Annotated in this window: 109 protein-coding genes (2 of these 109 running past the window's edge); 60 read left to right on the top strand and 49 right to left on the bottom strand. The window is 67.3% G+C overall.

The window, feature by feature from the left end:
• Nucleotides 1–1686, bottom strand: the 5' portion of a protein-coding gene (locus tag EGH21_RS04080; protein ID WP_220617180.1) for a hydrogenase iron-sulfur subunit. 453 nt of this gene lie to the left of the window's left edge; the window shows 1686 of its 2139 coding nt (coding positions 1–1686); the start codon lies at nucleotides 1684–1686; its stop codon lies beyond the left edge, outside the window.
• Between the two features lie 243 nt (nucleotides 1687–1929).
• Here EGH21_RS04080 and EGH21_RS04075 point away from each other — a divergent pair, with 243 nt between their 5' ends.
• The 4 genes from EGH21_RS04075 to EGH21_RS04060 are packed head-to-tail and all read left to right on the top strand — an operon-like array spanning nucleotide 1930 to nucleotide 7422.
• Nucleotides 1930–5358, top strand: a complete 3429-nt coding sequence (locus EGH21_RS04075; protein WP_220617179.1) for a formate dehydrogenase subunit alpha — start codon at nucleotides 1930–1932, stop codon at nucleotides 5356–5358.
• Nucleotides 5359–5369: 11 nt separating this feature from the next.
• Complete coding sequence (locus EGH21_RS04070; RefSeq protein WP_220617178.1) at nucleotides 5370–6032, top strand: 4Fe-4S dicluster domain-containing protein; 663 nt, start codon at nucleotides 5370–5372, stop codon at nucleotides 6030–6032.
• Nucleotides 6029–6409, top strand: a complete 381-nt coding sequence (locus EGH21_RS04065; protein ID WP_220617177.1) for a hypothetical protein — start codon at nucleotides 6029–6031, stop codon at nucleotides 6407–6409. The genes EGH21_RS04070 and EGH21_RS04065 overlap by 4 nt, the downstream gene beginning before the upstream one ends.
• The gene (locus EGH21_RS04060; protein WP_220617176.1) at nucleotides 6406–7422 is read left to right on the top strand and encodes a cytochrome b/b6 domain-containing protein; all 1017 of its coding nucleotides are present in this window, start codon (nucleotides 6406–6408) and stop codon (nucleotides 7420–7422) included. The genes EGH21_RS04065 and EGH21_RS04060 overlap by 4 nt, the downstream gene beginning before the upstream one ends.
• A gap of 13 nt (nucleotides 7423–7435) precedes the next feature.
• Here the strand turns inward: EGH21_RS04060 and EGH21_RS04055 are convergent, their stop codons facing one another.
• Nucleotides 7436–7834: a hypothetical protein gene (locus tag EGH21_RS04055; protein ID WP_220617175.1), complete on the bottom strand. Its 399-nt coding sequence runs from the start codon at nucleotides 7832–7834 to the stop codon at nucleotides 7436–7438.
• A 162-nt stretch (nucleotides 7835–7996) separates the two neighbouring features.
• On the opposite strand from EGH21_RS04055, the gene EGH21_RS04050 reads away from it, so the two are divergent.
• Nucleotides 7997–8179 carry a hypothetical protein gene (locus EGH21_RS04050; protein WP_220617174.1) on the top strand — a complete coding sequence of 61 codons (183 nt, stop codon included), beginning with the start codon at nucleotides 7997–7999 and terminating at the stop codon, nucleotides 8177–8179.
• A 6-nt stretch (nucleotides 8180–8185) separates the two neighbouring features.
• On the opposite strand, the gene EGH21_RS04045 is transcribed toward EGH21_RS04050, so the two are convergent.
• Together EGH21_RS04045 and EGH21_RS04040 are read right to left on the bottom strand one after the other, a co-directional pair.
• Complete coding sequence (locus EGH21_RS04045) at nucleotides 8186–9277, bottom strand: putative sulfate/molybdate transporter (RefSeq protein WP_220617173.1); 1092 nt, start codon at nucleotides 9275–9277, stop codon at nucleotides 8186–8188.
• Nucleotides 9277–9984 (bottom strand): TOBE domain-containing protein, encoded by a 708-nt coding sequence (locus EGH21_RS04040; protein ID WP_220617172.1) that lies wholly within the window; start codon nucleotides 9982–9984, stop codon nucleotides 9277–9279. The genes EGH21_RS04045 and EGH21_RS04040 overlap by 1 nt, the downstream gene beginning before the upstream one ends.
• Nucleotides 9985–10049: 65 nt before the next feature.
• Here EGH21_RS04040 and EGH21_RS04035 point away from each other — a divergent pair, with 65 nt between their 5' ends.
• The 5 genes from EGH21_RS04035 to EGH21_RS04015 all read left to right on the top strand — a co-directional run bounded on the left by EGH21_RS04035 (nucleotide 10050) and on the right by EGH21_RS04015 (nucleotide 15648).
• On the top strand, nucleotides 10050–11141 hold the full coding sequence (locus tag EGH21_RS04035; RefSeq protein ID WP_220617171.1) for an extracellular solute-binding protein: 1092 nt from the start codon (nucleotides 10050–10052) through the stop codon (nucleotides 11139–11141).
• Between the two features lie 48 nt (nucleotides 11142–11189).
• Complete coding sequence (locus tag EGH21_RS04030) at nucleotides 11190–12176, top strand: ABC transporter permease (protein WP_220617170.1); 987 nt, start codon at nucleotides 11190–11192, stop codon at nucleotides 12174–12176.
• A complete protein-coding gene (locus EGH21_RS04025) occupies nucleotides 12176–13156 on the top strand; it encodes an ABC transporter ATP-binding protein (RefSeq protein WP_220617169.1) in 981 nt (326 codons plus the stop codon). The genes EGH21_RS04030 and EGH21_RS04025 overlap by 1 nt, the downstream gene beginning before the upstream one ends.
• 111 nt (nucleotides 13157–13267) lie before the next feature.
• Nucleotides 13268–15211 (top strand): aldehyde ferredoxin oxidoreductase family protein, encoded by a 1944-nt coding sequence (locus EGH21_RS04020; protein WP_220617168.1) that lies wholly within the window; start codon nucleotides 13268–13270, stop codon nucleotides 15209–15211.
• A 74-nt stretch (nucleotides 15212–15285) separates the two neighbouring features.
• Nucleotides 15286–15648 (top strand): DUF8159 domain-containing protein, encoded by a 363-nt coding sequence (locus tag EGH21_RS04015; protein ID WP_220617167.1) that lies wholly within the window; start codon nucleotides 15286–15288, stop codon nucleotides 15646–15648.
• Here EGH21_RS04015 and EGH21_RS04010 read toward each other — a convergent pair.
• The 3 genes from EGH21_RS04010 to EGH21_RS04000 are packed head-to-tail and all read right to left on the bottom strand — an operon-like array spanning nucleotide 15638 to nucleotide 16679.
• Nucleotides 15638–16000 carry a DUF8048 family protein gene (locus EGH21_RS04010; protein WP_220617166.1) on the bottom strand — a complete coding sequence of 121 codons (363 nt, stop codon included), beginning with the start codon at nucleotides 15998–16000 and terminating at the stop codon, nucleotides 15638–15640. The two genes, EGH21_RS04015 and EGH21_RS04010, sit on opposite strands and share 11 nt — an antisense overlap.
• 2 nt (nucleotides 16001–16002) lie before the next feature.
• Entirely contained in the window at nucleotides 16003–16257 is a 255-nt protein-coding gene (locus tag EGH21_RS04005) for a MoaD-like domain-containing protein (RefSeq protein ID WP_220617165.1), read from the bottom strand.
• A 53-nt stretch (nucleotides 16258–16310) separates the two neighbouring features.
• Nucleotides 16311–16679, bottom strand: coding sequence for a DUF7971 family protein (locus EGH21_RS04000; RefSeq protein WP_220617164.1), 369 nt, complete (start codon nucleotides 16677–16679; stop codon nucleotides 16311–16313).
• Between the two features lie 91 nt (nucleotides 16680–16770).
• Here EGH21_RS04000 and EGH21_RS03995 point away from each other — a divergent pair, with 91 nt between their 5' ends.
• Nucleotides 16771–17166, top strand: coding sequence for a pterin cluster protein (locus tag EGH21_RS03995; RefSeq protein WP_220617163.1), 396 nt, complete (start codon nucleotides 16771–16773; stop codon nucleotides 17164–17166).
• On the opposite strand, the gene EGH21_RS03990 is transcribed toward EGH21_RS03995, so the two are convergent.
• From EGH21_RS03990 to EGH21_RS03930, 13 genes are all read right to left on the bottom strand, one after another.
• Complete coding sequence (locus EGH21_RS03990; protein ID WP_220617162.1) at nucleotides 17163–17438, bottom strand: ubiquitin-like small modifier protein 1; 276 nt, start codon at nucleotides 17436–17438, stop codon at nucleotides 17163–17165. The genes EGH21_RS03995 and EGH21_RS03990 overlap by 4 nt on opposite strands.
• 58 nt (nucleotides 17439–17496) lie before the next feature.
• A complete protein-coding gene (locus tag EGH21_RS03985; RefSeq protein ID WP_220617161.1) occupies nucleotides 17497–19374 on the bottom strand; it encodes a PINc/VapC family ATPase in 1878 nt (625 codons plus the stop codon).
• Between the two features lie 455 nt (nucleotides 19375–19829).
• Nucleotides 19830–20939, bottom strand: a complete 1110-nt coding sequence (locus EGH21_RS03980) for an agmatinase family protein (RefSeq protein WP_220617160.1) — start codon at nucleotides 20937–20939, stop codon at nucleotides 19830–19832.
• Nucleotides 20940–21172: 233 nt separating this feature from the next.
• Nucleotides 21173–22195: a phosphate signaling complex PhoU family protein gene (locus EGH21_RS03975; RefSeq protein ID WP_220617313.1), complete on the bottom strand. Its 1023-nt coding sequence runs from the start codon at nucleotides 22193–22195 to the stop codon at nucleotides 21173–21175.
• A gap of 252 nt (nucleotides 22196–22447) precedes the next feature.
• Nucleotides 22448–24004: a high affinity choline transporter 1 gene (locus EGH21_RS03970; protein ID WP_220617159.1), complete on the bottom strand. Its 1557-nt coding sequence runs from the start codon at nucleotides 24002–24004 to the stop codon at nucleotides 22448–22450.
• 285 nt (nucleotides 24005–24289) lie between these two features.
• The gene (locus tag EGH21_RS03965; protein WP_328765224.1) at nucleotides 24290–24745 is read right to left on the bottom strand and encodes a Mov34/MPN/PAD-1 family protein; all 456 of its coding nucleotides are present in this window, start codon (nucleotides 24743–24745) and stop codon (nucleotides 24290–24292) included.
• Nucleotides 24746–24808: 63 nt separating this feature from the next.
• On the bottom strand, nucleotides 24809–25507 hold the full coding sequence (locus EGH21_RS03960; protein WP_220617158.1) for an ABC transporter ATP-binding protein: 699 nt from the start codon (nucleotides 25505–25507) through the stop codon (nucleotides 24809–24811).
• The gene (locus EGH21_RS03955; RefSeq protein ID WP_220617157.1) at nucleotides 25507–26301 is read right to left on the bottom strand and encodes an ABC transporter ATP-binding protein; all 795 of its coding nucleotides are present in this window, start codon (nucleotides 26299–26301) and stop codon (nucleotides 25507–25509) included. The genes EGH21_RS03960 and EGH21_RS03955 overlap by 1 nt, the downstream gene beginning before the upstream one ends.
• On the bottom strand, nucleotides 26301–27422 hold the full coding sequence (locus EGH21_RS03950) for an ABC transporter permease subunit (protein WP_220617156.1): 1122 nt from the start codon (nucleotides 27420–27422) through the stop codon (nucleotides 26301–26303). The genes EGH21_RS03955 and EGH21_RS03950 overlap by 1 nt, the downstream gene beginning before the upstream one ends.
• Nucleotides 27423–28361: an urea ABC transporter, permease protein UrtB gene (gene urtB, locus EGH21_RS03945; RefSeq protein WP_220617155.1), complete on the bottom strand. Its 939-nt coding sequence runs from the start codon at nucleotides 28359–28361 to the stop codon at nucleotides 27423–27425.
• 1 nt (nucleotide 28362) lies between these two features.
• Entirely contained in the window at nucleotides 28363–29640 is a 1278-nt protein-coding gene (locus tag EGH21_RS03940) for an urea ABC transporter substrate-binding protein (protein WP_220617154.1), read from the bottom strand.
• Nucleotides 29641–29940: 300 nt separating this feature from the next.
• On the bottom strand, nucleotides 29941–30351 hold the full coding sequence (nikR, locus tag EGH21_RS03935; RefSeq protein WP_220617153.1) for a nickel-responsive transcriptional regulator NikR: 411 nt from the start codon (nucleotides 30349–30351) through the stop codon (nucleotides 29941–29943).
• Nucleotides 30352–30399: 48 nt separating this feature from the next.
• Nucleotides 30400–31119 (bottom strand): HoxN/HupN/NixA family nickel/cobalt transporter, encoded by a 720-nt coding sequence (locus EGH21_RS03930; RefSeq protein ID WP_220617152.1) that lies wholly within the window; start codon nucleotides 31117–31119, stop codon nucleotides 30400–30402.
• Between the two features lie 440 nt (nucleotides 31120–31559).
• Here EGH21_RS03930 and EGH21_RS03925 point away from each other — a divergent pair, with 440 nt between their 5' ends.
• The 10 genes from EGH21_RS03925 (at nucleotide 31560) to ubaA (ending at nucleotide 40623) form a co-directional block, all read left to right on the top strand.
• The gene (locus EGH21_RS03925) at nucleotides 31560–31958 is read left to right on the top strand and encodes an urease subunit beta (protein WP_220617151.1); all 399 of its coding nucleotides are present in this window, start codon (nucleotides 31560–31562) and stop codon (nucleotides 31956–31958) included.
• Nucleotides 31955–33661, top strand: coding sequence for an urease subunit alpha (gene ureC, locus EGH21_RS03920; RefSeq protein ID WP_220617150.1), 1707 nt, complete (start codon nucleotides 31955–31957; stop codon nucleotides 33659–33661). Before EGH21_RS03925 ends, ureC begins: the two co-directional genes overlap by 4 nt.
• Nucleotides 33658–33999 carry an urease subunit gamma gene (locus EGH21_RS03915; RefSeq protein WP_220617149.1) on the top strand — a complete coding sequence of 114 codons (342 nt, stop codon included), beginning with the start codon at nucleotides 33658–33660 and terminating at the stop codon, nucleotides 33997–33999. The genes ureC and EGH21_RS03915 overlap by 4 nt, the downstream gene beginning before the upstream one ends.
• On the top strand, nucleotides 33996–34619 hold the full coding sequence (gene ureG, locus EGH21_RS03910; protein WP_220617148.1) for an urease accessory protein UreG: 624 nt from the start codon (nucleotides 33996–33998) through the stop codon (nucleotides 34617–34619). The genes EGH21_RS03915 and ureG overlap by 4 nt, the downstream gene beginning before the upstream one ends.
• Nucleotides 34619–35590, top strand: a complete 972-nt coding sequence (gene ureD, locus EGH21_RS03905) for an urease accessory protein UreD (protein ID WP_220617147.1) — start codon at nucleotides 34619–34621, stop codon at nucleotides 35588–35590. Before ureG ends, ureD begins: the two co-directional genes overlap by 1 nt.
• Complete coding sequence (locus EGH21_RS03900; protein WP_220617146.1) at nucleotides 35590–36180, top strand: urease accessory protein UreE; 591 nt, start codon at nucleotides 35590–35592, stop codon at nucleotides 36178–36180. The genes ureD and EGH21_RS03900 overlap by 1 nt, the downstream gene beginning before the upstream one ends.
• Nucleotides 36177–36866 carry an urease accessory protein UreF gene (locus tag EGH21_RS03895; RefSeq protein ID WP_220617145.1) on the top strand — a complete coding sequence of 230 codons (690 nt, stop codon included), beginning with the start codon at nucleotides 36177–36179 and terminating at the stop codon, nucleotides 36864–36866. The genes EGH21_RS03900 and EGH21_RS03895 overlap by 4 nt, the downstream gene beginning before the upstream one ends.
• A gap of 144 nt (nucleotides 36867–37010) precedes the next feature.
• Entirely contained in the window at nucleotides 37011–38096 is a 1086-nt protein-coding gene (locus tag EGH21_RS03890; protein WP_220617144.1) for a M20 family metallopeptidase, read from the top strand.
• A gap of 132 nt (nucleotides 38097–38228) precedes the next feature.
• On the top strand, nucleotides 38229–39728 hold the full coding sequence (locus tag EGH21_RS03885) for a carboxypeptidase M32 (RefSeq protein ID WP_220617143.1): 1500 nt from the start codon (nucleotides 38229–38231) through the stop codon (nucleotides 39726–39728).
• A 73-nt stretch (nucleotides 39729–39801) separates the two neighbouring features.
• Nucleotides 39802–40623, top strand: a complete 822-nt coding sequence (gene ubaA, locus EGH21_RS03880) for an SAMP-activating enzyme E1 (RefSeq protein WP_220617142.1) — start codon at nucleotides 39802–39804, stop codon at nucleotides 40621–40623.
• A gap of 13 nt (nucleotides 40624–40636) precedes the next feature.
• On the opposite strand, the gene EGH21_RS03875 is transcribed toward ubaA, so the two are convergent.
• Complete coding sequence (locus EGH21_RS03875; RefSeq protein ID WP_220617141.1) at nucleotides 40637–41548, bottom strand: cobalamin-binding protein; 912 nt, start codon at nucleotides 41546–41548, stop codon at nucleotides 40637–40639.
• 96 nt (nucleotides 41549–41644) lie between these two features.
• Here EGH21_RS03875 and EGH21_RS03870 point away from each other — a divergent pair, with 96 nt between their 5' ends.
• From EGH21_RS03870 to EGH21_RS03855, 4 genes are all read left to right on the top strand, one after another.
• Nucleotides 41645–42124: an RNA-binding protein gene (locus EGH21_RS03870; RefSeq protein ID WP_220617140.1), complete on the top strand. Its 480-nt coding sequence runs from the start codon at nucleotides 41645–41647 to the stop codon at nucleotides 42122–42124.
• A 99-nt stretch (nucleotides 42125–42223) separates the two neighbouring features.
• On the top strand, nucleotides 42224–42583 hold the full coding sequence (locus EGH21_RS03865; RefSeq protein WP_220617139.1) for a cell division protein SepF: 360 nt from the start codon (nucleotides 42224–42226) through the stop codon (nucleotides 42581–42583).
• Nucleotides 42584–42651: 68 nt separating this feature from the next.
• Nucleotides 42652–43596 carry an ABC transporter ATP-binding protein gene (locus EGH21_RS03860; protein ID WP_220617138.1) on the top strand — a complete coding sequence of 315 codons (945 nt, stop codon included), beginning with the start codon at nucleotides 42652–42654 and terminating at the stop codon, nucleotides 43594–43596.
• Nucleotides 43597–43670: 74 nt separating this feature from the next.
• Entirely contained in the window at nucleotides 43671–44456 is a 786-nt protein-coding gene (locus EGH21_RS03855; protein ID WP_425433294.1) for an ABC transporter permease, read from the top strand.
• Nucleotides 44457–44669: 213 nt separating this feature from the next.
• Here EGH21_RS03855 and EGH21_RS03850 read toward each other — a convergent pair whose 3' ends face one another.
• Both EGH21_RS03850 and EGH21_RS03845 read right to left on the bottom strand, forming a co-directional pair.
• Complete coding sequence (locus EGH21_RS03850; protein WP_220617136.1) at nucleotides 44670–45062, bottom strand: DUF5611 family protein; 393 nt, start codon at nucleotides 45060–45062, stop codon at nucleotides 44670–44672.
• A 38-nt stretch (nucleotides 45063–45100) separates the two neighbouring features.
• Complete coding sequence (locus tag EGH21_RS03845; RefSeq protein WP_220617135.1) at nucleotides 45101–45961, bottom strand: DUF7093 family protein; 861 nt, start codon at nucleotides 45959–45961, stop codon at nucleotides 45101–45103.
• A 145-nt stretch (nucleotides 45962–46106) separates the two neighbouring features.
• On the opposite strand from EGH21_RS03845, the gene EGH21_RS03840 reads away from it, so the two are divergent.
• From EGH21_RS03840 to EGH21_RS03830, 3 genes are all read left to right on the top strand, one after another.
• Complete coding sequence (locus EGH21_RS03840; protein WP_220617134.1) at nucleotides 46107–47528, top strand: PKD domain-containing protein; 1422 nt, start codon at nucleotides 46107–46109, stop codon at nucleotides 47526–47528.
• 107 nt (nucleotides 47529–47635) lie between these two features.
• Nucleotides 47636–48739, top strand: coding sequence for a PPC domain-containing protein (locus EGH21_RS03835; protein WP_220617133.1), 1104 nt, complete (start codon nucleotides 47636–47638; stop codon nucleotides 48737–48739).
• Nucleotides 48740–48987: 248 nt separating this feature from the next.
• The gene (locus tag EGH21_RS03830) at nucleotides 48988–49281 is read left to right on the top strand and encodes a DUF6432 family protein (RefSeq protein WP_220617132.1); all 294 of its coding nucleotides are present in this window, start codon (nucleotides 48988–48990) and stop codon (nucleotides 49279–49281) included.
• Here EGH21_RS03830 and EGH21_RS03825 read toward each other — a convergent pair.
• Nucleotides 49278–50459, bottom strand: a complete 1182-nt coding sequence (locus tag EGH21_RS03825) for an MBL fold metallo-hydrolase (protein WP_220617131.1) — start codon at nucleotides 50457–50459, stop codon at nucleotides 49278–49280. The genes EGH21_RS03830 and EGH21_RS03825 overlap by 4 nt on opposite strands.
• A gap of 71 nt (nucleotides 50460–50530) precedes the next feature.
• On the opposite strand from EGH21_RS03825, the gene EGH21_RS03820 reads away from it, so the two are divergent.
• Complete coding sequence (locus EGH21_RS03820) at nucleotides 50531–51133, top strand: transcription antitermination protein (RefSeq protein ID WP_220617130.1); 603 nt, start codon at nucleotides 50531–50533, stop codon at nucleotides 51131–51133.
• A 174-nt stretch (nucleotides 51134–51307) separates the two neighbouring features.
• On the top strand, nucleotides 51308–51664 hold the full coding sequence (locus EGH21_RS03815; protein WP_220617129.1) for a winged helix-turn-helix transcriptional regulator: 357 nt from the start codon (nucleotides 51308–51310) through the stop codon (nucleotides 51662–51664).
• A 1-nt stretch (nucleotide 51665) separates the two neighbouring features.
• On the opposite strand, the gene EGH21_RS03810 is transcribed toward EGH21_RS03815, so the two are convergent.
• Nucleotides 51666–52985, bottom strand: coding sequence for an RNB domain-containing ribonuclease (locus EGH21_RS03810; RefSeq protein ID WP_220617128.1), 1320 nt, complete (start codon nucleotides 52983–52985; stop codon nucleotides 51666–51668).
• A gap of 69 nt (nucleotides 52986–53054) precedes the next feature.
• Nucleotides 53055–53339 carry a DUF7562 family protein gene (locus EGH21_RS03805; RefSeq protein WP_220617127.1) on the bottom strand — a complete coding sequence of 95 codons (285 nt, stop codon included), beginning with the start codon at nucleotides 53337–53339 and terminating at the stop codon, nucleotides 53055–53057.
• Between the two features lie 159 nt (nucleotides 53340–53498).
• Here EGH21_RS03805 and EGH21_RS03800 point away from each other — a divergent pair, with 159 nt between their 5' ends.
• The 4 genes from EGH21_RS03800 to EGH21_RS03785 all read left to right on the top strand — a co-directional run bounded on the left by EGH21_RS03800 (nucleotide 53499) and on the right by EGH21_RS03785 (nucleotide 58103).
• The gene (locus EGH21_RS03800; RefSeq protein ID WP_220617126.1) at nucleotides 53499–55079 is read left to right on the top strand and encodes a bacterio-opsin activator domain-containing protein; all 1581 of its coding nucleotides are present in this window, start codon (nucleotides 53499–53501) and stop codon (nucleotides 55077–55079) included.
• Nucleotides 55080–55340: 261 nt separating this feature from the next.
• Nucleotides 55341–56312, top strand: coding sequence for a phytoene/squalene synthase family protein (locus EGH21_RS03795; RefSeq protein ID WP_220617125.1), 972 nt, complete (start codon nucleotides 55341–55343; stop codon nucleotides 56310–56312).
• Nucleotides 56313–56352: 40 nt separating this feature from the next.
• Nucleotides 56353–57078 (top strand): lycopene cyclase domain-containing protein, encoded by a 726-nt coding sequence (locus EGH21_RS03790; RefSeq protein ID WP_220617124.1) that lies wholly within the window; start codon nucleotides 56353–56355, stop codon nucleotides 57076–57078.
• Nucleotides 57069–58103 carry a Brp/Blh family beta-carotene 15,15'-dioxygenase gene (locus tag EGH21_RS03785; protein WP_220617123.1) on the top strand — a complete coding sequence of 345 codons (1035 nt, stop codon included), beginning with the start codon at nucleotides 57069–57071 and terminating at the stop codon, nucleotides 58101–58103. The genes EGH21_RS03790 and EGH21_RS03785 overlap by 10 nt, the downstream gene beginning before the upstream one ends.
• Before the next feature lie 93 nt (nucleotides 58104–58196).
• Here the strand turns inward: EGH21_RS03785 and EGH21_RS03780 are convergent, their stop codons facing one another.
• The 4 genes from EGH21_RS03780 to EGH21_RS03765 all read right to left on the bottom strand — a co-directional run bounded on the left by EGH21_RS03780 (nucleotide 58197) and on the right by EGH21_RS03765 (nucleotide 62690).
• Complete coding sequence (locus EGH21_RS03780) at nucleotides 58197–58787, bottom strand: 50S ribosomal protein L15e (protein WP_220617122.1); 591 nt, start codon at nucleotides 58785–58787, stop codon at nucleotides 58197–58199.
• A gap of 750 nt (nucleotides 58788–59537) precedes the next feature.
• Entirely contained in the window at nucleotides 59538–60305 is a 768-nt protein-coding gene (locus tag EGH21_RS03775) for an IclR family transcriptional regulator (RefSeq protein WP_220617121.1), read from the bottom strand.
• Nucleotides 60306–60600: 295 nt separating this feature from the next.
• Nucleotides 60601–61635: a galactitol-1-phosphate 5-dehydrogenase gene (locus tag EGH21_RS03770; RefSeq protein WP_220617120.1), complete on the bottom strand. Its 1035-nt coding sequence runs from the start codon at nucleotides 61633–61635 to the stop codon at nucleotides 60601–60603.
• 278 nt (nucleotides 61636–61913) lie between these two features.
• Nucleotides 61914–62690, bottom strand: coding sequence for an SDR family NAD(P)-dependent oxidoreductase (locus tag EGH21_RS03765; protein WP_220617119.1), 777 nt, complete (start codon nucleotides 62688–62690; stop codon nucleotides 61914–61916).
• Between the two features lie 124 nt (nucleotides 62691–62814).
• Here EGH21_RS03765 and EGH21_RS03760 point away from each other — a divergent pair, with 124 nt between their 5' ends.
• From EGH21_RS03760 to EGH21_RS03735, 6 genes are all read left to right on the top strand, one after another.
• Complete coding sequence (locus EGH21_RS03760) at nucleotides 62815–64260, top strand: extracellular solute-binding protein (protein WP_220617118.1); 1446 nt, start codon at nucleotides 62815–62817, stop codon at nucleotides 64258–64260.
• A gap of 44 nt (nucleotides 64261–64304) precedes the next feature.
• On the top strand, nucleotides 64305–65237 hold the full coding sequence (locus EGH21_RS03755; RefSeq protein ID WP_220617117.1) for a carbohydrate ABC transporter permease: 933 nt from the start codon (nucleotides 64305–64307) through the stop codon (nucleotides 65235–65237).
• The gene (locus tag EGH21_RS03750) at nucleotides 65237–66112 is read left to right on the top strand and encodes a carbohydrate ABC transporter permease (RefSeq protein ID WP_220617116.1); all 876 of its coding nucleotides are present in this window, start codon (nucleotides 65237–65239) and stop codon (nucleotides 66110–66112) included. The genes EGH21_RS03755 and EGH21_RS03750 overlap by 1 nt, the downstream gene beginning before the upstream one ends.
• A gap of 91 nt (nucleotides 66113–66203) precedes the next feature.
• A complete protein-coding gene (locus tag EGH21_RS03745; protein WP_220617115.1) occupies nucleotides 66204–67376 on the top strand; it encodes an ABC transporter ATP-binding protein in 1173 nt (390 codons plus the stop codon).
• A 72-nt stretch (nucleotides 67377–67448) separates the two neighbouring features.
• Nucleotides 67449–68102 carry a class II aldolase/adducin family protein gene (locus tag EGH21_RS03740; RefSeq protein ID WP_220617114.1) on the top strand — a complete coding sequence of 218 codons (654 nt, stop codon included), beginning with the start codon at nucleotides 67449–67451 and terminating at the stop codon, nucleotides 68100–68102.
• Between the two features lie 10 nt (nucleotides 68103–68112).
• The gene (locus EGH21_RS03735) at nucleotides 68113–69588 is read left to right on the top strand and encodes a rhamnulokinase (RefSeq protein ID WP_220617113.1); all 1476 of its coding nucleotides are present in this window, start codon (nucleotides 68113–68115) and stop codon (nucleotides 69586–69588) included.
• Between the two features lie 58 nt (nucleotides 69589–69646).
• Here the strand turns inward: EGH21_RS03735 and EGH21_RS03730 are convergent, their stop codons facing one another.
• Nucleotides 69647–70420 (bottom strand): SDR family NAD(P)-dependent oxidoreductase, encoded by a 774-nt coding sequence (locus EGH21_RS03730; protein ID WP_220617112.1) that lies wholly within the window; start codon nucleotides 70418–70420, stop codon nucleotides 69647–69649.
• 220 nt (nucleotides 70421–70640) lie between these two features.
• On the opposite strand from EGH21_RS03730, the gene EGH21_RS03725 reads away from it, so the two are divergent.
• From EGH21_RS03725 to EGH21_RS03710, 4 genes are all read left to right on the top strand, one after another.
• Nucleotides 70641–71519: a D-psicose 3-epimerase gene (locus EGH21_RS03725; RefSeq protein WP_220617111.1), complete on the top strand. Its 879-nt coding sequence runs from the start codon at nucleotides 70641–70643 to the stop codon at nucleotides 71517–71519.
• An 83-nt stretch (nucleotides 71520–71602) separates the two neighbouring features.
• Nucleotides 71603–72754 (top strand): galactonate dehydratase, encoded by a 1152-nt coding sequence (gene dgoD / locus EGH21_RS03720; protein ID WP_220617110.1) that lies wholly within the window; start codon nucleotides 71603–71605, stop codon nucleotides 72752–72754.
• Nucleotides 72755–72800: 46 nt separating this feature from the next.
• On the top strand, nucleotides 72801–73832 hold the full coding sequence (locus EGH21_RS03715) for an NAD(P)-dependent alcohol dehydrogenase (protein WP_220617109.1): 1032 nt from the start codon (nucleotides 72801–72803) through the stop codon (nucleotides 73830–73832).
• A gap of 423 nt (nucleotides 73833–74255) precedes the next feature.
• Nucleotides 74256–75218, top strand: a complete 963-nt coding sequence (locus EGH21_RS03710; protein ID WP_220617108.1) for a C-terminal binding protein — start codon at nucleotides 74256–74258, stop codon at nucleotides 75216–75218.
• A 7-nt stretch (nucleotides 75219–75225) separates the two neighbouring features.
• Here the strand turns inward: EGH21_RS03710 and EGH21_RS03705 are convergent, their stop codons facing one another.
• A complete protein-coding gene (locus EGH21_RS03705) occupies nucleotides 75226–75600 on the bottom strand; it encodes a hypothetical protein (protein WP_220617107.1) in 375 nt (124 codons plus the stop codon).
• A gap of 94 nt (nucleotides 75601–75694) precedes the next feature.
• On the opposite strand from EGH21_RS03705, the gene EGH21_RS03700 reads away from it, so the two are divergent.
• From EGH21_RS03700 to EGH21_RS03680, 5 genes are all read left to right on the top strand, one after another.
• Nucleotides 75695–76480 carry a helix-turn-helix domain-containing protein gene (locus tag EGH21_RS03700; RefSeq protein ID WP_220617106.1) on the top strand — a complete coding sequence of 262 codons (786 nt, stop codon included), beginning with the start codon at nucleotides 75695–75697 and terminating at the stop codon, nucleotides 76478–76480.
• A 110-nt stretch (nucleotides 76481–76590) separates the two neighbouring features.
• Nucleotides 76591–77604 (top strand): transcription initiation factor IIB, encoded by a 1014-nt coding sequence (locus tag EGH21_RS03695; protein ID WP_220617105.1) that lies wholly within the window; start codon nucleotides 76591–76593, stop codon nucleotides 77602–77604.
• Nucleotides 77605–77950: 346 nt separating this feature from the next.
• On the top strand, nucleotides 77951–78892 hold the full coding sequence (locus EGH21_RS03690; RefSeq protein WP_220617104.1) for a DUF1616 domain-containing protein: 942 nt from the start codon (nucleotides 77951–77953) through the stop codon (nucleotides 78890–78892).
• A 79-nt stretch (nucleotides 78893–78971) separates the two neighbouring features.
• Complete coding sequence (locus EGH21_RS24535; protein WP_220617103.1) at nucleotides 78972–80753, top strand: glycosyltransferase family 2 protein; 1782 nt, start codon at nucleotides 78972–78974, stop codon at nucleotides 80751–80753.
• Nucleotides 80754–80831: 78 nt separating this feature from the next.
• The gene (locus tag EGH21_RS03680) at nucleotides 80832–81482 is read left to right on the top strand and encodes a DUF7982 domain-containing protein (RefSeq protein ID WP_220617102.1); all 651 of its coding nucleotides are present in this window, start codon (nucleotides 80832–80834) and stop codon (nucleotides 81480–81482) included.
• On the opposite strand, the gene EGH21_RS03675 is transcribed toward EGH21_RS03680, so the two are convergent.
• The gene (locus tag EGH21_RS03675; RefSeq protein WP_220617101.1) at nucleotides 81479–81751 is read right to left on the bottom strand and encodes a DUF8044 family membrane protein; all 273 of its coding nucleotides are present in this window, start codon (nucleotides 81749–81751) and stop codon (nucleotides 81479–81481) included. The two genes, EGH21_RS03680 and EGH21_RS03675, sit on opposite strands and share 4 nt — an antisense overlap.
• Nucleotides 81752–81852: 101 nt before the next feature.
• On the opposite strand from EGH21_RS03675, the gene EGH21_RS03670 reads away from it, so the two are divergent.
• Together EGH21_RS03670 and EGH21_RS03665 are read left to right on the top strand one after the other, a co-directional pair.
• Nucleotides 81853–82383 (top strand): metal-dependent hydrolase, encoded by a 531-nt coding sequence (locus EGH21_RS03670; RefSeq protein ID WP_220617100.1) that lies wholly within the window; start codon nucleotides 81853–81855, stop codon nucleotides 82381–82383.
• 45 nt (nucleotides 82384–82428) lie between these two features.
• Nucleotides 82429–83343 carry an NAD-dependent epimerase/dehydratase family protein gene (locus tag EGH21_RS03665; RefSeq protein ID WP_220617099.1) on the top strand — a complete coding sequence of 305 codons (915 nt, stop codon included), beginning with the start codon at nucleotides 82429–82431 and terminating at the stop codon, nucleotides 83341–83343.
• A gap of 25 nt (nucleotides 83344–83368) precedes the next feature.
• On the opposite strand, the gene EGH21_RS03660 is transcribed toward EGH21_RS03665, so the two are convergent.
• The gene (locus EGH21_RS03660) at nucleotides 83369–83785 is read right to left on the bottom strand and encodes a cupredoxin domain-containing protein (protein WP_220617098.1); all 417 of its coding nucleotides are present in this window, start codon (nucleotides 83783–83785) and stop codon (nucleotides 83369–83371) included.
• 89 nt (nucleotides 83786–83874) lie between these two features.
• Between EGH21_RS03660 and EGH21_RS03655 the strand changes: the two genes are divergently transcribed.
• Complete coding sequence (locus tag EGH21_RS03655) at nucleotides 83875–85842, top strand: hypothetical protein (RefSeq protein WP_220617097.1); 1968 nt, start codon at nucleotides 83875–83877, stop codon at nucleotides 85840–85842.
• A 3-nt stretch (nucleotides 85843–85845) separates the two neighbouring features.
• Here EGH21_RS03655 and EGH21_RS03650 read toward each other — a convergent pair whose 3' ends face one another.
• The 5 genes from EGH21_RS03650 to EGH21_RS03630 are packed head-to-tail and all read right to left on the bottom strand — an operon-like array spanning nucleotide 85846 to nucleotide 91512.
• Nucleotides 85846–87318, bottom strand: coding sequence for an oligosaccharide flippase family protein (locus EGH21_RS03650; RefSeq protein ID WP_236035369.1), 1473 nt, complete (start codon nucleotides 87316–87318; stop codon nucleotides 85846–85848).
• A 49-nt stretch (nucleotides 87319–87367) separates the two neighbouring features.
• Nucleotides 87368–88144, bottom strand: coding sequence for a glycosyltransferase (locus tag EGH21_RS03645; RefSeq protein ID WP_328765209.1), 777 nt, complete (start codon nucleotides 88142–88144; stop codon nucleotides 87368–87370).
• Entirely contained in the window at nucleotides 88141–89358 is a 1218-nt protein-coding gene (locus tag EGH21_RS03640) for a glycosyltransferase family 4 protein (RefSeq protein WP_220617096.1), read from the bottom strand. Before EGH21_RS03640 ends, EGH21_RS03645 begins: the two co-directional genes overlap by 4 nt.
• Entirely contained in the window at nucleotides 89355–90278 is a 924-nt protein-coding gene (locus EGH21_RS03635; protein WP_328765208.1) for a glycosyltransferase family 2 protein, read from the bottom strand. The genes EGH21_RS03640 and EGH21_RS03635 overlap by 4 nt, the downstream gene beginning before the upstream one ends.
• Entirely contained in the window at nucleotides 90271–91512 is a 1242-nt protein-coding gene (locus EGH21_RS03630) for a glycosyltransferase family 4 protein (protein WP_220617095.1), read from the bottom strand. Before EGH21_RS03630 ends, EGH21_RS03635 begins: the two co-directional genes overlap by 8 nt.
• Before the next feature lie 325 nt (nucleotides 91513–91837).
• Between EGH21_RS03630 and EGH21_RS03625 the strand changes: the two genes are divergently transcribed.
• A complete protein-coding gene (locus tag EGH21_RS03625) occupies nucleotides 91838–92860 on the top strand; it encodes a glycosyltransferase (RefSeq protein WP_328765206.1) in 1023 nt (340 codons plus the stop codon).
• Between the two features lies 1 nt (nucleotide 92861).
• Here EGH21_RS03625 and EGH21_RS03620 read toward each other — a convergent pair whose 3' ends face one another.
• The 5 genes from EGH21_RS03620 to EGH21_RS03600 all read right to left on the bottom strand — a co-directional run bounded on the left by EGH21_RS03620 (nucleotide 92862) and on the right by EGH21_RS03600 (nucleotide 100341).
• Entirely contained in the window at nucleotides 92862–93977 is a 1116-nt protein-coding gene (locus EGH21_RS03620; protein ID WP_220617094.1) for a glucosamine inositolphosphorylceramide transferase family protein, read from the bottom strand.
• Between the two features lie 56 nt (nucleotides 93978–94033).
• Nucleotides 94034–95365 carry a hypothetical protein gene (locus tag EGH21_RS03615; protein WP_220617093.1) on the bottom strand — a complete coding sequence of 444 codons (1332 nt, stop codon included), beginning with the start codon at nucleotides 95363–95365 and terminating at the stop codon, nucleotides 94034–94036.
• 2 nt (nucleotides 95366–95367) lie between these two features.
• On the bottom strand, nucleotides 95368–97260 hold the full coding sequence (locus tag EGH21_RS03610; protein ID WP_220617092.1) for a LamG domain-containing protein: 1893 nt from the start codon (nucleotides 97258–97260) through the stop codon (nucleotides 95368–95370).
• Nucleotides 97261–97387: 127 nt separating this feature from the next.
• Complete coding sequence (gene glmS / locus EGH21_RS03605; RefSeq protein ID WP_220617091.1) at nucleotides 97388–99187, bottom strand: glutamine--fructose-6-phosphate transaminase (isomerizing); 1800 nt, start codon at nucleotides 99185–99187, stop codon at nucleotides 97388–97390.
• Between the two features lie 2 nt (nucleotides 99188–99189).
• A complete protein-coding gene (locus EGH21_RS03600) occupies nucleotides 99190–100341 on the bottom strand; it encodes a sugar phosphate nucleotidyltransferase (RefSeq protein WP_220617090.1) in 1152 nt (383 codons plus the stop codon).
• Between the two features lie 115 nt (nucleotides 100342–100456).
• On the opposite strand from EGH21_RS03600, the gene EGH21_RS03595 reads away from it, so the two are divergent.
• Nucleotides 100457–101860, top strand: a complete 1404-nt coding sequence (locus EGH21_RS03595) for a PQQ-dependent sugar dehydrogenase (RefSeq protein ID WP_220617089.1) — start codon at nucleotides 100457–100459, stop codon at nucleotides 101858–101860.
• On the opposite strand, the gene EGH21_RS03590 is transcribed toward EGH21_RS03595, so the two are convergent.
• Both EGH21_RS03590 and EGH21_RS03585 read right to left on the bottom strand, forming a co-directional pair.
• Nucleotides 101857–102774 (bottom strand): NAD-dependent epimerase/dehydratase family protein, encoded by a 918-nt coding sequence (locus EGH21_RS03590; protein WP_220617088.1) that lies wholly within the window; start codon nucleotides 102772–102774, stop codon nucleotides 101857–101859. The two genes, EGH21_RS03595 and EGH21_RS03590, sit on opposite strands and share 4 nt — an antisense overlap.
• Nucleotides 102771–103781: a Gfo/Idh/MocA family protein gene (locus EGH21_RS03585; protein WP_220617087.1), complete on the bottom strand. Its 1011-nt coding sequence runs from the start codon at nucleotides 103779–103781 to the stop codon at nucleotides 102771–102773. Before EGH21_RS03585 ends, EGH21_RS03590 begins: the two co-directional genes overlap by 4 nt.
• 117 nt (nucleotides 103782–103898) lie before the next feature.
• On the opposite strand from EGH21_RS03585, the gene EGH21_RS03580 reads away from it, so the two are divergent.
• Nucleotides 103899–104963, top strand: coding sequence for a GNAT family N-acetyltransferase (locus tag EGH21_RS03580; protein ID WP_220617086.1), 1065 nt, complete (start codon nucleotides 103899–103901; stop codon nucleotides 104961–104963).
• On the opposite strand, the gene EGH21_RS03575 is transcribed toward EGH21_RS03580, so the two are convergent.
• The gene (locus tag EGH21_RS03575; RefSeq protein WP_220617085.1) at nucleotides 104960–105385 is read right to left on the bottom strand and encodes an NUDIX hydrolase; all 426 of its coding nucleotides are present in this window, start codon (nucleotides 105383–105385) and stop codon (nucleotides 104960–104962) included. The genes EGH21_RS03580 and EGH21_RS03575 overlap by 4 nt on opposite strands.
• 83 nt (nucleotides 105386–105468) lie before the next feature.
• Between EGH21_RS03575 and EGH21_RS03570 the strand changes: the two genes are divergently transcribed.
• Both EGH21_RS03570 and EGH21_RS03565 read left to right on the top strand, forming a co-directional pair.
• On the top strand, nucleotides 105469–105909 hold the full coding sequence (locus EGH21_RS03570) for a hypothetical protein (protein WP_220617084.1): 441 nt from the start codon (nucleotides 105469–105471) through the stop codon (nucleotides 105907–105909).
• Between the two features lie 193 nt (nucleotides 105910–106102).
• Complete coding sequence (locus EGH21_RS03565; RefSeq protein WP_220617083.1) at nucleotides 106103–106822, top strand: DUF4396 domain-containing protein; 720 nt, start codon at nucleotides 106103–106105, stop codon at nucleotides 106820–106822.
• A 451-nt stretch (nucleotides 106823–107273) separates the two neighbouring features.
• Here the strand turns inward: EGH21_RS03565 and EGH21_RS03560 are convergent, their stop codons facing one another.
• Together EGH21_RS03560 and EGH21_RS03555 are read right to left on the bottom strand one after the other, a co-directional pair.
• Entirely contained in the window at nucleotides 107274–107594 is a 321-nt protein-coding gene (locus EGH21_RS03560; protein ID WP_220617082.1) for a cupin domain-containing protein, read from the bottom strand.
• A gap of 219 nt (nucleotides 107595–107813) precedes the next feature.
• On the bottom strand, nucleotides 107814–108722 hold the full coding sequence (locus EGH21_RS03555) for a serine/threonine-protein kinase RIO2 (RefSeq protein WP_220617081.1): 909 nt from the start codon (nucleotides 108720–108722) through the stop codon (nucleotides 107814–107816).
• A gap of 151 nt (nucleotides 108723–108873) precedes the next feature.
• Here EGH21_RS03555 and EGH21_RS03550 point away from each other — a divergent pair, with 151 nt between their 5' ends.
• The 3 genes from EGH21_RS03550 to EGH21_RS03540 form a co-directional block, all read left to right on the top strand.
• Nucleotides 108874–109335, top strand: coding sequence for an Lrp/AsnC family transcriptional regulator (locus EGH21_RS03550; RefSeq protein ID WP_220617080.1), 462 nt, complete (start codon nucleotides 108874–108876; stop codon nucleotides 109333–109335).
• Between the two features lie 461 nt (nucleotides 109336–109796).
• On the top strand, nucleotides 109797–111284 hold the full coding sequence (locus EGH21_RS03545; protein ID WP_220617079.1) for a proton-conducting transporter transmembrane domain-containing protein: 1488 nt from the start codon (nucleotides 109797–109799) through the stop codon (nucleotides 111282–111284).
• Nucleotides 111274–111601, top strand: partial view of a DUF2309 domain-containing protein gene (locus EGH21_RS03540; protein WP_220617078.1) — the start only. It continues 2102 nt past the right edge of the window; 328 of the gene's 2430 nt are visible here — the first part of the coding sequence; its start codon is at nucleotides 111274–111276; its stop codon lies off the right edge, out of view. Before EGH21_RS03545 ends, EGH21_RS03540 begins: the two co-directional genes overlap by 11 nt.

Genomic DNA, 111601 nt, shown 5'->3' with positions numbered 1-111601 from the left:
GGGGTCGACGTGCTCTACGATGGTCCGGACGCTCTCTAGGGTCCAGCCGTGACTGTCGAAGGATGGGTTGGCCCGTTCGGCCTCCCAGTCGGCGTCGATGCGGCCGGTCGCCTCGTAGTCGCCCGCGGGAACCGGCGTCTCCTCGAGCCCGAACTCGACGAACCCGGAGATGGCCTCGACGAACGATTCGGGGGTGCCGGCCTCGGGCGCGAAGAAGCCGACTCGCTCGCCGAGGCCGAGGTCCTGCGTCGCCCGGTTGAGTCGGTCGACGAGGTCCTGTTTCGGGTCCGGCCCAGAGTGGAGACACGAGCCACCACACCCGACGATTGCGACGCCGTCGGCCCCCGCCGCCAGCGCGTGCATGACGTGGGCCTCGCCGACGGTGTCGGTACAGTTGACCCGGACCGGGAGGATGGGCGGGTAGTCGAGGTCGTCGTCCTCGACGGCGCGGCGTCCGTGCGCGCGGAGACGTTCGGCCGCGTACTCCGAACAGACGAACGCGACGACCTGCGTGTCGATGGCCGGTGTCGTGCCCCGGGAGAGCAGGCCGCCGTCGTCCTCGTCGCCCTCGAGTAGCGCCTCCACCTCGCGCGCGATGCGCTCGTTGGAGGGTTCCCGGAGCATCGTCGCGCCGGTGGGACACGAACTCGTACACGCCCCGCAGTCCTGACACGCGGTCATGTCGAACTCCACCGAGTCGATGGTGGGTCGATCCACCGCTCCGTGCGGGCAGGCGTCGACGCAGGCCGTACAGCCCTCCTGACTCGACTCGCCGGCCGCACAGACGTCCATGTCGAGGTCGAGGAACTGCGGTTTCTCGATGCCGCCGAGTTGGGACTCGACGGCGGCGATAGTGCCGGCGTCGACCGGGCCGGTGTAGTAGCCGAGTCGCCCGCCGCGCGCGTCGTCGCGGCCGCCGGGGTAGATAATCTGGTCGAACTCGACAGTGCGCGTCACCCCGTCGAGGTCGATGGCGTCGGTGGGACAGCAGTCCGTCCACTCGCCCTCGGGGGCGTCCGGATGGATATCTACTGGATACTCGGTGACCATCCCGTCGGGGCCCTCGTGGACACAGGCCATGCAGTCGATGCAGTCCTCGGTCACCCGGGCTTCGAGCGTGAGTTCGAACTCGCCGAACGAGCCGTCGACGCCGACGACGCGGCCGCGTTCGACGGTCACGTCGCCGAGTCCCTCCACGTCGGCGAACTCCCGGCCGTCGGCGACGAGCGTCACGTCGGCCGCCTCGGAGAGCGAGGCGGCGGCGTCGGGGTCGCCGACGACGGCCACGCGGTTGCCCGCGTCCTTCGAGACGGTTCGACTGATGGCCTCGTACTGGAGGCCCGCCTGCTTGGCGTTGATGAGTCGGGCGGTCTTCTCCGTCGCTTCGTCCTCGCCGTGGACCCACGCGTTGGTCTCTCGGTGGTCCACGAACTGTGTCGCGTCCGGGTGGAGGCCGTGGTCGTCGGCCAGCGACCGAATCCGGTCCTGACACGACGGTTCGGGCGTCGTCACGATGAGTTGGTCGAGGTCGTAGCCGTCGATGACTTTCGACATCGCGCCGCGGCCGTCCTGACAGAGCAACTCGGAACTCGCGACCACGTCGACGTCCGAGACGCCCTCCCGGACTGCCTCGAGGTCGATGTCGCACGAGCCCCCACACGAACACACGAAGGCACCTGTGTTCATTAACCGTGAGGAACCGTGGCACACTCATATGGCTTGCGGGTGATTTCACCACTTAACCGGCCGTAAAGACCGGGCTACTCCCGAATTTTTTAGGCTCCCCAAAAAATGCCGGGAAAACGATATGAAATGTTCACGATGTTTTATTATACAGTGCAGGCAACTATCGCCAAGGTAGGGCATGACAATGTGTATAGCTTCGATGGCGTCGTACAGCGGCGATAGACACGCGGGGGAGATTCCAACATGAGTACACAGCAAGAACCAGTTTCGTTAGACCTCGACAGGCGGTCGTTCATGAAGGCGAGTGCACTCGCCGGAACGGTCGCACTCGGGGTGAGTGGCGCCGGACAGGCGCTTCAGAGTACAGACGACGAGCCGGAGGGTGCCGACACCGGGACGGAGTTCTCGAAGACCATCTGCAACTACTGTTCGGTCGGGTGCGGGTTCCACGGGGAGCGTGAAGGCGACTCGTTCGTCGGCATGGAACCGTGGGAAGAACACCCGATAAACGCCGGGTCGCTCTGCTCGAAGGGCGCCGGCATCTACGAGACCGAACACTCCGAGAAGCGCCTGAAACACCCGATGATTCAGGAGGACGGCGAGTGGCGCAAGATAGGGTGGAACGAGGCGTACGACCGCCTCGCCACCGACATCCGGGCGCTCTGGCCGGACTCCGACGTCTCGCCGAGCGACGCCGTAGACGTCGACGCGGAACACAGCAGAGAGAGCGTGATGTTGCTCGGCAGTGCCCACCACTCCAACGAGGAGTCCTACGCCATCAGGAAACTGGCGGCGTTCATGGGCACGAACAACGTCGACCACCAGGCGCGTATCTGCCACTCGACGACGGTCGCCGGCCTCGCGAACACGTGGGGTTACGGGGCGATGACCAACACGGTCAACGACTACCGGAACTTCGACCTCGACATCATCGTCGGGCAGAACCCGGCCGAGGCCCACCCCATCGCGATGCAGCACATCCTCGAAGGCCAGAAGCGAGGCGGGGACATCCTCGTCCTCGACCCGCGGTTCACCAAGACCGCGGCCCACGCCGACGAGTTCGTCCGGTTCCGGCCGGGGACCGACGTGGCGCTGATGATGGGGGTCATCAAGGACCTCCGTGACCGCCACGGCCTCGCGATGGACCCGGACGCCGACGACAGCGGGCAGAACATGCTGACCGACCGGGTGCAGGGCTGGGAGGACGTCGACGCCGAACTCGACCAGTACGACCTCGAGACGGTCTCCGAGATAACGTGGGTCGACACGGACGACATCCAGCGCATCAGCGACATGATAAACGAGGCCCGCCCGAACGTCCAGATAGAGTGGGCGATGGGCGGGACCCAGCACAACAACGGGACCCAGAACATCCGCTCGTACGCGGCGGCGAGTCTGGCCTCCGGGTCGGCGGCCCGGAGCGGTGGCGGCCTGCAGGTCATGCGTGGCCACGCCAACGTGCAGGGGGCGACAGACCTCGCCGTCGCCAGCCACATCCTGCCGGGCTACTACGGCTTGAGCCCCGGTGGCTGGTCGTGGTGGGCCGACGTCTGGGACAAGAACCCCTACACCAGCGGGTCCACCTCGTTCCGCAAGATGTACGACAAGTTCGAGATGATGCCGGAGGACCTCTACGTCCGGCAGAGCGCCGTCGCGGAGGGCAACGAGGACATCGACACCTCGTTCCCGGCGGACAACTCGATGATGTTCCAGAACGGGCTGACGGTCGCCCGGTGGTTCGAGGCCGCACTGCCCCAGGACATGCGGTATCAGGACACGCCTATCTACCAGCCAGACCAGGTGAAGATAGCGTTCTTCTGGGGGCACTCCGCGAACTCCATCAGCGAGATGGAGCAGATGAAAGAGGGGATGGAGAACCTCGACTTGCTGGTCGTCTGCGACGTGTTCCCGTCGGTGGCGAGCGTCCTCCCGAATTTCGAGGAGGGCCCACCCATCCTCCTGTTGCCGGCCTCCAGTCAGTACGAGCACTACCGCTCGCTGACCAACACGCACCGGGCGACCCAGTGGTCCGAACCGGTCCGGCCGCCCGCCCACAACTCCAAGCCGGACCTGCAGATAATGCAGGAACTGGCCGGGGCGCTGGGCTTCGGCGAGCACTTCGACTGGGGCGAGGGCGAGGAACTGTACAACGGGAAGGCGACCTACGAGGCCGTCATCCGGGAGTTCAACCTCGGCACGATGACCATCGGCTACCGGCAGGACCCCGAACGCCTCCAGCAACATCTGGAGTACGACTACGCCTTCTCCAGCGAGGACCTGCAGGGGGCGAAGGGGACGCCGGTCGAGGGCGAGTACTGGATGCTCCCGTGGCCCTGCTGGGGCGAGGGGCATCCGGGCACGCCCATCATCTGGAACGACGACCTGAACCCCAACAACGGGGGACAGGACTTCCGGACCAGATGGGGCGTCCAGGCGCCGACACCCGACGAGTGGGACGCGATGCCGACCGACGACGAGTACCCGTTCGAGGCGACACTCGACGCCGTCGGCGACCGCTACGACAGTCAGGCCGACGCGCTCGACCTGACCCGTGCACCGTACAACCCCCAGTGGGCCAGCAACAGGGACACGGCGTCCGACGGGCGTCTCCACGGCGTGCCGGAGTACCCCGGGTGGAAGACGACGTTCCCGGAGAGCCTGCTCGACCCGGACCAGCAGACGCAGGCCGACGAACTGACCATCCCGCAACAGCACGCGCTGGCGAAGAACGGGTCGGTGTACACCGCCGCGTTACACCTGAACGACCCGCTGGGCTACGGTAGTGGCCCCGACGAACCGGCTCTGGACATCGACAACCCCGCGTTCGACTGGTCGGGCGTCCAGAGCGAGGAGTTCGCCCAGTACGTCCAGGAGACCCAGGACATCGACGCGTCGTTCTACGAGCAGTACGACTTCCGGCAGGTCGACGCGCCGACCGGTCGTGGCCGTGCGCGCGGCGTCGTCTGGAACTTCCTCGACAAGGTACCGGTCCACCGGGAACCCATCGAGAGTCCGTTCCCCGAACTGGTCGAGGAGTGGCCAGCGAACGGTCAGCAGCGGAACTTCTACCGCCTCGACCAGAACAACGCGCAGGAACAGCAACAGGCGATGGACATCATCCACAACCAGAGCGACGGGCCGGACCTGGACACCATCATGACCACCGGCCGACAGGTCGAACATCAGGGTGGTGGCTCCGAGACGCGGTCGAACATCCACACGGCCGACCTGCAACCGCACATGTACGCGGAGCTCTCCCCGAACATGGCGGAGGACCTCGGCGTCGACGGGGGCGACCTCGTCGTCATCTCCTCGACGGACAAGGGGTCCATCCTGGTGAAGGCCCGGGTCACGAACCGGCCAAACGACCGGGAGGTGTTCCTCCCGTTCCACTGGGCCGGTGTCTTCAAGGGCAACAGTCTGGAGGACAAGTACCCAGACGGGACCGTCCCCTACGCTATCGGGGACTCCGTCAACGCCATCACGTCTCGGGGGTACGACGTCGAGACCCAGATGCAGGAGACGAAGGTGTCGATGGTCGCGGTCAGACCGGCGACCGAGAGCCTGCTGAACGAACTCAACATGGACGTGGACATCGAGTTCCCGCAGGACCGCGACGACATCGGCCTCCAGAAAGACTTCGACGTCCGTGACAACTCGACGGTGCAATGAGGTGAAATGATATGTCAACAGGAAACGAAGTGATGCGCGACGGCGTCATGAGCACGGGCGAAGACGCCCGTATCTTCCCGGACGTCGAAGCGTGTATCGACTGTGGTGGCTGTGTCGTCTCGTGTAAACGGACGTGGGACGTCCCGCGTGACGAACAACGTATCAGCATCGCGACGATGCTCGAAGGACAGGAGGGTGCGCCCGGATTCAACGCCAGTAGCGGCCGGGCGATGGAGCAGGGCGAGAACCCCGGTGAGACGGCCATCCCGATGCAGTGTTACCACTGCGAGAACGCGCCGTGTGTCTCGGTCTGTCCGACCGACTCCCTCATCAAGAAGGACAACGGCTTCGTCCGCGTCCGGGACGACCTCTGTATCGGCTGTCAGTACTGCCTCTCGGCGTGTCCGTTCGGCGCCCCGCAGTTCCCCGACCAGGGGACCGGCGCCGCGAACCTCGTCGGCGGCGGCAACACGATGGACAAGTGTACGATGTGTGAGGAGCGGCAGGACGTCGGCAAGGGACCGGCCTGTGCCGAGGAGTGTTCGACCGACGCCATCCTCGTCGGGACGCCGAGCGAGATAGCCGACGAACTGGAACACCGCGACAGCGGGGTGTTCTTCAACGACCAGGCGATGAACATCATCTTCGGCGAGGAGTCGGGTGAGTTCCAATGAGCGGGCGACAGGAGACACCGGAGGTGTCTGGCTACGCCCGGTCCCACGTCGCCATCAGCGCCGTCGTCGGCATCCTCGTCGCGGGGCTGTCGGTCTGGTGGGCGCAGGGGTTCGACATCTTCTACGAGTCGCTGTACCGCGTCAGCCCGACCGTCGAGGGCGGCGGCATCGGGGCGGACTGGGTGTTCGGCAACACCATCCCGTCGCTCGACTTCCTCATCGCGCTCGTCCACGCGGCCGACGTGCTGATGGGGGCGTTCATCCTCGTGATGGTGTTCCTCCACTGGGCGGCGTTCCGGCGCCTCGCCGACCGGATGCGCCAGCCGGGCGAGGAGCGCGGCGAGGCCGTCGCCGCGGACGGGGGTGAGCAACGATGAGCAACTTAGACCACGGGAAGTTCACGCGGGTGACGACGCTGTTCCACTCGCTGCTGGGCTTAGACGTGTTCCTGCTGTTCTTCACCGGCTACGCCATCATGTTCAACGACGAACTGTGGTGGCTGCTCGCGGTGATGGGCGGTGCCAGCGGCGTCACGGCTATCCACCGCATCACCGGCATCGGCCTCATCGCGCTCATCGTGTTCTGGATAGTCCTCCAGATAATCTCGCCGACCGGCCGGGGCAACTTCAGCGAGATACTGCCGGGGAAAGACGACTTCGACGCGTTCGTCCAGGACGTCCAGTTCATGCTGGGACGGGCCGACGAACGGCACCCGAACGCCCGGCAGTTCGCCGGCTACAAGGCCGACGAGGTGCCGCTCCTCTCGTACATCGGCAAGGGTGTCGTGTTCATCTTCTCCATCGAACTGACGCTGCTGGCCATCTCCGGCCTGCTCATCTGGAGCAAGACGGGGCTGGCGGCGATGTTCCAGACGAAGGCCGCCGCGATGGCGTTCGTCACGTTCCACGGCCTGCTCGGCGTCATCATGCTGATGGGGGTCATGTTCCACGTCTTCGAACACGGGTTCCACCCCGCGTTCTACCCCGTCGAGACGAAGGCGTTCATCCCCCGGAGCATGGTGCCCGAGTACCACAGTGACGAGGACGAGGAACCGGACACCACCGGCATCGAGCGGTTGTCGCTCTCGCCCTCGTGGCGGACGATGTCCTCGATATTCGGCGCGCTGACGGTCATCGGTATCGTCTCGGTGCTCATCGGGAGCATCTTCGACGAGGGGTACCCGGTGCCCCGTGAACTCGCCATCGGCGGCGGGCCGACGAGCATCCTGCTGACCATCGGTATCAACGTCGGTATCCTCGTGCTGGGCGTGGGACTCGTGCTGTCGATGTACGGCAACGTCCTGCGCATCCGCTGGGAGCGCCAGATGGAGGAAGAACGCGAAGGGCCCGCCGCCACCGACGGCGGACGCGAGGAGCCATCGGACGACTGAGCCGCGTTCCTTTTTAAGAGACGATAGCCTTCCCTTCCGGCGAGAGTTCGACGCCGACGTCCTGGCGCGTCTGTTCCTGTATCTGATTCAGATTCCGCGTCAGCACCTGCAGGATGTCCTTCGGTTCGGGGTAGACCAGCATGTTCCCGTCGCCGTCCTCCATCACGAGTTGCGTGTCCGACAGCGCTACCTGGTCGCCCTCGATGCTGGCGACGATGACGTTCAGCGCCTCGGCGCCGCCGGGGTCGCCCTCCTCGACCATCGTGACGTAGACGCCGTCGAGGCCGACGAGGTCCTTGTACTCCCGAACCTGCCGGGCACAGGCGACCATGTCCTGTGTGACCGCCGTCTTCTGCTCGTTGCCGTGTTCCCCCTCGAAACAGTGCTTGCAAACCCGAAGTTCCAGCCGCATGTCCGGACCGTACGACGTACTGCGGTATGACTGTTGTGCAGGCTGATAGCACACGACCCCACCGCGCTGGCCCCTCGCTCGACGTGCGGATGCCATCGCGTGACCGGCCGCGGGCCTCGGACGGGGAAAGTTTGTTACCACTAGTGTGTGTACCGTCAACGTATGGCGGGAATACTCGACGCGATATACCTCGTCCTCGCCGTCGGCGTGGCCGTCGTCGGTTTGGGGGCGCTCGCGAAAGTGGTATCGGACACGGAAGAGAGCGGCTCGCGGTGGCTCGAAGTGTCGGCGATGCTCGTCGCACTGGTGTTCTTGCTCGCACTGGGGGTCGAGTTCCTCGCGTAGCGGCCCTCAGCGGTCGCCGAACACGTGGTAGCCGACGACGCCGACGACGAAGGCGACGCCGAGGTTGGTCAGGACGCCGAGGGCGCCGATAGCGACCACCGGGAGTGTCGACTCGGCCTCGCCGAGCCCCGTCCGGCCGAGTTGCACCGCGACGAGCGCCAGAATCACGCCGAGGACGCTGGTCGGGTAGGCGGCGACCAGTCCCACTGCGAGCACCGCGACGAGCGCGTAGCCGACGCCGAGGACGACGTTCGCCCCCGGCGTCCGTGCGCCGAAGGCGTACTTCCCGGCGACGCCGCCGCTGCCGTGACACATCGGGAACGCGCCCAGCGGCACCGCCAGCAGGTTCATCGCGCCCATGCTCGCAGATAGCTGGTCGGCCGAGACGTCGCCGTCGAAGTAGTCCCCGAGCAACACCGACGTCGCCAGCGCCGCGTTGCCGACGGTCATCGCCAGTTGCGCCACCGCCGCCTCGACGCTCCGGACCGTCAGGTCCGCCGTCGGGAGGACGAGCATCGCGTCCGGCGACGGGAGCGCGGGCGTCGGAATCCCGGTGGCCGCCAGCGCGAGGACGCCGCCGACGAGGAAGACGGCGAGCGCGCTCACCGACCGGTAGCCGACGACGGTGGCCGCGACGGCGACGCCGACCCCGAGGGCGGCCAGTTGGAGGTCCCCCGCCGCCAGCCCGACGCCCGTCTCGAACAGGACGAGGGCGACACCGAACTGAACCCCACGGACGACCACGGTCCCCACGTACCGCTCGACGGTTTCGAGCGTTCGCGTCCACCCGAGACCCAGCAGGACGACGCCGAGCATCAGGCCCGCGACGACGAGTTCGCCCGTCGAGACGGCGCCGGCGACGACAAGCGCCGCCAGCGCTTTCATCGGTTCGACGGAGACGGGGACGCCGTAGTACAACCCCCAGACCACCTGCATGGCGCCGAACCAGAGCAGCATCACGGGCAGGGAGAGGTCGGTCAGCACCGCGACGGCGACGACGACGGGCAGGACCGTCGCCGAATCGCCCACGGCGCCTGTGACCTCGTGCCACGCCACGTCGAACCGGGCGTCCTCGCCGTAGTCGAAGGAGATGGCCATCAGTCGGTCGCTATCGCCCGGGTGGCGGTCGCCTTGAACGAGACCACGACGCGACTCCCCGGGCGGAGGTCGAGTCGGTCGAGGCTCTCGTGTGTGAGCAGTGCCGACAGCGAGTCGGGCGTCCCGACGTCGATGGTCGCACAGACGACGGTCTCGCCCGCGTCGACGTCGACGACGGTCCCCTCGAACCGGTTTCGCGCGCTGGTACTCTCGGCGGCGGGGGCGTCGGTGGGCGCGTGTAACGTCACCGCGTCCGACCGGACGCTGACCTGTACCGGCGCGTCTACCTCCGGCACGTCGCCGCCGTTCCGCGCCACCAGTCGGGCCCGCAGGTCGCCGGCGTCGGTGGCGACGACGCCGAGTTCGCCGTCCCGTTCGGTCACCCGACCCGGAATCACGCACTCGTCGACGCTGGCCGTCCCGGCGAGCGCCGCTTGCAGGCGGGCCAACCGCGAGAGCAGCGACGCGGCCGTCTCGGTCAGGTCGCTCCCGCCGCCGGTCGCGCCGCCGCGCCGTCGCTCGACGAGTGGGCCGTAGGCCTCCTCGAGCGTCTCGATGCGGCCGAGCGCCCGCGCTCTAGAGCGACCGAGTGCCTCGCTCGCCCCGGCGACCGACCCCGTGTCCCGGACGGCCCGGAGCAACTCGGCGTCGGCCGACGTGAAGGCGACGCCGTCGGCCTGCAACTGCGCGTCGACGCTGGCGTCCATACAGAGCATTGTCACGCCATCAGGGAAAACCATTATGAACGATTGGTAACAATGGCGATGTATCCATGTCGAAACAGCGACGCAGTAGACGCGCGTTCCTCGGGAGCGTCGGCGCGACAGTTGCCCTCGGCCTCGCAGGGTGTAGCGGGGACGGCGGCGACGGCGGCGGGAGCGACGGGAGCGGTGGCACCGACGGCGAGAGCGGTGGCGGGGACGGCGGCACGACGACCACCACGTCCGGCGGCGGGATGGCCGACTCGATGACCATCTTCCACGCCGGGTCGCTCGCCCCGCCGTTCGGCGAGGCGGAACCCCAGTTCGAGGAGGAGTTCGGCGTCGACGTGAACCGCGAGGCGAAGGGGTCGGTCGCCTCGACGCAGAAGATAACCCAGCAGGGCCGGCGGGCCGACGTGCTGGGCGTCTCGGACTTCCGGCTCATCCGCAACCGCATCCTGCCGGACTACGGGAACTGGTACGCCATCTTCACCACCAACTCCATGTCGATACAGTACCGCGAGGACTCGCCGGGCGCCGGCGACATCTCCAAGGACAACTGGTGGGAGGTGCTGACACGCGACGACGTCACCATCGGCCACTCGGACCCAGCGGTCGACCCCGGCGGGTACCGTGCGGTGATGACCCAGCAACTCGGGAAAGAGTCCTTCGACGGCGAGCGACTGTACGACGAGTCGACCTATCAGGCGCTCCGGGACAACTCGGTGGTGCCGACGGGGACCGAGACGAATCTGGAGGGCCAACTGGAGAGCGGCGAACTGGACTACGTGATGTACTACCAGTCCATCTCCAGCACGTCGGGCAAGCCGTTCATCGACCTCCAACCGGAGGTCGACCTCTCGCAGGCATCCAGCGACTACGCCCAGCACTACGCGAAGGCCGAGGTCGAGACGGGGAGCGGGACGTTCACTGGCGCGCCCATCGCCTACGGTATCACCGTCCCGGGCGTCGCGGAGGCGCCCGGGCGCGGTGCCCAGTGGGTCGAGTACTTCGCGACCGACCCCGGCCGGACCGTCCTCGAAGACATGGGTCTCGTGCCGGTCGACCCTATCGTCGTCCCAGAGAGCGGAGAGGACGCAGTCCCCGACCGCGTGATGGAGGTCGCCAGCGCCCAGAGCGCACTCGGCCCACTGGAGCTATAGTGTCCGTCACGCCGACGGGACCGGCCAGCAGTCACCCATCCACGACATATGGCGACAGGAACTGACACCGACACGCTGTTCGGACGCGAGGCGGTCAGCCGCCGGTCTCTCGTCGCGACGTTCATCGCCGTGCAGGTGGCCGCGTTCGCCGCCGCGTACTCCTACGGCCGGCCGACGTGGTACGCGTACTTCATGGTCGGGAGCGTCGCCGTCACGGCCTACGTCCTCGACGGGTCCCCGTTCACCGTGGCGACGGCCACCGTCGGCAGTCTCCTCGTGGTCGCGCTGGGCCTCCCGCTGTTCATGTTCGTCGCCCGGCAGTCCCCCTCGCTGGTCGCCGAGAAGGCGCTCGACCCGGGCGTCCACCGAGTGCTGTATCTGGGCGTCTACGGACCGCTGCTGGCGGCACTGGTGAGCCTCCTGCTGGGCGTGCCGCTGGCGCACCTGCTCGCCGAGGGGTTCCCCGGCCAGCAGTTCGTCGAGAGTCTGGTCGACCTCCCGCTGGTCGTCCCCCACTCCGTCGCGGGCATCATCATCCTCTTCGGCTTCGGGCAGGGCGGGGCCTTCCCACAGATTTCGGTCCTCGGGTCGATGGTCGGGATGGTGCTGGCGATGACGTTCGTCGCCGCGCCCTACGCCGTCAACACCACCAGAGAGTCGTTCGAGACCATCGACGACAGACTGTCGTACGCCTCGCGCGTCCACGGCGCGAACCAGTGGGAGACGTTCCGCCGGGTCACCGCACCGCTCGCGGTCCGGGGCATGATTACCGGCGGCGTCCTCGCGTGGGCGCGGGCCGTCTCGGAGTTCGGCGCCGTCGCCGTCGTCGCCTACTCCGTGCAGTTCTTCTACGCCCCCGCCGGCGAGCGAGTGACCGCCCAGCACGCGCCGGTGTTCGTCTACAACACTTACCTGCAGGGCGGCCTCGGCGAGAGCGGCGCCGTCGCCTTCCTCCTGCTGGGCGTCTCGGCGCTCATCTTCCTCGTCGTGCGCTATCTGACCGACGACGACAGCGTCACCGGGGGGATGCCCTGATGGACCTGCGAGCGGACGTGAGCGCCACGTTCACCGCCGACGGGGCCGACGCCTTCACCGTCCACGCCGGCGTCGACGTCGACGCGGGCGAGACCCTCGTGATTCTCGGTCCCAGCGGCAGCGGGAAGACCCTCCTGCTGGAGACCATCGCGGGCTTTCACGACCACGACGGGTTCGTCGAGTCCGACGGCCGGCGACTCGACACCGTCCCACCGGAAGACCGTGACTTCGGGTTCGTCTTCCAGGACTACGCGCTGTTCCCGCACCTCTCGGTCACCGAGAACGTCGAGTACGGCACGAAGTACCACGACGAGACGCGGGACGCCGAGACGCTGCTCGCGGAACTCGGCGTCGACCACCTCGCCGACCGCTACCCGCCGACGCTCTCGGGCGGCGAGAAACAGCGCGTGGCGCTGGCCCGAGCGCTCGCCGTTCGACCGTCGGTCATGCTACTCGACGAACCGCTCGCGGCGCTCGACGTGCCGACTCGCCAGTCTCTCCGTGACGATTTGGCCGACGTGCTCGCGGACGTGACCGCCGTCTACGTCACGCACAACCGGACGACCGCCCGCGCCATCGCCGACCGTATCGCCGTGATGCGGGACGGGCAGGTGGTTCAGACCGGGACGCCCGAGACGGTGTTCGAGCGGCCGTCCTCGCCGGTCGTCGCCGAGTTCACCGGCGCGAACGCGGTCCCGCTGTCGGCCGTCCCCTCGCTCCGCGACGCCGTCGACGGGGCCACCGACGAGTACGTCGCGTTCCGGCCGGAGGCCGTCCGACTCGACGGGGCGAGCGGCGACTTCGAGGCGACCGTCGAACGCGTCGTCCGCGAGGACGCCACCAACCGCGTCGTCCTGTCGCTGGACGGGCGGACCGTCGACGCCTTCGCCGACGACCCGCCGGCCGTCGGGGCCGACGTCTGGGTGTCCGTCGACCCCGGCCGCGTCCACCCCTGTTCGCCGGGGACTACCGAGGAGTAACGCGTAGACACGACCGTTCAAACCGGTTGAAACGGGACGTTAGTTGCAACTAAACGTGAAACTAGCACGAATCGTTAAGTGAACTCGCTCCCCTGTTGTACACAGACATTCATGACTGACCTCGGCGGCTTTCAGGACCACGTAGCAAGAATCGACCTCGGCGAGGGAGATATCGCCTACGAAGGTATCGACGAGGAGGACGCGAAGAAGTACATCGGCGCGCGCGGCCTCGGCGTGAAGTACGTCTTCGACCAGGGGCCGGACGTCGACCCACTCGGCCCGGACAACCTGCTGGCGTTCATGAACGGCCCGCTAACGGGGACCCAGACCACGATGAGCGGTCGTATCGCCATCTGTACGAAGTCACCCATCCAGGGGCAGGTGACCGACTCCCACCACGGTGGCTGGTCCGGCGCGCGCCTGAAGTGGGCCGGGTTCGACGGCCTCCTGTTCGAGGGACAGGCCGACCACCCCGTCTACGCCGTCGTCGAGGACGGGGAAGTCGAACTGCGTGACGCCTCGCACATGTGGGGCTGGGGCATCCACGACACGTTGGAGGAGATAGAGGACGAGGTGGAGGGCGCCTACGGCAAGAACCTCTCGGCGATGGCCATCGGGCCCGCCGGCGAGAACGAGGTGAAGTACGCCTGCATCGTCAACGAGGACGACCGGGCGTCGGGCCGGGGCGGCACCGGCGCGGTGATGGGCAACAAGAACCTGAAAGCCGTCGTCGTCAAGTCACCGACGCGGATGCCGAAACCGAAGGACAAGGAGACGTTCCAGGAGGGCCACAAACAGGCGATGCAGGTCATCCAGGAGTCCGACATCACGGGGCCGAACGAGGGCGGCCTCTCGCTGTACGGCACCAACGTCCTGATGAACCTCACCGAGGAGATAGACGGCCTGCCGACGAAGAACGCGAAGTACTCCTCGACCCGGTCGATGTCCGAGTCGGAGGGCGACGGCGAGCGCATCATCGACTCCGAGGAGATATCCGGCGAGAACGTCCGCGAGAACATCCTCGTCGACGAACCCACCTGTCACTCCTGTCCGGTCGCCTGCAAGAAGGAAGTCGAGGTGCAGGCGATGCACAAGGGCGAGGAGATGAACGTCCGCACGGAGTCCTACGAGTACGAGTCCGCGTGGGCGCTGGGCCCGAACTCCGGCCACGTCGAACGCGACAAGGTGGCCCTGATGCTCGAGCGGTGTAACGACGTCGGCGTCGACACCATCGACGTGGGTAACACCATGGCGATGACCATGGAGATGACCGAACAGGGCAAACTCGACGACCTCGGCGACGGCCTCGACTGGGGCGACGCCGACACGATGATCGACATGATCGACGCCATCGCCCACCGCGACGGCGAACTCGCGGACCACCTCGCCGAGGGCCCGAGCCACCTCGCCGAGGAGTTCGACGCTGCCGAGAACTCGCTGGCCGTGAAGGGCCAGACGATGGCGGCATACGACCCCCGCTGTATGAAGGGGATGGCCATCGGCTACGCCACCTCGAACCGCGGGGCCTGCCACCTGCGCGGCTACACCCCGGCCGCCGAGATTCTCGGCGTCCCGGAGAAGGTCGACCCGCGCGAGTGGGAGGGGAAGGGCGAACTGTGTGCCACCTTCCAGGACCTCCACGCCATCAGCGACTCCTTCGACATCTGCAAGTTCAACGCCTTCGCGGAGGGCATCGAGGAGTACGTCCTCCAGTACAACGGCATGACCGGACTGGACGTCAGCGAGGAGGACCTGATGGAGGCCGGCGAGCGCATCTACAACCTCGAGCGCTACTACAACAACCTCGTGGGCTTCGACGGGAGCGACGACGACCTGCCGGGACGTTTCGTCGAGGGCGACGAGAACGCCATCCCCGCACAGGGTGGTTCGGAGGGTGAACTCGCCGAACTGGACAAACTCAAAGACGAGTACTACGAGGTCCGGGACTGGGAGGACGGCGTCGTCCCAGACGAGAAACTGGACGAACTGGGTATCGACATCGGACCGGGTACCGGCGTCAGTTCCGGCGGCGCGGCGGCACCGAGCGACGACTAGCGAGGGAGCGACCGGCGGGGACTTCCTCGAACCGACGCGGTGAACGGAGTGGACCGCAGAGGTGGTGAGTACTGATGCACAAAGACGAGTTCGACGACTTCGAGTTTCAGGTGGAGTCCCGATTGACGAGCCACGGCGTCTACGTACAGGCGTTCGAAGAGCGCGAGGACGAGAACACCTACGCGGTCACCTACGAGTCCATCGCGGCCGAGCAGGGGTCGGTCCCCCACTCGGAGATCGGCCGGGTCATCAACGTCCTGCGTGACCTCCACGCCGACGACTGGTCGGGGGCGGACGTGGAGGCCACCGTCCACGACCTGGAGGGTGAGGTCCGCGGCTACTGGTACGTCGACGCGGAGTGGTTCGACCGCCTCCACAACGGCGACCTCTCGCAGACCGACTTCTCCGAGAAGGTGCTGGACACGCTCAGCGTGTAGCGTCGACGGCCACGACTTCGCGGAGTTCGAGCGTGGACTCGAACTCCCCCTCCCGGTCGAGTCGCCGGCCGTCCCGCTCGAACTGCGCTTCGTGGGCGCGCCGCACCGCTTCCCACTCCCGTCGGCCGTACCCGAGTTCTTCGCCGACCGACGCCCAGTACCCCGTCTCGACGCAGAAGTAGTCGGCGTCTCTGGCCCCCTCGATACGCTCGTAGCGCCGCTCGTACTCCGTGCGATGGTCCGCGACGTATCGCTGGGCTCCCTCCAGTAAGCCGGGGAGACGGTCCAGCGGGACGCTCGCGTGGGTCCCCGCGAGGAGGACGAGTTGCGCCTCGATGGGGTGGTCGCTCATCGCTACCCGCCGGCCCGCATCGCCTTCTGGGCGAACTGCTCTATCAGCGGGTCCAGCGTCTCCTCGTCGCCCTCGAAGACGACGGTAATCTCGGTCAGTTCGATGGTCGGCCCGATACCGACCTTCTCGGCCGACAGCTCGGCCCTCCAGTCGTCGGCGACGACGGTGGTCTCGTCGCGTTCCTCGCCGCCGAGTCCCTCCAGATAGTGGCGGGCCAGTCGCATCGAGATACCCCGGAAGCTCCGTTCTCGTCGCATTGGGCGTCGTTAGGCACCTCCACGGCAAAACTTCGTGGGGCGTGTGTGCGCGGTCATCCGGATCGGATGCCGTCGTCGACGATGCGGGCGTTCCGCTCGCGGCTGATGCGGTCTGCGAGGTCGGCGTGGTCGTATATCTGCTGGATGACCGAGGCCGTGAGGTCGCGCCACACCATCGCGTAGATGGGCGACTGGCCCCACGCCCGCAACTCGATGACGTACTCGTCGTAGGCCTCCCACCGGTCCTCGAAGTACTCGATGAGGTCGACGACGGCGCTCGCGGGGTCCTCGCTGTCGAGCGCCGCGTTGATGTCGCCTTCCCACCCGGCGACGGCCCGCTGGATGTCCTGTTTGGCGTCCTCGCCGTCGGCTGGCAAGGAGTCGACGATACCCGCCGGAATCCCCAGTTCGATGTCTTCCATACCGGTGTCTCGTGCCGGTCGGCATTAAATTCGGTCCCACCCGAACGTGTTCGCCCGCACCGTTTTGGTGTCGCTCACGCTAGACGAACCCATGAGCGGGACGACCCACGAGACGGCCCAGCGAGCACAGACGACCGTCGAGGTCCGGTGTACGGGTCACGTCAGAGACGCCGTCGGCGAACCACACATGAGGTTTACCTTCGAGGGCACCACGCTTCGGGCATTCCTCGAAGCGTTCTGTGACCGCTACGACGTGGCCGACCTCCTCATCGCCGAGACGGAGTCCGACGCCGCGACCGAGGGGTGGGCACCGGAACTGGAGTCACTGCCCGGGACGTGGAAGAAGAACCCCGAGGGCGACCAGACGCGGTGTTACGCCCGCGTGACCGTCGACGGTCAGTTCAACGAACATCTCGACGGACTGGACACCGAACTCGACGGCGAGGACCGAATCGGCCTCCTCTACCCGTTCATCTTCTGCTGTTAGCCGCCGGCGACGGGCGGGAAGACGCTGAGTTCGTCGCCGTCCTCGACGGTCGTCTCGAGGCCGTCCAGATGCTCGATGTCCTGCCCGTTCCGCAGGATGGTCAGGTACTGCCGGAGCGTCCCCTCCGACTCGAAGAGGTCCATCTCGGGGTACTCATCGCTCAGTTCCCGGAGGACGTCGCCCGCCCGAGCGCCGTCGTCGAACTCCCGGTGGAGTATCTTCTGCCCGACGGTCGCGCGGAAGTTCGCGAAGAAGCGCAACTCGATTTCCATGTTCGGGTGCTAGGGATACGGGCGTATAAATGTAGAGCGGCGACGCGGTCGGTCGACGTTACGACGGGACGACCGTGATGGTCTTCCCGCGGTCGATGGCTCGCTCCAGTTCTTCGGCGATGCCCGACCCGCGCGAGACCTGAATCTCGCCGCCGCGGGAGACGGTGGCGGTGAAGAGGTACTCGCCGTCGGCCTGCACCTCGACGGTGTCGCCGGCGTGGCCGTCGAGGGGCACCATCACGTGTCGGGAGGTGACCTCCGGTTGGACGATTTCGCCCTGCTGGCCGCCGCTGTCGGTCTGGGGGCCGCCGGAGGGGCCCGTGGGCTTCTCCTCTAAGGTCCGCACGTCGATGTCGATGCCCAGTCGGTTCTCCACGTCGGTGATGCGGCCGCCGCCCTTGCCGATGACCTGCGGGATGTCGTCGTCTTCGACCCAGACGACGGCGTTGTTCGGCCCGCGCAGTTCGACGTCCACGTGGCCCCGCGCGATGGAGCGAATCTCACGTTCGACCTCCTGTTTCGCGAGGCGGTCGACGCCCGAGTCCTGTCCGTCGTCGTCCTCGTTCAGCGGGACGGTGACGACCTGCCGGTTGAACGTGTATATCTCGTACTCGGGCTGGCCGGTCTCGAAGTCCCGGACGACGATGACCGGGCGCGCGAGGTCCTCTTCCATCAGGCCCTGCGGGACCTTCACCTCGGTCGTCACGTCGTAGACGGTGTGGACCTCGCCCGCCTCGATGTAGACGACGGTGTCGACTATCTGCGGGATGAGGCCGAGTTCGACGCGACCGATGAGCCGCTGGAGGGCGTCGACGGCCCGCGTCGCGTGGACGACGCCGACCATCCCGACGCCGGCCAGTCGCATGTCGGCGAACACCTCGAAGTCGTCGGTCTTCCGGACCTCGTCGTAGATGGTGTAGTCCGGGCGGACCATGAGCAGGGAGTCGGCCGTCTTCTCCATAGACCCGCCCAGTGCGGTGTACTGGGTGATGTTCGGGCCGACCTGCAGGTCCCGCGGTTTCTCCATCGTCTTGACGGAGTAGTCGGCGTCGACGAGGAACTCGCCGACCGCCTGTGCGAAGGTGGACTTCCCGGCGCCGGGCGACCCCGAGATGAGGACGCCGCGCTGGTGTTCGGTGAAGCGGTCGCGGAGTTCGTCGGCGTGTTCGTAGTCGTCGAGGTCCGTCTTGACGATGGGCCGGACCGCGGTAATCTCCATCGCGTCCGAGAACGGCGGGCGCGCGATGGCGATGCGCAGGTCGCGGAACTGGACGATGCTCATGCCGGGTTCGTCGAGTTCGAGGAACCCCTCGGGGGAGGCCCGGGCGGCGTCCTCGATGTCGTCGGCGTACTCGCGCAACTCCGCCTCGGTGGCGAGGTCGTCGCGGATGGGCTGGTAGTGCATGTCGCCGATAGAGCCCTTCTTCGCGAACGGCTGGACGCCGACCTTGAGGTGGACGCTCATCGTCCCCTCGTCGAAGAAGTTCTCTATCTGGAGGCGGTCGACGCTACGGCCGCGTGGTTCGATGAACTCGACGTCCAGCCCTTTGGCGCTGGCCACCTCGGCCTGCACGTCGTCGCTCGTCACCAGCGTCGCCTCGCGGTTCTGTGCCACGTCGCGGATGAGCGCGTCTATCTCGCCCTCGCCCGCGTCGCGCTTCTCGACGGCGTCGGGCCGCCGGCCGACGTACTCCACGTCGATGGTCCCCTCTTCGGCGAGGTCGACCAGTCGCTGGAGCTCCTCTAGCCCCTCCCAGCCGGTGTCCCGGCCGTCGTTGGCCTGTGCTTCGAGTTCGCCGACGACGGCCTCGGGGACGACGACCGTCGCGCCGGCAAAGCCCATGCCGTCCACGTCACCGTCGGGCGCGGCGTCGGCTGCTATCTGGTCGGACACGCGGCCGTCGATGACCACGCTCGTGTCCGGTACGATTTCCATATGCGGGATAGGAGGCTGTCGAGTGATAAGGGTCCTGATGCCCGCGCTAGCGAGTGGCGTGCTAGCCGTGAGTGGCGTCGCCTATCTCCTGAATCGTTCGGGCCACGCTGTGAACAGGCAGAAAGCCCCCGACCGCTCGGCTACTGTGACTCGCTGCGCGCTCACTCCGTTCGCGTGCTTGCGTCGTGGTTCGAGAGAGCAAAGCTCTCTCGTCATCACGAAAGGCGCTTTGCGCCTTTCGAACGATCTCGAACGCCGAGCGGTCAGCCCCTTTCAGTCCCACCCGTGTCGGTCGGTTACTCGGCTACAGTACGGCGTCTTCCGGGTCTGTAACCGACCGACTCCATCGACGCCGACGGCTACCGTCGCTGGCGGGTCGGAACGGGAATAGGTGGGCCGCCGCGGCGTGGGCAAGAGAGCGGGCCGCGGCGGACCCGTAGGAAAACCGCACTCGCTCAGTCGTCAGCGGGCGTCTCGGTCGTCTCGGTCGGCCCGAGCGGTTCCTCGGGCTTGATTGGGTCGCCGGACTCCAGTCCCTTCTCTGCGAGGGCCATGCTTCCCATCACCTCGATGATGAGGCGGTTGGCGAACCCGCTGGTGATACCGCCGTTGTACGAGGAGGTGTCGCTCACGTCGTACTGCGGCGCGACTTCGACCACGTCGAACCCGAAGTCGTCGGGGTCCAGCGCCTTGACGACTTCCCGGACCATGTAGATGGCCTCGCGGGGGATGAGGCCGCCGGGTTCGGGTTCGCCGGTGCCCGGACAGTAGGCCGGCTCCATCACGTCGACGTCGAAGGAGACCCAGACGGCGTCGGTCCCGTCGGTCGCTCGCTCGACGGCGTCTTCGACGATTTTGTCGAGGTCCATCCCGCCGACTTCCATCGCGGTGTACCACTTCATGCCGGCGTCGCGCATGTCCTCGTACGTGTCGGGGCCGGGCCAGAACCCGCGGGGGCCGATGAGCGTGTAGTTCTCGCCGGCCATGATGCCCTCGTCGTAGACGCGCTTGACCCACGCGCCGTGGTCGTACTTGAACCCGGTGAGGCCGTCCTCGCCGGTGTCGGCGTGGCAGTCGAAGTGGATGAGGCCGATGTCCTCGTAGCCGTTGGCCTCGGCCCAGCCCTTGATGTCCGGGTAGGAGATGGAGTGGTCGCCCCCGATGACGATGGGCGTCGCCTGCTCGCTTATCTCGTAGACGGCGTCCTCGATGTTCAACTGGCTCTGGCGGGTGTCCCCCGGCGACACGGCGGCGTCGCCGGTGTCGGCCACGCTGAACGTGTCGAACGGGTCCACGCCCGTCTCGATGTTGAAGTGCTCGTACGGTGGGGAGGGCACCGTCGAGGCGGCCCGCACGGCGCGGGGCCCGTAGCGGGTCCCCGGGCGGATGGTCGTCGCCGTGTCCAGCGGTGCGCCGAGGATGCCGACGTCGACGTCCTCCTCGTCGAGTTCGTCCCGGTCGGCCTCGGGGAGTTTGAGGAACGTCGGGATGCCGCTGAAGATGGGTTCGTTCGCCTCTTTGTGCTTGTCGCCGTAGATGTCTTCGCCGTTGCGTTCTTCGGACATGGTGATCGTAGTGTTTCGGCCGCGTTTTCGGCACACTTCGGCCGATGATTGCGACACTACTGGATGGACGTATCGTACTGAAAAGCGTTCCTTCGGATGTGTAATACCCCCTCCGGTGACCATGTGTAGGCATGTACGGTTCGAGCCTCCTCTAGGTGTTCTAGGACTGCGCGGGGCGAGTGGTCGGGCGGCGGCACCGCTGACCGGTCGAGCGGCGGAGAGACGAGGGCGTGTCACTCGCTCGTGACGAGGTCCGGGTCCTCGCGGAACGCGAGGTGGGTCGCGACCGAGAGACTGTCGCGGGCGTGTCTCGCACTCCGTTCGAGGAGCGTGACCGCTCGCTGGAGGACGAGCAGTGGTTCCGGACGCTCGACGGCGAGGTGGTCGTTCGCCGCGTCGACGCACTCGTCGACCCGGTCGAACGCCTCGCGGGCCGTCTCGGTCTCGCCGTAGTCCGGCGTCGTGACGGCCGCTCTGGTCGCGCTTGCGGCGTCGTCCAGCGCTTCAGCGAGGTCTGTCACCACCTCGGCCGTCGTCGCGTCCGGCACCGTGCCGTCGCCCTCGGCAGCGAGCGTCGCTATCTCGACGGCCACGTCGGCCATCAGGACGACGTCCTGTGCGACCGAGCGGTAGCCGATGAGGGGGAACCCGGTCTCCAGCCCGACCGCCTGATTGAGTCGCGGATTCCGGTAAGTGGCGAAGACCAGTCGCAGGAACAGGTAGAACAGCTTCTCGACCTGCCCCTTTCGGGCGCTGACTTGCTCGGCGGCCTCGGGGTCCCCGTCCAGTAGCGCGGTCACGGCGTCGCTCCGTATCGCCGCCTCGGTTCGGCTGAGTCGGCCGAGTAACGTCGGCAGGTCGAAGTCACCGGGCGCGACCGAACAGCGGACGGTGACGGCCGTCTCGGCCTGTTCGACGATGCCCAGCCCCATCAGCCGCCGTTCGGCCGCGAGCACGGCGTTGCGGTGTTCGAGGCCGAGCGGCGTCGTCGCCTCGACACGGATGAGCTGGCGGCCGAGGACGTACTGGGTGACGATAGCCCGTTCGAGCGCGTCGCCGGTCAGCGCGTCCGCGTCGATGGTCGCTTCCACGTCCTCGATGGAGGGCTCTTCGGGGACCAACAGCAACGAGCCACCGTTCTCGTCGCGCTGGACGATTATCTCGTCGCCTTTCTCGATGTCGTGGTGCCGGGCCCACTCTGCGGGGACGGTCACAGCCAACGTCGAGGAGCCGAGTTGCTGGACCTTCCGCTTCATCCGGACGGCGTCGGGAGTCACAGCCCGGTACACCCGCCGAGAACGTGAGCTTCGAGCTCGTTCACTTCCATCTGTATACACTGTCGAAACTGCAACTTATTCCGATTTATGGTAGGCACAATACGTGACAATCTTCGAAATCTGCGGACGAACGTTCGCTACCCCATCGTGACGACGACGGCGAGGGTCACGCCGAGGAGGACGACCACGAGGCCGAGGCCGAACAGGAAGAACCGGTCGGCTGGTGAGTGGTCAGTCATCCTCTTCGCCGCCGGCGACGATGGCCCGCTGTTGCTGTCCCGTGACGGTGTGGGTCGGGTAGTCGTCCTTCGTCAGGAACGCGACGGTGAGGAAGACGGTCAGGCCGACCAGCGGCGCGATGAACGTCACCAGTCCGTCCCACCCGGCCGGCACGAGGCTGTTCTCGAAGTACAGCAGGTTGTTCGGGATGGCGTACGTCGTCGGGATGGTGGCGAAGAAGAACAGCCGCGTGAGCGACCCGGAGAGCATCCCCGCCAGTGCGGCGGGTGCCGTCGCCACGTCGGGCTTGTAGATGCCGAACACGAGCGGGACCAGCAGCCCGGCGAAGGCCACGTCGAACGCCAACACCAGCAACATCCCGGTCGCGCTCACCTGGATAGCGAAGAACGCACCGAGAATCGTGATGGGGACGGCCATCACCCGCGTCGCCGCAAGCAGTTTGTCCGACCCTTCGCTGAGGAAACCGGAGCCGTCGGCCTCGACTCCCTCGCCCGGCGAGTCCTTGTCGCGGATGCCCAGCACGTTCCGCGCCAGTGCGGCCGACGTACCGAGGATAGCGCCGTCGCCCGTCGACAGCGATGCGGCGACGATACCGGCCAGTACGAGGACGGCCAGCCACGACGGCACCGCCTCCTGCAGGAGGACGTAGAGGACGGCCTGATTGCCGGCCTCGACGCCGATGGACGAGAGGATGCTGTTGGCCGACAGCGCCACGATGGAGAACGGGATGCCGATGACGAGCGTCCCCGCGGAGCCAGCGAAGCAGGCCTTCTGTGCCGTCTCCGGGCTCTCGGCGGCGAACACACGCTCCATGAAGTCGATGGCGACGATGTCACCCAGCGCCAGCGCGAAGATGGTCGCGAGGTTTATCCACGACCCGGCGGAGTTGTCGAAGGGGTTTATCTGGACGACTGCCGTCGGCCCCATCCCCTCCGGGATGGTGATGCCGTACGTCGTCGCGACGTAGACGATGAGTGCGATAGAGCCCGCGAGCGCGACGAACGCCTGGATGACGTCGGTGTAGGCCACGGCGAACAGGCCACCCGCGATAGTGTAGAGGAACACCACCGCGGAGATGATGAGTACACCCTGTACGAACGTCGTCCCCATGAACGTCTGGAAGAGGAACCCGCCGGCGACGAGGTTCCCGCCCAGCAACAGGGAGAACGACAGCACCATGATGAGCGACGCGATGACTTCGGTCACCCGACCGTACTTCCGCCGGTAGAAGTCGGGGAGCGTCATCAGGTCCATCCGGTTCATCGGTTTCGCGAAGAACAGCCCGGTGAGGAACAGACACCCGGCGAGGCCGATGGGGAGTGCCGCACCGGCCCAGAACCCGAAACTGGCGGTGAGGTCCGTGTTCCCCAGCGTCGCGTTCGCGTCCAGCGACTGGGCCATCAGCGTCGCCGCCGCCAGTGGTAGTACCAACCCCCGACCGGCGACGATGTAGTTGACGCTGTCGCCCTCTATCTTCTTCGCGACGTAGAGGCCGACGCCCATCGTCACCAGAATCATCGCGACCAGTCCGTAGAGGATGACGCTCATCGGCGCTCACCCCCGTTACAGAACGTCCAGTTGTATCGGCGGTCGGTGACCGATTCGGCTATTCCGAGGCAGAACTCGTCGGCGTTCGTACGCATAGTTGGGACAGAAGTTGAGAACCAATCATCACAAAAAGGGCTTACCCTGACATTGTTTACCGTCTGGGGTTGACGACCAACGTACACCCACAGTTCGAACTAGTTAGTGGACGTACGAACGACAAGTAGACGCACTTCCCTCCTTACCGTATCTAGAGAGTATAAGGACGTGACCGTCAGCGTGCGCCACTCAGACGAGTCGCGGGAGGCGCTCGCGACCGACGGCCGCCGTCTCCGCGGCCGTCTCGACGGGGACCTCCTGCCAGTTGAACAGCGCTCGGCGGAACAGCCGATAGCTGTACGGGTCGCCGTGGGGCGCGAACACCACGAGCGCCAGCGAGTCCGGGATGTTGCGTCGGTCGACGCCGGTCAGTCCGGAGGGCGTCGACGCCGAGGTGTGGGAGTGATAGAACACGCGCGGCGACGGGGGGACGGCGTCAGTCTCTGTCGAGACGAACCGTCGCTGTGGCGCTTCGGCCTCGTTGTCGAGTGCGACGTGCGTCGTCGCGTACAGGCGGTCGCCTCGACGCTCACAGCCCAGAAAACCGCCGGCCTCCCGTGGATGGGCCGCCCGCACGTCGTCGGCTACCGCCGCTCGCACCGCTTCCGGAACGACGAGCGCGCTGGGCCGACGGACCGCGTACACAGTGGACGACGGTACGGGAGGAAGATATAGGTACGTTTCGAACGCCAGTGAGGCGGTGCGGCCTCAGACGGCGAGGAAGTCTGCGATGGCCTCTTCGTCGGTCAGTTTCTGTGGCCCGACTTCGTCGACGATTTCGCCGCGCTCCATCGCGTAACAGCGGTCGGCCATCTCGCGGATGACGCCGAGGTTCTGCTCGACGAACAGGATGGTGGTGCCGAGGTCCTCGTTGATGGCCTGCATGTCGTCGCTGATCTGGTCGACGATGGAGGGCTGGATGCCCTCGCTGGGTTCGTCCAGCAGGAGCAGGTCCGGGTTCGACACCAGCGCCCGCGCGATGGCGAGCATCTGCTGCTGGCCGCCCGAGAGCGTGCCGGCCTGCTGGTCGGCGCGTTCTTCGAGGACCGGGAAGTAGCCGTAAATGTCGTCGTACAGCGTCTCCTCGCTGTCGGCGTTGACCGTCTCGCCCATGCGGACGTTCTGTTCGACGGTGAGTTTCGGGAACACGTCGCGACCCTGCGGGATGTAGCCCATCCCGGCGCGGGCGCGTTCGTCGGCGGGGGCGTCGGTCACGTCCGCGCCGGCGTAGCTGATGGTCCCGTCCGACGGTTCGAGCAGGCCGATGATGGTCTTCATCAGCGTCGTCTTGCCGACGCCGTTCTTCCCCATCACGCCGACGATTTCCCCCTCCTCCACCGAGAGGTCCACGTCCCGGAGGATGGGCGTCGAGTCGTAGGCCGCGGTGACGCCGTCGAGTTCCAGCATCACTGCTCACCTCCGAGGTAGATGCGCTGGACCTCGGGGTCGGACTCGATGTCCTCGATGGGGCCCTCGCGGAAGATGTCGCCGTTGTGGAGCACGGTCACCTCGTCGGCGATGGAAGCCACGAAGTCCGTGTCGTGTTCGATGACGACGAAGGCGATGCCGCGTTCCTCGTTGAGTCGGGTGACGCGCTCGGCGATGGCCTCGCGTTCGGCCACGTCCAGTCCCGCGACCGGTTCGTCCAGCAGGAGGAGGTCCGGTTCGAGCGCGGCGGCCATCCCGATTTCGAGTTGCTGTTGCTGGCCGTGCGAGAGTTGGCTCGCGTCGACGTGCTCGTAGCCCGCGAGGCCGGCGGCCTCGATGGCCTCGTCGACCCGCCGACGCCGCTCCTCGCCGTCGGCGAACCGCTGGATGGGGAGGCGGGCGTTCTCGCGCACCGTCAGGTCGCCGTACACCGACGGCACCTGGAACTTCATGCTGATGCCCTTGCGGACCCGCTCGTGAGGGTCGAGGTCGGTGACGTCGTGGCCGTCGTAGTAGATGCTGCCGCCCGAGGCGTCGTAGGTACCGGTGACGAGGTTCAGCAGGGTCGACTTCCCGGCGCCGTTGGGGCCGATGAGACACCGCAACTCGCCCTCGGCGACCGAGAAGTCCACGTCGTCGGTGGCGGTGAACCCGCCGAACTCCTTGCGTAGGTCCTCGGTCTGCAACAGCGTGTCCGTTCGGTCGCCCGTCGCCAGTTCCGCGGCCGTCTGGCGGACGTTCGGACTGCCCGCCGCGCTATTGTTCGTACTCATCAGTCGCTCACCTCGGTCGTCGCCTCCGGTGGCTCCGGCTGGGTGCCGTCGCCGCGCATCTCGACGTAGGTCTCGTGGACCCACGGAACGATACCGCCGGGGAGGCCGAGGATGAACACCAGCAAGAGGGCACCGACGATGACGAACGCCAGTTCGCCGCCCAGCGAGTTCCGCAGGAACTCGATGCCGACGGTGGCCGTCACCGCGCCCAGCAGGGTCTTCCGTCCGCCGACGCTCACCCAGATGACCGGCAGGGAGGCGAACGTCAACTCGAACACGCCGGGGCTCATGTAGTTGCCCCACGCGGCGTACAGCACGCCCGAGAGGCCCGCCAGCGCGCCGCCCAGCGTGAACACGGCGAGTTTCACGCGCTCGACGTCGTAGCCGAACATCCGGGTGCGGTCCTCGTCCTCTCGGACCGCGACCATCACGCGGCCGTAGTCCGAGTTGACGAGCGCCCGCAGGCCGAGGTACGTCGCGACGAGCAGTCCCAACACGAGGTAGTAGAAGGTCGTGCTACTGAACGTAATCGACGCGCCGCCGACGCCGAAGGCGAGGTTCGGGATGGTCGGCATCCCGTTGAACCCGCCCAGCGCCGCCTCGCCGATGGTCCACTCGTCGCCGGCCGTCTGGGCCATGAACGTGTGCAAGACGAGCGTCGAGACCAGCGTGATGATGGTGACGTAGACGTCACGCACGCCCCCGTAGAACATGAAGTAGCCCAGCACGAACGCCATCACGGCGCCGCCGACGACACCGACGAGGAACGCGCCGGTGATGCCCGCTGGCGTGGCGAAGTTCACCGAGACGACGCCGAAGGTGTAGCCGGCGACGCCGAAAAACACCACCTGTCCGAACGAGAGGACGCCCGCGTACCCCCACACGACCGACAGCGAGAGGCCGAGGAAGGCGTACACGAGGAACAGCGAGAACCGCGAGGCCTGATAGGACCCGACGACGAGCGGGTACGCTGCCAGCGCGACGACGGCGACGAGGAACCCTATCCAGAACCCGCGGGAGTTCCCGACAGTGTTGGGGCCCTCGAAGCGACGCCGGAGGCTGGCCAGCGTCGACTGCCCGCCAGCGTCGGCCGGGCCCGCACCGCTCGCTTCGGTGGCCATCTACGCACCCTCCTGTCTGCGTTCCCGGACCGTCTCGACGAAGCCAGTGATGCCGTCCGGCAGGAACCGAATCATCACGATGGCGGTCACGAGCAGTGCGATGCGGCCGAAGAACGTCCCGAAGAGGTTCGTGACGGCCGCGTTGATGGCGCCCAGCAGGCCGCCCGCCAGCGTCGTCCCCAGCACCACGCTGGGGCCGCCGACGACGACGGCGACGAAGGCCTCGACGAGGAACGAACTGCCCAGACCGGGGACCATCGTGATGGTCGGGGCGTACAGCGCGCCCGTCAGGCCGGCGAGGCCGGAACCGATGGCGAACGTCGTCATGTACGTGCGTTCGGTGTCGACGCCGAGTGCGCGGGCGGTGTCTTCGTCCTGAATCGTCGCCCGGGCGCGCATCCCGTACTCGGTCCGCGTGAAGACGTAGTAGGTCAGCGCCAGCACGCCCAGCGCGACGACCGAGAGCAACACGCGGTACGTCGAGTACGAGAACCCGCTGTACGCGATGTTCCCGAGCGGCGTGCCTATCTGGTCCAGCGAGTTGCCGAGCACGATGCGGACCCCCTGCACCATGATGAGCGAGAGGCCCCACGTCGCGACCATCGAGTCGGCGAGTCGGTCGTACAGCGGTTCGATGACCTTGCGGCCGAGGAACCGCTGACTGAGGGCGTTCGGGACGGTGCCCGAGATGACGACCCGTTCGACCACGAGGCCGAAGACGGCCGTCACCGCGACGCCGACCAGCATCGCGACGGGCAGTGGGAGACCCCCACGGATGTTCGCCAGCGTCGTCGCGTAGGCGCCGACCATGATGAACTCGCCGTGAGCGAGGTTGATGACGCCCATGATGCCGAAGATGATGGCCAGGCCCGCAGCCGCCAGTACGATAAAGGCGAAGCTATCGAGGAACTGGAACAGCAGGTTCAGGCCGTTGACCATCTCACCCCGCCTCCTCGTAGAAGTCCTGTGGGGTGTACTGCGTCTCTTCGTCCTCCTGCGTGAGGTCACAGCCGACCGTCTCCGAGAGGAACGTCTCGGGGATGACCCGGTCGTCGACGGCCTCGACGTTGTGCTGGTCGTCGGCGCGCATGACCCACATGTGGTGGTCGACGTGGTGGGTCGCGCCGTCGAGCGCTATCTCCTCCTCGCCGGGCGCTTCGGGTGCGCCGAAGGTGATGCCCGATTCGAGGGCCTCCCTGACCTCCGGTTGTTCGGTCGTGCCGGCCTGCTCGACGGCCATCTTGTACATGTAGATGGAGAAGTAGTTGTTCTCGGCCTCCTCGTTGAGGTAGGGGGCGTCCGGGAACTTCTGGAAGTAGCGGTCGACGAAGCCGCCCTCGCTGGTGTTGTGCTCCGTCGGAATCTCCTCCATGTAGTTGACCCCGGCGTAGATGTTGGCCATCGCGGGCGGGTCCAGCCGGCGGTGTTCGTACCCCTGTGCCATCGCCGTCGAGGTACCGATGGGGACGTCGAGGCCGGCGGAGGCCTTCTGCTCGTAGAAGGAGGTGTGGTTCGCGCCGACGAGCATCGACATCACGAAGTCGGGTTCGGCCTGCTGGATGCGGTTGATAGTCGACCCGAACTGGGAGTTCGACAGCGGGATGAACTCCTCGCCGATGACCTCGGCGTCGTTCTCGTCGGCCAGCACCTTCACCCAGTCGGCCGACAGCTGGCCGAAGTTGTAGTCGGCGGCGATGGTGTAGATTTTCGGGCCGTACTCCTCGACCAGATACGGGAGGACGCTCCCCAACTGCTGGCGGGCGGTCGGCCCGACGGCGAAGACGTTCTTGTCACAGACGCCGCCCTCGTACTGGGTCGTGTAGAAGTACAACTGGTCCTCGCGGTCGATGATGGGACGGATGGCCTCCCGGGTCGCCGAGGAGTAGCCGGCCCACAGCGCGTCGACGTTCTCCTGGTTGATGGCCCGCCGGGTGAGTTCCTGATAGCGCTGGTTGTCCGACTGGGGGTCCGGGTCGAACGTCTCTATCTGCTTGCCGTCGATGCCGCCGTCGTTGTTTATCTCCTCGATGGCAAGCATCGACGCCTTGTGTTTGGGGTCGCCGACCAGCGCGAAGTTGCCCGAGCGGTCCTCCAGTACGCCGAGCTGAATCGTGTCGTCGCTGGACGCCGAACCACCGGAACACCCGGCGAGTGCAGTCCCGGCCAGCGCCGCCGACGAGGCGAGGAAGCCACGGCGACTCGTGATACCGTCGGTCATTCGTCTCCCTCCGAGAGTCCGACAGAACTGTTCACCTTAATCACGACTTCACTGCACGTATCGACACGTTCTACACTGATACTCGGACGTTCGTCCATGATTTCGTTCACGTTCTTGCCCTTCAGCAGTACGCAAATAAGGTTTACTCATCTAATCTTATACTCTCCTTCATATGGTGCGAAGAGTATAAGGATGTGTTAGGAACGGTCAGAAAACGAGATGTACGAACGGTTCGGGGCGATAATCTTGCAAGTATACAGTATTTCGGGTCGGCGAACGACGAGCCGGCAAGGAGCGCCGCTACTCGCCCACGACGACGACTTTCACCTGCTGGACGCCACTGAGCGCGCGGAGGCGGTTGGCGAGTTCGGTGATATCGCTCGCCGCGCCCTCGACGACGAGCGTCTCCATGCAGGTGTCGTGTGAGAGGTGGATGTGCTGGACGGAGGTGATGGCCTCGGCCATCTCGTGCTGGATGGTCTGGAGTTCGTCGGCGATGCCGTCGACGTGGTGGTCGTGGACGACGACGATGGTGCCGTGGTGTCGCTCGTCGCCGCCGGTCTCCCACTCGTAGTTCGCGAAGAAGTCCCGAAGGGCGTCTCGCATCGCCTCCGACCTGCTGTCGTACTCCCAGTCGTCGACGATGCCGTCGAGTCGGTCGACCATCGACGACGGGAGCGTGAGGCTGATGCGGTCGATGTCGTCGGTCATGCCCCGACGTTGGGTGGTGGGGCTAATATGGCTGGCCACCCCGCATACTCACAGCAACGCCGGGGCCGCATCGACCAACAGTGTGGCCGCGAGTCCCGTGACGGCGACGCCGGCGACGGTCTGTGCGAACCCGTGGACAGTCCTGTTCCGGCCCTTCGCCAACCCGAACAGCGCACCGGCGCCGGCCCCGAGCAGACTCATCGTCGCGGTGATGGTGACGCCGTACGTCAGCACGGCGAGGGCGACGACGTCGGCCCCGTAGCCGGGGAGTAGCGTCGAGGCGAACACTATCATCGACACCGGCGGCGAGAGGGTGAACAGCGCGCCGACGAGTCCGGTCTTGAGATAGGAGACGGTGTCGTGACCGTGGTCGGCCCCGTCGAACCCCGGGAGGGGCAAGCGGACGTGCGGGTGGCTGTGGGTGACGCCGTCGTGTGCGTGCTCGTCCGACCTGACGACCCGACGGAGACCACCGACGGCCATCGCCGCGCCGAACACGCCCAGCAGGACACCGACGCCGAGCGTGCCGACCTGTCCGTACACGGCGGGGAACGACGTCCGGCCCAGCAACACGTAGGCGACGGCGAGCCACGCGACGACGAGGACGACGTGGCCGACGCTGAAACAGGCTCCCGCGAGCGCCGAGAGCCGGGAGTCGCCGTAGTCGCTGGTCAACGAGGAGATGCCGGCGACGTGGTCGGGTTCCATCGCGTGGGTGACGCCCAGCACGCCCGCGGTCAGTAGCGCCGGCAACAGCGGTCCAGTCATCGACTCACACCGTCGCGACTCCGGTCAATGACCGTTTCGGTCCCGGAGCTCGGTGGTCGATTGGGCACCTTCATACCGTATCGATGGACGAATCACGGTAAAACACCTCTCGACCGGGCAAATATTGTGTCGCCGCCGCGAGTTTATCAGGGCCCACACGATGGTCGGTCGACCCTCACGGAACGGCCGGCTGTCGCCTTCCCGTCGACTGTTTCGACGGCCGCGAGGACGCGCCGTCGACGGTTGCCGAAGCTCGGTCCCGGCTCGCGACGGGCGAGTGAACGAATGCCCAGTGGTAGGCCGTCTGAGACGACAAAGCGGCGGAAGTAAAGAAATCCATGGCGCTATTTGCGCCGAGAGGAAGTTGCTTATCACGGCTGTCCAAACGAGGACGCATATGTTGGACAAACAGTCGAAAATAGCGAGGGGCGGGGGTCGCCGTGACTGAGGACCTCGTCCCCGGCGAAGTCGTCGCCGGCGACGGTACCGTGACGCTGAACGAGGGTCGCGAGACGGCCGAGGTGACCGTCGGTAACACCGGTGACCGACCGATACAGGTCGGGTCCCACTTCCACTTCTTCGAGGCCAACGCGGCCCTCGCCTTCGACCGCGAGACGGCCTTCGGGATGCGACTGAACATCCCCGCCGGCACCGCGGTCAGGTTCGAACCGGGCGACGAACAGACCGTCGAACTCGTCGATATCGGCGGTAAACGCGTCGCCCACGGGATGAACGGGATGGTCAACGGAAGCGTCGACGCCGACCCGACGGAGGCGCTGGAGCGGTTGCGGGCGGCCGGGTTCCGTGACACAGGTGTCGACGCGGAGGCCGAGGAATGACCCGCGACGTCGACAGGGAAGCCTACGCCGAACTGTACGGCCCGACAGAGGGCGACAAGGTCCGTCTGGGCGACACTGAACTGTTCGCAGAGGTCGAGGAGGACCTGCGGACACACGGCGACGAGGCCGTCTTCGGCGGCGGGAAGACCCTGCGGGATGGACTCGGACAGGCCCCCGGTGTCACACAGGAAGAGGGCGCCATGGACTGGGTGCTGACGAACGCGACCATCATCGACCCGGTTCTCGGCATCGTCGCGGCCGACATCGGCATCCGAAACGGCGAGATAGCGGGTATCGGCAAGGCGGGCAACCCGGACACGATGGACGGCGTCGACCTCGTGGTCGGCGCGTCGACGGACGTCTACCCCTGCGAGGGGAAGATTGCGACCGCCGGGGCGCTGGACATCCACGTCCACTGGAACTCGGCACAACTCCACGAACACGCTCTCTCGGGCGGCATCACGACGATGCTCGGCGGCGGCTACGGCGGCGGCGCCACGACGTGTACGACCGGCCCGGAGAACGTCAAACGGCACCTCCAGGCCGCCGAGGCCTGGCCGGTCAACACCGGCTTCTACGCGAAGGGCAACGCCTCCGACCCCGCGCCGCTCCGGGAGGCGCTCCACGCCGGCGCCTGCACGCTCAAACTCCACGAGGACTGGGGGTCGATGCCCGACGCCATCGACACCGCCCTCGACGTGGCCGAAGACGAGGACGTGCAGGTCTGCATGCACACGGACACGCTCAACGAGGCCGGATTCGTCGAGAACACCTTCGAAGCCGTCGACGGCCGGACGATGCACCTGTTCCACATCGAGGGCGCCGGCGGTGGCCACGCGCCGGACATCATGGAGATGGTCGGCCAACCGAACATGCTCCCGTCGTCGACGAACCCCTCGATGCCCTACACCGACAACACGTTCGACGAGCACCTGGACATGGTGATGGTGTGTCACCACCTGAACCCCGACGTGCCCGAGGACGTGGCCTTCGCCGAGTCCCGCGTGCGTGCGGAGACCATCGCCGCCGAGGACGTGCTCCACGACATGGGTGCCATCTCGATGATGACCACCGACTCACAGGCGATGGGCCGGATGGCCGAACTCGTCCCGCGGACGTGGCAGACGGCCTCGAAGATGAAGTCCCAACGTGGCCCCCTCCCCGAAGACGAGGGCTCGGGTGCGGACAACTTCCGCATCAAGCGCTATATCGCGAAGTACACCGTCAACCCCGCTATCTCGGCGGGTATCGAACCCTACGTCGGGACGCTCGAACCGGGCAAGATGGCCGACGTGGTACTGTGGGACCCCGCCTTCTTCGGCGTCAAGCCCGCGATGACGTTCAAGGGCGGGTTCCCGGTCCACTCGGAGATGGGCGAGGCCAACGGGTCGCTGATGACCTGCGAACCCATCCTCCAGCGGGAACGCGCCGGGGCCGTCGGCAAGGCCAAACACGCGCTCTCCCTCTCGTTCGTCTCGCCGGCCGCCGCCGAACGCGGCGTCGGCGAGGAGTACGGACTGGACACGCCCGTCGTCCCCGTCGAGGGCACTCGCACCCCCGGCAAGGACGACATGGTGTACAACGACTACTGTCCCGACGACATCGCGGTCGACCCCGAGACGTTCGAAGTGCAGGTCGACGGCGAGCACGTCACCTGTGAACCGTCTTCGGAACTGCCACTCGCACAGCGGTACATGCTATGAAACTCACAGCCAAAGAGCAGGAACGACTCACCGTCTTCACCGCCGCAGAGGTCGCGCGACGCCGCAAGGACCGTGGCGTCCCGCTGAACCACCCCGAGGCCGTCGCCTACATCAGCGACTGGTGCATCGAGCGGGGCCGCGACGGCGACTCGGTCGCCGAGATTCGCTCCGGTGCCTCCCAACTGCTGGGCCGCGAGGACGTGATGGAGGGCGTCCCGGAGATGATAGACATGATTCAGGTCGAACCGGTGTTCCCCGACGGGACGAAACTGGTCACGGTCCACGACCCCATCCGCTCGGACAGCGTCGGCACCGCCGATGGTGAGGAGGAGTCGTGAGCCTCACCCACCGCGACGTCGCGACGGTCGGTATCGGCGGTCCGGTCGGGTCCGGCAAGACCTCGCTACTCACGGAACTCGTCCCGCGCCTCCGCGAAGAAGGGCTGGACGTAGGCGTCATCGCCAACGACATCCTCACCCAGGAGGACGCCGACCGACTCCGCGAACGGTTCGCCGGCGTCGTCCCCGAGGACCTCGTGGCGGGCGTCGAGACGGGTGCCTGCCCGCACACCGGCATCCGCGAGGACCCGTCGATGAACCTCCAGCAGATAGACGCGTTCCTCGCGGACCACCCGGACCTCGACCTCGTCCTCGTCGAGAGCGGCGGCGACAACCTCGCGGCGACGTTCAACCCCGAACTCGCGGACTACTCGCTGTACGTCATCTCGGTCGCCGAGGGCGACGACATCCCGCGGAAACGCGGTCCCGGCGTCGTCGACTGCGACTTGCTGGTGGTGAACAAGACGGACCTCGCGCCCCACGTCGGGGCCGATTTGGACCTGATGGAACGGGACGCCCGCGAGGTCCGTGACGGTCCGTTCGTCTTCACCAACTGCAAGGCCGAGGAGGGTGTCGACGAGGTGCTCGAACACGTCCGCGAAGGGGTGTTGTTCGCCTGATGGCGACGGACGCGCCGGAGTCGCGAGCAGAGCGAGACGGCGAGGGCACAGCGGATGCGGACACCGACGCGACCAGCACCGACGCACCACACCCGTCTTTCGAGGCCTACGCCGCCGAGTCGCCCCCGCAGGCCGCCGTCGGCGCGCCCGGCAAGGACGGCGTGCTGGAACTCCGTTTCGCGCCGACCAGCGACGGGACGAAACTGGTCCACGACTACGCGACGGTGCCGTTCCACGTCTCGGGGACGCTGGGTCACGACCCACATCCCGACGCCGAGACGGTGTTTCTCCAGTCGCCGACGGGCGGCATCGCACAGGGGGACCGCCACGACGTGACCATCGAGGTAGCGGCCGACGCTGTCGCCCACGTCTCCACCCAGAGTTCGACGAAGGTCCAGTCGATGAACGCCAACTACGCCGCCGCCGACGCGACGCTCTCGGTCGGTCCCGGCGGCCACCTTGACTACGTGCCGGAACCGACCATCCTGCACGCCGACTCGCGCTACTGTCAGGACCTGACGCTCGAACTCGACACAGGGGCGTCGGCCGTCCTCGCCGATATCGTCGTGCCCGGACGCCTCGCCCGCGGTGAGCGCTTCGAGTTCGAGCGATACCTCTCGCGGGTCCGCGCCGAGGGACCGGACGGCTTGCTGTTCGAGGACGCGACTCACCTCACGCCGGCCGAGGGCGACCCGACGGCACCCGGGGTCCTCGGTGAGTTCACCGTCTACGGGACCCTGTTCGTCGTCGCGCCCGACGGCGACGCCGCGGCGCTCTCGGACGCCCTGCACGAGACGGTCGCCGACGCGGACGCACGGGCTGGCGCGACCGCACTCCCGAACGGGGCCGGCGTCGCCGTGCGCGCACTGGCCGACCGTGCCGAGACGGTCCAGTCGACGCTCCACGCCGCGTGGGACCACGCTCGGCGGGACCTGCTGGACGCGCCTGCACCCTCCGGGAGGAAGTACTGATGCTGGTCGCCGAGACGTATCTGGGCCACCGCGAGGACGCCGACCTCTCGGCCCGACTGGCCGACGCCGACCCCGTCCGCGTGGTCCTCTCCGACACCGAACGACGGCGCTCCCGCGTCCGCACCGAGTCGACGGAGGGCGAGGACGTGGGTATCGTCGTCGCGCGTGACCTCGCCGACGGCGACGTCCTCGAGACCGACGACGGCACCCTCCTCGTGGTCGAACTCGCCACCATCGAGGCGCTGGTGCTGGACTTTTCGGACGCGAACGTCTCGCCGACGGCGGCGCTGGAACTGGGCCACGCGCTGGGCAACCGCCACTGGGACCTCGCCATGTGGGACGGCGAGGCGCTGTTTCCCGTGCCCGACACCCGCGAGCGGATGCTGGACGCCGTCGAAGACGACCTCCCGCCCGGCGTGACGACCCGCTTCGAGGACGTGCCGCCGACGACGTTCGACGACGGCGCGGAACACAGTCACGGGGGCGAGGGCCACTCGCACGGCGACCACGGCCACGACGACGGCCACACCCACTCCCACGGCCACGACCACAGCCACGGCGTCCGGACTATCGACGGGGACGACCGATGAGCGACGACGCGACCCTCGAAGCGTTCCGACTGGCCGACTCCTTCCTCCCGGTCGGGACGTACAGCGTCTCCTACGGCCTCGAACAGTTCGTCGCCGACGACCGAGTGACCGACGCCACCGACCTCGAAGCGCTCCTCGAGACGTACCTCCGGCGGCAGGTCGGCCCCGCCGAACTGGTCGCCCTCCGGCGTGCCCACGCCGCCGCTCGCGAGGGAGACATAGACGCTATCTGCGCCGCCGACCGACGGCTGGCGGCGGTGACGCTGGCCGCCGAGTTCCGGGAGAGCGCCCAGCAGTCCGGGGACCGCCTCCTGTCGCTCCAGCGGGACCTGCGCGAGGACGACCTGTTGGAGCGGTACGCCGACGCTGTCGCCGCCGGCGACGCGTCGGGGAACTACGCCGTCGTGCTCGGCGTCGCGGCCGGACTGGCCGGTATCGGCGCACGCCGGGCGTGCCTGCTGTGCTGTCACGGCTTCGTCACTGGGCTACTCGGCGCGGCCCAGCGCCTCCTCTCGCTGGGGCACACCGACGCCCAGCGGATTCTCGACGACCTGCGGTCGGTGATGGCCGCGGCCGTCGACGACAGCGCGGGCCGTTCCATCGAGGACATGACGCCGTTCGCACCGCTGGTCGACGTCCTCGCCGCCGACCACGAACGGGCCGAGCGGCGGCTGTTCGCGAGCTGAGCGGTTCCAGTATCTGCGGCTGACATCCTCGGCGAGGCGGGTATGTGCCCACAGTCACCACACAGCGCTGGCCGTAGGCGTCGCTCTTCTCGCGCCGCCGCACCCGTCCACCAGAGCCAAACGTTCCGCGTGCCACCCTCGGGTATGCACGTCGCCGACCTCACGGAGGAACTGGTCGCGATACCGAGCCACGAGGACGAGTCGGCCGCCGGCGAGTTCGTCGCGTCGTGGCTCCGGGACCACACCGACGCCACCGTCGAACACGATGCCCACGGCAACGTCGTCGCCCGGAAGGGGTCTGGCGACGGGGACTCGCTCGCTCTCGTCGGCCACCACGACGTCGTCCCGCCGGACGAGTCACAGGTCGACGCCGACGGCGGCTACGTCGTCGAACGGAGCGACGGCCGCATCTACGGCCGGGGAAGCGCGGACATGAAGGGGAGCGTCGCGGCCGCGATGCTGGCGTTCGAGGCGGCCGACACGCCCGCCGAGGACGAACTCGTCTTCGTCTCCTTCGCCGGCGAGGAACAGGGCGGTGTCGGCTGCCGGGCCGCCATCGAGGACGGCTTCAGCGTCGACTACGCCGTGGTCGGCGAGGGGTCGACGGGCTACTCCGCGCCGGGAATCACCGACGTCGCCGTCGCCCACAAGGGTCGGCGCGGGTCGACCATCGTCGCCGAGGGCGCGGCGGCCCACGCCAGCGAACCCGAGGCCGGCGCGAACGCCATCTACCGCGCGACCGAGGCCGTCGACGTGGTTCGGGGCCTCGAGTTCCCGTCGACCGGGGTGCTGGGCCACGAGGTCCGGGGGAGCGTCGCCGTCACCGAAATCGACGGCGGGTCGGCGTGGAACGTCATTCCCGAACAGTGTGAAGCCACCGTCGACGAGCGGACCGTCCCGGGCGAACGCGCACCACTGGACCGCGTCGAGGACACCGAGGGCGTCTCGTGGCGCGTCGACCAGGACCTGCCGCCGATGGCCTGCGGCGACGCCGACTTCGCCGACGCTGTCCTCGACTCGGCCACCGACGCACAGGACGGCGCACCCGAACACGTCGTCAAACCCCACGCGACGGACGCCGGATGGCTGGCCGCCGAGGGGACCGACTGCGTGGTCGTCGGCGCGGCCGAACCCGGCGAGGCCCACACCGCCGACGAGAGCGTCTCCGTCGACGTACTGGAGCGGTGCCAGCGCATCTACGAGGGCGTCGCCGCGTCGTGGGTTCGGTGACGCTCGTCTTCGAGCGCGCTTCTCGTCTGCCTGCTCTCGGCTTCGCCGGTCGTTCTCCGAGGCGACGGTCCGTGAACCTCGCTCCTTACCGCCAGCACCGAGCATATAGGACCCTACGCCCAACACCGACCCATGGCAACAGCTAGCGAGACCGAGTCGACCTACGAGCAGTTCCTCGACCACGTCAAGCGCCTCCACTACGTCTCCGACGCCGGCGGTGTCCTCCAGTGGGACCAGCAGGTGATGATGCCCTCCGGCGGGACGCCCGCCCGCGCGAAGCAGTCCTCCGCGCTGTCGACGCTGCACCACGACCTGCTGACCGACGACCAGTTGGGCGAGTGGCTGGACGAACTGGAAGACGCCGACCTCGACCCAGAGGAGGCGGCGGTCGTCCGGGAGGTCCGCCGGGACCACGAGCGAGCGACGAAGGTCCCCGCCGACCTCGTCGAACGCATCTCGGAGGCATCCTCGAACGCTCTCCCCGTCTGGGAGGAGGCCAAAGCCGAGGACGACTTCGAGATGTACGCCGACACGCTCGAAGAGATGGTCGAACTCCGCCGGGAGTACGCCGAGGCCATCGACCCCGACCGTGACCCCTACGAGGTCCTCTTCGAGGAGTACGAGCCGTATCTCGGCATCGACACCGCCGAGGAGGTCCTCACGCGACTTCGGGACGAACTGGTGCCGCTCATCGACGACATCGCCGACAGCGACGTGAGTCTCGCGGACCCCTTCGAGGGCACCTACGACGAGGACGACCAGCACGCCCTCGTCGAGGACGCGCTCGACACGCTCGGGTACGACTGGGACCACGGCCGTCTCGACACCGCGCCACACCCGTTCTCGACGGGGACCCAGTTCGACGCTCGCGTGACGACGCGGTTCAAGCCCGAGGACCCGATGGACGCCGTCGGCTCGACCATCCACGAGTTCGGCCACGCCACCTACACGCTCGGCCTGCCACAGGAGGCCTACGGGACGCCACTGGGCGACAGCCGAGACCTCTCGGTCCACGAGTCACAGTCCCGGTTCTGGGAGAACCACGTCGGCCGGACGCGGGCGTTCTGGGACCTCTTTACCGACACCGCCAACGAGCGTCTGGGCACCGACGCGACGCCGCGCGAGTTCTACGAGGCCGCCAACGAGGTGTACGAGGACAACCTCATCCGGGTCGAGGCGGACGAACTCACCTACCACATGCACATCGTCCTCCGGTTCGAGATAGAGCGCGACCTGATTCGCGGTGACCTCGCCGTCGAGGACGTCCCCGAAGTCTGGAACGACAAGATGGAGGAGTATCTGGGCGTGCGTCCGGACACCGACGCCGAGGGCTGTCTGCAGGACATCCACTGGACCAACGGCGCGCTGGGCTACTTCCCGACCTACACGCTCGGGTCCGTGCTGGCCGCTCAACTGGACCACCACCTCCGAGCGGACGTCGGCGACGTCGACTCGCTGGTCCGCGAGGGCGACTTCGACCCCATCCACGACTGGCTCACCGAGAACGTCCACCGCCACGGCGCCCGCTACGAGACCGACGACCTCGTGCAGGAAGCGACCGGGGAGTCATTTACCGCCGACTACTTCCTCGACTACGCCGACGCGAAGTACCGCGACCTCTACGACTGCTGAACCACCGACGTTCGCGGTCTGACTGCCGCTCCGCACCCGGTCGCTTATCTTTCCCGGTAGCCAACCACGACCCATGCGACCGGACCTCGACCCCGAGCAACTCGACCGCTACTCCCGGCACATCATCATGGACGACGTGGGGCCGGAGGGGCAGGCCGCACTGCTCGACTCGTCGGTACTCGTCGTCGGTGCGGGCGGCCTCGGTTCGCCGGTCCTGCAGTACCTCGCGGCGGCCGGCATCGGACGACTGGGCATCGTCGACGACGACGTCGTCGAGCGCTCGAACCTCCAGCGACAGGTCGTCCACCGGGACGACGACATCGGCCGACCGAAAGTCGACAGCGCCAAAGAGTTCGTCACCGGCCTGAACCCCGACGTGACCGTCGACACCCACGAGGTTCGCCTCTCGAAAGAGAACGTCAGGGACCTCGTGAGCGACTACGACATCGTCGTCGACGCCTCGGACAACTTCGAGACGCGCTTTCTGGTCAACGACGCCTGCACTCTCGCTGGCATCCCCTTCTCCCACGGCGCCATCTTCCGCTTCGAGGGGCAGGTGACGACGTTCACGGGCGACGGCGAGGGACCGTGTTACCGCTGTCTGTTCCCGGAGGCACCACCGGCAGGCACCGTCCCCGACTGCGCGACGGCGGGCGTCCTCGGCGTCCTCCCCGGCACTATCGGCTGTATCCAGGCGACGGAGGTCGTCAAACTCGCGATGGACTACGGCGAACCGCTCGACGGTCGCCTGCTGGCCTACGACGCCGCCGAGATGACCGTCGACGAGGTGCCGGTCGCCCCGAACCCGGACTGCCCGGTGTGTGGCGACGACCCGGCCATCGGGAGCATCGACGAGGGGAGCTACGAGGGGCGCTGTTCGCTGACTGCGGAGTAGGCTGTCGCGTCCCTCATACGCGGAGCGACGGCAGTTCCTGCACCGCGTCTCGCGGCGGCGCGTCGAACAGGTCCGGGTGACAGAGCGCCGCGAGGAACTCCAGCGTGTCCACCAGTCGCGGTCCCGAGCGGTTGACGTAGTGGTGGCCGTCTACCACGTACGCTCGGCCCTCGCGGACCGCACGGAGGTCGTCGAACCCCGGCCGTTCGGTCAGGTCCGAGAGGTTCTCCCGGGTCTGGGCGACGTCGAAGCCACACGGCGCCGCCACCAGTACGTCGGGGTCGTACTCTCGCACTTCCTCCCACTCGCGCGGTCGGGAGTGAGCACCGCGCTCGGCCATCCCGTAGACGCCGCCCGCCATCTCGACCATCTCGGGTATCCAGTGGCCGGCGACCATCACCGGGTCCAGCCAATCGAGGACGGCGACGCTGGGCGTCTCGGTGGCTCGTGCGGCGGTCGTCTCGACGGCGGCCACCCGCTCTCGGAGGGTCGCCACGAGGTCGGTGGCCGCCTCGTCGCGGCCGATTGCCGCGCCGACGCGGTGGATGGAGTCGAACAGGCCGTCGAGGCTGTGGACGTCGAGTGTCAGCACCTCGGCGTCCAGCCCGAGGTCCTCGACGGCCTCGGCGACCAGCACGTGATCGACGGCACAGACGTCACAGACGCCCTGCGTGACGATTACGTCGGGGTCGACGGCGGCGAGCGTCTCGCGGTCGACGGCGTAGACGCCGTCGCCGGACTCGGCCTCGGCGACCTGTTCGTTTATCTCGCTGCTGGAGGCCTCCGGGTCGACGCGGGAGCGGTTGACCGAGGGCTGTTCGCGGGCCGCCGGCGGGTAGTCACACTCGTGTGAGACGCCGACCGGTTCGACGCCGAGAGCGTAGACGATTTCCGTCGCAGACGGCAGTAACGTGACGACGCGCATACGCTCGCTACGGCCCGCCGGGACTAAAGGCTCCCCTCGCGACTCGACCACCAATCCTTCGTTACGCTTACCGTCCGTGACCCCGCAGACGCTCGTATGAACGTCAAATCGCGGCACCACCTCCGCTCGGACGAGGTCGACGCCATCGCGACGGCGCTTTCCGACAACCTCGGCGTCGAACTCGACGCCGACAGCTTCGAGAAGGTCGAGTTCGACGACAGCGACTGGGACGTCGTCCTCGTCGACGGCGACCCACTCGTGCTGTACGTCGACGGCGAACCGTTCCTCACCGTCGAGGGCGCGAACGCACACCCGCCCGAGAAGCACGTGGTCACCGTCGACACCGGTGCCATCTCCTTCGTCTCCGACGGCGCGGACATCATGCGGCCCGGCATCACCGAGGCCGACGCCGACATCGACGCGGGTGACCTCGTCGCCATCGACGAGGAGGCACACGGGAAGTTCCTCGCCATCGGGCGCGCGAAGACCGGCGGCGACGACATGGTCGGCGAGTCCGGGAAGGTCGTCGAGTCCGTCCACCACGTGGGCGACGACCTGTTCGAGTTCTCGGTGTGACGGTCGGTCGCGGCGTCACCGGTCGGGTTCTCGGCGTCGGATTCGGGCGAAACCCCGTCTGACGAAAAGTTGAAACGGGTAGCGCCCGCCGTGGAGCACATGGGACTCATGAGCAAGATTCTCGGCGAGTCGGGCAACTCCCGGAAGACCGAGGACTACGTCGAACTGAACGCGGACGACTTCGATGCGTCGGGTGCCGAGGCCGAGCGACAGGTCCGCATCGCCCGTATCAGCGACAAGCAGGACGTCGTCGAGATCAAGGACGCCGTCTACGACGGCGACATCGTCATCGCCGACATCACCCGCCACTCCACGCAGGACCGGACGATGGAACACATCAGCGACGAACTCAAACAGGTCGCCAGCGAAGTCGGCGGCGACATCGTCCAGAAGGACGACGACCAACTCATCATCACGCCCGCCGGCGTCGGCATCGCCCGCGAACGCCTCGGTCGGTAGGCCCGCGTCCTCTCACCTGACCCGCCGCGTTCAACGTCCTTTTCGGTGTCCACCGGGTAGCACCGGTAATGACAGCCCCGGCGATACGCGCCCGAAACCTACGGAAGAACTACGGTGACGTGCAGGCGCTCGACGGACTCGACCTGACCGTCGAGCGCGGCGAGTTCTTCGGTCTGCTCGGGCCCAACGGTGCGGGCAAGACGACGTTCATCAACACGCTGGTCGGCCTCGTCCACAAGGACGGCGGCGACGCCGAGGTGTTCGGCTTCGACGTCGAGGCCGACTACCGCGAGGCCCGCGACCGCATCGGTCTGGCCCCACAGGAGTTCAACGTCGACCGCTTCTTCCCCATCATCGAAGTCTTAGAGCACAAGGCCGGCTACCACGGTATCGGAAGCAAAGAGGCTCGCCGACGCGCCGAAGACGCACTCAAGACCGTCGGCATCTGGGACAAACGCGACACCCGCTTCGACTGGCTCTCCGGTGGGATGAAACGCCGGTTCGTCCTCGCGCGCGCCCTCGTCTCGAACCCGGACCTGCTGATTCTGGACGAACCCACGGCGGGCGTCGACGTCCAGTTGCGCCACGACCTCTGGGACATCATCAACCGGATGAACGACGCCGGGACCACCATCCTGCTGACGACCCACTACATCGAGGAGGCCGAACGCCTCTGTGACCGGGTCGCCATCATGGACTCCGGGAGCAAGGTCGAGGTGGCCGCGCCCGACGATCTGATGGCCCGCGGCACCGACACTATCGACCTCGGACTGGCGGACCCGCCGCGGACCGCGCCGCGACTCGACGTCGACGGCGTCACCGACGTGACGGTCACCGACGACGGCCTCAGCGTCACCGCGGCCGGTGGGAGCCAGACAGCGCCGGAACTGGTCCGAGTACTCGAACGGCAGGGCCACCACGTCACGTCGCTCGACATCCGCCGGGCCTCGCTCGAAGAGGTGTTCGTCGACCTGACCCGCGACGACCGCGAGTACGCGGAGGTGTCTGCATGAGCCACGACACCGACGTCGGGACGAACGGCGAGGGGTCGCCGACCACCGACAGTCGCGACGGCGCACCGACGGGCCTGCGCGCGCGACTCGTCGGCCTCTGGACGCTCCTCCACCGCGAGATTCTCCGCTACGTCCGCCGCCCGCGCAACACGTTCCTCCCGCCGATGATTACGAACGTGTTGTACTTCACCGTCTTCGGCGTCGTCCTCGGCGAGCGAATCAGCGGCAACGACCCGAACGCCTTCGGTGGTGCCGGCTACATCCTGTTCATCCTCCCCGGGCTTGTCGTGTTGGGGATGATATCCAACGCCTTCGAGAACGCCTCGTTCTCCATCTTCCACGGCCGCTGGAACGAGTACATCCACGAGGTACTCACCTCGCCGCTCTCGCACACGGAGATGGTACTGGCCTACGTCGCCGCCTCGTCGCTCCGGGGTATCGTCGTCGGCGCCATCATCTGGGGTGTCGGCCTCGTGTTCACGCCGGTCACTGTCGCGAACCCGTTCTATCTAGCGGCGTTCATGCTCGTCATCCCGACGCTGTTCGCCGCCTTCGGCGTCATCGGCGGCCTCTGGGCGCGGGACTTCGACTACCTGACGGTGATGAACCAGTTCATCATCCGCCCGCTGGTGTTCTTCGGCGCGGTGTTCTACCCGCTGTCGGCGCTGTCGGGCATCTGGCGACAGGTCACCCTCCTGAACCCGATGGTGTACATGGTCAACGGCGTCCGCTACGGCGTCATCCCCGAGGCGGTGGCCGTCCCACCGAACCGGTCGCTCCTCGTGCTGACGGGCCTCACCGTCGCCGTCGTCGCACTCGACGTCGAACTGGTCAGGCGCGGCTACGGACTGGTCGACTGAAGACGAGACGGACGTGCCCGGAATGCCGGATTGGCTCCGCCTCCGGCGGGGCGGACAAACTATGACAGGGTGCCCGGCTTCCGGCCGGACCACGCGGTGGTGCCGCGGCCCGGATATTCTGTGCGCCTCCGGTGGGGCGTGTGTGAACGTATGACACGAGAGTATTTAGGGGTGACGGCGATCTGACTCGTCTCGAAAAACGGTGTCGCTCGCTCAGACGTTGTCCGGCGCGTCGGCGTCGTCCTCGACGGACCGCTTCAGCGAGTCACGGCGGGCCTTCGCGTCCCGACCGGTCGCCTCCTCCAAGAAGTCGTTCTTGACCGAGACGGCGTCCTCGGCGGCGTCGACGTGCCCCTCGGAGATGACCTGCTCCGCGGGCTTCTCGTCGATGTGTAGGGCCAGTTTGTCCTTCTTGCTCCCGTAGTCGACGGTGCCGGCGACGACCCGTTCGAACACGGGGTTGTCGGGGTCGTCCACGACGAGGAGGTCACTATCGTTGTGTTCTTCCGTGTCTGTGACCGGACCGAAGTACTCCTCGACGAACGTTTCCATGTCCGGGACGCGGTCTTCGAGATGCTCGCCCCGTCGCATCTTGTACTCTCGCATGGCCGTCGTTTTGCGAGGCGCCGTCTTACTCTTTGCGTTCACTCGGTGTCGGTGACCAGCGACCCCTTGTGACACTCCGGACAGAAGTCACCCGCGCGCAACGAACTCGCCTTGACGTCCGTCGTGAACCCACACTCGGGACACTGGAACTGCCCTTCGGGGACGGTCACGGCGGTGTTCCCGGCCGGTTCGGCGTCCGGCGCGTCGTCGGCGTCGTCCTCACTCCCGAGCACCGTCTCCGGCGCCCAGTCGTCGCCGTCGTCGCCCGGTTCGTCGGGCCACTGTCCGGGTTCGCGGTCGTCGGCCTCGGACGCCGCCTCGTCCTCGTCGTCGATGATGAGGGCGTCGTCCGTCTCGGGGTCCGCTGCCTCGGCGTCGGTGACCGTGTCGTCGCCCTCCGCGTCGGGGACGTGGACGTCCGTCGTCGGGTTCTCCAGTTCGGTGTCGCCGCCCGGCGCCGCCTCGTCGTCGCTATCGTCCAGAATCTCCGCGTCGTCGGCGTCCGGGTCGACGACGTCGGCGGCCGACTCGCCCACGTCCGCCGACTCTGTCGGCGACGCTACGGGGTCGTCACCCTCGTCCGCTGGCTCTGCCGTCGCATCGGCTGTCACCTCGTCGGTCGGTTCGTCGCCCGGTTCCTCGACTGACTCGTCGTCGGCGCCGTCGTCCACCGCAGTCGACGACTCGTCCGTGTCGTCGACCATGTCGCCGGCTATGTCCGACGGTGTCTCGATTGCGGTCACCTCTTTGTTCTCGGAGACGATACGCGTCTTTCCACACCGTTCGCAGGTCTCCCGTTCCTGGATGGTGATGACGACTTCGCTCCCTTGTTCTTCGCGCTCGCGCTCGACGGTGGCCTCACCGTACGTGTGCCCGAGGACGGAACATTTGAGACCCATTGTCAGTTCTTGCCGCCGTGTCCTACTTAAACCCTACCCGTCACGCTCACGTCACACCGACGACGATACATTTCTCCCGAATCGAACTTATTTGTACGAATTGAAAGCGTAATTTTATACCGTGGGGCGGACCCAGCGTCGAGCGATGCGTCTGCACAGTCTGGCCGCGGCCGCGCTCCTCGCAGCGGCGCTCCTCTCCGGCACTGTCGTCGCCGCCGAGAACGCCCCGCCACTCGCCGACGCCGGCCTCGACCAGACGGTGCCGACGAACACCACGGTGTACCTCGACGCTAACGGTTCGCGGGACCCCGACGGAACTGTCGCGCGCGTCTCGTGGACCGTCGAGACGCCGGGGGGTGACACCGTCTCGCCCGACTGTCGGACGTGTCGACAGACCAAGTTCCGGCCGACCGCCGCCGGCCAGTACAACGTCACCGTCTCCGTGACCGACGACGACGGCGCGACCCGGTCCGACACGCTCCACGTCGTCGCCTCGGCTCCGACGACGCCGACGGTGTCTCTCACCGGGCCGTCGACGGTCGCCCGTGGCGACGCCGTCAGTTTCACTGCGGCTGCCGCGAGCACCGGCCCGACGCTCTCGACGCTCGCGTGGGTCGTCGACGGGAACGTCACCGAGCGAACGGCCGTCGCTGTTGCGAACGCCAGCGTGCGCACCACGCGCGTGTTCGACGACGCCGGCACGCAGTCCCTCCGTGTCGTCGCCTACGACGCCCTCGGCCGTCGCGGGACCGCGACGAAGCGCATCGTGGTGGTCGGAGGGGGTGTTAGTCAACCTGCTTCGAACAGCGACAGTAGTGGTAGTGGCGACTCAGACTGCCACTTCTGGGAGAACGACTGTCTGACCGACGTAGTTCTCACCAACCCTAGGACTGGAGAAAAGAAGATAATAGAAGGCGACGGTGAGTCCGGGACGTCGATATGGGTCGAAGGCAAACCGCGCGACCTCAACGAACTCCTCGGCTCGGACCTCGGCGACTACCGGAATCCAGACGGTACTCTGGACTACGACAAGGTGATGGACGACGCGGTGCCTGCCGCGAACCGACAGGACATCGGGATGGATCCGGATTCCGATTCTAACATCGGTGACGGTCAGTCATCCGACGGACCTGATAACTCCAACGACTACAGATATGACGGCAGTACCGACACGTACAACGGTGGGTCACCTTCCGACCACTACAACGGCGGCTCCGAGGACACAACCGGGTCCAGTGACACCGGCAGGTCCAGTATCGACCACAGCGACACGACGAGTGATAGCGGCCACACTCTCACGAGTGGGTCGGGTGGCAGTACCACCGATACTGGTTCCGACGCTAGCTTCGGCGAGGACAGCACTGATGCATCCGGTAGTGGACTGTTCGCTGGCGGAACCTCGTCTGGGTCTAACCACGACCAGATAGACGACTCCAGTAGCTCCGGTGGCTACGACGGGGGGTCGCCCTCCAACCACTACGGTTCGAGCGGTGGTTCCAGCGACACCGGCGGTGACAGTAGTGGTGGCGGTTGTCAGTATCCAGATTACCCGTCCCTCTGCGGATAACGCTCACCTGTGGTCCTGATTCTGACATCCGTTCTCCGACCTCGATCTTCTCTGGATTTATGTACTGTGACGAAGGAGTTAATTACGGCTGATCAGAATATATACTAATGGTAGCAAACACTCTCATTCAACCTCGGGACGCCCTCCTTACGGTCGTAGTTATCGCTCTCCTGATTACGTCGGGCTGTAACGGCCTCGGCGTCGGCCAAAGTGATACAGGCCCCCATGAAACGGATGGCACGCCCGCGAACGAGACCCCTGTATTGACGGCGACGCCGACGGCAACGCCGGCTGTCCCGGAAGACGGGACAGACCTGCGGAGCGTCTCGCTCGAACAGGATGCTGGTCGGACGATGCGGAGTGAATTGGACGGTAGTGACCCGAAGGACGGGAAAAGATATTACGAGCCAGTCGAGTTCGCCGCAGAAGCGGGGACGAAGGCCAATATCACGCTCGGTGGGGACGGCGGCGACCCGGTCGTGCGGCTCCTTGCTCCGAATGGGACTGTCCTCGACACAAACGACGACGGCGGCATCGGTGACACGGCGGAGTTGACGATGGTGACGCTCCCCGAGACGGGCAACTACACGATCATCGCCACGTCGAACGAGCCAGACACCGCGTTCACGTACTACCTCACCGTCGACCAGTTCATCCCGCCCGCACAGCGAGATGTGATGTTCGCGGGCGACCCGTCGACGTGGAATCATACCGAGCAACTCGGGGAGTTCGCATACGACTACCGGTCCACATTCGAGTCTGGCACTAACCTGACCGACATAGACTATGCCTTCGTCAACGCTGATGAGAACTACGTCGTCGTGACCTACGAGATGCAACCTAACGCCTCTCAAGATACTCGCACGAGAATCGACACCGCCCTCATGCTTGCCCACTCGAATATGGACGACGCCTACCGTGATGAGCCCGCTAACGCCACGTTCAATGAAAGCTGGACGCCAGACCGAGTGTATCACCGTGCAGTCACGCCGGATGGCAAACTGTACCGCGTGACGTACACGACGACTGAGTGGGCGCGACAGTGGGAAGAAGGCAACATCGAACTACGGACCTATCTGTTCCGCTATTTCACCACCCTCACCCACGGTCCGGCCCACCAGAGTTACGTCGAGGGAGCTAACCACTCTACTGCAACGGGAGAGATAGAGGGGCGAGACAAGAGCGAGGAGATCAGAGTGGGCGTCAGATAACGGTCTCCGTCTTCGACTTCCCGACGCCGTTTTCGCGGCCTGTGCGACGTCGTATCAGTTACCCGCTCAGATATCCCGCTGCAGAACGGGTGGCTGACAGACACTCGTGGCGGTTGCAGCGGACTTCCGATGCGTAGCAGTATCGTTCCCGTATTTCAGATGGCGGGGTCAATCAGCAGTCGACGTACTTCGGAGACACCCCCCGAAAGAGGGACAAAGCCAAGAGCCGGGCGGGTATAGAGAGCAGTATGAGAGCGAAGCCGGAGTATCGTGACCGTGACGAGACAGAGGTTGCGGTACTCGACGCGCTCGCGGATCGCCACAACGAGGGGATGACTGTGTTCGAGATTCGCTCACAAGCGGACGTGAACATCGACCAGATAGAGGGTGCACTGGCGGCGCTGAAAGAGGACGACCTCATCGAGGTCGACGACGACGGCGAGCGGACCGTCATCCTCCCGGACGAGGACGTCGTCGGGCCGGAAGCGACAGACGACGAGCCGTCGCTGTTCGAACAGCTCCGCCGACGACTTCCGTTCTAGTCGGCGTCCATCGGCGCCGCGGCGCAGTTGTTCGGGCCGAGTTCGAGTTCGAACGCGGTGTCGTCGTCGGCGTCGTCGGAGCCGAGGTTGACGGCGACGATGCGTTCGAAGTTGGCGGGCCGTGGGGGGATGTCGCCACAGATTCGGTCGACGAACGTCGCCCGGTCCAACCGGAAGGCCGGGAGTCGCTCGCGGAGGGTCCCGAGCCACGCGGTGTAGGTGCCGTCGGCGGCGGGGTCGGTCGAGTCGGAGTAGTGACCCGGCGCGACGAGCGTCTCGTCCGGGAGCGGCGCGAGGCGTTCGGTCAGCGTCTCGTGGAGCGACCGTGCGAGGGCCGGTGCTCCGTCGTCGCCGTCCTCCAGGTCCGGGCGCGCGACGCTCTCGACGAAGATGCTGTCGCCGGCCAGTAACACGTCACCGACGCGGAACCCGGTCATGCCGGTGGTGTGGCCGGGGAGCGGAATCGGGTCGAGCGACGCCGACCCGACCGTGACGGCCTCCTCGTCGCCGAGTTCGGTCACGTCGAAGGTGACGCCGCGGTCGGCCGCGCGGGCGGGCAACATCGGTTCGACGCCGTGGTCGCCGGCGAGTCGCCGGAGGCCGCTCACGTGGTCGGCGTGGACATGGGTGTCGACGGCGTAGCGGAGCGTCGCGCCGTGGTCGGCGGCGTCGTCGACGTAGCGGTCGGCGAACGCCCGGAGCGGGTCTACGACGGCCGCCTCGCCGTCGCTGACCACGAGGTACGAGAGACAGCCAGACGAGGGACGCTGGTACTGGAGGACGGTCGCAGCGTCGCATGGGACCTCGTGGGCTTCGTAGAGGCGGGCCCACCCACGCATCCCGTCGGCGAGGTTGCGCGCGTCGATGCCGTGGTCGGTGAGGAGGCCGGCGACGAAGCCGCTGGCCTCGCCGTGGCCACAGACGACCGTGATGGGGCCGTCGCCGGCCACCTCGGCCACGAGGTCGTCGACGCCGTCGGTCACCTTCGCCTGCAAGAACTTCGCGAACGGGAGTTGTGTCGCCGTGACAGACGGGTCCTCGATGTGCCACTGCTCGAACTCGTCGCGGTCGCGGACGTCGAGCAGGCGAACCGACTCCCCGGCGTCGAGGCGCCGTTTCAGGTCGGCCGCCGACAGCGAGGGATGGTCGGCCGGCGGGTCGGGGTAGTCCTCGGTCATAGCCCCGCTACGGACCGACGGCCGATAAATCGGGTGGGGGTTCTAAACATCGAGCGACCCTGAACGCCTGTATGGACGCCGCCGAGACACTCGACGCCGTACGCGAGGAGGCGAGAACCGACCTGGAGCGACTCGGGTCGGACAAACTACTGGTCGCGGTCACCGGCGCAGACCTGACGCCGGTGGCCGTCCGCGAGGCCGCGGCGACCCGCGAACACGGCGTCGCGGACGCGATGGCTGGCTGGGCAGACGACGCCGACGGTGCCGTCGCGACGGCGTTTACGACCGCCGAGGAGGGCGCCCGCGACTGCGCCGACCGTATCGACGCCGACCCCGGTGACCCGGACGCGCTCGCTACACATCTCCAGACGGTGGGAGCGACGGACGCCCGCGTCGGCGCCGGCCTCGTCGCCGTCCCACTCCTCGCCGACCGGTTCTATCTGCAGGTGGTGAGCTTCTTCGTCAACGAGGCAGACGAGGCCGGCGCCGACACGTTCCGCGACCTGCGGGCCGACGCGAGCGACCTGGACGTGGCGCGTGACGCGCTGTCGGCGCTGGACGACGCGGGACGCGAGGCGGCACGCGACGCTGCAGTCGAGACCATCGAGGCCGCGTACGCGGACTACGCCGACACGCTGGCAGGCATGGGGCTGGACCCGAAACCAATCTGCTGACGCAAGGGTTCCGGTGGGTGGCGACGCGGGACGACTCTGCCGGGGGGTCTGTCGGCGACTATCGCTGGTGGTGGAGAGTGGCTATCGTCGGCCCCGGTCCACGGCTGCATCGGTTTCGTTCACTGACCCGTTGCCAGTATCTATATTATCTGTCCGTCTGAACCCGGAGTCAGTATGGGCACCGACGGGGACGCGACCGGTGGACAGACCAGTGAGAGACGCCAACTCCGCCGCGCCACGGCCATCCTGGGCAAGAAGTGGCATCCGATGCTGATAGACACGCTCCTCGTGGCCGGCCCGCTCGGGTTCAACGACCTGAAGGCCCGTGTCGACGGCATCTCCGACAAGGTGCTCTCGGAGGCACTCGACGACCTACAGGAGTCGGGACTGGTCACCCGTGACGTCATCGACGACAAACCGGTTCGCGTCGAGTACTCGCTGACGACGGCCGGGGCCGACCTCGCTCCCATCATCGACGCGCTCCAGTCGTGGAGCCGCGACCACCTCGCCGAGGGCCAGCCCCCGACGTAGTTCAGTCCTCGTCCTCGTCGACTATCTCTAGCCCGCGGTTGTTCACGGCGGCGGCGTCGAGGCCGACCTCTTCGAGGAACTTCTTGTACTCGCGCTCGCACTGCTCGGCGTCCTTCTGCCGGTCGCTGGCGCGGTCACACAGCGCCACGAGGTCCTCGGGGACGTCGTTGGTGTACACTATCCAGTGGTTGATGAGGTCCGAGAGCCGGCGGATGGGCGAGGTGAAGTGCCCGTAGATTTCGAAGTTCAGGGCGTGGTGGCCGCCGAAGGGGTCGTTCATGTACTTCGCGCGCGGCATCACCTTCATCACGGCCCACTGAATCTTGTCGAGTTGGCGCCCGGGAGCCTGTTCGAGCGTGGCGTTGACGGCCTTCCGCGGGTCGTCCCACGTCGACCCCGGGATGGAGACGCCGTCGAGGTCCTGAATCTCGACGAGGGCCTCGTCCCACTCTTCGGGACTGGGCTGGGGGTGGACGCGGTACATCGCCTCGACGCCGCGGTCCCACATCAGTTCGTGCGTGACGGCCTTGTTGGCCTTGAGCATGCACTCCTCGATGATGGTGTGGGCGCGGTCCCGGGCGGGGTTCAGGACGAGCGAGCCGTCCTCCTTTCGCTGTTCGTGCATCCGGTCGGCCAGGTCCCAGATGAGTTGGGTCTTCTCCGCCAAGTCGACGCTCGTGTCTTCGAGCAGGTCGTCGGCCGTCTCTGGGTCGTCGAGCAGGTTCTCGGCTTCCGTGTAAGTGAGGCGCGCGTCGCTCTCGATGACGGACTTGTAGATGTCGATGGTCTCGTAGGAGAGGTTCTCCTTGTCGAGGTGCATCTCGACGGTGTGGGCCAGTCGGTCCTCGTTGGGGACCAGCGAGCACACCGTCTCGGCGAGGACCGGCGGGAGCATGTGGATGGTGTAGCCCGGGAGGTACACCGTGTTGCCCCGTTCGACGGCTTCCTCCCACATCGCGGTGTCGGGGTTGACGTAGTGGGTCACGTCGGCGATGTGGACCCAGAGGACGTACTCGTCGTCCCGTTCCTCGACGGAGATGGCGTCGTCGAAGTCCTGCGCGTCGATGGGGTCGGTCGTCCACGTCGTCATGTCGCGGAGGTCCCGCCGCTCGTCGACCTCGTCCTGAATCTCCTGCTGGACGTCCTGCGTGCGTTCCTCGGCCTCCTCGAGCACCTCCGGCGGGAACTCGTCGCGGATGCCGAACTTCTCGAACAACTCCTCACGCTTGTTCTCCATGTGGCGGGCCATCTCCTCGTCGATTTCGACGGGGCCCTGCCCCTCGGCGGTGCCGGCCGCCGACTGGGCGTCCTCGGTAGTCATGCCCCGGCCTACGCCCACGGTGTAGTTAGGACTGTCGGGGTGAGATTCGGCGGCGTCTCTCGGGGACGCTCACTCCCGTTCTACGCTCCGGTCCTCGGCCAGTTCCCGATAGCGGCGGAGGAACGTCTCGCGGTCCGTCTCGCCGGCTCCGGCGTCGTCGAGCGTCGCCTCGAGGTCACCCCGTGGCTGCCGGGACGTATCCGCGAAACACCCCTTACAGAGGTACTCGAACTCTTTGTCCCGGCGCTCCCACCGGTCGCCGTGCTTGTCGTACTCGCGAGCGTCCGACCGGGCGAGGCGGTCACCGCAGGCGATACAGGTCACCGTCTCCCGGTCGCTCCGGGACTCGAACATACCCACTGCTACCCGCTGGCACAGTATAGTGTTTTCCGCCCGGGCAACCCGCTGTGGGGTCTGCCCCGATACCCATTCAATTGGGGGGTCCGGCCATACGTTTATCCACGAGCCACCTCTAGTGGGGGTATCGGCACGCCGTAGCCGGGGCCATCGCGAATGAAGCCACCACAGACACTCGCGCACTCGACGCTCGATACGCTCCCCATCAACATCGCCGTCCTCGACGAGGAGGGGACCATCCTCTTCACCAACCGCGCCTGGCGGGAGTTCGCCAGCGCCGACGAGGGCGAGATGCAGGGGGTGAACTACTTCGGGACGACCGACGTCGACGCCGACGAGTACGCCGCCGAGGCCGTCGCCGGCATCGAGTCGGTCATCTCCGGCGACCGGGACCTGTTCACGCTGGAGTACCCCTGTCACTCGCCCGACGAGAAGCAGTGGTTCCTGATGCGGGTCGCGCCGCTCCCGGAGGAAGAGGCCGGGAGCGCAGTGGTCGCCCACATCGACATCACCCAGCGGAAACTCGCGGAACTGGCGGCCGAGCGCCGGAGCGAACAGCTACGCGCCGAGCGCTCGAACCTCGAACACCTCGTGAACCGACTCGACGGCCTCGTCACGGGGGTGATGAACGACGTGATGACCGCCGGGTCGCGGTCTGACATCCAGCAGGTCGTGGTCGACCGACTGGCGGCCGTCGACTCCTACCGGTTCGCGTGGATCGGCGAGTTCGACCTGCGGGACGAGACCATCCGACCGGCGGCCCTCTCGACGGCCCGCGACTCGGACCTCGCCGTCTCGCTGTCCGACGACGACCCCGTCGCGCTCGCGGCTCGGACCGAGGAGATACAGGTCGCCACCGGCGACGTCGGGGCCCACCACCACGAGTTGGCGGGCGGCGACGTCGGTTCGGTCGCGGCCGTCCCACTCGTCGCCGGGGAGTCGCTGTACGGCGTCCTCACGGTGTACGCCGACAGCGCCGACGTGTTCGACCCGCGCGAGCGGGCAGTGCTGGGGGCGGTCGGGCAGGCCATCTCGACGGCCATCGACGCGACGGAGACGAGCAAGCTCCTGACCACAGACAACGTGACGGAACTGGAACTCCAGATACGCGACGACGACATCTTCTTCGTCTCGCTGGCCCGGGACCTCGGCTGTCGGATGGAGTACGGCGGGAGCGTCGCCGACGACGACGAGACGGTGATGTTCTTCCTCGTGGAGACCGAGGACCCGTCGGCGGTGTGTGCGGCCGCCGCCGACCACCCACAGGTCACCGCCGCGACGCACGTCTCGACGTCGGAGTCGGCGTCGCTGTTCGAGTTCTCCGTCGAGGACCCGCCGGTGGTCTCCCTGCTGGCCGACCGCGGCGCGGAGACGCGCGACATCACCGTGACGCCCGACCACGCCGTGTTCTCGGTGACGCTCCCGGCGACGACCGAGACGCGCAGCGTCGTCGAACACGTCCGCGACAGCTACCCCGGCACGGACCTCGTGTCCGTCCGTGAGCGCGACGAGCCACCGGTCTCCCGGCAAGCGTTCCTCGCCACGCTGGAGGACCGCCTGACGAACCGCCAGTTGACGGCCCTCCGGAAGGGGTACCTCGGTGGTTTCTTCGACTGGCCACGGGACGTCTCCGGCGAGGAACTGGCCGATTCGATGGACATCTGTCCGTCGACGTTCCACCAGCACCTCCGCGCGGGCGAACGAAAGCTACTGGAAGAGGTTTTCGAGACCTGGTGAGCCCCGCTCGACAAACCGACAGACGGAACAGCCGTCTCGAACCGGTCCAAAGTAGTTGGGTACACAGTTTAAAGTTGCTCTCCACTTATTCGTTTGTAGACGATGTGTCATTCCGACCCGGGTCGCGTCACGCAATCTATGCGAACGGTCGTGGCCGAGCCCACGTCACAGTCGGCCGGAACGGACCGACGACGGACCCGGTGCCGGAGTATGTCGCGGTACCGCCGTATCATCCGATGACCGACCTGTCGCCAGCACTCAATGCAATCTGACAACATCCGAACGAGCAAATCGATTCAACAGCAGACCGGCCGGACGTTCCATCTCGCGACTCGCGTTCTCCCGGAGCGGATTCGCTATCCGACCTACGTGATGTACGCCTTCTTCCGCGTCGCCGACGAGGTGGTCGACCAGCCGGACGGGCCGCCGCCGAACGTCCAGCACGAACGGCTGGAGACGATACGGGAGACGGCACTCGGCAACCGCGAACCCGACGACACGGACGACGGCGCCGTGCTGGCGGCGTTTCAGGACCTCCGCGAGGAACACGACATCCCCGACGAGGAGATAAACGTCTTCATCGACGCGATGGAGATGGACATCGCGCAGGCCCGCTACGAGACGTTCGAGGACCTGCGAGGGTACATGCGCGGGTCGGCCGTCGCCGTCGGGAACATGATGACGATAGTGATGGACCCGCCGCAGAGAGAGACGGCCCTGCCCCACGCCGAGGCGCTCGCCGAGGCGTTCCAGCTGTCGAACTTCCTCCGGGACGTCCGCGAGGACATCCACGAGTACGGACGGGTGTACCTCCCACAGGAGACGCTCGAACGCCACGGCGTCACCGAGGAACAACTCGCGAACGCGGAGGTCGACGACGCGTTCCGCGCCGTGATGCAGGAGGAACTGGCCCGCACCGACGAACTGTACCGCGAGGGGGTCAAAGGTATCAGCTACCTCCCCGACGACTGCCAGTTCGGCGTCCTGCTGTCGGCGGTGCTGTACGCCGAACACCACCGACTCATCCGGAACCGTGGCTACGACGTGCTGACGGAGACGCCGGAACTCACCCGCCGCCGTCGGCTCTGGTTGCTCGCGCGGACGTGGTGGCATTGGCGGCGCAACGGCGACCCCGAAGCCACCTTCTACGCCGTCAGCGCCGTCTCCGAGCGCGGCCCGGACACAGTCCCGACCGACGTCCACAACCACGGCCAACCCACCTGGCGCGGATGAGGCCTCCGGTCGGCCGCGCCCGGCCCGCACACCCCCACCGATGACTCCGAGTCTCACCTACCTGCAGTTCCACGCAGTGCTGGTCCTGCCCGCACTGGCGGCGCTGGCGCTCACTGCGCGCTACCGGCTCGCCAGCCGTCGGGTCGTCCTCTCGGGGACGGCCCTGCTGGCGGCGCTGGCGCTCGTCTACACGACTCCGTGGGACAACTACCTCGTCCTCCGCGGTGTCTGGTGGTACGGCGAGGGCACGGTGCTGACGCGCCTGTGGGCGGCGCCGCTGGGCGAGTATCTCTTCTTCGTCTTCCAGCCAGTCGGCGTCGGTCTGTGGGTGGCCCGCTACGGCGTCGACACGACGCGCCCGCTCGCCATCCCCGTCCCGACGCGGGCGCTCGGACTGCTCGCCGCCGGGGTGGTCGCAGCCGTCGGCGTCGCGTTGCTCGACGACCCCGCCGGCCTCTACCTCGGGTCCCTGCTGGTCTGGAGCGTCCCCATCCTCGCCATCCAGTGGGCGTTCGGCTGGCCGTTCCTCGTCGCCGAGTGGCGCACCGTCGCTGTCGGGACGCTCGTGCCGACGCTGTACCTCTGGGTCGCCGACCGCATCGCGCTGGCACTGGGCGTGTGGACGCTGTCGGACCAGTACACGACCGGACTGGCGATACCCCTGCTCGGCCTCCCCATCGAAGAGGCCATCTTCTTCCTGCTGACCTCGCTGTTCGTCGTCCAGGGACTGGTCCTCTACGCGTGGCTCTGTGACAGATGGGGGTGACCGACACCCTCGCGGCCCCGGCCCGCGAGACGATTCGCCGGACCGTCTTCCTGCCCTCGTGGGTCGCCAGTGCCCTCCTCGTCGTCCCGTTCCTCGGCGGCCTGTCGGTCCCGCCGACGCTCCAGTACGTCCCCCTCGTCGTCAGCGTCCTCCTCCTTGGCCTGCCACACGGCGCCGTCGACCACCTCGCCGTCGCTCGCACACGCGGCGAGCGCCCGGACTGGCGGGCCATCGCACGGGTGTTCGCGCTCTACGGATTCGTCGGCGGGGCCTACGCCGTCGGCTGGTTCCTCGCCCCGGCGGCGGCCTTCGTCCTGTTCGTCGCGGTCACGTGGTTCCACTGGGGACAGGGTGACCTCTACGCGTTGCGGGCGCTCGCCGACGCCGGCCACCTCCGCTCGCCCCTCCAGCGGGTGGCGACCGTCGTCGTCCGGGGCGGGCTGCCGATGCTCGTCCCCCTGCTCGCGTTCCCGGGGTGGTACCGCCGGGTCGCCGTGGACCTCGTCGACCTGTTCGCGCCGGGTGCCGTCGCCGCCATCGAGTGGGCGTTCCGAGCGGACGTGCGGGCCACACTGGCCGCCGGCTACGGCGTCCTCGTGGTCGCGACGCTGGCACTCGGGTACGCCCGCGCGGACGACCCGACCGCGTGGCGCCTCGACGCCGCCGAGACGCTCGGACTGGTCGCCTACTTCGCCGTCGTCCCGCCGGTGCTCGCCATCGGCGTCTACTTCTGCCTGTGGCACTCCCTGCGCCACGTCGCCCGCCTGCTACTGGTCGACGACGACGCTGTGGCGGCGCTCCGAGACCGGGACCCGGCGGCCGCGTTCACGCAGTTCGCCCGCGACGCCCTCCCGCTGACCGTCGCGTCGCTGGGCTTGCTCGCGGGCCTCTACGTCCTCGTCCCGAACCCGCCCGCGACGGTGCCCGAGTGGGTCGCACTCTACCTCGTGTTCATCGCCGTCGTCACGCTCCCCCACGTCGTGGTGGTGACCGTCATGGACCGGGAGCAAGGCGTCTGGGCGTAGTCAGGACAGACCGCACAGGCGCAGGGCGTCTGGGTGTAGTCGGACTGCACACCGACGGCTACCGAGAGTGAGAGAACGGAGAGAAACGCCGCGTTACTTGCCCTTGCCGCGGTTGCTGCGCAGCGACGGGCGGGTCTTCTCGGCGCCGGTACCCTTCGTACCGAGGCCGCGGTTGCGGCGGCCGGCACCGGTCAGACCGCGGAAGACGCGGTCGGTCTGGTCGTCCTCACAGATCCACGAGAGGTCGTCGTCGTTCTGGATGGCCGGGTGCTCGGGGTCGACGAGGATGACCTCGTGCCACTTCTGTCGGCCGTCCTGCCCGACGGAGTAACTGTTGAGGACGCGGAGGTTCGGAAACACCCGGGCGGCGCGCTCTTCGGAGACGCGCTGGATGTCCTTCCGGCGGGTGATGCGGGTGACGCCCTGTCGCTTCGAGCGTCGCCCGGCCTTGTGCCGGCGCTTACGGGCGCCGCCCTTTCGGACGGACACTCGGGCGACGACGACGCCCTGTTTGGCCTTGTAGCCCTGCGAGCGGGCCTTGTCGAGGCGGGTCGGGCGCTCGATGCGCTCGACGGCGCCTTCGTCGCGCCACTCCTGCTGGCGCTGCCACTGCAGTTCTGCGAGTTTGCCTTCCTTGGGGCTCTGCCACGCGTCTCGGATGTACGAGTATGCACTTCGTGCCATTGTGGTTCACCACGGGCGTTGCGTGGTTCAAGTCGCGTCCGCGACTCACATCCCGACCTGCACACGCAGGTGCCCGCTGGTGCCCGTCGTCCAGCGAGTTACCACGGAGTTTTCGGTTGGCACCCTTAAACCGTTCGGACCGGTCCCGCGCGTGCGGGTCGGTCACACCGACGATAGTACTCACAGGGGCCGGCGTATCGGACCGAGACGACTGCGAGGGCCACTATCGAACGCACGGATACAGCCACTCGTGTGGTCTCTCTGGAGTCGAATCCGATGAGTGTGTTGGAGATGTATCCGTTCTCTTCGTCAGAGAAACGTGACACAGTGGATCATATCGAGAAACACTCTCAGATATTAGAAGGAGGACACATTACCTAGACAGAATTCGGCATTTTGGCCGTAGACAAGAACTAATGGCCGAAATCACGAGACGTAATCAAAAATAATGCTACGAAATTGCCCAAAACGAGGATAAATACGGTCCATAGGCCCGCTTTCTGACCTCTATGTCTCGAATATGTGTGCAGTAGCTGAGATTTCGTTTCCATCTTACACCTGCTCGAGAGCGGATCCGTCGATTTCGGTCTTAGGACGCGAATTCGATGGGGGTGCAGAAAATATCATACGTACGTTTGTTATTTCAGTGGGGTTGCAGTGACGTTCGTGCCCTCTACAGTGTCGTCCCGGCAAGAGAAGGGAATGTGCCTGTAACAAGACTACATGCGTTATTCTCGCCGTGAAAACGCTTCACTGACTCGTCAGGGCGACCTGTATCGATTTCGCGGTGCTGAGGACCTGTCCGGCGATGTCTTCTTCGAGGTATCGACCGTTCAGACGGTCAACGGGGCCGCAGACGCCGATAGCGGCGACGTGGTCGGTGTCGCTGGTCGACACCGCGGTGGCGACGCCGACGATACCCTCGTACTGTTCTCCTCTGCAGAATGCCACCGTGTCGTCCCGGACGCTCCGGAGCGCGGCCTTGAGTTCCGCAGGTTCGGTCATCGTCGCGCTTGTCGGTGCGACGAGGTCCGCGGCGTCGAGGACGTCGTCGATGCGGTCGTCGGGGAGTGACGACAGGATAGCCTTCCCCGGTGCGTTTATATGGAGAGGGAGGCGCTCGCCCTCCCGGTACTGCGGCGACCACCCTTCGGCGGCCTCGGCGATGTATGTCGGCACGCCCTCGGTTTCTTCAAGGACGAACAGGACAGACGTCTCTCCCGACGCCGCGGCGAGGTTGTCCAGTTGTTGGCGGGCGGACTGGTACACCGGTATCTTCGCCCGGGTCTGCGACCCGAGGCTCAGGCTTCGAAGCGACGGTTCGTACCGATTCCCACGCTTGAGGACGTATCCGCGGGCACGCAGCGTCGAGAGGTGGTTGTGGACCACGCTCTTCGAGACGTCGAGGCGGTCGGCGAGGGTCGTCACGCCCAACGGGTCCGGGGATTCGGCGAGCATCTCCAACAGGTCCAACGACGTCTCTGTCGCGTCGATGGTGTAGTCGGGTGTGTCTGCCATGCTTCTCGTGTACAGGCGCCAGGGGTAAAACTCTGTTCGTTAGAAAAGAACGTCTTTGGCACTGTGAATCAATACCACGGACGAATTCATCACGAATTATCAGATATAATCGATTAGTTCTGCCAACTCTGACCGGAATATTTCCGTTCTGTAGAGAAGAACGGTTCGGTGGTGGACGTGGTCGGTTCGGCCGTCTCCGCCGAAGAGGGGTCGATACGGCTACTGTGCGGTGGTCTGATACACGGGTTCCTGACAGCGGCCGACGAATCGTACACTCCGGGAACGTCGCCGTCGGTCAGTCCCTGTCGCCGGGGACGACGACTTTCTTGAGGCCCTCCGTATTCGCCATCCGCTCGAACGCTGACGGGAGGTCCTCGAGACCGATACGCTCAGTGATAAGCGTCTCAGTGTCGATACGGTCGTGCTGGAGCAGCGTCACTGCCCGCTCGAAGTCCTCGGTGTTCAACGCGAACGACCCGCGGTAACCCACTTCGTCGAAGAAGATGTCGAAGGGACTGACCTCCATCGTGACCTCCTGGTCGGGGACACCGAAGATGAGGGTCGACCCGCCTTTCGCCGTCACTGCGTTGGCCTGCCCGATAGTCGGGACGAGACCGATGGCCTCCGCACCGACGTCGACCTTACCGCCGGCCGCTTCGGGAATGGCCTCCTCGGGGTCTTCCTCGTTCGGGTCCACGACGACGTCCGCGCCGAGTTCGGCGGCGTGTTCGCGCCGTTCCGCATCGAGTTCGGAGACGACGATGGGGGCGGCACCGGCGTTGCGGAACGCCTGCAGTAGCAGGAGGCCGATGGGACCGGCGCCGATGATGGCGACGCTGTCGCCGGGGGTGAAGTCCACCTGTTGGACGCCGTGCAGACAGCAGGCCAGCGGTTCGGCGAGGGCGGCCCGTTCGAAGGGCATGTCGCCGATGTGCTCGAGGCTGATGGCCGGGGCGCGGACGTACTCGGCGAACGCGCCGTCGAGTACCGTCTCGGCAGCGCCGCCGATGCTGGTGTTGTTGTCACAGAGGTGCGTCTCACCGCGCTTGCAGTACGAACAGGTGTTACACGGCACCGTCGGATTGATAGCGACTCGGTCGCCCGCTTCGAAGCCAGTGACGTCGCTCCCGACAGCCGCGACGGTGCCGGCCGCCTCGTGGCCCGGAACCACTGGCGTCTCGACGGGGAACGTCCCGTGGTACATGTGGTAGTCGGTCATGCAGACGCTGCAGGCACCGACTTCGACGACTACCTCGTCGGCCGCCGGTTCCGGTCGCTCCCGTTCCTGTACCTCTATCTTGCCGACGCCCGTCAGCGTGGAGGCACGCATTATCTGGACCTCCGGCTGCTTCGAGTGGTCGGTCGCGTGGTGCGTTTCGAACTGTGTCTATCTCGTCTCATGGATGGTCTCTCGAACTCGTTCGTTCTGCCTCGACGGTGGCGTGAACGACTCGTACACCGTCATCTCGTTCCTCGTCGCCGATGCCGGCTTGCCGACATCGTTCGGCACCGCCTCGGCTGGCCAGCGACGAGAGTTGTCTTATCCGTCCAACGAGTCGGACTATCCCAGTCACGCAATAAATAGTTTTTGCCGCTTTCGCCGCGCGCCTACCGGTCGTCCAGCCGCCAGCTATCGATGGGGACCTGTCCGCCGTCGACGCGGAGTTCGTGGCCGTTGATGTAGTCGCTGGCCGGCGACGCGAGGAACACCATCGCGTTGGCGACGTCTTCCGGGTCGGCGAACCGACCGAGCGGGTTGTTGTCCAGTATCTGCTGGGTGACGGCGTCGCTGAACTCGTCCGTCATCCGCGTATCCGCCCAGCCCGGTGCGACGGCGTTGACTCGAATCCCCTCCCGCCCGAGTTCCAGCGCGAGGCTCTTCGTCAGACCGAGCAGACTGAACTTGCCGACGTCGTACGCGGGTGACATGCCGACGGCGTTCTTGGTGTGGATCGAGGTGGTGTTGACTATCTTCCCGTACCCCCGGTCGACCATCCCGTCGACTACTTCTCGGATGCAGTTCAGTGCGCCGTGGAGGTGGACGTCGAGGTTCAACTGGAAGGTGTCGTCGTACTGGTCGTCGAGGAAGGGGCCGGCGTCGCCGACGCCGGCGTTGTTCAGCAACACGTCGATAGTACCCAGCTCTTCGGTCGCTGTCTCGACCATGGCGGCGACTTCGGCGTCGTCACTCACGTCGGCGCCGATACCGACGGCGTCCGCACCGCCGTCTCGAAGCTCGGCGGCGGTCGATTCCGCAACCTCGTCGTCGATGTCGTTGACGACGACGTCTGCCCCGTTCTGTGCGAACTTCTCCGCCGCTGCCTTCCCCATCCCTCTGCCGCCGCCGGTGATGAGGACAGTCCGGTCTGTGAGATCGTATTCCATACATCGAGCGACTTTTCACCTATCCTATATATCTGTTTGGGTGGTGTGCCATCTTATAACGTGCTCGACAAATGATTAAGTTTATTATCGATGGGGGGTTTGGTGACGAAGGAGAGATACACCAATGGCAGACGACAGCAGTAGATACCCGCAGAAAAGGCGTAAGTTCCTCAAAGCGACGAGTGTCGGCCTTCTCGGCGGTCTCGCGGGATGTACGCGAGGCGGTAGCGGCGGAGACGGGGGAGGCGGTAACGGCTCCAGCGGCGACGGGAGTTCGGGCGACGGTAGCTCCGAGGAGGACCTCCCGATCCCCCTGAGCGAGTACGACAGCGCCGACATCGACTGGCAACAGTTCGAGGGTGACACGATAAACATCGGTGCGGTCCAGCACCCGTGGGTGTCGGCTATCAAACCCGCCATCCCGACGTTCGAGGCGCTGACCGGCATCGACGTCCAGTGGAACATCCTGCCGGAGAACCAGTTCCGGACCAAGCGACAGACCGACGCGAGCACCGGTGCCGGGCAGTTCGACGTCTTCTTCATGGACCAGGTCGTCAACCAGTTCCGTGAGGAGGGCTGGCTCCAGCCGCTCGACCCGTACTTCAACGACGGGAGCCTCTACGACGAGAGCTTCTACAAGCCCAACGACCTCTTCGAGTCGTCGCGCTGGCAGGCCCACGGTGGTGGCTACAGCGACCAGTGGACTGGACTGCCTATCACGGTCGAGGTCCAGACCCAGTTCTACCGCCAGGACCTCTACGACAAGCACGGCCTAGAGGTCGCCGAGACGTGGCAACAGCACCGCGAGAACGCGAAGGTCATCCACGAGGAGGAGTCCGACATCGTCGGCACGGCCGGTCGTGGTCAGAAGGGCTACGGGATGAACATCTACATCCTGAACACGCTCCTCCGCCAGACTGGCTCCAAGCTCTGGACCGACTTCCCGAACGACTCGGGACTCGACACCGACGGCGTCGCCAAGGCAGCAGAGTACTACACGAGCCTGCTCCAGGACTACGGTCCGGACGGCGCGTCGACCCAGACCTGGTCGGACGTGCTCGCGACGATGCAGGAGGGCCGTACCGGCCACATCGTCGCGGACGCCAACATGTTCTGGGGCGGCCTGACCAACGACGAGTCCAGCGTCAAGGACACCGTCCAGATCGCGAAGGTTCCCAAGCCCGAAGGCGGCGAGCTGAACCCGAACGCGTTCAACTGGCAGATATCCACGTCCACGAACGCCAGCAACTCCGAGCAAGCGTTCCTGTTCATGCTGTGGGCGACGTCCCCGCCGACCGACCTCTGGATAAACACGGAGAGCAGCGGCGTGTTCTCGGTGCGTGAGTCGACCTGGGAGAACGACGACTACATCTCGAAAGTCGGCGAGGACTACGCGTCGGTCTCGCTCGAATCGCTCAAGGTCGCTTCGCCCGACCCGTTCGACCGCAAGTACCCCGAGTGGGGTCAGCGCTACTCCGAGGAGCTCCAGCGGGCCATCGCCGGCCAGAAAGAGGCCGCGAAGGCGATGCGGGACGCCGCGTCGGCCGCCGAGGACATCTACAGCGGCTGAGGCCAAGCACTATACCCGTCACGGGTTACATTTTCCAACATATCATGAGCACACCAACGCAAACTGAAACGACCAACACAGAAGGCCTCGCCAGAGTCCGGGATCTGTGGAACGACTACCTCCCGTACTGGTTCATGGCACCGATGGTGCTGGTGATGGTAAGTATCACCTTCTTCCCCGGTGCCTACGACCTGTACCTCTCGCTGATCGCAGAGCCCACGCTGAACGTCTTCGCGGCCGAGTTCGTCGGCCTCGAGAACTACCGGACGGCGTTCACTCGGGGTGGCGCGTTCCATTCGTTCGTCATCACGGTCACCGTGGTCGTGAGCGCCCTGCTCCTCGAGAGCGTGCTCGGGTTCTTCCTGGCGGCCTTCGTCGCCGGCGTCGAGTCCACGCGGATGAAGTCGTTCTACCGGGTCCTGTTCATCCTGCCGATGGCAGTCGCACCCGTCTCGCTCGCGACCATCGGTCGACTGATGCTGAACACCGAGATCGGAATCATCCCGTACGTGATCAACACGGCGACGCCCTTCACCTCGCCGGCGTTCCTCTCGGACCTGCCACTGCTGACCGTAATCTTGCTGGACACGTGGAACTGGACGCCGTTCATGTTCATCATCTTCTACGCCGGGCTCTCGTCGGTGCCTGATACGCTCGTCGAGGCGTCACGGGTCGACGGCGCGCCGCTGTGGCGGCGCTACGTCCACGTCATCATCCCGTACATGAAGCCGGTGGTGTTCGTCGCCGCCCTCATCAGGTTGATCGACCTGTTCCGGACGTTCGGTGTCGTGTACGGGCTGACCCAGGGCGGTCCGGGGACGGCCACCCAGCTCGTGAGTATCAACATCTACGAACAGATGTTCATCAACAACCAGGTCGGCGTGGCGGCTGCAATCGCAGTCGTGTACCTCGTCTTCGTCATCGCCATCGCGAACATCGTCATCGCGAAGGTCGGCTTCGAGGGGGTGTGGGACTGATGGCTACGCAGGACGTCGAGCCGGGGTCGGCTCAACGGCTCGACAAGGACACGCGGGAGACGCTCGTGACGGTCGTTCGACACGCCTTCCTCCTCTCGTGGTCGTTCGTCGTGTTGTTCCCGCTGTACTGGCTGGCCTCTATGTCGCTGAAGCCGCCGGGACAAGCGAACTCGCTCCCGCCGGACTGGATCTTCCTGCCGACGGTGTACAACTACATCCAGCTCGCCCAGCAATCGGACTTCGTCGGGGCGTTCGTCAACAGTCTCGTCATGGTCGGGGCGTCGGTCGTCCTCGTCCTGCTCATCGGCGTGCCGGCGGCGTACGTCCTCTCGCGGTACGACATCCCGATGGAACGGGACGTGCTCGTGTGGATTCTCTCCTCACGGATGCTCCCGCCCATCGCCGTCGTGCTCCCGTTCTTCATCATCTTCAGGGAGCTCAACCTGTTCGACACCCGTATCGGGATGGTGCTGATGTACATCAGCATCAACCTCTCGCTGGTCGTGTGGGTGATGAAGGCGTTCTTCGACGGCATCCCCGAGACGCTGGAGGAGGCCGCGCGCGTCGACGGCGCGACCCAGTTCCAGGGCTTCCGCAAGGTCATCTTGCCGGCGGCCAAGCCCGGAATCTTCTCGGTCGCCATCATCAGCTTCATCTTCGCGTGGATCGAACTGCTGTTCGGCCTTGTGTTGACGAGTTTCGAGGCGGTGCCGGTGACGCTGTTCGTCTACTCGTTCATCGGCTCTCGCTCCATCGAGTGGTCGATGCTGGCGGCCGCCTCGACGGCGATGATCATCCCCGTGGCGATATTCCTCATCGCGGTCAACAAGTACCTCGCTGCCGGTCTCAGCTTCGGTGTGGTGATCAAAGAATGAGCACGATTCCAGACGGACGGCAGGCATCGCTCGCGAACCACACCCTCACAGCGGGGTTACATTCACGTAGCTGCACACAGGAGATACAATAATGGCTAGAATCACAATCGACGACGTAACGAAGCGGTTCGGTGACGGCGACGATTCGGTCGTCGCGGTCGACGACGTCTCGCTCGACATCAAAGACGGTGAGTTCGTCGTCTTCGTCGGTCCGTCGGGGAGCGGGAAGTCGACGCTGATGCGAATCGTCGCCGGACTCGAAACGCAGAGCGAAGGCGACATCGAAATCGGTGACGCCGTGGTCAACCAACTCGGCCCGCGTGCACGGGACATCGCGATGGTGTTCCAGAACTACGCGCTGTACCCGAACATGACCGTCGAGGAGAACATGTCGTTCGGGCTGAAGATGTCCACGGACATGTCCGACGAGGAGATAGAGGAGACGGTCACCTCGGCCGCGGAGATGATGGACATCGACAAACTGCTCGACAATCGCCCCGGGGAACTCTCCGGTGGCCAGCAGCAGCGTGTCGCCCTCGGGCGCGCTATCGTCCGTGACCCGAACGTCTTCCTGATGGACGAGCCGTTGTCGAACCTGGACGCGAAGCTCCGGGCGGAGATGCGCACCGAGATCAATCGGTTGCAGAACGACCTCGGCGTCACCACGCTCTACGTCACGCACGACCAGACGGAGGCGATGACGATGGGTGACCGACTGGTCGTCCTCAACTACGGCGAACTGCAACAGGTCGGCACGCCGCTGGAATGTTTCTACCGGCCGGCCAACCAGTTCGTCGCCGGGTTCCTCGGGTCGCCATCGATGAACTTCTACGAGGGAGAGGTCGAAGGCGGGACCCTGCGTGCCGACGGGTTCGACTTCGACCTGACCGAACGGATGCAGACGTCGGCCGGCGACCGGGGCGCCCTCGTTCTCGGGGCGCGTCCCGAGGACATCTCACTGCACGACGAACCGGTGACCGACCACGAGTTCGAGGCCGTCGTCGACGTCGTCGAACCGATGGGGAGCATCTCCTACGTCTACCTGCAGGCGGTCAACCAGAGCCACGACCAGACGTTCATCGTCGAGATAGACGGCCAGCGCCCCATCAGCGAGGGCTCTCGGGTCTACGTCGAGATTCCCGACGAGGACATCCACCTCTTCGACGCCGCCTCCGGTGAGACGATTCACCAGCGGAAACTGGACTCGGAGGCCGAAATCGCCCTCGAAGACGGGATGCAGACCGTCAGTAGCTCCTCGGACTGACTCCCGAACCGGGGAGCGGTCCCGCGTTTTCACGTATCACCGACAGAGTACCCGCGATTCCACACACGACACATGTCATCACAGAACGTACCGTATCACGAGACGCGTAGTGCCATCTGCGAGTACGGCCGGAGCCTGCTCGACGACGACCTGACGACCGGGACGGGCGGCAACCTCAGTGCCCGCCTCGACGAGGACCACGTCGCTATCAGTCCCTCGGGGATTCCGTACGCGGACATCGAACCCGCAGACGTCCCCGTCGTCCGCACCGACGGGACCGTCGTCGAGGGGGACGTCGACCCCTCCACCGAACTGCCGATGCACCTCGAAGTGTACGACCAGCGCCCCGACGTCGGCGGGGTCGTCCACACGCACTCGCCGTACGCGACCACGTTCGCGTCGCTCGGCGAGGCGATTCCGGCCTCCCACTACTTGCTGGCGTTCACGGGGTCGGAGGTGCCCGTCGCCGAGTACGAGACCCACGCGACACAGGCCCTCGGCGACGCGGCCGTCGAGGCACTCGGCGAGGACTACCACGCGACGCTGTTGCGGAACCACGGCGTCCTGACCGCCGACGAGTCGCTGGAGGACGCCTACACGGTGGCGCTGATGGTCGAGTACTGTGCCCGCATCCACTATCAGGCCCGCGCCATCGGCGACCCCGAGATTCTGCCCGACGCCGAAATCGAGCGCCTCCAGGGGAAACTCGACAGCTACGGGCAGTGACTCGCCACCCATGAAACACGTCGCTATCGACATCGGTGCCAGCGGGGGTACGGTGTACCTCGGCACCGTGACGCCCGATACCTTCGACGTGCGGGAGGTCCACCGGTTCGAGAACCGGCCGGTCGAGCGGGACGGCCGCTACGTCTGGGACCTCGCGGCACTCCGCGAGCGGATGGTCGACGGCCTCGAAGCCGCGGGCGACCGGGCCGACGACGTCGACACGGTCGGCATCGACACCTGGGGCCTCGACTTCGGCCTGCTCTCGGACGGCGAGGTCCTGCGGGACCCAGTCTCCTACCGGGACCCGGACGCGACGGCGACCCGCGAGTCGCTGTTCGAGACAGTCGACAGACGGCGGGTGTTCGACGCCACCGGCATCACCAACTGGAACACGCCGAACACGCTGTGGCAACTCCACACGCTCGCCCACGAGGAACCTGAACTCCTCGAACGGGCCGACGGCCTGCTCATGATGCCCCAGTTACTGACGACCATGCTCGGCGGCCGACCCTGTGGCGAGGTGACCGTCGCCTCGACCACACAGATGGTCGACCCGAGCGAGCGCGCGTGGGCGACCGACCTGCTCGAGGAGGTGTCCCTCCCGACCGACCTCCTCCCGTCGCTCGAGGAACCCGGACAGCGACTGGGGCCCGTCGCCGACGACGTGGCCGCGGCGCTCCAGTCGACGCCGGACCTCGTCACGCCGGACCTCGTCACGCCGGCGAGTCACGACACGGCGGCGGCCGTCGCAGGCCTCCCACTCGCCGACGACGCCGCGTTCCTCAACACGGGGTCGTGGTTCATCCTCGGTGTCGAGCGCGACGACCCGGTCCGCACCGACGACGCCTTCGAGCACAGCGTCTCGAACGAACTCGGCGTCGACGGGACCGTCCGCCTCCTGACGAACGTCAACGGCTTCTTCCTGCTCGAAGAGTGCCGCGAGGCGTGGCGCGAGGCCGGCGACCCGGTCGACTACGACCACCTGCTGTCGGCTGCCCGAGACGCCCCGGCGCGGGCCGCACTCGTCGACCCGGACGCCGACGCGTTCGGCATCGACGAGCCGATGCCGGAACAAATTCGCTCGTACTGCCGGCGGACCGACCAGCCGGTGCCAACCGGACAGGGTGGTGTCGTCCGCTGTCTGCTGGACAGTCTGGTGGTGAAGACGGCGTTGGAACTCGACGCCCTCTCGTCGATCGTCGAGGACCCACCCTCCAGCATCACCCTCGGGGGCGGTGGCGTCCGCAACGAACTGTTCTGTCGACTCCTCGCCGACGCGACCGGGATGCCGGTCGTCGCCGGGCCGGTCGAGGCGACTGCCGTCGGAAACGTCCTGACGCAGGCGCTCGCGGTCGACACCATTACCGACCTCGCGGCCGGCCGTCGGCTCGTCGAGTCGGCGTTCGAGACGACGCGGTACGAGCCCGCCGACACCGACGGGTGGGGTCGGGCAAAAGAACGACTGTCCGAACTCGCGGCGGACTGACGGGCCAGCACGCCGCGGTTGTGGCGTCTGTCCGTCCGAAACCCGACCGTTCGGCCCGCTATCGCGAGGTGTACCCGCCGTCCATGACGACGACCGAGCCGGTCATGAACGACGAGGCGTCCGAGGCCAGATACACGACCAGGTCCCGGAGTTCCTCCGGGCGGCCGAGCCGTCCCATCGGCGTGTTCTCGAGCCAGGTCTCCTCCATCGATGGGTTCTCTTCGAGCACCTCGTCGACGAGGTCCGTTCGCATGTACCCCGGCGCGATGGCGTTGACCCGGACGCCGCGGTCGGCCCACTCGACGGCCATGGACTTCGTCAACTGCGAGACGCCGGCTTTCGAGGCGTTGTACCCTGCCTGGGGTTGGGGGACGTTGACGTCCATCGCGGACATCGACGAGATGTTGATGATCTGCCCGCCGCCCCGTTCGAGCATCTGCTGGCCGACGTGTTTCGAGCAGAGGAAGACGCCATCGAGGTTCACCGAAAGGACGTTTCGCCACATCTCGTAGGTCATCTCCTCGGCCGGGGCGTTGCCCGCGATGCCGGCGTTGTTGACGAGCACGTCTATCGGCCCCAGTTGCTCGGTCACGGAGTCGACCATCGCCTCGACCGACGCCTCGTCGGTCACGTCGACCTCGACGGCGACGACGTCCGTCTCGCCGTCCAGTTCGGCCGCGGTCCCGGTCGCGTCCTCGTAGTTGATGTCCGCGATCGCGACGTCGGCACCCATCTCCGCGAGACCGATTGCCATCTGCTTGCCCAGTCCCTGTGCTGCACCGGTGACGATAGCTGTTTCTCCTTCGAGGGAGAAATTATCGAGTACGCTCATATTCTACGATTCAATGAGGTAAACCATCGGACTTAAGTCTAGCGTAGCCCCTCGGAGTACCCGCTGTCTGTTCCCTGCTGACGACCCGTTCGTGGAGGCACGCCGGACGTGTTTCACTCGGCGCTGTCGGAGTGGACGAGCCCCGTCGTATTCGGCCGAGACGACCGCCGATACCGGGTGACCCGAATGTTTTATACCGTATCGAAGGCTCGACTTAGACATGGTTGACTACGGTATGTTCTACGCGTACTGGTCACAGAACTGGGACGCAGACCCGGACGAACTCTCCGAGCGGATTCGCCGCGCCTCGGCGTGTGGATTCGACCTGCTCGAGATACATTGCGACGCGCTCGCTTCGTGGACCGCCGACGAACGGGCGGACTTTCGGGAGCACGCCGCCGAGCACGACGTCGACCTCTCGTTCGTGACGACGCTCTCGGAGGAGACCGACATCTCGTCGGCCGACCCGGACGTCCGCCAGCGCGGGAGAGAGCAGCTCACGGAGGCCATCGAACTGGTCGACGAGATGGACGGCGTGGGACTGGGCGGCATCACCTACAGCGCCTGGAACCCCGATTTCGACGGGGGTCTCGAAGAGAAAGCGGCCCGGACCGAACGTGCCATCGATGTCTGGCGGGACCTCTCGGACGTCGCGGAGGAACACGACGTCCTCTGTACGGTCGAGGTCCTCAACCGGTTCGAACAGTTCATGCTCAACACCGCCGCCGAGGCCCGGTCGTTCGTGGAGGCCGTCGACAGCCCGAACCTCCAGATTATGCTCGACACGTTCCACATGAACATCGAAGAGGACGACATGGCCGAGGCCATCCGCACCGCCGGCGACTGGCTCGGCCACTTTCACGTGGGCGAGAACAACCGCCGGCCACCGAAGGCAGACGGCAACATGCCGTGGGCGGACATCGGCGACGCACTCGACGCCGCCGACTACGGCGGGCCGGTCGTCATGGAGCCGTTCCTGCTTCCCGGCGGCGACGTCGCACCGGACATCGGTGTCTGGCGGGATTTAGCGGGCGACGACGACCTCGACGAACTGGCGACCGAGAGCCTGGCGTTCCTCGAAACGGCTCTCGAAGGGTAAGTACGCACATCACCACCGCCGTCCTTGCTGTCCGGCGCTCGGGGGGCCTATCGTTTGAAGTGCCCCCTCCCGTAAGTAGGACCATGCAAATCACGGACTACGAACTCTTCGCCGTGCCCCCGCGGTGGTTACTGCTCAAACTGGAGACCGACGAGGGGGTCGTCGGCTGGGGTGAACCCATCGTCCCGGGACGACTGGAGACGGTCCGGGCCGCCGTCGTCGAACTCATCGAGGGGTACCTGCTCGGCGGTGACCCGCGTCGTGTCAGCTACCACTGGCAAACGCTCTACCAGAGCGGGTACTTCCGCGGCGGCCCGATTCTGATGAGCGCGCTGGCCGGCATCGACCAGGCGCTCTGGGACATCAAGGGCCGCCACTACGGCGCGCCGGTCCACGAGTTGCTGGGCGGGCCGGTTCGCGACCGGCTGCTCGTCTACCAGTGGGTTGGCGGGTCCGACGCCGAGGACATCGCCGAGTCCGCCGAACAGGACTTCGCGCGTGGGTACCGCGCGTTCAAACTCAACAACCCCCGGGAGTTCCGCCCGCTGGAGACGACTGCCGCCATCGACCGGACCGTCGACCGCGTGGCGGCCCTTCGGGACGCCGTGGGTGACGACTGCCTGGTCGGGGTGGACTTCCACGGCCGCGTCTCGAAACCGATGGCGTTCGAACTCGTCCGCCGACTCGAACCGTACAACCTCGCATTCGTCGACCAACCCGTGCTGCCCGAACACTCGGAGTTCCTCCGCCGACTCAACAACCAGACCACCGTCCCGATATCGACCGGCGAGCGCTTCTACTCCAGATACGACTTCAAACAGATGCTCGCCGACGACGCGGTGTCTGTCATCCAGCCGAACGTCTCCCACGTCGGCGGTATCAGCGAGATGCGGAAACTCGTCTCGATGGCCGAGGCCTTCGACGTCGCCGTGGTCCCTCACTGTCCACTCGGGCCCATCGCCTTCGCCGCGAGCCTCCAGGTCGGTTTCAGTTCGCAGGGGGTCGTCCTGCAGGAACAGGACCTCGACATCGACGACCCGGAGTCGAGCCAGCGCCTCGCCTTGCTCGAGGACCCCGAGACGTTCGAGTTCGAGAACGGGTACGTCGAGCGCCCGACGGGACCCGGCCTCGGCATCGACGTCGACGAGGCCTACGTCCGGGAGAAGGCTCAGTCGGAGGTCAACTGGTACAACCCGGTGTGGCACCACGAAGACGGCAGTCTCGCCGAATGGTGAGCGGCGACCCCTCGATTTTTAGTGGACGTGTGACGAATCAGCATACATGCGCACTGCAGTGTTAGTCGAACCTACAGAGTTCGAACTGGAAGACCGCTCCGAACCGTCCCCCGGCCCCGACGACGTCCTCGTCGCCGTCCGAGACGTCGGCATCTGCGGGTCGGACGTCCACTACTACGAACACGGCCGCATCGGCGACTACGTCGTCGAGGACCCACTCGTCCTCGGCCACGAGAGCGCCGGCGAAGTGGTCGAGGTGGGCGAGAACGTCACCGGCCTCGAACCGGGCGACCGCGTCGCCCTCGAACCGGGCGTCCCCTGCCGCCGCTGTGCCCACTGCAAGCGCGGGGACTACCACCTCTGTGAGGACGTCACGTTCATGGCCACGCCGCCGCACGACGGCGCGTTCACCGAGTACGTCGCGTGGCCGTCGGACTTCGCCTACAAACTGCCCGACTCCGTCTCCACCGCGGCGGGCGCGCTCTGTGAACCGCTCTCGGTGGGCATCCACGCCTGCCGTCGCGGCGACGTCGGGACGGGGGATACGGTACTGATCACCGGTGCCGGTCCCATCGGCCTCATGGTGATGGAGGCGGCCCGTGCCGCCGGCGCGACGGACGTCGTCGTGACGGACGTCGTCGAAGAGAAACTGTCGTTCGCCGAGGAACGCGGGGCGGATTTGGCCGTCAATGTCGCCGAGACGGACCTCGAAACGGCCGTCGACGACTACACCGACGGTGTCGGTGCCGACGTCGTCGTCGAGGCATCCGGGGCCGAACCGTCCATCAGGTCGACGCTCGACGCCGTCCGGCGCGGCGGCACCGTCGTCCTCGTGGGACTGGCCGACGAAGCGAACGTCCCGTTCGACGTCCTGGAGGTCATCGACAACGAGATAGACGTCCACGGCTCGTTCCGCTACAAGAACACCTACGACGCGGCCGTCGACTTGCTCGCGGACGGCGTCGTCGACGTCGAGGGCATCGTCGACTTCGAGTCCTCGCTGGACGACATCGACGACGCCTTCCAGCGCGCGATGGATCCGACTGTGGTCAAGGGCATGATAACGTTCGAACCGTGAAAACTCACAGATACGGCTATTCGACAGCTTACGACGCCTGAAAGCGTCAGAAAAGGCCCGAAGCAGTGATAAAGAACACAGAAAAGTAGAATCTGGATGTCAATACGTCAAAATACGGAAACAGAATCGCGAATAGAGGGATTACTTGGAAACGTGTGGTCCGTATGCGGCTACAAGTGCTAACGCTGGCGTCCGCTCGGCGAGTGTAGATGTGCGATGCGACTTCGACGGAGCAAATTCGCGTATATGTTCCGATTATCTCTGTATACCTCCGAGTACGAGTCGTCTCTGCGGGTCCGTCACCGCTCTCTCGGACGACCGTCCAGCACCGCGTTCCGGTACTCGGCTGGGCCGACGCGCCGGATTCCTGCCGACTGAAAACGGCGCCGGCCCGTTATATACGGGGCGTCCTTCCCTCCGGACATGGCACGAGTGGTCGCCAGCGACGACCCGATGATAGACGTCGCGACGCTCCGCGAAGAACTGGACGCCGAAGTAGTCGCCGCCGAGACGAGCGACGAAGCGACGCTATTGGCGGCGGCCGAGGGGGCCGATGCGCTCGTCGTCGACGTGAACACGCCCGTGACGGCGGCGGTGCTCGACGAACTCGACGACCTGCGAATCGTCGCCCGCGCGGGGGTGGGCGTCGACAACGTCGACGTCGCCGCGGCGGCCGAGAACGGCGTCGCGGTGACGAACGTCCCCGAGTACTGCACCGACGAGGTGGCGACCCACACGGTGACGCTCCTACTGGACTGCGTCCGGACCGTCGCCGCCTACGACCGGGACGTGCGTGACGGTAACTGGGGCTGGGAGCGGACCCGGCCGGTCTATCGGGTCCGCGGCCGGACGCTCGGACTGGTCTCTTTCGGCCCCATCGCCCGCCGTGTCCGCGAGCAGGTGCGCGGGTTCGACGTCGACGTGGTCGCCTACGACCCGTACGTCGACGAGGCGGACATGGCCGCGGCCGACGTCGAGAAAGTCGCGCTGGACGACCTGTACGAGCGAGCGGACTACGTCTCCCTGCACGCGCCGCTGACCGACGACACCCGCGGGACGATAGACGCCACGGCGCTCGACGCGATGCAGGACCACGCCGTCCTCGTCAACACCGGTCGCGGTGGCCTGATAGACGAGGAGGCCCTGCTGGACGCCCTGCGTGAGGACACTATCGCGGCCGCCGGGCTGGACGTCCTCCGGCAGGAACCTCCGGAGACGGACCACCCGCTGACCGACCTCGAGAACTGCATCGTCACGCCCCACGCCGCGTGGTACTCCGAGGAGGCCCGCGCGGACCTGAACGCCACCGTCGCCGCGAACGTCGCGGCGGCGCTGGCCGGCGAGACGCCGCCGAACTACATCGACCCGGACACCGACTGGCTCTGAGCGGCGGTCAGCACGAGTCGAACGCCCGACGCTCGCTCCCGAGTGCGTCGCCGCGGGTGAGCGTCGTCCGAACGTCGCGAGCGAGGTTAGCGAGGTAGGCCGCGACGCCGGGGCCACAGGTGCCGGCGCGTCTGGCCTGTCGGTAGTCACAGCACAGTGCGACGGGCAGGACAGGGAGGACGAAGACGCCGGCGACGGCGACACCGAGTTCCAGCGGGTGGCCCGCAGGAACGGCCAGCGCCGCACCGAGGAGGAGCGCCCACAGGACGGCCCCGTGAACCACCGTCGGGCGCCAGTTGTGGGTCGGTACTCGACCCCGAGACGCGTCGCTCGCTGGCGGTTCGCGCTCCCGTCGGGGCGGGTTCGACGACTCGCACGACATACGCTAGTGGACGGGTCTCACCGGTATGACGGCCCGTTCGGCACACGCCGAAATCGGCCGTGGATATAAGCCGCTCCGCGGAGTAGGAGCGCCAATGCGCGAGTTCATCTTCACCATCGACTACGAACGCGGGGTCGACCCCCTGATGGACGTGTTCATCGACTACCCGGAGACGCACTCCCGGACCATCGCCTGCAACGTCACGAACGACGGGATGTGGCGGCTGGAACGGGTCGCCGGCACGGAGGCGGCGCTCGACAGACTCGACGATGTGTTCGACGGCCCCGTCCAGTGTACGGAGTGTATCGGGACCCGGGACTGCGATACGGAGTGGCACTACGAGGTCATCGCCTCCGAACAGGGTCGCCGCACCGTCTACAGCTATCGCTCCGAGGCCGGTGACTGTCACTCCATCCCGCGACTGGCCATCGAACACGTCGGCCACGGCGTTCTCTGTGAGACGGAACGCCGGGGGAGCCGCTGTGAGTGGCGGCTGCTCCTGTGTAGCGACGAGGGCGTCGACGACCTGTTCGGGGCGCTGGAGTCCGAACTCCGGCCCGGCCTGACCGTCGAGTTCCGCCAGCTCGGCGAGCCGTCCTACTGGACCGACGAGTCCGTGACGCTGGCGGAACTCCCCCCCGAACAGCAGGCCGCCGTCGAAGCCGCCGTCGAACACGGCTACTACCGCACGCCGCGGGACGTCTCGCTGACCGACCTCGCGGAGACGCTCGACGTCTCGCGGTCGACGCTACAGTACCGGCTGCAGCGGGCCGAGGCGTGGATTGTCCGCTCGTTCGTCACCCGGTCGATGGGGCCCGTCGAGGCCGACGAGTCCGTCGCGGAGGGGACCCGTCTGCGCGTCGGCCGCTCGGGTGTGTGAACGCTCCCCACTCTCGTTCGGCATACGCCGAACTAGTGCTGATACTGGTAGCACTACTTCACTGATGTACGCACGCGGGTGGTGGCGATACCGCTCGCTCGTCATCTATCATGACCACACTCAGCACACACGACGCCAAAGAACGGGGTAGCACCGTCGACGAGGAGACAGCGGCGGAGGCGAGTGAGGGGCAGGTCTGTCCGGACTGTGGCGGCCACCTCACCCACGACGCGTCTCGCGGCGAGACGGTCTGTGCAGACTGTGGGCTGGTCGTCGACGAGAACGCCATCGACCGCGGCCCCGAGTGGCGCGCGTTCGACTCCGCCGAGCGCGACAAGAAGTCCCGCGTCGGCGCGCCGACGACGAAACTGATGCACGACGAGGGCCTCTCGACGAACATCGGGTGGCAGAACAAGGACGCCAACGGCAACTCCCTGTCCTCGCGCCAGCGCGAGAAGATGCAGCGCCTGCGGACGTGGAACGAGCGGTTCCGCACCCGCGACCACAGCGAGCGCAACCTCAAGCAGGCGCTGGGCGAAATCGACCGGATGGGGAGCGCACTGGGCGTCCCCAAGAGCGCCCGCGAGACGGCCGGCGTCGTCTACCGCCGTGCGCTGGACGAGGGCCTCCTCCCGGGGCGTTCCATCGAGGGCATCGCCACGGCGTCGCTGTACGCCGCCGTCCGGCAGGCGAACCTCCCGCAGACCATCGACGACATGGTGGTCGTCAGCCGCGTCGACGAACAGGAGTTCACCCGCGCCTACCGCTACATCAACCGCGAACTCTCGCTGGAGATCGGCCCGCCGGACCCGGCGGACTACCTCTCGAAGTTCGTCTCCGAACTGGACGCCAGCGACGAACTGGCGATGCGAGCCCACGACCTGCTGGAGACGGGGAAGGCCGAGAACGTCCACAGCGGCAAGAGCCCGGTCGGACTGGCCGCGGCGGCCATCTACGCGGCCGGCCTGCTGGTCAACGAGGAACTCACCCAGGAGACGGTCAGCGACGCTACCGACGTCAGCACCGTCACTATCCGCGACCGCTACCGGGAACTCCTCGAAGCCGAGGCCGACCGCGACCCCGTCGACGCGAGTGCCGCGAGCGGGTCGAACGCGAGCGCGTAGCGAGGATAGCGAGGGGCGCGAACGAAGTGAGCGGCCCTCGAAAGTGAGCGGGGAGCAAAGCGACCCGCGAGTTGGGGTTCTGTTGTGAACGAACGCGCGAACGAAGTGAGCGGGGAACAAAGCGACCCGCGAGTTGGGGGTTCTGTTGTGAACGAACGCGCGAACGAAGTGAGCGGCCCTCGAAAGTGAGCGGGGAGCAAAGCGACCCGCGAGTTGGGGTTCTGTTGTGAACGAGCGCGTGACGGATGGTGAGCCGTGGGGCCGGACGCAGACCCTCGGAAGCGACCGGTAGGACCACCGTACCGAAGCCCGCGCTCTTTTAGTCCCACCGCGCAGATACACCGGTATGACTCGTTCGGGGTCGGGTGACAGCCGTCAGGCCGACCTGCTACTGGTCGTCGCGAGCGTGGTGCTCGTCGGCGTCGTCGCCTTCTCGCCGGCCGGCGAGTGGACGCCACTCGCCATCGTCGTCGGGATTCCATTCGTCTTACTCGTGCCGGGGTACGCGCTCGTCTCGGCAGTGTTCCCGCGGGCCGGCGAAACGGCACCGGGGGCGACGGCACGGACCTCGTGGCTGGCCCGCCTCGGTCTGAGCGTCGGCGGGAGCGTCGTCGCCGTCGCCGTGGTCGGCGGTGTCCTCGAGTTCACCGTCTGGGGGTTCCAGCGGCCGGCCGTCGTCGCCGGTCTGTGTCTCGTGACGCTCGGCGCGACGGCCGTGGCGTGGGCCCGTCGCAGGCGAGTGCCGGCCGACGTGCGGGCGGGCACCGACCTCGGCAGCGTCCGTGACTGGACCGTCGCCGCCGTCACCGACGAGGGGGCCCTCGGCATCGCCCTGACAGTGCTCGTCCTCGTCGCCGGCGTCGGCGCCGTCGGCGTCGTCGCACAGGAGGCCACAGACACCGCGGGCGTGACCGAGTTCTACCTCCTCGGCGAGAACGACTCCGGCGAACTCAGGGCTGGGGACCACCCGACCGAACTCACCGTCGGCGACCCGACGACCGTCGGCATCGGCGTCGGCGCCCGCGGGCCCGACGGGTTCGAGGGCACCGTCGTCGGGCGCCTCGAACGCGTCACGGTCGAGAACGACACCGTCACGGTCACCGACGCCGAGGAACTGGTTCGGTTCCCGGTGTCGGTCGCCGCCGGCGAGTCGACGGTCACCAGACACACGGTTCGGCCGACGACGGCCGGAGACGACCTCCGACTGACCTACCGCCTGTACCGCTCCGGCGCCCAGTCACCGGTCAGACAGGTGCACGTCTGGGTGCACGTCTCCGACGAGGCGTAAACGTCGGCATCTATATGTAGGTAATCAGCATATATCAGGGTAGTACACTACTGGGGAGTGGTGGACCGGAGGATTCACGGTGAAACACGACTCGGCGCATACACAGATAGACGACGTTTCAGTGACCAAGACGGTGGTCGACGTCGACGGCGGGCGACGGTTCGTCTCGCTCGCCGTCGAGACGCAGGGCTCCGAGTCCGTCGCCGTCAGTATCTCGGACTCGCTCCCGGCGACGGAGACGCTCACCGGACGCGACCGGAGGGCGGGTGACGGGACGTTCAGTGGCGGCCGTCTCGCCATCGAGGGTGTCGTCGAACCCGGCGAGTCGGCCACCGTCGGCTACCTCGTCGAGGGCCCCGGCGAGTCCGCCGTGTCCGACCCGACCGTCGACGGGGTGGTGCCGCTCTCTGGCGACGACGAGTTGCCGGCGACACCGACTGTCAGGTGGGTCTCCGCCGACGGCGACACGACGGTGCTGGACGTGACGACGGCGTCGGTACCCGGTCGCACCGAGGGCCCCATCCCGCTCGTGTCGATTCCCGACGACACGACGGCCGACGCGACGGACGCGGCACGGGACGTCGCTATCGGCCTCGTCCTCACCCCCACCAACGGGGACGCCGCCATCCGGACCGTCCTCCGGGCGAGTCGTCGGGGGCACCCCGTTCTCGTGACCTCCTCCGGCCTGGACGAGAACGACGAGCCACTGGATACGCTCGCGTCGCTTGGCGCGACCGTCCTCTCGCCGCCGTCGAGACGGGCGTCACAGGCGGAACTCAACCGACTCCTCTCGCGGACCGCCAGAGAGCGCGGTTTGCCGGGCATCGTCCTCCAGACCCGCGACTGCCCGCGCATCGACTACGACCGCACGAGCGCTGCCTTCCAGCACGCCGACTACGAGGTCGTCGCCATCCCCGAGCAGTGGAGCGGCGCGCGAGACACACCCACCGTCGTCGTCGGGATTCCGGCGTACAACGCCGCCGACAGCATCGCCGACGTGGTCGACCGTGCCGCGCCGTACGCCGACGAAGTCGTCGTCGTCGACGACGGGAGCCGCGACGACACGGCCGGCCGTGCCCGCGAGGCCGGCGCGACCGTCGTCGTCCACGACCGCAATCAGGGCTACGGCGGGGCGCTGAAGACGCTGTTCCGGGAGGCGGCCGACCGCGACGCCGCCCACCTCGTCGTCGTCGACGCCGACGGACAACACGACCCCGGTGACATCCCGACGCTCGTCGAGACCCAGACCCGAGACGACGCCGACATCGTCATCGGCAGTCGCTACGTCGGCGAGCGACGGTCGAAGATACCGTTCGTCCGGTCGCTCGGACTGGCGGTCATCAACGACCTCACGAACGTCAGCCTCGGCAACCTCCGCCCGAGCGGGTGGGTCCGCGACACGCAGAGTGGCTACCGGGCCTACGGCCGCCGGGCGGTGCGCTCGCTGGCGAGCGACCAGACCATCGGCAACAACATGGGTGCGAGCACGGACATCCTGTACCACGCCCACCGGAACCGCCTCAGCGTCGCCGAGGTGGGGACGACCATCTCCTACGACGTGGCCAACGCCAGCACGCAGGGCTCGCTCTCGCACGGACTAGACCTCGTCCGCAACATCGTCTGGACCGTCGAGTACGGCCGACCGCTCCTCATCGTCGGTCTGCCCGGTGCCATCACGACGCTGCTGGGCGTGTGCGTCACGCTCCTCTTGCTCGCCCAGTACGTCGACGCGGGTACGTTCCACCCCATCCAACTCGGCATCGCCATCATGTTCGCCATCGGCGGGACCTTGCTCTGTATCACGGCGCTGATGATGCACGTCCTGAACGGCCACCCGACGATGAAACGGCTGGGCCAGTGAGGGGAACAGCTAAACCGGCGGCAGGACTGGACAGCGGTATGTACGCTGTCGATGCGAACTGTGGGACGGTGGGTACCCGTGGATAGCACCCACGCGTCCGCGGGGGGACGACTTCGAGACCGGTTCGGTGACCGGAACCCGGTCCCGGTGTTCGCCCTCGTCGGCGTCGGCCTCGTCGCCGCCGGCGTCGCGGTGGCCCCCTTCCAGACCCTCCTGTTCGCGTGGGGCGGCACCGCCCTCTTCGCGGCACTGTTGCTCCAGTTCGTCACGACGGAGCGGACGGTGCCGGCACGGGTCGCCAGCGACCTCGCCGTGGCGATGGGCGCGAACGCACGCCGACTCGCCGGCGACGGCCCGCCCGAATACGTCCCCGACGGCGAGTCGGTCACACTGACCGCCGACGGGCGCGACACACACGTAGACCCTGTCGGCGTGCGCCTGCTAGCGACGCTCGACGCCCCGGGGACCGACGACCCGGCCGACAGACTCCCGGCGCTCGTCGACTGTCTCGTCGCGGACCTCGAACTCGCGGACAGCGCGACCGGACACACGACCGCGGACGGTGCCGAGGTGACCGTCACCGGGCCGGCCGTCGGCACCGACGCACTGTTCGACCACCCCGTTGTCTCCGTCGTCGGCGTCGGGCTCGCCCGGGCCGTCGGGCGTCCGGTTCGGGTCGAACCGACCGTCGAGGACGACCGCCTCGTCGTCACCTGTCGCTGGGACTAGATCGACCCGACGAACTTCTCCAGCGTTCGGAGGGCGACGAGGACGAGGAAGACGACTGCACCGACCAGCAGGGGCCAGCGAAGCCGCGACCGCCAGCGCGGGCGAGCGTGGAGCGGCGCGGTCAGCGCGGTCAGCACGGCGAACCCGAGGAAGGAGACGACGAAGACGTGTTCGAGCGTGAGCGCCCCGACAGTCGCCAGCAACGCCGTGGCGGTCAGCGTCAGTCCGACCTGCGCGTACAGGAACCGGCGCTGTCTGGGGGTCGGCATCACCGGTGGCTACGCCCGCGAGGTGTATAACCCCACAGGGTTCGGTAAGCGTCGCCTAGCGGGGGGTTCAAGCCGTCGGCCCCCGTCTCGTCGGTACGCGAATGTACCCTTGGACCCACGCCGCCTTCGGTTACGCTCTCGTCGTCGGGCTGGCGCTGGTGCTCCGCCACCGCGTCTCGAGGGCGGAACTGGCCGCGGTGCTGGTGGCGACGCAACTCCCGGACCTCGTCGACAAACCGCTGGCGTGGTGGGTCGGGGCCATCCCCTCGGGCCGGTCGCTGGCCCACTCGCTCGTCCTCGCCGTCCCGCTCTCGGCGCTGGTCCTCGCGGTGGCGTGGCACCGCGCCCACCCCGAGGTGGGCGTGGCGTTCTGGGTGGGGTACGCCAGCCACCTCCTCGGTGACACGTACGTGGCGCTGTACTACTGGCGCGTCGAGGAGTTCACGTTCCTCCTGTGGCCGTTCCTGCCGGCGTACCCGTACGACACCGCTATCGGCCTCGGCGAACTACTGCGCGCCGTCGAGGGGTCGCCGAACGCACTCGGCCATCTGGCGCTCGCGGCCGTCGGTGGTCTCGTCGTCCTCGCACACGTCTGGCGAGCGCCCACGTGGCGGCCGCCGCGTCCCGACTGACGCCGCACCCGCGGCTATTTGGTCTCGCCTCGCGCACGGTAGGCTATGACTGCGACTGTCGACGGGCGGACGGTGCTCGTGACGGGTGGGGCGGGGTTCGTCGGGAGCCACCTCGTCGACGCCCTCCGACCGGCGAACGACGTTCGAGTCCTCGATAGTTTCCTCACTGGCGACCGCTCCAGAGTGCCCGACGACGTGACGCTCGTCGAGGGCGACGTACGCGACGACGCGGCGCTCGGGCGGGCGATGGACGGCGTCGACCTCGTCTTCCACGAGGCGGCCGTCGTCAGCGTCGCCCAGTCCGTCGCGGACCCGACGACGAGCCACGCGGTCAACGTCGACGGGACCCTGTCGGTGCTGGAGGCCGCCCGCCGGCAGGACGCCCGGGTCGTCTTCGCCTCCAGCGCGGCAATCTACGGCGCACCCGAGTCGATGCCGGTCACCGAGACGGCACCGAAACAGCCCTCGTCACCGTACGGGCTAGAGAAGCTCTCTGGCGACCACTACTGTCGGCTGTACGCCGACCTCTACGACCTGCCGACGGTCGCGCTCCGCTACTTCAACGTCTACGGACCGCGCCAGTCCGGCGGGGACTACGCCGGCGCCATCACCGCGTTCACCGAACAGGCCCGCAGCGGCGGCCCCCTCACCGTGCAGGGCGACGGCCAGCAGACACGGGACTTCGTCAACGTCGCGGACGTGGTGCAGGCGAACCTGCTGGCGGCCACCACCGACGCGACGGGCGAGGCGTTCAACGTCGGCACCGGGACGGGCACGACCATCTGGACCGTCGCCGAGACGATTCGGGACCGGGTCGCGCCCGACGCCGAGATAACGAGCGTCGAGCCACGACGGGGCGACATCCGCGAGAGCGTCGCCGACGTCGGGAAGGCCCGCGAGCGACTGGGGTACGAACCCACTGTGGCGCTGGAGGACGGCCTCGCCGACTATCTGGGCTGAGAGGCCACGGGGCCCTCTCGCCCACTCACTCCACGACGACGGTGCCGCGCATCCCCGACTCGTGGGGGATGCAGAAGTAGGGGTACTCGCCGGCCGTCTCGAACGTGTGGCGGTACGTCTCGCCCGACCCCACGCTGCCGTCGGGGTAGGCCTGCCGGGCGGCCGACTCGCTGTCGAAGTCGCCGGAGGCGAAGTAGGCGGCACCGTCGGGCAGGTCGGCCTCGTACGCGGTGGCGCTGTGGGCCACCGACCCCGTCGTCTCCCAGACTACGGTGTCGCCGACGGCGACCGTCACCTCCTTCGGGTCGAACACGAGGTCGTCGGTCATCGCGACGCGCGTCTCGCTCGGTCCGTCGTCGCCGGCGTCGCTCGACCCGCCACACCCGGCCAGCGCGCCGACCACTCCCGCCCCACCCAACCGCAGTACCGTCCGTCTGTACATACGGACCAGACGCTCGCCAGTAGGTTAAGCTTAGTCCGCGACTGCAACACTTTTGCCGTCACCAGCGAAAGGGGCCACAACGAACCCCGATGGTCTCCGCTCCGACCCTCCGCCGCGCCGAGTACGTCCCCATCGCCGTCTGTCTACTGGCGGCCGCGGGACTGTCGTCGCTGTACGCGCTCGACCTGCTGGGGCGGCCGACGCTCCTCCGGGCCGGATTCACGCTCGTCGGCGCCGTCGTCGCGCTGGCGCTCTTTTTCGCCTCCCGTGGCGGGTTCCCCGACGCCAGTAGCCACGTCCCGGCCAGCGTGGTGACGAAAGTCGTCCTCGCCCTCGCCGGCGGGGCCGTCGTCGCCACGGCGCTCCTCGGGTCGCGCCTGCTCCCGTTCGCCGTCGTCCTGCCGCTCGGGCTCCTGCTGGTCGCCCTGCAGATACGGGCCGAACCGTCCGTCCCAGCCGTCGTGACACAGCTCTCGGCGCTCTTTCTCGCGGGCCGTCTCGGCAAGTACCTCACGACCGGGTTCTACTTCGGCGGCACCGACACCTTCGCCCACGTCGCCGCCGTCGACACGCTACTCTCGGCCCGCTACACGACGGCCATCCCCCACGGGTACGACCTCTACCCGGTCTTTCACTTCCTCGTCGGTGCGGTCACGCACCTCACCCGCCTCGGCGCGTACGACGCGCTGGCCCTGACCGGCGTCCTGCTGTTCACGCTGGTCGTCCCGCTCGCGTACCTCCTCGGCGCGTCGGTGTTCGGGTCGACGCGACTGGGGCTGACGGCCGCCCTCTCGGTCGTCGTGCTGGAGTTCTTCAGCTACCACGCGCTGTACTTCTACCCGCAGGCGCTGGCGTCGGTCCTCCTGCTCGTCGCCATCTACGTCAACAGCCGGGTACTCGACGCCGGCGACGAACGGACCTACCGCCGCCTCTCGGTGTTCGTCCTCCTCCTCGTCGGGACGATGGTCGTCACGCACCACCTGACGTACCTGCTGTTCGCCGGGGTCGCGGCCGCGGCCCTTCCGGTCGTGCTCGCACGCCCGTACCTCCTCCCGTCCGTCTCGGGTGGCCGCTGGCCGACGCTGCGGTACCGGTGGCTGTTCCCCGGCGTCGTCGGCGGGGCGCTCCTGCTCGCGTACTGGTCGTACTCGCCCAGCCTCATCGTCGTCGGCATCGTCGAACTGTCGCTGGGCGTCCTGTTCGACGTGGCGACGGTCCCGCCCGCGCAACTGTACACCTACGGCGTCACGCTGCCCGGCGACAGCGTCGAGCGGGCGGTCCAGTGGCTGCTGACGCCGACGGGCGTCTACGCCGCCGGCCTCGGGGCCCTCCTGTTGCTCGCGGCGTACGAACTGCTGGACCACCTCGGGCGGTACCGACGTGGCTTCACGCTCGCTGTCACGGGCCTCGGTCTGTCGGGACTGCTGCTCCCGCTGCCGATTCCCGTCCCGCAGCTAGAGCGACTGAAGTTCGTCGTGACGCTCGTCGCGGTGTTCCCGCTCGCCGTCGGCCTCCGCCGGGCACTCGCCGTCGACGGCCGGTACGTCGCCGTCGCGCTCCTGCTGGTGGCATCGCTCGGCGGTGCGACGGCGTTCACCGTCCTCACGGCCGACGACGTGGCGGGCGTCTACACCGACGAGCGCCGCGAGCAGGTGTCGATGACCGACGCCGAGTTCCGGGCTGTCGGGACCACCGCCGGGTTCGTCGAGACGTACGGCTCCGACGACGTCGCCACCGACAAGGTGACCAACCGCGCCTTCGAGACGGCGGACTACAACGCCACGCGGGTCCTCCGCGCCCGGCCGGACGGGTTACGGACCGAGGCCGACTTCGTCGTGGTGCGCGACCGCTGGACCGACCACCTCGTCGCGCTCGGTCTGAGTCTCCGAAGTAGCGAGCAGAACGTCTTCACGCTCTCAGAGGAGCGGTTCGCCGCGACGGAGGCGCGGTCGAACGTCGTGTACGCCACCGACTCCGTCCGGGTGTACCACAGTTCCGACGGGTTCCGCGGCCTCTACGGCCAGAACGGCACCACGGCGGCGAACGCCACCGGCTAGGGGTCACGCCCCGAACTGCCGGACCGTCGTCAGCAGTTTCGCCCGGAGCGAGGGCGAGGCGAGGACGACGGCGCCGTAGACGACCCCGCCCAGCAGCACCTGCGCGACGAGGCCGGGGAGCGTCGCCGGCGCGACGGTGCCGGCGACGACCAACACGCCGCCCATCACCGCCGCCGCGCCGGCACACCACGCGACGACGCCCGTCGGGAACGAGAGCGGGACGATGCGCCGGAGGAACCCGCCGAGGACGAGGGTGTTGACCGCCATCGCCGTCCCGGTGGCCACGGCGGCCCCGACGAGGCCGTACCGGGGCACTAGCAGGAAGTTCAGGACGACGTTGAGCGTCAGCGACGCCACCGTCGCGTACGCCCCGACGTCGGGCCGGTCGACGGCCCGGACCGCCGCGTCGAAGACGTTGTTGACGGCGGCGACTAGTTTCTCGCCCATCAGCACGACGAACGCCGCCGTCGCCAGCAGGAACTCCGGCCCGAAGACGAGGCCGAGTATCTGCTCGGAGAGCAGCGCGACCCCGACGAAGGCCGGAATCACGAGGACGAGCGACGCGGCCAGTCCGTCACGGACCGTCGGCGCGATGCGTTCTCGTTCGCCGCCGGCGTCCCACGCGCTCATCTGGGCGAAGACGGTGTTCGCGACGACGCCGCCGACGATGCCGGTCATCACCGTCACCCGCCACGCGAGTTCGTAACTGGCGACGTGGGCTCCGGAGAGGAACAGACCGACGACGAGGATGTCCATGGTGTTGTAGACGTGGCCGCCGAGTCCCCAGACGCCGTTGAACTTCGCGTAGTCGACGAGCGTCCGCAAGTGCCGGACCGAGGGCCGGGCCAGTCCAGTCTCCATCCGGACGACGCCGGCAGCCAGCAACACGACGTAGCCCGCGACGAGGCCGTAGACCAGCGCCATCACACCGGCACCGAACTGGACGAGGGCGACGGCGACGACGACGTACGTCGCCAGCCGCAAGAACTGGAGGACGGCCGTCTCGTCGGCGCGCAACTCCGCGCGGAGGACGTGGACGGTCAGCATCGACAACTGGTACAGCACGGCGGCGACCAGTAGCGGGACCACCACCCGAGCGCCGACGTAGCCGTTCACCACGCCCCGGAACGGGACGACGAGGGCCGCGAGCCCCAGCAGGAGCCCCCCTTTCAGGAGGAGCGCCGCCGCGAGAATCGCGTCGGCGTCCCCGCCCTCGCTGATGCGTTTCTCGACGGCCCCGTTGATGCCGAAGTCGGCGAACGTACCGAGCGTACTCAGCACGGCCTCGAACAGGAAGAACACGCCGAGCGCCGTCGCGCCGAGCGCACCCGCGAAGTACACCGTCGACCCGAACCCGACGACGACGCCGACGAGTTCCAGCGCCAACAGGAGGCCCCCCGCTCTCGCGAAGTTCAACTTCCGGGGCATCGTCGGCCGGCCGACGGACTCGACGGGTCGGTCGGCGTCTCGTGTCATCGTCGGGTCCGTTCGAGCGATAGCGCGGGTCCGGGACTGTCGGCCACCATCACGGCATCACCCGTGCGACCAGCGTCCGCACCAGCGCGAGGGCCGTCGACGGGTGGGGCGAGATGCGGAGCGCCCGCATGAAGTAGGCGACGGCGCGGTCGTACTCGCCCTCTCGGTGGTAGGCCCGCCCGACGGTCGTGAACAACTGGACGTAGTAGATGTCGGTGTACGGGTGGGCCGCCGGCACCCGCTGGTCGACCAGATAGCCGAAGCGTTTGGCCTGTTCGAGGTACTCGTCGACCGGCATCCCCGACGCCATCATGCTCCGGTCGTGGTGTCGACGGGTGAACAGGTCCGGACAGAAGCAGACGCCGGCCGCCGTCGCGGCTTCGAGGACGTACAGGGTGTCCTCGCCGCGGCGGAGCGACCCCTCGAACCGGACGCCGACCCGGTCGGTGTCGACGAGGATGGCCGACGTGACCTCGTCCAGGTCGCCGACGAACGCCTCGTAGACGAACTCGTCTCTCGACATCGGGTCGCCTGCCAGACAGAGGCCCGCACCCGTCTCGGCCACCCGTTCCAGTTGGCGTTCGAGTTTGTCCGGTTCCCAGAGGTCGTCGGCGTCGAGGAACGCGACGTAGCGCGTCTCGGCGCGGTCGAGGCCGGCGTTGCGAGCGTCGGCCGGTCCCGTATCCACGTCGTCGACGACGACCAGTTCGGTCGGCACCGTCTGGGCGGCGACGGTCGCCTTCGCCTCTTCGAGCATCTCAGCGGGCGTGTATCTCGGACTGTACGGGACGACGACCGAGACGGTCCGGTCCGCGTCGTCGGTCACCACTCGGCCATCACCGTCCGGTGAATCTCGTTGAGGCGCTCGGCGTGGTGGCGCCACGTCCACTGCTGGTCGAGCAGTCGGCGGTGCCCGGCGGCCCCCATCTCGCGCAGTCGCTCGGGGTCGTCGAGCAGGCGGTCCAGCGTCTCGGCGAGCGTCTCGGGGTCGTGTGGCGGGACCAGCACGCCCGTCTCGCCGTCGACGACCATCTCCGGGATGCCGCCGACAGAGGAGGCGACGACCGGCGTCTTCGCGGCCATCGCCTCGTAGATGACCGTCGGTCGCCCCTCGGCCCAACTCGGGTGGACGAGCACGTCGGCGGCTATCTGCCAGCGCCGGAGCGCCACGGGGTCGAGTTGCCAGAACGACCGGGCGGGGTGGCGGAGTTTGCCGAGGCGGTCTAGGAGCCACCACCGGAGGTCGCCCTCGTGGCCGACGGTCACGAGCATCACGTCTTCCCGGTCGAGGGCGTCGACGGCCGCGACGAGTTCCTTCAGCCCTTTCTCCTCGGCGTAGGCACCGACCGACAGCAGCACCGTCGTCTCGGGACCGATGCCGAGTTCGTCGCGAATCTGGTCGCGCCGGTCGGTCGGGAACCGCGACGGGTCCTCGCCGATGGGGACTGTCCGGACCTTCGACGCCGGGACGAACTGGGCGGCGCGGGTCGCGAGTTCGTCACTGACGACGACGATTCGGGCCGCGTACGCCAGCGTCTCGCGGATGCGGGCCTGTGCCTGCTCGTTGAACGACTCGTAGTTGTGGAGGTCGACGGCGTGGCTGTTGACCACCAGCGGCAGGTCGTGCCGGCGGCAGTACCGCAACATCCCGTAGCCGTCGAGGTAGATGTCCGAGGTGTGGACGACGTCGTGGGGCGTCTCGAAGGTGCGTTCGACGTACCTCGTGACGCGCTTCTGGAGCGAGTCGCCGGAGACGTGGTAGAAGTACTGCTTCGGCACCGCGTAGAGGAACCGGGGGTAGTGGGCGACGTAGGTCCCCCAGCGCTCCGTTCGGGGGACTCGCGAGTACTCGGAGTAGGGGCCGACCGGCGGGGCAAAGGGCGTCGGCACTACCACGTCGAGGTCGGCAGCGGTCCGGTTCAGCGCGTCGAACGATCGGTGGTTGAACGGCGACCGGACCGGCAGGGCGTGGCTCTGGTGGTGGATACAACAGGCCAGCACGCGGTACGGGTCGCCGGCGTCGTCGGACTGGACGGTCATCCGGTCTCACCCCTCGTCAGCGACCGGAGGCCCAGCACCGACCAGAACGCCAGTCGCGCGAGGTCCTTCGGCCGGGTGAACGTCTCCCAGTCGAGGTGCTCGGCGGCTTCGCCGAACCGGCCCTCGGTGAGGTAGTGCCCGACGAGTCCCATCCGGTGGACGCGCCGGACCGGAATCCCCTCCGCCTCCAGTTCGGCGACGAGGGCGGCGTTCCGGTCGAGGTAGCGGCGGTCGTTCTCGACGTAGGTCGCCGCGGGCGCGTCGCCGGTGAAGTGGGTCAGCGCGAGCGGTTCGTCCACGTACGCGAGTTTCCCGACGGCGAGGACTCGCAGGACGAGGTCCCAGTCCTCGTACGCGGAGAGACCCTCGTCGAACCCCCCCGTCGCTTCGAGAACCGACCGTTCGACCACGAGCGTCGACCCCGGTCCCATGAACACCTGCATCGCGAGGAGCGACGCGGCCAGTTCCCGCCCCCCTTCGCGGGGCGCGGCGGCACGGAACAGGCGGTCGGAGACGGCCGCTGCGAGGCGTCCCAGCAGGGAGACACCGGCCGTCGCGACGTCGCAGTAGGCGCCGACCCACCCCTCGCCCCGGGCGTCGATAGCGGCGAGTTGGCGCTCCAGTTTCCGGGGGAGCCACTCGTCGTCCGAGTCGAGGAACGCGACGTACTCGCCGCGGGCCGCCTCGACGCCGGTGTTCCGGGCGGCGCTGACGCCCCGGTTCGTCTCGTGGGCGAGGTAGCGAACTCGGGGGTCGTCGTACCCCTCGACCACCGCTCGCGTGTCGTCCGTCGACCCGTCGTCGACGACGACCACTTCGAGGTCCTCGACGGTCTGTGCGAGGGCGGTGTCGACGGCCCGGCCGACCATGTGGCCCCGCTCGTAGGCCGGAATCACGACGCTCACGCGGGGGTTACGCACGCAGGACCTCCCGGTGAATCTCGTTGAGGCGCTGGGCGTGGCGCTTCCACGTCCACTGCTGGTCGAGCAGTCGCTGGAGCCCCGCCGTCCCCATCTCGCGCAGTCGCTCGGGGTCGTCGAGCAGGTAGTCGAGCGTCTCGGCGAGCGTCTCGGGGTCGTGTGGCGGGACCAGCACGCCCGTCTCGCCGTCGACGACCATCTCCGGGATGCCGCCGACGTTCGACGCCAGCACCGGCGTCTCGGCGGCCATCGCCTCGTAGATGACTGTCGGGCGGGCCTCGAAGTGGCTGGGGTGGACCAGCAGGTCCGCGGCGACGTGGAGACGCCGGACGGCGATTGGGTCGAGTTGCCAGTAGGCGTGGGCCGGGTGACGCAGTTCGCCCAGTCGGTCGAGGAACCACCAGTGGAGCGCCCCGCCGTGGCCGACGGCGGCGACGGCCACGTCGTCGCGGTCCAGCGATTCGAGCGCGGCGACGAGGTCACGAACCCCCTTCTCCTTCTCGAACCGGCCGACGAACAGGAGCAGTTTCGTCTCCGGTGCGATGCCGAGTTCCCGCCGGATGGCCTCCCGGCGGTCGGTCGGGTAGTTCTCCGGGTCCTCGCCGATGGGGAGCGTGGTCACCTTGCTCGCGGGCGCGAACCGGCGGGCGACGGCGCTGAGTTCGTCGCTGACCGTGAGGACGGCCGAGCAGTAGTCGATGGTCTCGCGGATGTGTGACTGGACGGTGTCGTTGAACCGGTCGAAGTTCTTCAGGTCGCCGGCGTGCGAGAGGGCCACGAGGGGGACGTCGTGGCGCTTGCAGTACTCCAGCGTGGCGTAGCCGTCGAGGTAGAACCCACAGGCCTGTACCACGTCGTGGGGCGTCTCGAACGTCTCCTCGACGTACTTCGTGACGCGTTTCTGGGCGGAGTTTCCCGAGACCTGGTAGAAGTACCGCTTCGGGAGCATGTAGAGGAAGCGCGGGTAGTGGACGCGGTAGGAGCCCCACTGTTCGGTCTTCGGGACGCGACGGTACTCGGAGTAGGGGCCGACGGGCGGGGCGAACGGCGTCGGCGACACCACGTCCAAGTCGACGCCGGTGGCGTTCAGGGCGTCGAACGACCGGTGGTTGAACGGGGTCCGAACCTGAAAGACGTGGTTCGGGTGTTCGGTCGCACAGCCGAGGACGCGGTAGGACGGTCCGCCGTCCGGCCTCGCGACCGGGTCGCTTCGAGATATCGAATCGTCTGACATGTAGGATGGGAAGGGTGTCACCCGCGCCCGCACTGCGTGGACCGGGAGACGGTACGTACGTCCTACTGTATCGCCGAGCGGGGTGTTATGCTTTCCGGGGCGAGCGGAGACGAACGCGACGGACGGGCCAGTCTGCGCCGACCCTCTCGCTCTCGTCCTCCCGGCGCAGCCTCGTGTGTCTCCCCCGACGACGACCGCGGGCGGCCTGCCAGTCACCGGCGGGCCCCAGACCGGTAATCGCCGCGTACTGGACACCGCCGGTCGGGATGCGGACTGACCCGGACTCACCGACAGGATTATTCGCCGCGGAAACAACTGCATACCCGTGTCAGCACAGGGAGACGACGGTGTGGCGCCGATGGTGTCCGTCGTCGTCGTGACGTACAACTCCGAGGGGACGGTGGGCGAGACGCTCACGTCGCTGGACAGACAGACGTACCCGGACGACCGCTACGAAGTACTGGTCGTCGACGGCGGGTCGACGGACGGGACGGCGCGAATCGCCAGCGACCACGGCGTCGAGTGGCTCGTCGCCGAGGGTGCGACTATCGGCGAGTGTCGGAACCGCGGCGTCGACGCCGCCACCGGCGAGTACGTCGCCTTCACGGACTCCGACTGTGCCGTGCCGGCGACGTGGCTCGACTCGCACGTCGAGCGAATCGAAGCCTACGCCGACCACGAGGACGTCGTCGGCGTCGGCGGGCCGAACCGGCCGTTCCCGGACGACCCGGCCTTCGCGAAACTGATCGGGAGTCTGCAGGGGACGGTCTTCGGGTCCGGCGGGTCCCCACAGTCCCACGCTATCGACGAGGTGCGACTGGTGCGGTCGGTCGCGGCCTGCAACGTCCTCTACCGGGCCGACGTGTTCGAGGAGTACCGGTACGACGACGCCGTCAACGTCGGCGAGGACGCGGAGTTCCACTTCCGCCTCTCCGAGGCGGGCTACCGGTTCGTCTTCGACCCCACCATCGCCGTCTCGCACCACCTCTCGGCCGACTTCGGTGCCTTCTGCAAGAAGAACCGGTCGTACGGCTACGCCATGGCTCGCATCCAGCGCCGGCACGGGAGAGTGATTCGGTGGTACTCCGCGCTCCCCTCGCTGGCGCTCGGTGGCGGTGCCCTCGCCGCGCTGGCCGACATCTGCGCCCGGAAGGCCCGCTACGTCCCGCTCTTGCTCCTCGCGTTCCTCGTCGTGAGCGGCTACGCCACGGCGCAGGTGTACCGCGACCGGCGGAGCCCGCTGGCGCTGCTGGTCCCGGTGCTGCTCGCCGCGCAGTACTGTCTCTACGGCGTCGGCTTCCTCGAAGGGCTGACGACGCCGGACCCGGTGCCACAGGACCTCCCCTGACTCAGGCCCGGTAGATACCGATGGCCCAGTGGTGCTCGCCGAGCATCTGATAGCCGAGTCCGAGGTTCCCGTCGACCGCGCAGTGCCACCCCTCGCCGTCGAACCACGGGTCGACCTGATGCATCGCTCCGGAGTTCCACCCGAGGCCACCGGTCCCCTCGACGGCGGGCGAATCGTCGCGCTCTCGGTCGTCGTAGCTCGTCGGCGTGAGGTCGGTAATCTCGTAGAGGCGCACCCGCTCCCCGTAGCGGTCGGCACAGTCCTGATAGAACGCGAGAATCCGGTCCTCGAAGACGATGGGCCGACCGCCGGGTCGGGCCGCACGGGCCCGCCCCTCGACGACGGGATTCTCGTCGTGTGGCGTCCAGTCGGGCGCTTCGAGGGCGTCGCTGTAGTACGCGTAGAGGTCGACGCCATCGCCCAGCAACCCCCACCAGCGACCCTCCCAGCGGAAGGCGCTGAAGTCGTGCAGCGGCGTCGCCGGTTGGACGAGGTCCGCGACGGGGGTCCACTCGTGGGGGAACGACTCGGCGCGGTAGAGGGTCACGCCGGCGGGCCCCTTCTCTTTGGCCCAGCGGTCGGGAATCATGTAGTGGTCGCCGTCCCAGCGGAAGACGTAGGGGTACGACAGGTGCTCGTCGGTCTCGAGCACCACGCGGTCGTAGGTCCAGTCGTAGCCGTCCGCGCTCTCGGCGTGGGCGATGGCCGCCGAGGGGTCGCGGTTGTGGGTGTATACCTCGAAGAACATGTGCCACTCGCCGGCCTCGGTGACGAACAGGAACGGGTCGGCCACGCAGTCGGTGCGGCCGAAGTCGGTGACGTCCGCGCCGGTCAACACGGGATTGAGGTCACCTGCCGGCTGGAACAGCGAGGGGGACCGGTCGGCGTCGGTGGGGTACGACGGGACTACTGGGCCGTCGTAGCGGCCGGCGACGTCGACTGGGTCGGGTCGTCGCCGGGCGGTCGGTGGTCGCATGTGGAGGCGTTCGCCGGTGTGCCACGCCGTCCGTTCGAGGAGCGTGAACTTCGCAAGCCCGCTCCGAACGCCACTCACGACGGGGTCGACTCGAGTGCGTGCGTGGGCGAGTAGTGGGCTCTGGGAGGAGTCGTCGGCCATAATCGATGCCTACCATTCCGCTGCGGGACTACTTAATCACACACGACGGCGGCAGGTCAGAACCCGGTCCCCGCCGTGCCGAGTGCCCGGAGGCCGCCGGTGTTGCCGTCGCTGTGGGTGACCGTCACGTCTTCCGGGGCACCCTGATACAGCGACGGTTGGCTGGGGTCGCCGGCCGCCGAGAGGTTGACGACGTTCGAGGTGATGTCGGCCTCGGCACCCAGTTCGATGTACGGCCCGAGTATCTTCCGGCCCGGTCCGCGGCCGTTGTAGCTGTCGTACCCCAGTTCGTACACGTAGTCGGCCGTGCCGGTGACGTGCTTGACCGTGTCGACGACCGCCGACCCGTGGCCGAGCAGTCGCACGATAGCTGGCGGGTTCGTCGGGTTCGTCGTCGGTTCCCAGTGGACGTTGCCGAACTCTAACACGCTGTCCCACGTCTGGTGGACGGCGACGCCCGCGGACCCGCCCATCGTGAGGTAGTCGACGGTCTGGGTGCCGCCCCGGGAGAAGAACACCGTCGTGTTCTGCCCGCTGACGGTGGCGCTGGGGTAGGCGGCGATGGTGCCGAACCAGTTGGCCGGGCCGTACCACGAGCGGAACTCGAAGAGGCCGTCCTGGTCGCCGGCGTCACACTCGTAGATGGTGAGTTGGTCGTGGCGGCACTGGAACGGGCCGACGCCCTCGTCGACGCGGTAGACGGAGTTGTTCCAGCCCCAGAACAACAGGCGGCCGACCTGCAGGTCCTGCGTGTCCCTGTTCGCGTGGTGGATGGCGACGCCGGTCGGTTGGGTCCCGGCCGGCCCGTTCAGCGCGAACCCGTCGAGGACGACGCGGTCGACGCTCCCGTCCCGGTCGAACAGGATGCCGTCGGCGGTCTGGTCGGTGATGGACACTTTCGAGATCTCGACGCCGAGACCGAGTATCTGCGTCTCCTCGTAGGGGCGGATGGGGCCCGTCTCCTCGACGACGCCCGCCGGAAGGTGGACCTCGCCGCCGCCGTTGGCTGCGACGAGGTCCAGTGCGTCCTGAATCGGGGTATCGGTCCCCGAAGGGTCGATAGTCTGCGGGTCCGAGAGGTTCCGACCGATGGCGACGACGAAGCCGTCGAGGAGGAGCGAGGTGATGCCCGACCCCTCGACAGTCGTCGTGTCGCTCGACCCGCCGATGGTGCCGAGTTGGCTCCACGACCCGCCGTCGCCGATGTAGACGTTCCCGGTGTCCGTCGCGAGGAACTTCGCGCCGGCCTTCGCGACGTAGTTCGACCGGTCGGCGTCGACGTCGCGTATCTCGACGTCCGTGTCGATGCGTTCGAAGTTGCGGTTCAGCGGTTCGTCCCAGTCCAGCGTGCCGGCGGCCGGCGTCTCGTATTGGTGGTTGTCAGTCATGGTCAGTTGTCGACGATGCCGCCGTAGCCGTGGCTCCCGTAGCCGGACTCGCCGAACTCGTCGTTTGGAATCGGTGTCAGCGTCGCAGTCGCCGTCTCGGTGGGCGTCGCAGTCTCTGTCGCTGTCGGGGTAGGCGACGGCGCCGTCCCCTCGTACAGCGACGTGACCGCACTGGCGGTCAGCGCGGTGTCGTAGACGCGCACGTCGTCGACGGTGCCGACCATCCCGTAGTAGGAGGTGTAGCCGTTGTCGCCGCGGCCGACGTACAGCGACCGGGTGCTGTGGACGACCGACCCGGACTGCGACGCGTCGCGGTCGGCCTCGGCCCCGTCGAGGTACAGGACGAGTGCGTCGCCGTCCCACGTCAGCAGGAGGTGGTGCCACTCGCCGTCGTGGGTGGCGACGCCGAACGGATTGACCGAGGCCTGTCCGCTGTCGACGGCGACGTGGCCGCGGACGCTGTTGTCCGTCTGGACGTCGACGGCGTAGCCCTCGTCGCCGAAGCGCGCGTCGGCCTTCTGGAGGACGGTCTGGCTGTTCTCGCCGCTGGTCGTCCGGTACCACCCGCCGAAGGAGAGTTCGGCGGTCGGCGTCAGCGAGGCGGCGTCCGCGACTTCGACGTAGTCCTCGCTACTCGACCCGAACGTGACGCCCGAGGTGGCGAACACGCCGGTCGTGTCGAGCGTCGGCGACCCACGGAGGAACCCGTCTGCGGACCCGACGCTGTCGGCCGCGACGGTCCCGCTCGTCTCCTCGAACCGCCAGCGAGCGACCGGCGCCGGGCCGGTGCTCTCGGTGGTCGTCGGGGTCGGCGTGGGGGTCGGTGTCGACGTGGGCGTCTCGGTGGGGGTCGGTGTCGCCGTCTCGGTGGGGGTCGGTGTCGCCGTCTCGGTGGCTGTCGGCGTCGCGGTCTCCGTCGGTGTCGGTGTTGGCGTCTCGGTTGCTGTCGCCGTCTCGGTCTGCGTGGGCGATGCAGTCGATGTCGCCGTCGCCGTAGGCGTCTCTGTGGCTGTCGCCGTCGCCGTCTCCGTCACCCCTTCGTAGAGGTCTGTCACCTCGCTCGCCGACAACGCGCGGTCGTAGACGCGCACGTCGTCGATGGCCCCGTCCATCCCGTAGTAGGTGGTGTAGCCGTTGTCGCCGCGGCCGACGAACAGCGACCGGTCGCTGTGGACGACGGCGCCCGATTGGGAGGCGTCGCGGTCGACCTCCGTGCCGTCGAGGTACAGGACGAGCGCACTCCCGTCCCACGTCAGCAGGAGGTGGTGCCACTCGCCGTCGTGGGTGGCGACACCCCACGGGTTGACCGAGGCCCGTCCGCTCTCGACGGCGACGTGGCCGCGGACGCTGTTGTCCGTCTGGACGTCGACGGCGTACCCCTCGTCGCCGAAGCGCGCGTCGGCCTTCTGGAGGACGGTCTGGCTGTTCGCGCCGCTGTCTGTCCGGTACCACCCGCCGAAGGAGAGTTCGGCGGGACGGAGAGCGCCCGCGTCGGCTACCTCGACGTAGTTGCCAGACCCCGACAGGAAGTCGTAAGCCGTCGAGTCGTGGACGCCCGGGACCCCCTGTGTCGGTGCACCGCGGATAGCGCCGTCGTTGCCGCCGACGGCGTCCGCCGCGGTCCCCCCGGTTCCGTCGAGCGTCCAGTGGGCGACGAGGCCGTCGCTCGGTCCCGAGAGCGACAGCGCGAGCGGTGCGAACACCGCCGATTCGACGTCGCCGGAGACGAACCACGGGACCCCGCCGTAGCCCAGACGACGGTAGCCGGTGGGGCGCTCTCCAAGACACCCGGCGACCGACGTGGACCCGAGTGCGGCCCCAGTCACCTTGAGCAGCGACCGCCTCGAGAGGTCGTACTCGTCCCGTTCCTCGTCTGCCGGTGGGTCTGGTGCCATCTTCGTATCGGTTGGTTACCAGCAAATATACCCCTTTCTACTACTGTTGTCGAACTATAATGTCTGCTGGCGCGTCGAAACCGACGTCCGAAGCTCGGAAATTGGACGAATACACGTCGAACGGCCGTTACTCGACGGTGACGCTCTTCGCGAGATTACGCGGTCTGTCGATGGGGCGGGCCTTGCTGTCGGCGACGTAGTAGGCGAACAACTGGAGATAGACGTTCGCGGCCAGCGGTTCCAGCAGGCCGAGGTCGGGCACGTCGAACCCCACCTCGTAGTCGCCCTCGCGGCCCGACTCGGAGGCGATGGCGATGACCGGCGCGCCGCGGGACTGGACCTCCTTGACGTTGTTCTGGGTCTCCTCGGGGCGGGCGCCGTCGGTGAGGACCGCCAGCACCGGCGTCGCCTCGGTGACCAGCGCCAGCGGCCCGTGTTTCAGTTCGCCCGCGGGGAACCCCTCGGCGTGGTCGTAGGATATCTCCTTCAGTTTGAGCGCGCCCTCCAGCGCGACCGGGGTGGCGAACCGTCGACCGATGAAGAAGAACGCCTCGCCGCCCGCGTAGGCCTCCGCGACTTCGCGGACCGCCTCGTCGCGGTCGAGGGCCTGCTGGACGGCACCCGGCAGGTCCTGCAGGTTCGAGAGCAGTTCCCGGCCCTGCGCGGGGTCGAGTTCGCCGCGCGTGTCGGCCACGTCCAGTGCCAACATGGCGAGCGTCACCACCTGCGAGGCGAACGTCTTGGTCGCGGCGACGCCGATTTCCGGCCCCGCCTGGATGTACAGCGCGTCGTCACACTCGCGGGCGACGGTGCTCCCGACGGTGTTGGTGACGCCGAGCGTCCGGATGCCGGTCCGCTTCGCCATCCGCAACGCGCGGAGCGTGTCGGCCGTCTCGCCGCTCTGACTGACGCCGACGACGAGCGTCCGACTCGGGTCCCGGCCGCTCCCGACGGTGTACTCGCTGGCGTACTCGACGGTCGCGCGCACGTCCGCCAGCGTCTCCAGCAGTTGCTTCCCGTACAGACAGGCGTGGTAGGAGGTGCCACAGGCGACGAGTTGAATCTCGTCGAGGTCGTCGAGGAACGACCGAGACAGCGAGAGGTCGAGGTCGACCCGCTCCTCGATGGGGTCGATGCGGCCGGCGACGGCCTGCCGCAGCGCCTGCGGTTGCTCGTGAATCTCCTTGAGCATGTAGTGCTCGTAGCCGCCCTTCTCCGCGGCCTCGGCGTCCCACTGGATGGTGTGGACCGCGCGGTCGACCGGGGCGCCGTCGTGCCAGACCGAGATGCCGTCACGCGTCAGGTGGGCGACGTCGCCGTCCTCCAGATACGACACCTCGCGGGTGTGTTCCAGCAGCGGCGTCACGTCGCTCGCGATGAAGTTCCCGTCGGCCCCGTGGCCGACGACGAGTGGGCTGTTCCGCCGGGCGGCGACGATGCCGTCGTAGCCCGCGGCGACGACGCCGAGGGCGTAACTGCCCTCGATACGGTCGACGACGGCCGCCACTGCCTCGCGTAGGTCGGGAGTCCGTTCGAGTTCGTCCTCGACGAGGTGGGCGACGACTTCCGTGTCCGTCTCGCTGCGGAACGTGTGCTCGGGCATCTCGGCCCGCAGGTCGTCGTAGTTGCCGACGATGCCGTTGTGGACGACGGCGACCCGGCCCGAACAGTCCGTGTGCGGGTGGGCGTTGGCGTCCGTCGGTTTCCCGTGCGTGCTCCAGCGGGTGTGGCCGATGCCACACGTCTGTGGGGCCTCGTCGGGCAGGTCGAGGTCGGCCACGAGGCCGACCTGCTTCGACACCGAGAGGGCGTCGTCGACCAGCGCGATACCGGCCGAGTCGTAGCCGCGGTACTCCAGTTTCTGTAACCCCGCCACCAGTCGTGGCTGGGCCGGTTCCTCGCCGACGTAGCCGATGATTCCACACATGATTACCCCCTCCGTATCGTGTCGCCGCTGTCGATGCGTCCCCGCAGGACGGTCCCGCAGTCGGCCAGCACCTCGCGGCCGACGACGGTGCCCGGTGCGACGGTGACGCCGCCGCGCAGGGTCGTCCGGTCTGCCAGTACCGCCCCCAGTCCCACGTCGTCGTGGACGGTGTCACCGACGACGACCCGCGCCGGGCCGCCCTCGGCGGTGACGTTCGGACCGACCGACACCGACTCGCCCACGATGCAGTCGTGGAGGACGGCGCCGTCGCCGACTCGCGCCCCCGCCATCACGATGCAGTTCGAGAGCGTCGCGTTCGCGCCCACGCGGACGTTCCGTCCCAGTGCCGTCCCCGGCAGGAGCGTCGCGTTCGGCCCCACGGTGACGCCCTCGTCCAGCGCCACGTCGCCCGAGATGGCGGCGCTGTCGTGGACGGTGGCGCCGTCGACGTCGTCGTCCTGCCGGCGGAGCAACGCGGCGTTCGTCGTCAGCAGGTCCCACGGGTAGGTGAGGTCCTGCCACGTGCCGCGGTGGAGCACCGCCGACAGCGACCCGTCGTCGGCCAACCGCTGGAGCGTGGTCGCCATCCCGTAGTCCTGTCCCTCCGCCGGGTCGATGTCCCGGACGACGTCGAAGACGCCCGAACCGAAGACGTACGCCCCGGCGTTGACGAGGAACGGCGGGTCGTCGGTCGGGTCCTTCGAGACGGCCACGACCGACTCGCCGTCCACGTCGACCGCGCCGTACTCCGTCGGACGGTCGGACTGCACGGCGGCGATGGTCGCTCGCTCGGTCCGCTCCAGCAGGTCGGCCAGCAGGTCGGCGTCGACCAACTGGTCGCCGTGGAGGACGAGGAACGGCCCGTCGACGGCGGACTCGGTCTGTGCCAGCGCGTGGGCCGCGCCGAGCTGGTGGTCCTGTACGACGTACCGTATCGGGACGCCCCACTCGTCGCCGTCGCCGAAGTGACTCTGGATTCGTTCGCGGGCGTGGCCCACGACGAGCACTATCTCGTCGGCCCCGGCTTCGACTGCGGCCTCCAGCACGGATTCGAGTATCGGCTGGTTCCCCACCGGTACCATCGGTTTCGGCCGGCCCTCGGTCAACGGGCCGAGCCGTCGGCCTTCGCCGGCCGCGAGTATCACTGCTTGCATGGGTCTACCGTCCCGATAAGCATGGCTTACCGGTGGTCGCCGACCGGCATATAGGTTGCTCCGTGTCCGGTAGGCACCGACAAACCGTTAAATGCGTTCGGTCCTTCTTCGGTGCATGAATCGACGGAACGAGGGGGGTGCGGGGTCGTCGCGACGAGTCTTCTTGCGGACGCTCGGTGCGGTCGGGGTGACGGGCGCACTCGCCGGGTGCTCGTTCGGCGCGCGCGAAGACGCCGGAGACGGTGGCGACGGCGACGGTGGCGACACCGCCGACGGCGGCGACGGGAGCGACAGCGGCGGGTCGACCGGCAACTTCTTCGAACAGGGGCCGACGATCGGCGTCGAAGCGGTGGCGACCGGTCTGGTCTCGCCGACCGCCCTCGTGACGGCAGACGACGGCACCGACAGGCGGTTCGTCGTCGACCAGACGGGCGTGGTGTACGTCCACGGCGCCGACGGCCTCCGCGAGGACCCGTTTCTGGACCTCTCGGACCGACTGGTCGCACTCGGACAGGACCTGCCGAACTGGGTGGCCTTCGACGAACGCGGGCTGTTGGGACTGGCGTTCCACCCCGAGTTCGCCGACAACGGCCTGTTCTACGTTCGGTACAGCACGCCCGCGACCGACGACGAACTCGACCACCGGGAACGGCTCTCGGAGTTCCGGGCGACGGCCGACGGGACGCGTGGCGACCCCGACACCGAGCGAATCCTGCTGGACCTGCCGTGGGAACGGCCCATCCATCAGGCCGGCACCCTCGAATTCGGCCCGGACGGCTACCTCTACGCGGCGCTGGGCGACGGCCTGAACCCGTTCAACGGACAGGACCTGACGAACAACCTCAAGGGGAGCGTCCTCCGCCTCGACGTGGACGGGCGCACCGGCGACCTGCCCTACGGCATCCCCGACGACAACCCGCTGGTCGGGCGGGAGGGCCGCGACGAACAGTACGCGTGGGGCCTGCGGAACCCGTGGAAGATGGCCTTCAGCGGGGACCGACTCGTTCTGGGCGACGTCGGGCAGGCGACCTACGAGGAGGTCGACGTCGTCGAGAAGGGTGCCAACTACGGGTGGCCCCTGAAGGAGGGGTTCCACTGTCACGACCCGCAACTGGGGACCAGCGAGGACGGCGAGTGCGTCGTCGAGTCCGACCGCGGCGAACCGCTCGTCGACCCGGTGCTCGAGTTCCCGCACTTCGACGAGGAGGGGTACCCCGTCGGCTTCGCGGTCATCGGCGGCCACGTCCACACCGGCAGCGTCGACGCGCTCCGCGACCAGTACGTCTTCGGCGCGTTCACGAGTTCGTTCACCGAGGCCGCCGGCCGCATCGTCGCCGCGACGCCGCGGGATACCGGTCGGTGGCCGATGCGTGAGGTGCAGGTCGAGGGCGGCCTCGACATACAGGTGCTGTCGTTCGGACAGGACGGCGACGACAGCTACGTCCTCGGCACCAGAGCGGCACTCGCCGAGAACCCGCTCTCGAAACGGGAGGGCGTCGTCTATCGACTCACCAGCTAGAGGACGCCGACCGACTCGTACCAGTCGATGGTCTCGGTCAGCGCCGACTGCCACGAGCGCTGGCGGACCGGCGCTCGCTCCGTCAGGTCCTCGCGCACGGTCCCGAAGTCGCCGCGTTCGAGGAACCCGTCGCCGGGCACCGGCGAGACGCCGACCCGGTGGAGCAGGTCCAGCGTCGGCTTGACGACCCAGCGAGTCACGCCGTAGGGGACGCCGACGACGCGGCAGTTCCCCGGTGCGTGTCGCGCGATGGTTCCCAGTACCTGCCGGTTCGTGAGGTTCGGGCCGGTAATCAGGTGCCGTCCGGTCGCTCTCTCGTCGAGACAGTGCACGACGCTGCCGACCACGTCGTCGACGTGGACGACGTTGTACTCGTCGTAGGTGTACAGCGGCGGCACCAGCACTCGGTTGGCCGCGATGGGTCGGACGTGCTCGTAGCGGGTCAGCCGGTAGTCCCGCGGGCCGAAGATGTACGTGGGGTACAGCGCCGCCACGTCGAAGGGATGGTCCTGCCCGAACAGCAGGTCCTCCACGGCGACCTTCGAACGCTGGTACGGCGAGTCCGTATCGGTCGGCACCTCCGGGTGGGCTCCCACGGTGCTGAGGAAGACGAACGTCTCGACGTCCGCCTCGGCCGCCGCGTCCACGAGACGCTCGGTGCCGCCGGTGTTGGTCCGCTCCATCTCTGCCTGAGCGTACACCGCCGCCGCGAGGTGGACGACTGCGTCGACGCCCTCCATCGCCGCCGCGAGCGAGTCGGGGTCCGAGAGGTCGGATTCGACTGTCTCGACGCCGTCGGGAAGCCGCGCCGTCGACGCGCTCGGTCGGACCATCGCCACCGCTTCGCGGTCGGTCATCGCGTGCAGGAGGTTCAGGCCGATGAAGCCCGTCGCGCCCGTGACGAGGACCGTCACTGGTCGGCCCTCCACGCGGCCCCGGTTCGCTCGTACACCGCGTCGACGACTTCGGCGACGGCGACGCCCCGTGACGCGGGGGCGGCCGTCTCGGTGTCGCCCGCCGCGGCGTGGTCCGCGAAGTCGTGGATGCGGGCAGTGTGGGCGTCCTCGTCGCTGGCCGGGAACAGCGTCGCGACGCCGACGTCGACCAGCGGCAGGTCGCCGTGCTGGAACTCGACGGGGCGGCCGTGGACCTCGCCCTGTAACGTCTCGGCGTCCAGTTCCAGCCACCCCTCCGTCCCGACGACGAGGACCCGCGTCACGCCGTCGGTCTGTGTCCACGTTGCCGAGAGGTTCACCGGAACGCCGCCGATTTCGAGCGAGACGCGGGCGGTGTCCTCGACGGCGTTCCCTCGGAGGTGTCGCACGCTCGCGTCGGTCACGTCTGCGTCCTCGCCGAACGCCTCGAACAGGACGTCCAGCGAGTGCGGGAACAGGTCGCGGGCGACCCCGCCGCCCGAGAGGTCGGGGTTGTAGTACCACCCCTGCTGTGGCGGCGCCGAGTGGTGGGCGACGGTCACCTCGACGATATCGCCGAGCAGGTGGTTCGACAGCATCTCCAGCGCCCGTTCGTAGTTCCGGTAGTACCGGTGGAGGTAACCCACCTGCGTGACGACGCCGGCCGCGTCGGCGGCCTCGGCCATCCGGCGGGCGCTCTCGGCGGTCAGCGCCAGCGGTTTCTCACAGAGGACGTGACAGCCCGCGTCGACGGCGTCCAGGAAGATACCTTCGTGTGTACTCGGCGGCGTGCAGACGCTGACGACGTCGAGTTCGTGGGCCGCGAGCATCGCTTCGGCGCTCGCGTAGCCCGGTACCGAGAGGTCCCCCTCGACGGCCGCCCGCCGGGCGTCGTCGCGTTCGGCGAAGGCCACGACGCGCGTGCGTGGGTGACTGGTGAATGCCGGCACGTGGTAGTCGGTGGCCATCCAGCCAGCCCCGACGACCCCGACGGCCAGTTCGGTCATGGGCTATCTCTCGCCCGTCGCGGAGATAAACCCATCCCTAGGCGTGGCTTACCACGGGACGCGACGCGCTTCGACCGAACCATACAGTTAGGGCGGGGCGGCGTGAACACCCACCGGATGACCGACCTCACGACCTCGGTCCACCGCTCTATCACCGAGGTCAAACAGGGGGAGTGGAACGCTGTCGTCGCCCAGCAGTCCCGGACGGGGAGCGTCTTCGAGCGTTACGAGTGGCTGAACGCCTACGAGGACGCGACCGGCGCGTCCGCCCGGCACGTGCAGGTCCGCAAGAACGGGACGCTCGTCGGCGTCCACCCGGCGTTCGTCCGGTCACTACCGGGGACGCCCTTCCGCTTTCTCGGGCCGGCGAAACCGGGGTGCAACGGGGCGATGATTGCGACAGACGAGGCCGCCGTCTTCGACGCCATCACCGACGAGATGGCCGCGCTGACGGGTGGCCGGACCATCGGCCACCTGCTCAGACCCGCCGGGGGCGACTCGCTCCGATACGCGACGCGACTGCGTGACCGGGGCTACTTCCCGTCGGTGCGAGACTGCCAGTTCGTCCTCGACACCGATCGGCCGTGGGACGCCGTCGCCGCCGACCTCTCGCAGAAGAAACGCCGGAACCTCCGGAAGGCAGACGACGCCGGCGTCACCGCGACGGACGTGCCGGTCACGCCCGACAGTATCGACACCTTCGCGGCACGCCACGCCGAGCACGTGCGCCGTCTCGACGGCGACGGGGCCTCGCCGGAGTTCCTGCGGGCGCTACTGGCGGCGCTCGGTGACCGACTGAAACTGTTCCGGGCGACCGACGCCGAGGGCGACCCCGCCGGCGAACTGCTCGCGGTCCGCGACGACGAACGGGACTGTATCGACCTGTTGTTTCCGGCCTACGACCCGACGAACTTCCGGCAGTTCCCCTCGGAGGTGCTGTACCGGGCGGCTATCCAGTGGGGCATCGATGCCGGCTACGGGACCTGCAACTTCGGCGAGACGACGCCGGACTTCGCGGACGGCACGTTCTCGTTCAAGACGGCGTTCGGTGGGCGTGCGGTCCCGACGGTGCGGTGGGAACGCGTCGACTCGCTCGTCGGTCGGGTCCTCTATCTCCTCGGGAGCGACCGCGTCGTCGCGCGCCTGTTCGGGTCGGCGCTCGGTCGGCGACCCGGCGACTAGTCGACGCGTTCCGCGGGCCTCGACTCACTCCGGGCGAGGGCCCGACTCGCCGCCGTCGTCTGTGGCTCGCTCAGTCGTTCGCAGGCGTCCGCCTCCGGGAGCCACTCGAACTCGGTGTGTTCGTGACTCAGCACGACGTCCGCACGCCCGGTCGTGCAGCGATAGTACACCGCGAGTCGACCGTCGCCGGCCTCGTTGTGCCAGGTGACCGTGTGGACCGGGTCGTGGACCGTGACCGACAGCCCGGTCTCCTCTTCGACTTCGCGACGGAGACACTGCGTCACGGCTTCGCCGTCCCGAATCCGTCCGCCCGGCAGTTCCCACCCGCCGTCGCTCGACCGACGGACGGTGAGGACTCGCCCGTCGGGCCGACAGACGACCCCGCGGACGCTCACTGTCGCTTCGAGGAACTGCTCGTCCATACGCCCCGATTGTGAGAGGGGAGTGTCAGTGTACCGGTCGCCACGGCCAGCGTTCATTACGCTGGGGGGTGAACTCCCGACGAATGTACTCCCGCGACCACGCGATTCTCTCCGTCCTCGCCGGCCTCGCTCTCGTCGTCCTGACCACGCCGCCGGTCCACCCCGCCGTGGTCGTCGCCGTCGCCGTCGCCCTCGGCGTCGGCATCGACTTCGACCACTTCCTCGTCGCCTATCTCAACACCGGGTCTGCCGAGAGCACCCGTCGCGTCCTCCGGAACCCGCGCCTCGCGTTCACCGGGCAGGACGACATCTTCGAGACGGCGGATCTCTCGAAGTCCCAGCGACTGCTCAGCCACGTCCTCCTCGCGGGCGTCGCCGTCGGGGGACTGTGGCTGGCGTCGGCCCCCTACTGGGCGCTCGTCGTCGGCGTCACGCTGTACGTCCACGTCGTAGCCGACCTCTACGCCGACATGGGGGAGACGGCCGAGACCCGTCCGGTCGAGAACCTGCGCGATAGCTGGTGACTGTCGACCGGTTTGGATTCCGTATCCGGCCGATTCTGGCTCCTGCGTCCCGCTCCCGGGACGACGCCGTCCGAACGCCGGGCCGTTCGACAGCCCCGCCTTTGGAACGCTAACCGCAACGTCATAGAGTCGTCCGGCCCAAGTGACGGCGAGGTCGGCGTCGCCCGAACGACGCTCTCGACGCATACGCATCATGCTCCAACAGGGACTGTTCACCCAGCTAGCAGAGGCCGCTCAACCAGTCCGAGCGACGCTCCAGCCCGTCCTCTCGGACCCGCGCGTGCTGTTCGTCTGGGCGCTCGTCGCCGTCGCGTCGGTCGGTGTCCTGTGGTGGGACATCAGAGCCAACAACCAAGCGCTCCCGTCGATGATGAAGGGCGTCTGGTCGCTGGTCGTCCTCTACTCCGGCCCCTTCGGACTGGCCGTCTACTGGTACGCCGGTCGCACCCAGATACGCGGCGACTCGCTGTGGCGTCGCGGGCTCCGGTCGACGGCGCACTGCTACTCCGGGTGTGGCGCCGGCGAAGTCGTAGGTATCCTGCTCGCACAGGGCCTGCTCGGCCTCACTGTCGGGTGGGTCGCCGCCATCACGTTCGGCTTCGCGTACACATTCGGGTACGCGCTCACCGTCGGCCCGCTGATGCAGGAGGGCGTCGACTTCTGGACGGCGATGCGCGACGCGCTCTACAGCGAGACGCCGTCTATCACCGTCATGGAAGTCGTCGCCATCGGGGCCGACCTCTTCGTCGCGGCGGAGGCCCACATCACCGACGTGCTGTTCTGGCTGGCGCTGGTGCTGTCGCTGTCGCTGGGCTTCCTCGCGGCGTTCCCCGTCAACCTCGCGCTGGTCAGCGTCGGCGTCAAAGAGGGGATGCAGAACCCCGCGGAGATGGGACAGGGGTCGGCCAGCTAGTCCGATTCGATATAGCGCGCAGACGTTTACGCCTCGTTTGCCCAGCCAGCCGTTCACGGCACTGCTCCGGCGCGAACGGCGCGGGCCTCGAACTCGCGCATCCGTACCGAAGTGCCTCGGCTATCACTCGACCGTGTCGCGTCGTAGCCGGCCCGACGTCGTCGGTGAGACTTCCCACGGCACGTCAGGCCGGCGGATTCGACCCGACCAACCGCTGGCGCCGTCCGAGGCAGTACCGAACGTCGAACACCACGAACTGCGGTGTCCGTGGCGTGTGTCACGGCTGTCGGTCGACCGACACCGCGTGTCCGGTCGGTGCCGAGTCTCCCTTTCTACGACCTCGACCCGAAGGGGTCACACCGTCGTCGACGGCTACGGCCACGTAGTCGCCTCGCCGATACCCCCCGTTCGCCGACACGACACGGCTCGGATGGTCGTGTGTGACTCGGACTCAGGGTAACGGACAGAGGCTCGCGGTCAGCACCGCTCGCTCGTCGCCCTCGTTGTGTGCGCCGTGGACCTGTCCGCGCTCGTTGAGGACGACGCCCGGTGCGGTCACCGTCTCGGACTCGTCGTCTCGCTGGACGGTCACCGTCCCCTCGACGACGTGGAAGACGTTGGTCGCGCCGTCGTGTTCGTGTGGTTCGATACGTCCGCCCGGGCCGAGTGCGAAGGCCTTGAGGAGGACGTCGTCTGTCACTGCCAGTTCGCCGTCGACGACTTCGCCTTCCGCCGGGTCGGCGTCGAAGTCGCCGAGTAGTTCGAGCGTCATGGCCCGACCGTCGGCCCGCGCGAACTTAGCCGTTGGCTCTGCCCCGTTCGATGGCCGAAAACCGCACGTTCAGTCCTTCTCGCGCGGCACTCACTCAGGCCGGGGGTCGCCGGCGGACTGGCAATTTGATATAGCGCCATACAGTTTACGAGGCGGTCGCCGAACGCTGCTCAGGGCCGTCGTTCGTCGCCAAAGCACCAGCAAAACGCGGAAACCGGGTCAGTCGGTGTGCTCGCTCAGCGAGTCGAACGACTCGGTCGCGAGTGCCTCGGCGACGGCGTCGACGTCCACGTCGCCGACCTCGGCGGGGTACTTCCGCTGGAAGTAGCTCACGATGTTGTCCACGTCACGCCTCAACAGGTCGCGTGCGTTCTCGTGGTCGGTCGGCACCGCCTGTGGCCAGTCGAAGACGACGACCCCCTGGGTCGTGACGAAGACGTTGTACTCGCTCATGTCCGCGTGGACGAACCCTTCTTCGTAGGCGGTCTGCATCTCGTCCAGAATCAGTTCGAGTATCGGAACCACTTGCTCGGGTTCGAGGCCGGTGCGGGAGAGTTCGACGCCGTCGACTTTCTCCATCACGATGGCGTGGCGGTTCGTGTCGATGGGCTGGGGGACCGAGACGTCTGGATACAGCGTCTCCAGGGCCTCGTACTCTCGCTCCGCGGCCTTCCGGGCGGTGTAGAGCCACGAGACGTGGTCCCGGTCGGAGGTGTAGTCCCGTTCGCGCATCACCTCGCGGAAGTTGGTGTACCCCTCGCGGTGGTACTTCAGGGCCATCGGCTTGTAGGACTGCACTTCGTAGACGTCGCTCTCCTTGCCGACGCCCAGCGGCGCACCGAACCCCTCGATGGTGTCGCGCTCGACGAAGGTGTGTAACGCGAGCGCGTCGTACCCCTCGAAGGTGAGTTTGAACCCCTCGTACTGGATGGTCTTGCGCTCGACGAGCTCCCGGTCCTCACAGCGGTCCAGCCGGTAGTCGACGTTCTCGGCGGACAGGCGGGAGAACTCCGTGAGTTTCTCGCGGTTGACGTACTCGGAGAACCGCATCCCCTGCTCGACGCCGGAGAGCAGGTGGAAGTCCTCCGGCTCCAGCTCCGGCATCACAGAGGCGACGTTCTGGACCATTAGCGGCTCATAATCGCCCGACTCGTAAAAGTTCGACGCGTCGGGTGTCTCGCGGGGATAAATCAGATGACGCTATATCGAACCGTCCCGGGCCGCCACGGGGGACGCCGAGAGCCGAAGTACCTTTGTCGGCGACGCGGGACGAATCTGTATGGGCGACGACATAGACGAAGTGGACAAGGAGATCATCCACGCGCTTCAGGAGGACGCTCGAAACACGTCGTCGGGCGACATCGCCGACCGGACCGGCACGTCCGACAGTACGGTTCGCAAGCGCATCCAGCGCCTCGAGTCCGACGGGATTATCAAGGGGTACAGCGCCGAGGTCGACTACCAGCAGTCGGGGTATCCCCTCCGGATGCTGCTGTTCTGTACCGCTTCGATACCCGAGCGTGGCGAGCTTATCCCCGAGATTCTCGACATAGACGGCGTCGTCTCCGTACAGGAACTGGTCACGGGCGAGCAGAACCTCCTCGTCACCGTCGTCGGCGAGACGGACAGCGACATCACGCCCGTCGCACAGAAACTGCTCGACATGGGGCTGACCGTCGCCGACGAAGTGCTCGTCCGTAGCCACGAGACGACGCCGTTCGGCGAGTTCAGGTCCGAGTAGTCCGCGGCGTCCGCTTCGTCTCGACCACGGCCCGCATTTCACAATCTGGTCGAAACACAGCATCAAACCGACCGATTCGTTCGCCACGCGCCCGGTGCGCCCCGCTCGCTCGTGGGGGCTATCCCGGCGTCGGTGGTCCCCCTTCACACGGGCGGGCTACCCGAACGCCTCGCAACTGACACTGCTGGGCACTGCCCCGGACTGCCGCCGTTCCGGCGGCTACGTCCGCGTCTCGGCGTCGCCCCGACATTTCTCCTGCCCGTCTCCACCGTGGCCGGGACTCAGGCACCGTCGTTCCTAGCCACGAAAACATAATGTTCTATAATACGCAATATCGGGAACGTTTTGGTCGAATAGAAGACTTTAATAACCAGTTTGTTCGTATAGGTGGACGAACGCGACCGGTGACCGTCACGGGCCCGAGACGCCCGCGGCGGTGACCGGTCGGCACGGAACAAACGATGACAGAACAACAGCAGACGACGGCGGTCGGACAGCTACCGAACACGGGGACGGAGTCGACGTCGCTGGCGCCCCGAGTGTTCACACGCGTCGTGTGGGCGCTGTGTGTCGCCAGCCTCGGCGTTCTCGTCGCCCGATTCGCCGTCGACGGCGCGTGGACGCTGCCCGGCGTGGCTGCCGTAGACGGACTGACCGCCGTCATGTGGGTGGTCGTCACGTTCTTCAGCGGTATCGTCCACAGCTACTCGCGCCGCTACATGGCCGGGAGCCAGACCATAGACCGCTTCTTCGGCGGCGTGTTCGCGTTCACGCTGGCCGTGATGGTGCTGGTCGCGGCCGACCACGTCGCGCTCTTTGCCGGCGCGTGGGTGGCCATGGGACTCCTGATGGCCGACCTGATAGGCCACGTCCGTGGCTGGCCACAGGCACAGGCCGCGGCCGCACTCGCTCGCCGCTACTTCCTCGCGAGCGGCGCCCTGCTGACCGTCGCGCTCGTGACGCTGTCGCTGTCGACGGGGACGACCACCGTCTCCGGTATCGTGGCCGCCGCCGACACCGTCCCGCAGACCGCGTGGCTGGTCGCGGCGGGGGCGCTCCTGCTGGCGGCGATGATACAGTCCGCGCTGGTACCGTTCCACACGTGGCTGCTCTCGTCGATGACCGCCCCCACGCCGGCGTCGGCGCTCATGCACGCCGGCTTCGTCAACGCGGGCGGCGTCCTGCTGGTCCGCTTCGCTCCGGTGGTCACCGCCGACGCGCAGTTCATGCTCCTGGTGCTGGTCGTCGGCGCGACGAGCGCGCTGGTGGGGAAACTCCTCAAGACCGTCCAGTCCGACGTGAAGCGCCAACTGGGCTGTTCGACGGTCGGCCAGATGGGCTTCATGATAATGCAGGCCGGCCTCGGTTTCTTCGGCGCGGCGCTCACACACCTCGTCCTGCACGGGTTCTACAAGGCCTACCAGTTCCTCTCGGCGGGAGAACAGGTCGAACAGACGGCACCGGGCGGGGCCGAGTCACAGTCGGCCGGCGTCCTCGGTGCCGGCGTCGCCATCCTGTCCGCGCTCGCGGGCGGTGCCGTCTTCGCCGCCCTCACCGGTAAGGGGACGCACCTCGACAGCGGCCTCCTGCTCGCGGGACTGGTGGTGCTGACGACGCTACACGCGACTCGCACGGCCGTCGCGCAGACCGACTTGCCGGCCGCGGTCCGGTTCGGGGCCGTCCCGCTCGTGTTCCTGCCGGCGATAGCCGTCTACGCCCTCGCCTACAACCTCGTCCACGCACTGCTGGTCGGCGTGCCGGTCGTCACGGCGCCCGCCGACCTGACGCTCGTCCACGGCGCCGTCGCGGCCGCCTTCCTCGCCGTCTACGTCGCCATCGAGCGTGGCGCGTACGAGCACAGCCAGCGCCTGTACGTGGCGCTCCTGAACCTGAGCCAACCCCCCGCTGACACCGTCCTGACTGCCAAGGAGGACTACAATGAGTACTGAGACCCAGATTCGCGACAGTATCGAACAGGCCGCGACCGCGGTCGGAGACGCCTGGCCGCTCCACTCGTTCGTGACGGCCAACCCGCTCTCGGGCTTCGAAGACCAGCCGTTCCACGGGGCCGTCTCGGAGGCCGAGGAACTGTTCGACGCCGACGGCTACCCGAGCCCCGAGGTGTTCCGCCGGGCCTGGGAGGCCGGGAAGATAGCCCCCGGAGTCCTGCGTGCCGAACTGGCCGACCACGGGTACGACACGGACCCGGAGACGTCGCTGGAGCGCATGGACTCGCCGTCGACCGACGCGGACGCCGAGCAGACCG

Origin of the sequence: Haloarcula rubra, from assembly GCF_019599465.1 — an archaeon.
GTDB lineage: Archaea > Halobacteriota > Halobacteria > Halobacteriales > Haloarculaceae > Haloarcula > Haloarcula rubra.
The sequence above is the reverse complement of the archived record's forward strand: the minus strand, read 5'-3'. Positions and strand labels throughout refer to the sequence as shown.

Excerpts from the sequence above, each read along its gene's own strand:
- EGH21_RS04075 (WP_220617179.1), top strand. The coding sequence starts at position 1,930 with ATGAGTACACAGCAAGAACCAGTTTCGTTAGACCTCGACAGGCGGTCG.
- EGH21_RS04070 (WP_220617178.1), top strand. The coding sequence starts at position 5,370 with ATGTCAACAGGAAACGAAGTGATGCGCGACGGCGTCATGAGCACGGGC.
- EGH21_RS04065 (WP_220617177.1), top strand. The coding sequence starts at position 6,029 with ATGAGCGGGCGACAGGAGACACCGGAGGTGTCTGGCTACGCCCGGTCC.
- EGH21_RS04060 (WP_220617176.1), top strand. The coding sequence starts at position 6,406 with ATGAGCAACTTAGACCACGGGAAGTTCACGCGGGTGACGACGCTGTTC.
- EGH21_RS04055 (WP_220617175.1), bottom strand. The coding sequence starts at position 7,834 with ATGCGGCTGGAACTTCGGGTTTGCAAGCACTGTTTCGAGGGGGAACAC.
- EGH21_RS04050 (WP_220617174.1), top strand. The coding sequence starts at position 7,997 with ATGGCGGGAATACTCGACGCGATATACCTCGTCCTCGCCGTCGGCGTG.
- EGH21_RS04045 (WP_220617173.1), bottom strand. The coding sequence starts at position 9,277 with ATGGCCATCTCCTTCGACTACGGCGAGGACGCCCGGTTCGACGTGGCG.
- EGH21_RS04040 (WP_220617172.1), bottom strand. The coding sequence starts at position 9,984 with ATGGACGCCAGCGTCGACGCGCAGTTGCAGGCCGACGGCGTCGCCTTC.
- EGH21_RS04035 (WP_220617171.1), top strand. The coding sequence starts at position 10,050 with ATGTCGAAACAGCGACGCAGTAGACGCGCGTTCCTCGGGAGCGTCGGC.
- EGH21_RS04030 (WP_220617170.1), top strand. The coding sequence starts at position 11,190 with ATGGCGACAGGAACTGACACCGACACGCTGTTCGGACGCGAGGCGGTC.
- EGH21_RS04025 (WP_220617169.1), top strand. The coding sequence starts at position 12,176 with ATGGACCTGCGAGCGGACGTGAGCGCCACGTTCACCGCCGACGGGGCC.
- EGH21_RS04020 (WP_220617168.1), top strand. The coding sequence starts at position 13,268 with ATGACTGACCTCGGCGGCTTTCAGGACCACGTAGCAAGAATCGACCTC.
- EGH21_RS04015 (WP_220617167.1), top strand. The coding sequence starts at position 15,286 with ATGCACAAAGACGAGTTCGACGACTTCGAGTTTCAGGTGGAGTCCCGA.
- EGH21_RS04010 (WP_220617166.1), bottom strand. The coding sequence starts at position 16,000 with ATGAGCGACCACCCCATCGAGGCGCAACTCGTCCTCCTCGCGGGGACC.
- EGH21_RS04005 (WP_220617165.1), bottom strand. The coding sequence starts at position 16,257 with ATGCGACGAGAACGGAGCTTCCGGGGTATCTCGATGCGACTGGCCCGC.
- EGH21_RS04000 (WP_220617164.1), bottom strand. The coding sequence starts at position 16,679 with ATGGAAGACATCGAACTGGGGATTCCGGCGGGTATCGTCGACTCCTTG.
- EGH21_RS03995 (WP_220617163.1), top strand. The coding sequence starts at position 16,771 with ATGAGCGGGACGACCCACGAGACGGCCCAGCGAGCACAGACGACCGTC.
- EGH21_RS03990 (WP_220617162.1), bottom strand. The coding sequence starts at position 17,438 with ATGGAAATCGAGTTGCGCTTCTTCGCGAACTTCCGCGCGACCGTCGGG.
- EGH21_RS03985 (WP_220617161.1), bottom strand. The coding sequence starts at position 19,374 with ATGGAAATCGTACCGGACACGAGCGTGGTCATCGACGGCCGCGTGTCC.
- EGH21_RS03980 (WP_220617160.1), bottom strand. The coding sequence starts at position 20,939 with ATGTCCGAAGAACGCAACGGCGAAGACATCTACGGCGACAAGCACAAA.
- EGH21_RS03975 (WP_220617313.1), bottom strand. The coding sequence starts at position 22,195 with ATGAAGCGGAAGGTCCAGCAACTCGGCTCCTCGACGTTGGCTGTGACC.
- EGH21_RS03970 (WP_220617159.1), bottom strand. The coding sequence starts at position 24,004 with ATGAGCGTCATCCTCTACGGACTGGTCGCGATGATTCTGGTGACGATG.
- EGH21_RS03960 (WP_220617158.1), bottom strand. The coding sequence starts at position 25,507 with ATGCTGGAACTCGACGGCGTCACCGCGGCCTACGACTCGACGCCCATC.
- EGH21_RS03955 (WP_220617157.1), bottom strand. The coding sequence starts at position 26,301 with ATGAGTACGAACAATAGCGCGGCGGGCAGTCCGAACGTCCGCCAGACG.
- EGH21_RS03950 (WP_220617156.1), bottom strand. The coding sequence starts at position 27,422 with ATGGCCACCGAAGCGAGCGGTGCGGGCCCGGCCGACGCTGGCGGGCAG.
- urtB (WP_220617155.1), bottom strand. The coding sequence starts at position 28,361 with ATGGTCAACGGCCTGAACCTGCTGTTCCAGTTCCTCGATAGCTTCGCC.
- EGH21_RS03940 (WP_220617154.1), bottom strand. The coding sequence starts at position 29,640 with ATGACCGACGGTATCACGAGTCGCCGTGGCTTCCTCGCCTCGTCGGCG.
- nikR (WP_220617153.1), bottom strand. The coding sequence starts at position 30,351 with ATGACCGACGACATCGACCGCATCAGCCTCACGCTCCCGTCGTCGATG.
- EGH21_RS03930 (WP_220617152.1), bottom strand. The coding sequence starts at position 31,119 with ATGACTGGACCGCTGTTGCCGGCGCTACTGACCGCGGGCGTGCTGGGC.
- ureC (WP_220617150.1), top strand. The coding sequence starts at position 31,955 with ATGACCCGCGACGTCGACAGGGAAGCCTACGCCGAACTGTACGGCCCG.
- EGH21_RS03915 (WP_220617149.1), top strand. The coding sequence starts at position 33,658 with ATGAAACTCACAGCCAAAGAGCAGGAACGACTCACCGTCTTCACCGCC.
- ureD (WP_220617147.1), top strand. The coding sequence starts at position 34,619 with ATGGCGACGGACGCGCCGGAGTCGCGAGCAGAGCGAGACGGCGAGGGC.
- EGH21_RS03900 (WP_220617146.1), top strand. The coding sequence starts at position 35,590 with ATGCTGGTCGCCGAGACGTATCTGGGCCACCGCGAGGACGCCGACCTC.
- EGH21_RS03895 (WP_220617145.1), top strand. The coding sequence starts at position 36,177 with ATGAGCGACGACGCGACCCTCGAAGCGTTCCGACTGGCCGACTCCTTC.
- EGH21_RS03890 (WP_220617144.1), top strand. The coding sequence starts at position 37,011 with ATGCACGTCGCCGACCTCACGGAGGAACTGGTCGCGATACCGAGCCAC.
- EGH21_RS03885 (WP_220617143.1), top strand. The coding sequence starts at position 38,229 with ATGGCAACAGCTAGCGAGACCGAGTCGACCTACGAGCAGTTCCTCGAC.
- ubaA (WP_220617142.1), top strand. The coding sequence starts at position 39,802 with ATGCGACCGGACCTCGACCCCGAGCAACTCGACCGCTACTCCCGGCAC.
- EGH21_RS03875 (WP_220617141.1), bottom strand. The coding sequence starts at position 41,548 with ATGCGCGTCGTCACGTTACTGCCGTCTGCGACGGAAATCGTCTACGCT.
- EGH21_RS03870 (WP_220617140.1), top strand. The coding sequence starts at position 41,645 with ATGAACGTCAAATCGCGGCACCACCTCCGCTCGGACGAGGTCGACGCC.
- EGH21_RS03865 (WP_220617139.1), top strand. The coding sequence starts at position 42,224 with ATGGGACTCATGAGCAAGATTCTCGGCGAGTCGGGCAACTCCCGGAAG.
- EGH21_RS03860 (WP_220617138.1), top strand. The coding sequence starts at position 42,652 with ATGACAGCCCCGGCGATACGCGCCCGAAACCTACGGAAGAACTACGGT.
- EGH21_RS03850 (WP_220617136.1), bottom strand. The coding sequence starts at position 45,062 with ATGCGAGAGTACAAGATGCGACGGGGCGAGCATCTCGAAGACCGCGTC.
- EGH21_RS03845 (WP_220617135.1), bottom strand. The coding sequence starts at position 45,961 with ATGGGTCTCAAATGTTCCGTCCTCGGGCACACGTACGGTGAGGCCACC.
- EGH21_RS03840 (WP_220617134.1), top strand. The coding sequence starts at position 46,107 with ATGCGTCTGCACAGTCTGGCCGCGGCCGCGCTCCTCGCAGCGGCGCTC.
- EGH21_RS03835 (WP_220617133.1), top strand. The coding sequence starts at position 47,636 with ATGGTAGCAAACACTCTCATTCAACCTCGGGACGCCCTCCTTACGGTC.
- EGH21_RS03830 (WP_220617132.1), top strand. The coding sequence starts at position 48,988 with ATGAGAGCGAAGCCGGAGTATCGTGACCGTGACGAGACAGAGGTTGCG.
- EGH21_RS03825 (WP_220617131.1), bottom strand. The coding sequence starts at position 50,459 with ATGACCGAGGACTACCCCGACCCGCCGGCCGACCATCCCTCGCTGTCG.
- EGH21_RS03820 (WP_220617130.1), top strand. The coding sequence starts at position 50,531 with ATGGACGCCGCCGAGACACTCGACGCCGTACGCGAGGAGGCGAGAACC.
- EGH21_RS03815 (WP_220617129.1), top strand. The coding sequence starts at position 51,308 with ATGGGCACCGACGGGGACGCGACCGGTGGACAGACCAGTGAGAGACGC.
- EGH21_RS03810 (WP_220617128.1), bottom strand. The coding sequence starts at position 52,985 with ATGACTACCGAGGACGCCCAGTCGGCGGCCGGCACCGCCGAGGGGCAG.
- EGH21_RS03805 (WP_220617127.1), bottom strand. The coding sequence starts at position 53,339 with ATGTTCGAGTCCCGGAGCGACCGGGAGACGGTGACCTGTATCGCCTGC.
- EGH21_RS03800 (WP_220617126.1), top strand. The coding sequence starts at position 53,499 with ATGAAGCCACCACAGACACTCGCGCACTCGACGCTCGATACGCTCCCC.
- EGH21_RS03795 (WP_220617125.1), top strand. The coding sequence starts at position 55,341 with ATGCAATCTGACAACATCCGAACGAGCAAATCGATTCAACAGCAGACC.
- EGH21_RS03790 (WP_220617124.1), top strand. The coding sequence starts at position 56,353 with ATGACTCCGAGTCTCACCTACCTGCAGTTCCACGCAGTGCTGGTCCTG.
- EGH21_RS03785 (WP_220617123.1), top strand. The coding sequence starts at position 57,069 with ATGGGGGTGACCGACACCCTCGCGGCCCCGGCCCGCGAGACGATTCGC.
- EGH21_RS03780 (WP_220617122.1), bottom strand. The coding sequence starts at position 58,787 with ATGGCACGAAGTGCATACTCGTACATCCGAGACGCGTGGCAGAGCCCC.
- EGH21_RS03775 (WP_220617121.1), bottom strand. The coding sequence starts at position 60,305 with ATGGCAGACACACCCGACTACACCATCGACGCGACAGAGACGTCGTTG.
- EGH21_RS03770 (WP_220617120.1), bottom strand. The coding sequence starts at position 61,635 with ATGCGTGCCTCCACGCTGACGGGCGTCGGCAAGATAGAGGTACAGGAA.
- EGH21_RS03765 (WP_220617119.1), bottom strand. The coding sequence starts at position 62,690 with ATGGAATACGATCTCACAGACCGGACTGTCCTCATCACCGGCGGCGGC.
- EGH21_RS03760 (WP_220617118.1), top strand. The coding sequence starts at position 62,815 with ATGGCAGACGACAGCAGTAGATACCCGCAGAAAAGGCGTAAGTTCCTC.
- EGH21_RS03755 (WP_220617117.1), top strand. The coding sequence starts at position 64,305 with ATGAGCACACCAACGCAAACTGAAACGACCAACACAGAAGGCCTCGCC.
- EGH21_RS03750 (WP_220617116.1), top strand. The coding sequence starts at position 65,237 with ATGGCTACGCAGGACGTCGAGCCGGGGTCGGCTCAACGGCTCGACAAG.
- EGH21_RS03745 (WP_220617115.1), top strand. The coding sequence starts at position 66,204 with ATGGCTAGAATCACAATCGACGACGTAACGAAGCGGTTCGGTGACGGC.
- EGH21_RS03740 (WP_220617114.1), top strand. The coding sequence starts at position 67,449 with ATGTCATCACAGAACGTACCGTATCACGAGACGCGTAGTGCCATCTGC.
- EGH21_RS03735 (WP_220617113.1), top strand. The coding sequence starts at position 68,113 with ATGAAACACGTCGCTATCGACATCGGTGCCAGCGGGGGTACGGTGTAC.
- EGH21_RS03730 (WP_220617112.1), bottom strand. The coding sequence starts at position 70,420 with ATGAGCGTACTCGATAATTTCTCCCTCGAAGGAGAAACAGCTATCGTC.
- EGH21_RS03725 (WP_220617111.1), top strand. The coding sequence starts at position 70,641 with ATGGTTGACTACGGTATGTTCTACGCGTACTGGTCACAGAACTGGGAC.
- dgoD (WP_220617110.1), top strand. The coding sequence starts at position 71,603 with ATGCAAATCACGGACTACGAACTCTTCGCCGTGCCCCCGCGGTGGTTA.
- EGH21_RS03715 (WP_220617109.1), top strand. The coding sequence starts at position 72,801 with ATGCGCACTGCAGTGTTAGTCGAACCTACAGAGTTCGAACTGGAAGAC.
- EGH21_RS03710 (WP_220617108.1), top strand. The coding sequence starts at position 74,256 with ATGGCACGAGTGGTCGCCAGCGACGACCCGATGATAGACGTCGCGACG.
- EGH21_RS03705 (WP_220617107.1), bottom strand. The coding sequence starts at position 75,600 with ATGTCGTGCGAGTCGTCGAACCCGCCCCGACGGGAGCGCGAACCGCCA.
- EGH21_RS03700 (WP_220617106.1), top strand. The coding sequence starts at position 75,695 with ATGCGCGAGTTCATCTTCACCATCGACTACGAACGCGGGGTCGACCCC.
- EGH21_RS03695 (WP_220617105.1), top strand. The coding sequence starts at position 76,591 with ATGACCACACTCAGCACACACGACGCCAAAGAACGGGGTAGCACCGTC.
- EGH21_RS03690 (WP_220617104.1), top strand. The coding sequence starts at position 77,951 with ATGACTCGTTCGGGGTCGGGTGACAGCCGTCAGGCCGACCTGCTACTG.
- EGH21_RS03675 (WP_220617101.1), bottom strand. The coding sequence starts at position 81,751 with ATGCCGACCCCCAGACAGCGCCGGTTCCTGTACGCGCAGGTCGGACTG.
- EGH21_RS03670 (WP_220617100.1), top strand. The coding sequence starts at position 81,853 with ATGTACCCTTGGACCCACGCCGCCTTCGGTTACGCTCTCGTCGTCGGG.
- EGH21_RS03665 (WP_220617099.1), top strand. The coding sequence starts at position 82,429 with ATGACTGCGACTGTCGACGGGCGGACGGTGCTCGTGACGGGTGGGGCG.
- EGH21_RS03660 (WP_220617098.1), bottom strand. The coding sequence starts at position 83,785 with ATGTACAGACGGACGGTACTGCGGTTGGGTGGGGCGGGAGTGGTCGGC.
- EGH21_RS03655 (WP_220617097.1), top strand. The coding sequence starts at position 83,875 with ATGGTCTCCGCTCCGACCCTCCGCCGCGCCGAGTACGTCCCCATCGCC.
- EGH21_RS03650 (WP_236035369.1), bottom strand. The coding sequence starts at position 87,318 with ATGACACGAGACGCCGACCGACCCGTCGAGTCCGTCGGCCGGCCGACG.
- EGH21_RS03640 (WP_220617096.1), bottom strand. The coding sequence starts at position 89,358 with ATGACCGTCCAGTCCGACGACGCCGGCGACCCGTACCGCGTGCTGGCC.
- EGH21_RS03630 (WP_220617095.1), bottom strand. The coding sequence starts at position 91,512 with ATGTCAGACGATTCGATATCTCGAAGCGACCCGGTCGCGAGGCCGGAC.
- EGH21_RS03620 (WP_220617094.1), bottom strand. The coding sequence starts at position 93,977 with ATGGCCGACGACTCCTCCCAGAGCCCACTACTCGCCCACGCACGCACT.
- EGH21_RS03615 (WP_220617093.1), bottom strand. The coding sequence starts at position 95,365 with ATGACTGACAACCACCAATACGAGACGCCGGCCGCCGGCACGCTGGAC.
- EGH21_RS03610 (WP_220617092.1), bottom strand. The coding sequence starts at position 97,260 with ATGGCACCAGACCCACCGGCAGACGAGGAACGGGACGAGTACGACCTC.
- glmS (WP_220617091.1), bottom strand. The coding sequence starts at position 99,187 with ATGTGTGGAATCATCGGCTACGTCGGCGAGGAACCGGCCCAGCCACGA.
- EGH21_RS03600 (WP_220617090.1), bottom strand. The coding sequence starts at position 100,341 with ATGCAAGCAGTGATACTCGCGGCCGGCGAAGGCCGACGGCTCGGCCCG.
- EGH21_RS03595 (WP_220617089.1), top strand. The coding sequence starts at position 100,457 with ATGAATCGACGGAACGAGGGGGGTGCGGGGTCGTCGCGACGAGTCTTC.
- EGH21_RS03585 (WP_220617087.1), bottom strand. The coding sequence starts at position 103,781 with ATGACCGAACTGGCCGTCGGGGTCGTCGGGGCTGGCTGGATGGCCACC.
- EGH21_RS03580 (WP_220617086.1), top strand. The coding sequence starts at position 103,899 with ATGACCGACCTCACGACCTCGGTCCACCGCTCTATCACCGAGGTCAAA.
- EGH21_RS03575 (WP_220617085.1), bottom strand. The coding sequence starts at position 105,385 with ATGGACGAGCAGTTCCTCGAAGCGACAGTGAGCGTCCGCGGGGTCGTC.
- EGH21_RS03570 (WP_220617084.1), top strand. The coding sequence starts at position 105,469 with ATGTACTCCCGCGACCACGCGATTCTCTCCGTCCTCGCCGGCCTCGCT.
- EGH21_RS03565 (WP_220617083.1), top strand. The coding sequence starts at position 106,103 with ATGCTCCAACAGGGACTGTTCACCCAGCTAGCAGAGGCCGCTCAACCA.
- EGH21_RS03560 (WP_220617082.1), bottom strand. The coding sequence starts at position 107,594 with ATGACGCTCGAACTACTCGGCGACTTCGACGCCGACCCGGCGGAAGGC.
- EGH21_RS03555 (WP_220617081.1), bottom strand. The coding sequence starts at position 108,722 with ATGGTCCAGAACGTCGCCTCTGTGATGCCGGAGCTGGAGCCGGAGGAC.
- EGH21_RS03550 (WP_220617080.1), top strand. The coding sequence starts at position 108,874 with ATGGGCGACGACATAGACGAAGTGGACAAGGAGATCATCCACGCGCTT.
- EGH21_RS03545 (WP_220617079.1), top strand. The coding sequence starts at position 109,797 with ATGACAGAACAACAGCAGACGACGGCGGTCGGACAGCTACCGAACACG.